The organism is uncultured Porticoccus sp. (assembly GCF_913061305.1).
Taxonomy (GTDB): Bacteria; Pseudomonadota; Gammaproteobacteria; order Pseudomonadales; family Porticoccaceae; genus Porticoccus.
This window is the reverse complement of record NZ_CAJXST010000009.1, coordinates 1-91,463: the sequence shown is the minus strand read 5'-3', so window position 1 is coordinate 91,463 and position 91,463 is coordinate 1. Positions and strand designations below refer to the sequence as shown.

Here is a 91,463-nt window from a genome sequence, read left to right as displayed (position 1 = left end):
CGTGGGCTCGGTGTTGCGGTAAGAGTATTGATGCCGGTGTTGTTTGTGCTGTTGCTGATCCTGTTGGTGTTCGGCATTCAGCGAGGGGATTTTGCCCAGGCTGTCGATTTTCTGTTCAGTTTTAACTATGAGGCGCTGACCTGGGCGGGGGTTCTGGAGGCCATGGGGCATGCGTTTTTTACCCTCAGTCTGGGGATGGGTGCCATTATGGCCTACGGTGCCTACATGCCTGAGCATGCCCGGATTGGTCGCACTGTGCTTGCCGTCGGCTTTCTGGATACGGTGGTGGCGCTGGTTGCCGGGCTGGCCATATTCCCCATTGTGTTTGCGAACCCGTCGATTGCACCCGGGGCGGGTCCGGGATTGCTGTTTGTCAGCTTGCCGATCGCATTTGGCAATATGACGGGAGGGTTATTATTTGGCAGCCTGTTCTTTGTGCTGGTGACGTTGGCCGCCTGGAGCTCGGCGATCTCGCTGATCGAACCCGCCGTTGCCTATCTCATCGAGTCGAAAAAATTTACCCGTATTACCGCGAACCTGCTGCTCGGTGGTATTGCCTGGGTTGTTGGGCTGGGGAGTGTTTTATCCTTTAATCTCTGGGCGGAAAAGCGGGTTGCCGGGTTTAATTTCTTCGAGTTTATGGATTTTCTGACCTCCAGTGTCATGCTGCCGCTCACCGGTCTATTTATCGCCCTGTTTGTGGGCTGGATGATGCGACCGGAAACCGTGCGGGGCGAGCTCGCCGATGAGTCGGGCCGGGTCTTTACGAGCTGGTACTGGGTATTGCGATATATTTCGCCAATAGCCGTGGGTATCATTTTTGTGATGGGCCTCTACAAGACATTTTCCTGATGCTGACAACCATAAAACGCAGTGCGCTGGTGATGTTCTCCGCTGAGCAAATGTATGATCTGGTCAACGACGTGAACAGTTATCCACGTTATATGGAAGGCTGTGTCGGAGCCGATATATTAGAGCAGTCAGAGGGTGGTATGGTGGCCAGGCTAGACTTGAAGAAAGGGGGCATCGGTTACAGTTTTACCACTCGAAATACCCTGAAAAAACCCGAGCAGATTACCATGAGCCTTGAGCAGGGGCCTTTTAAAAAGTTGTCCGGTGAGTGGCACTTCAAACCATTGACGGCAAATGCCTGCAAGGTGATGCTCGACCTGGAATTTGAATTTAACAGTCTGTCGGTAGGGCTTGCCTCCACCAGTTTGTTTACCTCTGTGGCGAACAATCTGGTGGATTCGCTGGCGAGGCGTGCCCAGGAGGTCTATGGCCCGTGAAAGATATTGAGTTGATTACCGTAGAGGTGGCCTATGCGTTGCCTCAGCGTCAGCAACTGCTGGCGCTCAAGGTTGCTCCCGGAACTACCGCGTATGAGGCGGTGCGACAGTCCGGAATTGTGCAGCAGTTCCCCGAGATTGATCTGGAAAATGTAAAAATGGGTATCTTCGGGCAGGCCCTGGGTACCAAGGGCCTCAACCCGCCAAAGACCTATGTGTTGGAAGCGGGTGATCGGGTGGAGATTTATCGACCCCTGACCGTGGACCCCAAAGAGATTCGCAAACGGCGTGCGGCGAAGGCCGGGCAGGGTAGTTGATTACTCGGTGGTTTCGATATTCACCGCAGTGGGAATAAAGTCACCTCTGAAACCTACCAGTTGGTCGTTTTCAAAGAAAATGGCCATCCGTTCCCTGACTTCGTCGCCGTTGCTGGGTGACAGACTGTAGTAATAGTCCCAGCGATCTTCATTGAAGGTATCCGAAATCAAGGGTGTCCCCATCACAAAGCGCACCTGGGACTTGGTCATGCCCGGACGAAGCTGGTCAATCATGTTCTGGGTGATGACATTGCCCTGCTGGATATCAAACTTATAGACATTGGGCAGTTTTGGCATACTGAAATCCGGCATCGAGACACCTGAGCACCCGCCGAGTAACGCGGTCATGGCCAGGCAGCAGGTAATTCTTGCAGTAAAATGCATTGGGGGTTCCAGAGTTTTCAGTGAACGGCGATAATACAGAATCAATTGAGTGTATTAAAGAGGCGGTAGCAGAATGAAGGATGAAAACCGGGACTTACGGAAGGCGGGGCTCAAGGTCACCGTACCCCGTTTGAAGATCCTGCAGATTCTAGAGGAAATCAACGAAAGTCACATGAGCGCCGAGGATGTGTACCGCAAATTACTCGAAGCCGGTGACGATGTCAGTATTGCCACGGTATATCGTGTGCTGACCCAGTTCGAGAGTGCCGGCCTGATTACCCGGCATAACTTTGACAGTGGGCCGGCAGTTTATGAAATTGATCGGGGCATTCATCACGATCATATGGTGAATGTGGATAGCGGCGATGTGATTGAATTTCAAAGCAGTGAAATTGAAGCGTTGCAGAAAGCGATTGCTACCAAGCATGGGTTCGATCTGGTGGGCCACAATCTGGTGCTTTACGTAAAGGCTAAAAAATAATTGCGGGTTGATTACGCAACTTTGGTCTGATTTCTGCCGGCTTCTTTGGCGCGATACATGGCGCTGTCGGCGGCTTTCATGACGCCATCAAAATGCAGGGCGTCCTGTGCATCGGCAACACCTATACTGACGGTCACCCGGATATTGCCACGACGTCGTGAAGCGCCACGTTTCTTTTCGCCGCTGGACTGATAGCGCGGTCGATTTTTGTTGTCGCGGGTGGCCATGTCGTAATTTGCAATATTCTTGCGCAGTTCTTCCAGGTGATCGACGACCTGCTCCCGTGTTTTGCCACGAAACAGCAGGCAAAACTCTTCTCCCCCAAAGCGGTAGGCCCGTCCGCCACCGCTGACCCGGCGCAGTTGCGCGGCAATGGCGCGAAGCACCTGGTCGCCCAGGTCGTGGCCATATTGATCGTTGATGGGCTTGAAATGGTCCACGTCTACCATCGCCAGCGCATAGTGATTGCCCATGGTTCGCACATCGCGGAGTAGCGCCCGCCGGTTGGGAATCTGGGTCAGTTCGTCCCGATACACCATGTTGAGCAGGGCCTGGGTCTGGTTGATAATCAACAGTAATCCGGCGGCAGAAAACATGATCGAGGAAATGTGTGATAACTGAAACCATCCCACGGTGATAAAACTGAAGAACACACAGCCCGGCAGGCTGCTGTCCAGATACTCCCTGCGAAGCAATGGCAGGATGATGCTGAAGGTATAGACCAGTAGAAACAGTAATCCCGCTGTGGCGGATATCTTCAGGCCAAAAAAAGTACTTTCGTTGATGCCGGGCAGGAGCTGGGAAAACCAGAGGGGTTGCCACTGAAAAAGGCTGATGATGATCAGTGCAAAGATTGAGATAAAGGCCGTCAATACCAGAAAAGCCGGGTGTCGCCAGCCGGTGTCGGGGAGAATAATGAACACACCCAGTATCAGTGGCAGGCACAGTGAGATAAGGCTGAAGATCTGGTTGGCCGGCTCGGCATTCAATGGTGCCTGCAGAAAATGCCGAATCAGCCAGTAGCTGATCAGCATTGTCATGGCCGTACCCAGATTTTTGGATTGGTTTGCCAGTAGGGCCATGAAAGCGGCGAGTCCGCAGACGATGAAAGGCAACTGCTCCAGCAGAGCCCGTTGATCGCCATTCAGCGCCGGATATTGCCAATAGGTGAAGGCTGCCAGCATCAGGCAGAACATCGGGGCGAGCAGGCGAATAATAATTTGTGACATAACTGGCGGGTTGCGTTCGCCTTCCCTGTTCAAAAGATAACCAGTCTAAAAGGTTACGGCGGTTGCGTAAATATCCGGGCGCGAGGGCTATCTGATCTTTTGTGAACCACACGCCTGTGTCTCAGGCCCTATAAAATCGGTGAGCCCATGTGGAAATGGCTGAGAATAACAACAGGGTATTTACTGCTCTTGTCCCCGGTCTCCGCAGTGGCAGACCGGTTTTGTTGGTTGCTGGCTGAAACCTATTACGAACAACTCTATTGTGAAGTGCAGGCTGCAGGTCAGGGGGCTGACTTGCCTTCATTGCTGGACTTTCGACGCAACAACGACACAGTTCAGGCTCTATTGCTGAGGCGACCTGCCGCGAGAGCCGGCATTGACGTTGCTGTGCCTGCCGATACCCGATTGCCCGTGCCGGAGGTCGTTGAGGCCGCAGAACTCCACAAGGTCGACAGCGGACTGGATGGCTGCCAGCTCGATCATCTGTGGTTGGCTTGCGAGGGTGCCCGCTATCTGCTGGTGAGCAACCAGGCCAATAGCAGGCTGGCGGACGGCGTGCTCAAAGCATCGAATAAAATGCATATACCGGTTTTTCGTGGCGCCATGGATGATCGGGCCGCCAGGGTTGATTACCTGACGGTGGCCTACCGACAATATTTGGAGAAAATGATGGAAATCGGCCTTGGCGGGTCGACGTTTTCCTATGCGAAATTTGTCTATCTGTTTGATGATGTAATAGCAAAGGGTGTGGCTTTTGCGCAGCGCTTTGAAACGATGTTTGGTTTTCTGAAGGAGGATAAGCAGCGTCTGGCTGTTAATGAGTCGCAGCCAGACTCACTGGCGCTGCAGCCAGGACAGTGTGATCGGTTTGGGCGTCAGCTGGTGGTGTGCAATAACGGCAGAAAGAACTATCTGTTTCGCCGACAGGATTAGTCGATCCGCTCCGCGCGTCCGTATTCGATCACCCGCGAAGGTTTGGCTGACAATACCCGGTATGCCTTGAGCATATTAAACATGGCGTGGCCGAGGTGCTGTTCTGCCATGGCCAGTTCGCGGGCAGTGATCATCTCGCGTTCGTGATTGCTCAGGTTGGCGGGGTCGCCGCCGAGTTCCGCGTCAATGCGTCGCATTAGCTGGTTGATAAACAGCTGGCTGTCCCCGCAGGACTGGTGTAAGCCGCCGGCATATTGCTTCACTGTTCCGGGGAGGTCGCGCATCGCCTGAAAAGAGGCTTTGGTATTTCGTATGGCCAGTCTGGCGGGCAACATACTCAGATTAAAACTCGCTGATAAAAACTGCTGGATCATAACAGGTTCCCTCCGGGTTTCTGTGCGGAAATGTCAGTATAGCAGAGGTCTGCAGTCGACAATCTACGGGTCTACCTGAAATGGAATTACACGTGATTTATTCAAGCGGCGATGAGTGGGGCAGCCGGGTTAGCCGATCATCGAGGCGGCGGCAATGAGCAATAGCATGACGCCAACGCCTATTAGCACCAATTTTCCGACTCTGGCCAGTGTTTCTGTATCTTCTTTCTGCACAGTAACGCCCTCTAATTATGGAGAAAGGGCCCAGCATAGCGGTTTGAATGGTTGAAATTGTTGATCTGTATCAAGCGGTTTGTTCGCCCAGTTGCAACATTTCCCTGGCGTGACTGAGGCTGGTGTCGGTCGTCCTGGCGCCTCCGAGCATGCGTGCGATTTCGTTGGTGCGGTCAGCACCTGAAAGCGACCGGATAGTACTGTTGGCGGAATGTTCGTGGGTGGTTTTGGTCACCAGCAGGTGGTGGTGAGCACAGGCTGCAACCTGTGGCAGATGCGTTACACAAATGACCTGTCCCTGCCCGCCGAGCTGACGCAGCAGTTTGCCGACCACATCTGCGGTGGCGCCACCAATGCCCACATCCACCTCGTCGAAAATCAGGGTGGGGACCGCCGAATGGTTTGCCGCGATAACCTGGATCGCCAAACTGATTCGTGAAAGTTCGCCACCGGAGGCGATTTTGGCGAGGGGTCTCGGCGGTTCCCCCGGATTGGTGGTGATCAGAAATTCGATGGTTTCCATGCCATTGGCTGTTAATTGCCCCGATTTGACCGGGGTTAGCTGAGGTATGAATCGTGTGCCATCCATCGAAAGTGCCGAAAACTGCTGTTCAACCAGCGCAGAAAATTCGGTTGCCGCAGTTGTTCGGCGGGCCGTGAGGTCTTCCGCCAGTGCGAGGTACTGCTCGGACAGGGCCGTCGCCTGTTGTCGAAGTTTTTCAATGCTGCCCTCGCCACCGGCGAGATTGTCCAGTTCTTCCTGTAGCGCCAGATGTTTGGCCGGTAACTCTGGCGGGTCGATGCGGTGTTTGCGCGCCAACTGGTAGATGGCGCTCAAGCGTGTTTCCAGTTGCAATAGCCGCTCCGGGTCCAGCTCGAATTTGTCCAGATGTTGCTGGATTCCACGGCCGGCTTCCGCCACTTCAATGGCCGCACTGTTGAGTAGCTTTTCTGCCTCGATCAGCTCGGCAGGCTTGCCGGGCATGTTGGCCAGCAACTGCAAGGCCTTGCCGAGGCTGTCTTGCAGGTTGACGTCTTCCGCCTCACAGCAGAGCTGTAACAGGGCCCCGCTGTCCCTGAGTATGGCCTCCGCATTTCCCAGTTGCTGTTGCTGTTGTTCCAGCTGCTCCAGCTCCCCTTCTGCCAGAGACAGTTCATCCAGCTCCGATAACTGAAATGTGAGCAGTTCCCGTCTGGCATTCAGTTCGTCCGAGGCGTTCTCCAGTTTGTCCAGCCGTTGTGTTGTGGTTGCCCATTGCTGGTAAGCCTGTCGCAACTCGCCAGCCAGCTCCGAACACCCGGCAAAGTTGTCCAGAATTTTGTGATGAGTCTCCTTGCGCAACAGCGACTGGTGTTCATGCTGGCTGTGAATATCGATCAGCATCTCGCCAAGCTCCCGCAATTGCTGCATGGTGGCGGCTTGACCATTGATGTAGCCCCGGGATCGACCCTCGCGGGTCAGCAGCCTCCGCAATAATACTTCGTCACCGTTTTCGGAAAAATCGTTGTCGATCAGCCACTGCCGGGCCGTTGCAATCTCTGCCAGATCAAATAATGCAGAGACCTCGGCACGCTCCTGGCCCTGGCGAATCCGATCCGTATCGGCGCGATCTCCCAGCGCCATTGCCAGGGCGTCGAGCACCAGGGACTTGCCTGCCCCTGTTTCGCCGGTCAGTGCCGTCATGCCGGCATCGAAATCCACTTCGAGGGACTCCACCAGCGTGAAATGTTTGACTGTCAGGGTAATAAGCACCAGTAATGCCTGTTTGTGTGAGGTGACGCCAGAAGACCAATGTTATACACAATTTTTCAGCGCGTCTGCCCTTGAAACAGCGGGCAATGGCCCAATATAGCGGGTTGAAGCAAAGTCCTGAAGCAGCGTATTCAACAGAAAGAAGGGAGATGTTGCGTGTCAACAGAACAGAATCATCAGGAACCGGATCCGCAGGATCCCGGTTCAGAAGACGCCGCTGAGCCGCGGCCTGAAACAGAGCAACCGGAGGCGCAGCCCGCAATCGGCGAGGTCGAACAGTTGACGGCTGATCTGGCCAACGCCAAGGATCAGGTGCTGAGAACCCACGCGGAAATGCAGAACCTGCGACGGCGTATGGAGCGCGATGTGGAAAACGCCCACAAGTATGCTCTCGAAAAATTTGTCGGCGAATTATTGCCGGTGGTCGATAACCTTGAACGCTCCATTCAGGCAATGACGGATGTCGGCGACGAGTTCAAGGCAGTCAGTGACGGCATTGAGCTCACCCTGAAAAGTTTTCAGGACGTACTGGCTCGCTTCAAGGTAGAGGCCGTCGATCCCAGCGGTGAGGCGTTTAATCCCGATCTTCATCAGGCGATGAGCATGCTTGAAGTGCCGGATGCAAAACCCAATACCGTGATTGATGTGTTCCAGAAGGGTTACACCCTCAATGGCCGGCTGATTCGCCCCGCCATGGTGGTGGTTGCCAAGTTGGCGGCGAATAACACCAGCGAGCCTTGAAATTCCGCAATGCGGGCCAATATACAGACACAGAAACCAATTTTTACCAGTTTAAGCAAACCCGGAGAAACAAATAATGGGCAAGATAATCGGAATTGACCTCGGCACCACCAACTCCTGCGTGGCTGTACTTGAGGGCGACAAGCCGAAAGTGATCGAAAATGCCGAGGGGACGCGTACCACGCCGTCCATCGTCGCATTTGCCGAAGACAATGAAATCCTGGTGGGCCAGTCAGCCAAACGCCAGGCCGTGACCAACCCCAGCAATACCCTGTTCGCCGTCAAGCGGCTTATTGGTCGTCGTTTTGATGATGATGTCGTGCAGAAAGACATCAAGATGGTGCCCTACAAAATCGTCAAAGCGGACAATGGTGATGCCTGGGTGGAAGTCAAAGGTGACAAAAAAGCGCCGCCGCAAATTTCAGCCGAAGTCCTGAAGAAAATGAAGAAGACAGCTGAAGATTATCTGGGCGAGAAAGTCACCGAAGCCGTCATCACCGTGCCGGCCTATTTTAATGACTCCCAGCGGCAGGCTACCAAGGATGCCGGTCGGATTGCCGGCCTTGAAGTCAAACGTATTATTAATGAGCCCACGGCCGCTGCGCTGGCCTATGGCATGGATCGCGATCCCGGTGACCGCGTTGTGGCTGTCTTCGACCTGGGTGGCGGCACCTTTGATATCTCGATTATTGAAATTGCCGATGTGGATGGTGAACACCAGTTTGAAGTGCTGTCCACGAATGGTGACACGTTCCTTGGGGGTGAAGATTTCGACCTGCGATTGATCGAGTACCTGGCCGCCGAGTTCAAGAAGGACAGCGGCATAGACCTGCACAGCGATCCGCTGGCGCTGCAACGCCTCAAAGAGGCTGCGGAAAAGGCCAAGATTGAACTGTCCTCCAGTCAGCAGACTGAAGTGAATTTGCCCTACATCACCGCCGATGCTACCGGTCCGAAACACCTGGTGGTCAAGCTGACTCGCTCCAAACTCGAGTCCCTGGTGGAAGAGCTGGTTGTCCGTTCCATGGAGCCGGTGAAAGTGGCACTGAAAGACGCCGGTAAATCCGCTTCAGAAATTGACGATGTCATTCTGGTGGGTGGTCAGACCCGGATGCCCATGGTGCAAAAATACGTTACTGAATTCTTCGGCAAAGAGCCGCGCAAGGATGTTAACCCCGATGAGGCTGTTGCCGTTGGTGCTGCGATTCAGGCAGCGGTAATGTCCGGTGAAGTAAAAGACGTGCTGCTGCTGGATGTGACACCCCTGACCCTGGGCATTGAAACCATGGGTGGTGTGGCGACACCTCTGATTGAGAAAAACACCACGATTCCGACGAAAAAATCGCAAATCTTCTCAACGGCAGATGATAACCAGCACGCGGTAACGGTTCACGTGGTTCAGGGTGAGCGCAAGCAGGCAGCCGGCAACAAGTCATTGGGTCGTTTTGATCTGGCTGACATTCCCCCGGCACCTCGCGGTATGCCGCAAATTGAGGTGACTTTTGACATCGATGCAAACGGCATTCTCAATGTCAGCGCCAAGGACAAGGCTACCGGCAAAGAGCAGTCCATTATCATCAAGGCTTGCTCTGGTCTCTCCGATGACGAGATCGACAAAATGGTCAAGGATGCCGAGGCAAATGCCGCCGAAGACAAGAGATTTGAAGAGCTGGTGAGCGCCCGCAACGCTGCGGATGGCTTGGCCCACGCCGCCAGGAAAACGCTGGAAGAAGCGGGTGACAAGGCCAGTGCCGAAGAGAAAGAGGCGATTGAGTCTGCCATCAAGGGCGTGGAAGACGCCGTCAAAAATGATGACAAGGAGGCGATTGATGCCGCCGCGAACACACTTTCCGAAGCCTCTGCTGCGCTGGCACAAAAGCTTTACGCCGAACAGGCTGAGACTCAACCCGAGGGCGCGGAATCGACCGAGGGCGGCACATCCGATGATGCCGTTGACGCTGAATTCGAAGAAGTGAAAGACGACAACAACAAGTAAGGCTTGTCTTATTTGGAGTGCCCGGCACGCAAGTGCCGGAAGCAGGCGCGGTTTCCAGTCCGCGCCTTGCCGTGTCTGGTGTGTTGCCAAGGCAGTGCACAGAACAACATGATGATTGCTGCCTCTGGCAGTGAACCCAACCAGAGAAGTTGAAACGCAATGGCCAAACGCGATTATTACGAAATTCTCGGTGTTGCCAAAAACGCCTCCGCTGACGAAGTTAAAAAAGCCTACCGTCGGATTGCGATGAAGAACCACCCGGATCGGAATCCGGACAACAAGGCCGCCGAAGATGTGTTCAAGGAAGCTACCGAGGCTTATGAGGTGCTTTCCGATAAAGAGAAGAAGGCGGCCTATGATCAGTACGGTCACGCCGGGGTGGATCCCAATGCCGGATTTGGTGGCGGTCAGGGTGGCCCCGGGTTCGGCGGTTTCAGCGATATTTTCGGAGATGTTTTTGGCGATATTTTCGGCGGTGGTGGCCGCGGTAGGGGCGGCCCTATGCGGGGTTCGGACCTGCGCTATGATATGCAGCTCGACCTTGAGGATGCGGTAAAAGGGAAGACGGTGCAGATCCGGGTGCCCACGCTGGTCAATTGTAAAATCTGTGACGGCTCCGGTGCCAAAAAAGGCAGCACGCCAACCACCTGTGGCACTTGTGGTGGTCATGGTCAGGTGCGCATGTCGCAGGGCTTCATTGCTGTTCAGCAGACCTGCCCGACCTGTCGTGGTCGCGGTCAGGTTATTTCTGATCCCTGTGGTGCCTGTCATGGTCAGGGCCGCGTCCAGGAAAGCAAGACGCTGTCTGTCAAGGTTCCCGCCGGCGTTGATACCGGTGACCGAATTCGCCTGGCGGGTGAAGGTGAGGCCGGGCCGGAGGGTGGCCCTCCGGGCGATCTTTACGTTCAGATCCATGTTCGCGAGCACTCGTTGTTCAAGCGCGAGGGCAGAAACCTGTACTGTGAAGTGCCGATCAGTATTGTGGATGCCATTCTGGGCGGAGAAATTGAGGTGCCGACGCTGGATGGTCGGGTGAAATTGAAGATTCCGCCCGAAACTCAGACTGATCGCGTCTTTCGCCTGCGGGGCAAGGGTGTCTCCAGCGTGCGCGGCGGTGGCCCCGGAGACCTCCTGTGCCGGGTTGTTCTTGAGACCCCGGTGAACCTGAATACCGAACAGAAAGAATTGTTACGTCAGCTTCAGGAAAGCCTCGAAAAAGGCAAGCACTCGCCCAAAAGAGCGTCCTGGTTTGAGGGTGTGAAAAAATTCTTTGATGGCTTTACGATATAGTGATTATCCGCACAGGTGACCCTCTTTGGTGCCCTGTGCCATCACCATGAGATATCTCAATGACGCGAATAGCAGTTACCGGTGCCGCCGGGCGTATGGGCAAGGCGCTGATTGAAGCGGTCACCCTGAATCCCTCCTTGCACCTCACGGTCGCCCTGGAGCGGCCTGGCAGTTCCCTGATAGGCGTTGATGCCGGTGAGCTGGCGGGTGTTGGCTCCAATGGTGTCAAGGTGCTCGGCGATATCCGCCAGGCACTGGAGCAATTTGATGTGCTCATCGATTTCACCGCCCCCGATGCCACCCTTGCCAATGCGGAGGCCTGTGCCGCCAGCGGTCGAAAAATGGTTATAGGTACCACCGGTTTTACCCCGGAGCAACGTGCTCAGCTGGTTTCTCTGGCGGACAGTACTGCCCTGTGTATGGCATCCAACTTCAGTACCGGGGTAAATTTGTGCTTCAAATTGCTGGATATGGCAGCCAGCGTGCTGGGTGATGAAGTCGATATTGAGATTTGCGAGGCCCATCACCGTCATAAGGTTGATGCCCCCTCAGGCACAGCACTGAGTATGGGTGAGGTGGTCGCCAGCGCGCTGGGTCGTGATCTGAGCGAAGTCGCTGTCTACGGTCGTGAGGGGCAGACGGGTGCACGTGATCGGCAAACCATCGGCTTTGCCACAGTCCGGGCCGGTGATATTGTCGGTGACCATACCGTGATATTTGCGGCTGAAGGGGAGCGGGTGGAAATCACGCACAAGGCATCGAGTCGTATGTCGTTTGCCCGCGGTGCAGTGCGTGCCGCTGGCTGGTTGCAGGAAAAACAGACCGGCCTGTTTGATATGCAGGATGTACTGGGGTTGAAGTAGGCGGTACGACAATCGCTTGAAGGATTTTCTCTCCAGTCAGCCTGTGCCCCCGTTTATCGGGAGTCTGTGCAGTTACATCGCCGGCCCCCCCCCTGCCGGGTAAATACTGCCCAAAACTGTCAGTTGTAGAGGTGCAGTTGTAGAGATACAGTCAGCGAGATTGAGCAGAGGGTGGTGACCATAATGCCGTTGTGGCAGTTTTGATGCGTCGGGCAACAGGAATCGCCGTTTTTTGCCGCTGACCACCAGCTTGGCAATGGATTAGCACTGGACATCGGCATGCCTCTTGCCTAGAATATCGGGCTAGTTTCTGTTGACGTGAAACGCCCTGCAAAGACACAGGTGAAAAGCGCGATTGAATGATTTGAAAGCGAGGTGAGACGTACGGTTTCATCTCGCTTTTTTGCAGCCTGATATCATGAAATCAATGAGTTAGTTTTTGGTACGGGCGATTCCTGCAGTTCTGGATTCCCGGTTATTTGAGGAGGTTGCTTTGAATACCGATAGCCATCGGTCCGCCATTCTTGCACTTGAAGATGGCACTGTTTTCGAAGGCATCGCCATTGGCGCGGAGGGTGTTTCCAGTGGTGAGGTGGTATTCAATACAGCATTGACGGGATACCAGGAAATTCTCACTGATCCCTCCTATGCCCGCCAGATCGTAACACTGACCTATCCACACATTGGCAATACCGGTGTCAATGATGAAGACAACGAGTCTGACCGGATCTGGGCTGCAGGTCTGGTGATCCGGGACTTGCCGTTGATGGCAAGCAATTTTCGGTCTCGCCAATCGCTCGATGCCTATCTGAAGGCAAATAACATTCTCGGTATTGCCAATATCGATACCCGCAAACTCACGCGTATTCTGCGGGAGAAGGGTGCCCAGAATGGCTGTCTGATGGCGGGTTCTGTCGATCGGGCAAAGGCCTTGTCCTCGGCAAGAGATTTTGCCGGTTTAAAGGGCATGGATCTGGCCCGGGAAGTGACGACCGCAAAATCCTACCCGTGGCGGGAGGGCACCTGGCGGCTGGGGCAGGGTTTCTCAGTTCCCGCTGAAGCCCCTTACAATGTTGTAGCCTACGATTTCGGTACAAAGCGCAATATTCTGCGTATGCTGGTGGATCGGGGAGCCAATTTGACGGTGGTCCCTGCAGAAACGCCCGCCGCCGAGGTGCTGGCCATGAACCCGGACGGCGTGTTCCTCTCGAACGGTCCCGGCGACCCGGAACCCTGCGATTACGCGATCAGGGCCATTCGCGACATTCTCGATCACGACATCCCGGTGTTTGGTATTTGCCTGGGCCATCAGTTGTTGGCTCTCGCCAGCGGTGCCAAAACAGAAAAAATGAAATTTGGGCACCACGGTGCCAATCATCCGGTGAGAAGTCTTGATGACGGGTTGGTATTGATCACCAGTCAGAACCACGGCTTCGCGGTGGATGAGCAGACATTACCCGACAATCTGCGCGCAACCCACCGATCATTGTTCGACGGATCATTGCAGGGCCTGCACCGCACTGACAGGCCGGCCTTCAGTTTTCAGGGACACCCGGAAGCCAGTCCCGGCCCCCACGATGCTGCGCCACTGTTCGACCATTTTTTTGAGCTGATTCGGGCCAGGCAGGCTAAGAGCTAGTATACGAATCGAGGTAAGCAGAGAGCGACGGTCGCTCCTGGTTACTGCTAAGTGGTTGTGACCTGTATTGCGTCCGCAGGTAGTCCAAGCTAACGACAATTGCCATACTGACGATAATTTATGCCAAAAAGAACCGATCTTAAAAGTATCCTGATCCTCGGCGCCGGCCCCATTGTTATCGGGCAGGCCTGCGAGTTTGATTACTCGGGTGCTCAGGCCTGTAAAGCCCTGCGGGAAGAGGGTTACCGGGTGATTCTGGTGAACTCGAATCCGGCCACGATCATGACGGATCCGTCCATGGCGGATGCGACCTATATCGAGCCTGTGGAATGGCGGACTGTGGCCAAAATTATTGAGCGGGAGCGTCCCGATGCTCTGCTGCCGACGATGGGCGGGCAGACGGCACTCAATTGTGCTCTGGATCTGGCTCGCGAAGGTGTGCTCGAGAAATTCGGTGTCGATATGATCGGGGCTGATCGGGATGCTATCGATAAAGCCGAGGACCGCAACCGTTTTGACAAAGCCATGAAGGCAATCGGACTGGAAACACCCAAGGCCGTTATCGTGCACAGCCTTGAGGAGGCATTGCAGGTGCCGGACCAGTTCGGTTATCCCTGTATTATTCGCCCGTCCTTCACCATGGGTGGTTCGGGTGGTGGTATTGCCTATAACCGCGAAGAATTTGAAGAGATCTGTCGCCGGGGGCTGGACCTCTCACCCACCAAAGAGCTCCTGATTGATGAGTCCCTGATTGGCTGGAAAGAATACGAAATGGAAGTGGTGCGGGACAGGAATGACAACTGCATTATCATCTGTTCCATCGAAAACCTGGACCCCATGGGTGTACATACCGGTGATTCGATTACCGTGGCCCCGGCCCAGACCCTTACCGACAAGGAATACCAGATCATGCGCAACGCCTCCATAGCGGTGTTGCGGGAAATTGGTGTGGAGACCGGTGGCTCCAACGTGCAGTTTGCCGTGAATCCGGTGGACGGTCGGTTGGTGGTGATTGAAATGAACCCAAGGGTGTCGCGTTCCTCTGCCCTGGCCTCCAAGGCGACGGGTTTCCCGATTGCCAAGGTGGCGGCGAAACTGGCCGTGGGATATACCCTGGATGAGCTGCAGAACGATATTACGGGGGGGGCTACCCCGGCTTCCTTTGAGCCCAGTATCGACTATGTGGTCACCAAGATTCCCCGTTTCGCCTTTGAGAAGTTCAGTGCCGCCAATGCCAAACTGACCACGCAGATGAAGTCGGTGGGCGAGGTCATGGCGATTGGTCGTACTTTTCAGGAATCCCTCCAAAAAGCACTCCGTGGCCTGGAGGTAGGGTCTGCCGGATTCGAACCCAAGGTGGATGTGAATACTGACGAGGGTCTGAATGAGTTGCGGGAGCAGCTCAGTGATCCGGGCGCAGAGCGCATCTGGTTTGTGGGCGACGCGTTTCGCGCCGGCATGTCCGTGGATGAGGTGTTTGATCTCTGCGCGATTGACCCCTGGTTTCTGGCGCAGATTGAAGATCTGATCCGGGAAGAGCAAAAGTTGCAGGGCCGGACACTGGAAAGCCTCGATGCCGGTCAGCTGTATGCTCTCAAACGCAAAGGGTTTTCCGATATTCGGTTGGCGAGCCTGCTCAACAGTTCTGAGACCGCCGTGCGCGAGTGTCGCAGGGCCCTGAACATCCACCCGGTTTATAAGCGGGTGGATACCTGTGCTGCAGAGTTCGCCACCGCTACGGCGTATATGTACTCCAGCTATGAAGAGGAGTGTGAGTCGCAGCCCTCGGATCGCAATAAAATTCTGGTTCTGGGCGGTGGTCCCAATCGCATCGGTCAAGGCATTGAATTTGATTACTGTTGTGTTCACGCGGCGCTGGCCATGCGTGAGGACGGCTACGAAACCATTATGGTCAACTGTAACCCCGAGACGGTATCAACGGATTACGATACCTCGGACCGTCTCTATTTCGAGCCGGTCACCCTCGAGGATGTGCTGGAAATAGTGCGGATTGAAAAGCCGGTCGGCGTGATCGTGCAGTTTGGGGGGCAGACGCCGCTGAAACTGGCACGCGCACTGGAGGCACAGGGTGTGCCCATTATCGGTACCACCCCCGATGCCATTGACCGGGCAGAAGATCGTGAGCGATTCCAGCAGATGATCCACAAGTTGGGATTGTTGCAGCCGGCCAACGCCATTGTCCGCTCTGCTGAGGAGGCGATTGCTGCAGCTGCCGGAATTGGTTACCCGCTGGTGGTCAGGCCGTCCTACGTGCTCGGCGGCCGCGCTATGGAAATTGTCTATCGGGAGGAAGAGCTGCAGCGCTATATGAGCCAGGCGGTGCGGGTCTCTGAAGACGCCCCGGTACTGCTCGATTACTTCCTCTCCTCGGCGGTAGAGGTGGACATCGATGCTGTCTCGGATGGTGAGCACGTGGTGATTGGTGCCATCATGCAGCATATCGAGCAGGCGGGTATTCACTCGGGTGACTCTGCCTGTGCGCTGCCGCCCTACAGTTTGCCAGAAAATGTGCAAAATGAAATGCGCGAAACGGTCAAGGCGATGGCCGTGGAGCTCAATGTCAAAGGGCTTATGAATGTCCAACTGGCGTGGCAGGATGGCAAGGTCTACGTGATTGAAGTCAATCCACGGGCCTCCCGCACCGTGCCGTTTGTCTCAAAATGTATTGGCACATCGCTGGCAAAAGTGGCAGCACGTTGTATGGTGGGTGTGTCGCTGGCGGAGCAAAATTTTACTACCGAGATTATTCCCGATTACTTCAGTGTCAAAGAGGCGGTATTACCGTTTAACAAATTTCCCGGCATCGATCCCATTCTTGGACCGGAGATGAAATCCACCGGGGAAGTGATGGGTGTAGGTGATACGTTTGCCGAGGCCTACGCCAAGGCGGAACTCGGTGCCAGCGACCCGATTCCCACTTCGGGAACTGCTTTTCTCAGCGTTCGGGAGCCCGACAAGGCCGGGATTGCCGCGGTGGCTCGCAGCCTCATCAATAGTGGTTTTAATCTGGTGGCCACCAGTGGTACCGCCCAGGTGATTGAAGATGCAGGGTTGCCGGTTGAACGGGTCAATAAAGTGAAACAGGGGCGTCCTCACATCGTGGATATGATCAAAAATGATCAAATCAGTCTGATCGTCAATACCACAGAGGGTCGCCAGGCGATTGCCGACTCCTCTACCATACGATCCAGTGCTGAACAGCGGGGGGTGTATTACACCACCACACTCGCTGGTGGTCAGGCGGTCTGTATGGCTCTGGAGCAGCGTGGAGAAACCAAAGTCCGTCGGTTGCAGGAATTGCACGAGAGGAATCAGTAATGCAAAAGGTACCTATGACAGTTGAAGGCGCGACAAAACTTCGCCAGGAACTGGATAATCTGAAAAAAGTAGAGCGTCCCCGGATTGTTGCGGCCATTGCCGAGGCCCGTGCACACGGTGATTTGAAGGAAAATGCAGAATATCACGCGGCTCGGGAGCAGCAGAGCTTCGCCGAAGGGCGTATACAGGAAATAGAGAGCAAGCTGAGCAACGCCCAGATTATTGATATCAAGAAGATTCCACAGGGCGATAAAGTGATTTTTGGCTGCACCGTGGATCTGATCAACCTGGATACCGAGGAGCGCGTGACCTACAAGATTGTTGGTGATGACGAATCGGACGTAAAACTGAACATGATCTCCTACCAGTCACCGATCGTTCGCGCCATGATAGGCAAGGAAGTTGGCGACATTGTGGTCGTTAAAACGCCGGCCGGTGATGTGGAATATGAGCTGGATGATGTTCGGCATACCTGATGCCGAACGCTGCTGTGTTCACTCCCGGGCCGAAGGCGACCGCAACAGATTGGATAAATGCCGATTGGGTTGTTCTGCTCTTCTCAGCAGGAGCACAATATGCCCGACGGTTTGAATCAGCTCTGCCCCCAGCGTATCCGTTAGGGTTTCAATGATCGTCTGCTTTACCTCGCGGTCGCCCACAGAAAGCTTCACTTTGATCAGCTCATGGTCATTGAGTGCGCGGTCAATTTCTGCGATCACTGACTCGGTGAGGCCTTTCGCGGCAACGGTGACCACCGGGTTGAGTTTGTGGCCCAGACGTCGCAGATGCTTTTTGTCATCATTAGAAATTGTCATAGAATGGTTGTCCTCTAAAACGGCGCGTATTCTAGCCGAACTGATAACAGGTTGATATGGGCCGGTCAAAAAGCAGCCAGCGCTGGTTGCAGGAACACAACAGCGATCACTATGTAAAACGTGCCCAGCAAGAGGGCTATCGTTCCCGTGCCAGCTATAAACTACTGGAGTTACACAAAAAAGATCGCCTGTTTAAACCCGGGATGACCGTGGTTGATCTGGGTGCCGCTCCCGGCGGTTGGTCTCAGGTGGCTGTGGCGCTGGTCGGCGACAAGGGTCGTGTTATTGCCTCCGATATCCTGCCTATGGATAGTATTGCCGGCGTCGATTTCGTCGAGGGAGATTTTACCGAAGAGGCCGTGCTCAGTGAAATTCTTGAATTGCTTGAGGGTCAGCAGGCCGACCTTGTAATTTCAGATATGGCCCCCAATATGAGTGGTATGAAGGCTGTTGATCAACCCAAGGCCATGTATCTGATAGAGTTGGCGCTTGAATTGGCCTGTCAAATATTGAAACCTGAAGGGGTTTTTGTTGCCAAAGTATTTCACGGCGAAGGTTTCGATGACTTTTTGCGCGATACAAAACGGCGTTTCCAGCAGGTTGTCACACGAAAACCCGATGCGTCCCGCTCCCGATCCCGTGAAGTTTATCTGGTTGCCCGGGGGCTTAAGGTCTCGGGCTAAACAGTATCAGCCGGTATGGGCTCCTCCCATCCGGTTACCACTGCGCTCAAATGGCCGGTAGAATAGAACCCGGTGGCGCTAAAATGAGGAAGTTCAGTTGAACGACATGGCAAAGAATCTTGTATTGTGGTTGATCATTGCGGCAGTGTTGTTGTCGGTGTTCCAGAATTTCAATCCGCCCGCTAAAGAAGACAGCATCAGCTACTCTGCGTTTATCGAAGAGGTGCAAACAGGTCGTGTCAGCAGTGTCGTCATTGAAGGTTTGACGGTCGAGGGCAAACGTGCTGATGGCAGTGCCTTCAAAACGATACGTCCGAATGTTCCCGACTCGGGTTTGATGAGCGACCTGCTCAATAACGATGTCAGTGTCGAAGGCCGCGAGCCCGAAAAACAGAGCCTCTGGGTACAGTTGCTGGTGGCGTCCTTTCCGATTCTTTTGATTCTCGCTATTTTCATGTTTTTCATGCGCCAGATGCAGGGCGGTGCTTCTGGTCGCGGCGGCCCGATGGCTTTTGGCAAGAGTAAGGCGCGTCTGCTGGGTGAGGATCAGATTAAAACCACATTTGCCGATGTGGCCGGTGTGGATGAGGCCAAAGAAGATGTGCACGAACTGGTAGACTTTCTCCGTGATCCGTCCCGCTTTCAGCGTCTTGGTGGCCGCATTCCCCAGGGCGTTTTGATGGTGGGCCCGCCGGGAACGGGTAAGACGCTGCTGGCCAAGGCGATTGCCGGTGAAGCCAAGGTTCCGTTCTTTTCCATCTCTGGTTCTGATTTTGTCGAAATGTTTGTCGGGGTGGGTGCTTCTCGTGTACGGGATATGTTCGAGCAGGCCAAGAAACAGTCGCCCTGTATTATTTTTATTGATGAGATTGATGCCGTTGGTCGTCACCGCGGTGGTGGTTATGGCGGTGGCAATGATGAGCGTGAACAGACTCTAAACCAATTGCTGGTTGAAATGGATGGCTTTGAGGGCAATGAAGGCGTCATCGTCATTGCCGCCACCAACCGGCCCGATGTGCTGGATAAGGCACTGTTGCGCCCCGGACGTTTTGACCGCCAAGTCTACGTAAGCCTGCCCGATATCCGTGGCCGCGAGCAGATCCTCAAAGTGCATGGCCGCAAAGTCCCCCTAGACGAGCGTGCTGACCTGGGCATTGTCGCCAGAGGCACTCCCGGTTTTTCCGGGGCCGACCTCGCCAATCTTGTGAACGAGGCATCGCTGTTTGCGGCGCGCGCCAACAAGCGCACAGTGACCATGGAAGAGTTCGAGAAAGCCCGTGACAAGATCATGATGGGTGCCGAACGGCGCTCCATGGTGATGTCTGAGAAAGAGAAAGAAAATACGGCCTATCATGAAGCGGGTCATGCCATTGTCGGGCGTATGATGCCCGAGCACGATCCGATTCATAAGGTCAGTATTATCCCCCGCGGTCGTGCACTCGGTGTCACCCAGTTCCTGCCGGAAGAAGACAAATACAGCATGAGTCGTCGTCAGTTGGAGAGCCAGCTTTGCAGTCTCTTCGGTGGCCGTATTGCTGAACAACTCATTCATGGGGCTGACGGTGTGACCACCGGGGCGTCAAACGACATCGAGCGGGCTACCCAGATGGCCCGCAATATGGTGGTGCGCTGGGGTTTGTCCGACAAGATGGGACCGGTTTTGTATGGCACGGAGGAGTCGCAGATTCCGGGTGCTGGCAATACCACCTACTCGGAAGAAACTGCCCGTGAGATTGATGTTGAGGTACGTCACGTACTCGATAATTGCTATGAGCGTGCGAAAAAAATCCTCGAGGACAATATTGATGTGCTGCATTCCATGAAAGATGCCTTGATGGAATATGAGACGATTGACGTGGAGCAGGTCGATGACCTCATGGCTCGCAAGCCGGTTCGTCCACCCCATGACTGGCGTGATGACGATTTTGGTGGCAGGCCTGCTCCCGGCGGACCGCCGGCGGATGATTCCGGTGAACCCGGGGTCGTCGGTGGTCCCGCCGAAGAACATTGATGATCGGACAGCCCCGTCCTTAATGGGTAAGGGGCTGTTCGACCAGATTTTCTTTTGAGTCGGTGGCAGCACATCCTGATTTTTTCTTTCCTCTGTTGATGAGTAAGGTTGAATGACAGATCTCACTCATTCATTCATGGATTTTTCTCTGCCGAAAATCATGGCGGTATTGAATGTCACACCGGATTCCTTTTCCGATGGCGGCACGTTTTACACTGGCAATCGCCAGCCCGATCTCTCCCGGGTCCTCAACCGTGTTGAAGCCATGCTTTCAGAAGGGGCTCACCTGATCGACGTAGGGGGGGAGTCCACTCGACCCGGTGCCGAGCCTGTTACATCTGAAGAAGAGTTGGCGCGCGTCCTGCCGGTGGTTGAAGCGATAGCCAGCCGGTTCGATGTGCCTGTTTCCGTCGATACCAGTACGCCCTCTGTCATTGGCGAGGTGGCTCGTGCCGGCGCCTCAATGATCAATGATGTGCGCGCACTTCGACGTCCCGGGGCGTTGGCTGCCGCTGCCGCCAGTGGTCTGCCGGTCTGTCTGATGCATATGTTGGGGGAGCCCCGACAGATGCAACTGAATCCCGGATATGTGGATATCACCGCCGACGTAAAGGCGTTTTTGCTGGAGAGGGTTGCCGCCTGTGAGGCGGTGGGTATTCCCCGAAGCCGGATAATTCTCGATCCGGGCTTTGGTTTCGGTAAAACCCTGCAGCACAATATGGTGCTGTTCAGGTCATTGCCGGAGCTGGTGGGCCTGGGGTTTCCGGTGCTCGCGGGGGTTTCCCGAAAATCGTTGGTGGGGGCTATTCTGGACAAGCCGGTAGAAGAGCGCATGGTGGGCAGTGTTGCGCTCGGTATGATGGCGGTCCAGCGAGGTGTAAAAATACTGCGGGTACATGATATATCCGCGACCGCCGACGCACTTAAAATATTGCAAGCTGTTGAGGGATAAAACATGGCAAGACTGTATTTTGGCACAGATGGTATTCGCGGCCGCGTCGGTGTGCATCCGATCACAGCAGATTTTGTGCTCAAACTGGGTTGGGCTGCAGGCAAAGTTTTCAGTTCACAGGCTGGTGGACGAAAGCTGATCGTTATGGGCAAGGACACCCGGGTGTCGGGTTATATGTTCGAATCTGCCCTGCAGGCCGGACTGATTGCGGCTGGCGTCGATGTGGCACTGTTGGGCCCGATGCCGACCCCCGCGATTGCCTATCTGACCCGGACTTTTCGAGCCCAGGCGGGGATTGTCATCAGTGCCTCCCACAACCCTTACTACGATAACGGAATAAAATTTTTTGGCGGTGATGGCTTCAAGTTACCCGACGAGGTGGAGCTGGCCATTGAAAACTATATGGACAAGCCGCTGGTGACCGAGGACTCCCTTAAATTAGGCAAGGCGCACCGGGTTCACGATGCGGTGGGCCGCTATATCGAGTTCTGCAAAGGCACCCTGCCATCGGGCAGTGACTTCCAAGGTTTGAAAATTGTTGTGGACTGCGCCAATGGCGCCACCTACCACACCGGACCCAGCGTGTTCAGGGAGCTGGGCGCGGAAGTCGTTGAAATGGCGGTGGATCCGGATGGTTTTAATATTAATGAAGACTGCGGTTCCACACGCCCTGCCTTGCTGCAGGATGCTGTCATCAGAGAGAAGGCCGATATGGGCATCGCGTTTGATGGTGATGGCGATCGGGTGATGTTCGTGGATCACAAGGGACATATGGTGGATGGCGATGAATTGCTTTTTGTGATTGCAAAACATCGTCACCAGCGCGGCGAATGCAGCGGCGTTGCCGGAACCTTGATGAGCAACCTGGGCATGGAGCTTTCGCTCAAGGAGCTGGGTATTCCGTTCTATCGCGCCAACGTGGGAGATCGCTACGTCATTGAGGCAATGCGTGAGCGCAAATGGCAGTTGGGGGGCGAGAGCTCGGGCCACATTATCTGCAGTGACCTCACCACTACCGGTGATGGGGTGGTGGCGGCACTGCAGGTATTGCATGCGATGCGCGATACAGATACGCCTCTGAATGTACTCAAAAAGGGCATGCAAAAATATCCCCAGAAAATGATTAATGTGCGAATCAAACAGAAATTTAATCTGGAGGATTTTCCCGCGATTCAGCAAGCCGTGGTGGCCGCGGAGTCGGAGTTGGCAGAGCGAGGTCGGGTATTGCTCCGGCCCTCGGGAACCGAGCCTCTGGTGAGAGTGATGGTCGAGGGAGAGGACGGCCAGCAGGTCGATACACTGGTAAAACAGATTGCCGCTGTGGTCGAAAAAGAGATTGGCTAGTTTGCTGCGCGAAAGAGTGATTGATACATCGCGATCCATGGTGAAATACCCGGCGCGGCCCCTCTGTATTCCGGGCCGGTATTTAGCCGTGCCGGCAGGTTGTATGTTTTCTGCAACTCCGCTAAGATTGCGCCCCTTTTCAGGGCCGGGAAAACCCTAACATGCGACGTCCACTGGTGGCAGGCAACTGGAAAATGAATGGCAGTCGTGAATCGATTGACCTTCTGTTGGCCGGGTTGTCGGGGATTAGCACAACAGCTGAAGTAGCCGTTTTCCCACCTTACGTTTATCTCCCGCAAGTGGTATCTACACTCTGTGGTTCCGGTATTGACGTGGGTGCCCAGAATGTTTCCGAGTATCAGGCTGGTGCCTATACCGGTGAAGTTGCAGCAGACATGTTGCAGGATATTGGATGTCGCTATGTGCTCGTGGGACATTCTGAACGTCGCAGCCTGTTTGGAGAGAATGACCGACAGATAGCGGAAAAGTTTGTTGCCAGCCAGCGCAGCGGCCTGATTCCGGTACTCTGTGTCGGAGAAACCCTCGAACAGAGGACGTCCGGAAAAACCCTGGCGGTGATTACGGCTCAATTAGACGCGGTGTTGGAGCGAGCGGGCCTGGAGTCGGTGTGCAATGGAGTGATAGCCTACGAGCCAGTCTGGGCGATAGGTACAGGCAAAACTGCCACCGCTGAACAGGCACAGGAAATACACCGGGAAATTCGTCAACAATTGGGCGAGCCCGGGATGAAAACAAGAATACTTTACGGTGGCAGTGTTAAAGCTGCCAATGCTGCAGAGCTGTTTTCACAGCAAGATGTTGATGGCGCTCTGGTCGGCGGGGCCTCTCTGGATTCAGGCGAATTCAGGGAGATTTGTAAAAAAGCATACGTTGCGAATTGACTGAATTGAGTAAATGGAAAAAATTATACTGATCGTTCATTTGTTAACGGCGCTTGCCATTATTGGCATGATTCTGCTGCAACAGGGAAAAGGCGCGGAGGCGGGTGCATCATTTGGCGCCGGTGCCTCGCAAACCATCCTGGGCAGTGCCGGTGGCTGGAATTTCTTCAGCAAAATAACCGCAATACTTGCAACCCTGTTTTTCGTCACCAGTGTCTCTCTGGCGGTGATTGCCAAAGATAAGGTGGCCGTGGACGACAAGATTCTGCCAGAGCTGGAAGCTATTCAGCAGATGATGGAGTCAGACGTTCCCAGTGTGGAAGATGGCGAGGACATTCCTGTTGCTCCGGGCGGTGATACCGGTTCCACATCGGATATCCCCGTGCCTGGCACTGCGCAGTAGGAAGCTGAAACAATGTTTTGCCCAAGTGGTGGAATTGGTAGACACGCTATCTTGAGGGGGTAGTGGCGAAAGCCGTGCCGGTTCAAGTCCGGCCTTGGGCACCATACTAACGTTCAGTAACATTCAGGAGCGTGCAAAAAACCCCGGTTTTCCGGGGTTTTTTGTGTCTGATGACAGGTGCCGCTCAGACAATGGTTTGTTATGACTTCAGGTTGCCATGGGGTCGCATCAATCCCGGTATAGCCTGGTCAGTTGGCCGTAGTGATCAATGCGGCGGTCCCTCAGGTAGGGCCATATCCTGCGTACAGTCTCACTGCGGCTCAGGTCGATCTGTGTCACAGAGAACGCTTCCCTGTCACTCTCTGCCTGCCAGATGATTTCTCCCTGTGGTCCGGCGACGAAGCTGGATCCCCAAAACAGTGCCCCTGGCCCGCCTTCCGGGTCAGCTTCATGACCAATCCGATTGACGCTAATCACTGGTAGACCATTGGCGACGGCGTGGGAGCGCTGAATGGTTATCCAGGCATCGCGCTGACGCTGCTGTTCTGCATGATCATCCTCCGGACTCCAGCCGATTGCCGTGGGGTAGATCAGCAGGTCTGCGCCAGCCATTGCCATCAGCCGGGCGGCCTCCGGGAACCATTGATCCCAGCAAACCAGCACGCCCAGTTTGCCCAGTGACGTCTGAATCGGGTTGAAACCCAGATCGCCGGGGGTGAAATAGAATTTTTCATAGTAACCGGGATCATCAGGGATGTGCATCTTGCGATAGATTCCGGCGATGCCACCGTCATTGTCCAGCACCACTGCTGTGTTGTGGTAGAGTCCCGGCGCGCGCCGCTCAAACAACGATGCGACAATGACAACGCCCAGCTCTCTGGCCAGCGCGCCCAGCCGGTCGGTAGTGGGGCCGGGGATGGTTTCCGCCAGATCGAACATGGCCGTATCTTCCTGCTGGCAGAAATACAGGCTGCGATGCAACTCCTGCAATACCACCAGTTGGGCCCCGTTGGCAGCTGTCTCGCGAATGCCGGTAATGGTTTTTTCCAGATTTTCGGCCACGTCTTTGCCGCAAGCGTGCTGGACAATGCCAATCGTTAATTCAGCCATGGAAGAGTTACCTCGAGTCATGGATTAATGAGCATTCAGTGTGCCCTTGGGCAATTGCATGGTAATACAGTGAAGGCTGCCATGCTGTTGGATAACCGGCAGGCAATCAAGCCCTTCGATCTGGTACCCCGGGAATGCCTTGGCCAGTTGTGCCAATGCCTCGCCGTCTTGCGTATCCCGGTAAGTGGGTACAATGACCAGGTGGTTGAAAACCAGAAAGTTGGCATAGGTGGCAGGTAGTCGCTGGCCCGTTTTATCGTATTTTGCTGAGGGCCAGGGCAGCGGAATCAGGTGGTAGCCGCTGCCGTCGGCACTGGTCATGTCCTGCAGTTCGCTCGCCATGAGCTGCAATTCCCGAAAATGGCTGTCGGTTTCATCATCGCAGGCCTGATAGGCGATCACGTTATTGGGGCAGAGTCTTGCCAGAGTGTCGATATGGCTGTCGGTGTCATCCCCCTGCAGTGCGCCGTGCTGCAGCCAGTTGATTTTTTTCACGCCCAGATCTTCGCAGAGCTGTTGTTCTATCTCAGTCCGGCCAAGTGACGGGTTGCGGTTTGGGTTCAGCAGACACTGGGCTGTTGTTAGCAGGGTGCCATTGCCATCGGTTTCAATTGATCCGCCTTCCAGGACCAGCGTGCGTTTCTCAATACTCGCTCCCGGATAGGCCCCCAGCTCGACAAGCGCTGAGGTGAAGGCGTTATCCAGCTGACAGGGGTGTTTGTTCCCCCAGGCATTGAACTGATAGTCCAGCAGGCAGAGTCCACGGCTCGTCTCGACCGTGACAGGACCATAGTCGCGCACCCAGGTGTCATTGGATTCAACCGGGAATATCTGCAGTGTCTCCTCGGTAGCACCGAGCTCAATCAGCCGTTGTGAAAGGACTTGAATGTTTTTGGGCGGGGCTGTGATCACTACCTTGCCAGCGCCAGTGAGCAGCGTTACCAGCGCTTCATACACCGGAATAATTTCGTTCAGGATGGGTTTCCAGTCTGTTCCGGCATGGGGCCAGGTTAGCTGAATGGCATCCTGCGGCTCCCATTCAGCGGGAAGACGCACTCGGTGGTTGGTCATTGTGGATTCTGTCCTGAGCTGTGCTTCATATTAGGGACTGTTCAACATCATTCCGGGTTTTTAAAAACCCGTCAAAGCTCAGGGGCAGCCATAGGCCATGTAGGTGCCTTTGCCATTAACAATTGATTGGCGAACAATGGTGTTGGCTCCCATTTGGTGGGCCTGCTGGCGGGCCAGGTTGTCCAGTTCGTCGCGCACCTTGGTGGCATTGCGGGCAATGGAGCCGATCAAATTGGCTCTCACGCTACTGTTGATCTGGCCAACACGGTTGCATTGGTTGACCCGGTCCGCTGGCAATAGCACTACCTGCTCTGCCTCAGGCGGTATTTTTACCCAGGTGCAGGCATTCGTTAATGTGAAGGAAGCCGTAATGAACAGGGTGATGGCCAGGGTTTTTGTGGCGGGGGTCAAGACGTTCTCCATCGGTGAGTAGGCTGGGGTATAAATATTAAGCCTTTCATCACTTTTTTGGCAGCGGTATGTTGATGCAAAAGTGAAAGGAAAAACGAATATTGTTCTGACCAGGTCAAACTTGGTGATCGGGGGGGCGATAAATAAACGGGACAGTCTGGCCCTCAACGCGGCTATAACGCTCTTTGGATATCTTTTGAAACCCGGTGTTCGACCGTTTGAGTGGGTGGTTTCTCATCCTGTATGACGTCGCTGTATCGCTTGAGCGACTGGGCATTGAGCGGGTCGCCGATCAAACGGGGGCGGGCCTGAAAATTTTTGGAAACCAGGCTTGCCCGCTCATCCATCCCGGCAAAATCCAGTCCGACCATATCGGCAAAAGTGTGAATAAAATGGGCGATGGAATAGGGCCGGTCTGCGGCGCTTCGCCAGTGGTCGATATCGCGGGTTTGTCTGAATGCCGGAGATGTCCAGACGATGAACGGGACGGTGTACATGGCCGAAGTGGGATCAGCTTCATTGCGTCCGGCAAACAGATTACCCGGGTAGTCATATACTTCCTCGCCGTGGTCGGCGAAATACACCAGCAGACTGTTATCGTGCTGATTTTGCACGGCCTGAATCAGGGAAGACACGACTTTATCGTTGTAGAGAATGGCGTTGTCGTAGTTGTTGTAGTCCTCTCGCAGGTCAGGTGTAACCCACTCCGGAACGCCGAGGGTGTCATTGAACTGGCGGTAGGTTTCAGGGAAACGGTGCTCATAGGCGCGGTGAGTGCCCAACAGGTGAACGATAATCAGCTTTTTGGCTGCGTCGGATTTCAGGGTTTCTGCAAAGGGGGGCAGTACGACTTCGTCGTATTGGTTGGCATTCTGTGCCCGATTGTTGTTCAGGTAAACCTGGTGATCCGCCAATTGGGAGAAGGTGGTCAGCATGGTGTTGCGGCGAGTCTGGGTTTGCTGGTTGGTGATCCAGGTAATTTCATAACCGGCCTGTTGCATCATGTTTAGCAGGTTTGGTTTGGTAAAAAACAGCTCCGGATTTTTAGGCTCGGCAAATGACAGAATCTGCTGAAGTGCTTCTATGGTATAGGGTCTGGGTGTGACCACATCCCTGAAAACCATGAGCTCATTGTTTGCCTGCATAGCGTCGAGATGGGGCGTTGTCGGCCTGTGATAACCGTATAAGCTCATGCGCTGGCGGTTGGTTGATTCGCCGAGCACGAGTACCACTGTGTCGGGCAGAGTGGCTACCTTCGCCTTGAGCTCTTGCAGGGGTTTGACCTGACGATTTTTTTCCAGCAGTGCTGTCATGCCTGCCATCTGCTGCCGATATTTTAGGTACCCGACCACCAGGTTCCAGGGGGCTGCGGGTTCCATTCGTTTCATCTGGTGGTAAACCGCATCGTTGAGAGTGGTGTCTTCCTTGATCAGCGCTGTGCTGATAAACGGAAAGAAGGCGATCAGTGCAAAAAGGGCGGCATAAGCCAAACGGTTGCGCTGACCGAAGGTTACGGGCCGAGCTTGCCGCCACATCCATATTGGCACTGCAGTGAATAGCAAAAGTACCGGTATAAACCACCATTGCCAGTAAGAGGAAACAAACTCGCTGCCCTCAACGACATTCGATTCAAAAACGATAAAAATAGTGCTCTGGGAAAATTCCTGCCCATAGATGATGAAATAGAACACCGAGATGACCGCCGCCGGCCACATGATCAAACCGCTCAGTGCCAAAAATTGCCGGGTATATCCGGGTAGCAAGAGTATCGGGATCAGCCACATCAGACTCATCAAAATGGTTTCGCGCAACCCTATTGAGCCAGACATGCCCGTTGCATAAATGGGAATGTGGTAACAGAGGGAAAAATACGCCGCAAAGAGGTAGGCCCAAAGAAGCGGATGTTTTTTCGGAAAGTCAGTCATGTGGCGGCAATTTTTTTGAATGTGGAAGTGTAACTGTACGACCCTAATATTAAGTGGGGCTTAACTGATACGGTCTGCTACAGAACCCCTCCAGCTGTTGAACGTTTTCTCCTGGGCAAGAGATTCTGTGGTTGCCGGCCGATGTCGCTGCCCGGGAATTCAGTCATACCTGGAGTGTATTGCTTTGATGTGAAAGCTCCTTGCGGGGGAATCAGTAGGGAGCACAACAAAGCCGTGTTTCCCTCTTGACCCTATGGTGTGTCACCCCTATAATCCACGGCCCTTGAAGCAGTCACTTGACAGCTTGGGGACTTGCCAGAGGTTATGAGCTGGCGAGGTGAAGGAGACATGCTCAGTCTCCTGGCCGTTAAGGTCAGCGTTTTTTGATGCGGGGTGGAGCAGCCTGGTAGCTCGTCGGGCTCATAACCCGAAGGTCGTAGGTTCAAATCCTGCCCCCGCTACCAAATTCTGGTATCGGTACTGCTGGTACCATGCGTCAGGACAAGGCGCAGCCGAAGGGCCCCTTTTTAGGGGCTTTTTGCTAAGTGGTTTTGATGAAGTGGGCTGTGTGCCCATTTTTTGATTGGGAAACCGAGAGATTACAGTGGCGACAAAAGAGGAGACCCTCCGCGCGATGATTGCACCCATAGTGGCTGCAATGGATTGTGAACTTTGGGGGTTGGAGTATTTGTCATCAGGTCGCAATGCGATGCTGCGTATTTACATCGAGCGTGAGAGTGGTGGTGTGACAGTGGAAGACTGTGAAAAAGTCAGCCGCCAGGTCAGCAGTCAGTTGGATGTCGAGGATCCGATTACCGGGGAGTACACTCTGGAGGTTTCCTCCCCGGGTATGGACCGGCCTTTATACACGCTGGATCAGTTTGAAAAGTATATTGGGGAAAATGTAGCCTTGCGGCTGAGGTTTCCCCATGAAGGCAGACGGAATTTCAAGGGCCGTCTGAATGGCGTGGAGGGCGAGGATGTTCTGTTGATTGTTGACGATCACGAGTATCTCTTCCCCCTGGATAGCATTGAAAAGGCGAATATCGTTCCCCGGTTCTGAGGGCGATTGCGAGGCTGAATGAATGAATAAAGAAATCTTGATGGTGGTGGAAGCCGTTTCTAATGAAAAGGGCGTGTCCAAAGAGGTTATTTTTGAGGCCATTGAGCAGGCCCTGGCCACGGCGACCAAGAAGCGCTATGACGAGGACTCCAACATCCGAGTAACCATTAATCGCGCCACTGGTGACTATGAAACGTTCCGCTGGTGGGAAGTGGTCGCCGATGATGTGCTGGCGGAACTCGGAACCCAGTTCACGCTGGAAGAAGCTCATGAGAAAGACGCGGCACTTAAAGATGGCGATACCTTTGAAGAGCAGGTGGAAAACATCGGTTTTGGTCGTATTGCTGCCCAAACGGCCAAGCAGGTCATTGTCCAGAAAGTGCGCGATGCAGAACGCGCACTGGTGGTGGAACAATACCGTGACCAGCTCGGCGAGCTGGTGAGTGGCAGCGTCAAAAAAGTGACTCGCGAAAGTATTATCGTTGACTTGGGTAACAATGCTGAAGCCGTCATGCCGAGAGAAGAGCTGGTGGGTCGGGAAGTTTTTCGAATCAATGACCGGGTGCGAGCCATCCTGCAGGAAATTAATTCTGAAAGCCGTGGTCCCCAGCTGTTTCTGAGCCGTAAATGCAACGAGATGCTGGTTGAGTTGTTCCGTATTGAAGTGCCGGAGATTGCCGAGGAAGTAATTGAAATTCGCGGCGCGGCGAGAGACCCCGGGTCGCGTGCGAAAATTGCCGTGAAGACCAATGATGGACGAATCGACCCGATCGGCGCCTGTGTCGGTATGCGTGGTGCACGTGTTCAGGCGGTCTCCAATGAGTTGGATGGCGAGCGTATCGACATTGTATTGTGGGATGACAATCCCGCCCAGCTGGCGATAAATGCCATGGCGCCTGCAGAAGTGGAGTCGATCATCGTCGATGAGGAGACGCACTCGATGGATGTGGCCGTGGCCGGAGAAACACTGGCGATGGCCATTGGTCGCAATGGGCAGAATGTCCGTCTTGCCTCTGAGCTCACTGGCTGGAAAATCAATGTAATGTCCGTTGAAGAGGCAGAGGTCAAGCAGCAGGCAGAGTCCAGCTCGCTGGTGGAAACCTTTATGAGCCGCCTGGACATTGATGAAGATGTCGCCATGGTGTTGGTTGATGAGGGCTTCACCTCTATCGAAGAAGTTGCCTATGTCCCCCTGGATGAGATGGCCGGCATCGATGGTTTTGATGAAGAGGTGGCCGAAGAATTGCGTGCCCGTGCCAAGGATGCATTGCTGACGATGGCGCTGGCCTCAGAGGAGGGTATGTCCGGTCCCGCAGCTGATTTGTTGGAAATGGAAGGTATGGACGACCAGTTGGCGCATACATTGGCCAAGCATGGCATTGCCAGCATGGAGGATCTCGCTGAGCAGGCCGTGGAAGACTTGCTGGATATTGAGAACATGGACGCAGAGCGGGCAGCCAAGCTGATTATGACTGCACGCGCCCCCTGGTTCGCCGATGAGAGCGACAGTTAAACGAACAGGCGATGAATTGAGGAATACTGATGGCTGAAGTCACTGTTAGCGAACTTGCCAAGGTTGTCGGAGCATCCGTCGACCGCCTGCTGAGTCAAATGCAGGAGGCCGGTTTGCCTCACAACTCTGCTGACGCAAGTGTCAGTGATGAGGAAAAGCAGACGCTGCTGGCCTATTTGAAAGGCTTGCACGGCGAGCAGTCCCGCGACCCCAAAAAGATCACATTGAAACGCAAGACGGTCAGCACACTCAAAACGGGTGCCGGCCGTAAAACAGTTAATGTGGAGGTTCGAAAAACCCGAACCTATGTCAAGCGGGCAAATGAAGAAGAGGCAGGGGCCCCATCTGAACCGGATGAGTCGATTGCGGCTGAATCCGTCGTTGAGCCGGTTGTACCGATTATTGATGATCCTGAAGTGAAGCGGCAGGCTGCCATTGAGACGCGCCGCAAAGCTGAAGAGGAAGCCCGGCTGGAGCAGGAAAATCAGCGCAAGGCCGAAGAAGAACGCAAGTCGACGCCTTCGGCAGTCGAGTCGTTGCCTCCTGAACTTGCCGATCAACCCGCCGACGCCCCAAAGCATGTGAAAAAACATGCCAGGGATGATGGCGAGGCCGATGATTCTGAAGAGGCACCGAAAAAAGCGAAAAAACGGGGTGCCATCAAGGATCCGAAGCGTAAAAAAGAAGATTTGCTGAAAGCTGTCGTTGAGGAAGTTGAGGAAGTTGCTGCGGAGAAAAAACCCCGGTTGCGTTCAGGTATCTCGGTTCCCATCAAGGTTGAGAACAAGCACAAATTCAAAAAACCCACCAATAAGATCATCCATGATGTGGAGATTCCCGAACAGATCACGGTCAGTGATCTGGCCCAGGCAATGTCAGTAAAAGCTGCAGTCGTGATCAAGGAGTTGATGAAAATGGGGACCATGGTCTCTATCAATCAACCAATTGATCAGGATACTGCCACATTGGTGGTGGAGGAGCTTGGACACAACCCGGTGCCTGTTTCAGACGATGAAATAGAACAAAAGTTGATCCAGGCGCTGCAGGCTGACGTGACGGAGCAACTGGAACCCCGTGCACCGGTTGTTACGGTGATGGGCCATGTTGACCACGGCAAAACTTCCCTGTTGGATCATATCCGAAAAACCCGTGTTGCCTCCGGTGAAGCCGGGGGCATTACCCAGCATATCGGCGCCTATCATGTCGATACGCCCAAGGGCATGATCACCTTCCTGGATACCCCTGGTCACGCAGCTTTCACGGCAATGCGCGCCCGTGGTGCACACAGTACTGATGTGGTGATTCTGGTGGTAGCTGCGGACGATGGTGTGATGCCGCAGACCGTGGAGGCCATTCAGCATGCCCGTGCTGCCGGCGTGCCCATCGTGGTTGCTATTAACAAGATGGACAAGGAGGGCGCGGATCCGGACAGGGTCACGAATGAATTGTCTGCCAAGGATGTCATTCCGGAAGAATGGGGTGGTGATACGCAGTTTGTGAAAGTCTCGGCCCACACTGGCGATGGCATCGATGATTTGCTGGACGCCGTGTTGCTGCAGGCCGAACTGTTGGAGCTGCAGGCATCCCGCAATGTTCCGGCCAAAGGTGTGATCGTTGAATCGCGACTGGAAAAAGGTCGAGGTGTGGTGGCGACGGCATTGGTGCAGTCGGGTACCTTGCGCAAGGGCGATTTGCTGCTGGCTGGTGAAAGTGTCGGCAAAATCCGTGCGATGGTCGATGAAGCCGGTAAGCCGATTGTCGAGGCGGGGCCGTCGATACCGGTAGAGATCCTCGGTCTTGATATGCCGCCAGCGGCCGGTGAAGAGTTTCTGGTGGTAGAGGATGAACGCAAGGCCCGTGAATTGGCGGAAATGCGTCAGGACAAAACCCGTCAGGATCGTGTGGACCGTCAGCAGGCCGCCAAGCTGGAAAACATGTTTGCCACCTTTGAATCGCAGGACAAAAAGGGTGTTCTCCCTGTGATGGTGAAGGCCGACGTGCGGGGTTCTCTGGAAGCAATTCTTTCTGCCATGGCGGATATTGGCACTGACGAGGTCGAAGTGAATGTCGTGGCCTCCGGTGTCGGTGGCATCAACGAGTCCGATATTAACCTGGCCATTACTACCGGTGCCGTGGTGTTTGGTTTTAACGTTCGTGCCGATACGGCTGCCCGACAGCTGGTGGAGCAGGAGCAGGTCGATCTGCGTTACTACAGCATCATTTACAACCTGTTGGATGATGTGAAACAGGCCTTGAGTGGTCTGCTGACACCGGAGCGCAGTGAAGTCATCACCGGTATCGCTGAAGTGCGCGATGTCTTCCGCTCTCCTAAATTTGGTGCGGTAGCGGGTTGTATGGTGATTGAAGGTACCGTTCATCGCAACAAGCGTATTCGGGTGTTGCGCGACAATATTGTGATTTACGAGGGTGAGCTGGAATCATTGCGACGTTTCAAGGATGACGTCAATGAAGTGCGCAACGGTGTTGAGTGTGGTATCGGGGTGAAAGACTATAACGATATCAAACCCGGCGATCAGATTGAGGTGTATGAGATCAGGGAAGTCGCGCGCCAGCTCTGATTGTGCTGACGCCAAACCGATATGCCTAGAGAATTTACCCGCAATGACCGAGTCGCAGATGCGTTGCAGCGCGAGCTGGCACAACTGATTCGCGACGAGGTCAGGGACCCGCGTTTGGGGCTGGTCAATATTACCGCGGTAGAGGTTTCCCGCGATCTCTCCAGTGCCAAGGTGTTCGTCAACCTGGTCGGGGCCGAGTCTGCTGATGAGAGCCGTGAAGCTGCCGAGGTTCTGAATGGCGCGGCCGGATTTTTGCGGACGTTGCTGGCCAAACGCATGTTGCTGCGGATTGTGCCAAAATTGCGTTTTATTTTTGATCTCACTGGCAGGCGCGCCCAGGAACTTTCTTCGCTCATCGATTTCGCGGTCAACCGGGACAAGGCGCGGCATACGGATACAGATTCCTCCGGGGAGGACTGAGCTTGGCGCGTCGTCGCAAGGGCCGGTCGGTCAACGGTATACTGCTGCTCGATAAACCGCTGGGGATCTCCTCAAACGGTGCTTTGCAGAAGGTGAAACACCTTTTTGAGGCCGCCAAGGCCGGGCACACTGGCAGTCTGGACCCTCTTGCGACGGGCGTCTTACCGGTATGTCTTGGTGAGGCAACCAAGTTTACCCAGTTTTTGCTGGATGCGGATAAATGCTACCGCGCGACTTTTCGCTTTGGTATGGCGACTGTCAGCGGTGATGCCGATGGAGAGGTCACCCGTGACAGCGGTGCCCCGGAGCTGACTGAAGCTCAGGTACAGGATGTTCTGGACGGCTTCAGGGGCGATATCGATCAGGTGCCACCGATGTTTTCGGCATTGAAGCACCAGGGTCAACCGCTCTACAAGCTGGCCCGTGAAGGGCAGGAAATTGAACGAAAGGCCCGGCCGGTCACAATTCGCTCGCTGACATTGATTGAGTTTCGCAGCGGTGAGTTCCCGGAGGCCGATCTGGTTGTCCACTGCAGCAAGGGAACCTACATTCGCACGCTGGCGGAAGACATTGGCCAGCGGCTTGGTTGTGGCGCTTATCTATCGGTTTTGCGGCGCACCGCCGCCGGGCCCTTTAAAGAAGATCAGTCGGTGACGTTGGGTGAATTGCAATCACTCAGGGAAGAAAGTGGTCTGGATCAGCTAGACCAACTTTTGTTGCCGATGGATGCCGGGATGACGCATCTGGCGGCACTGCAGTTAGAAGAAGATACGGCTTTCTATTTTTGCCGGGGACAGGCTGTGATGGTGCCGCAGGTCTATCGTCAGAGTGAAGAAGGCGATATAGTGCGTGTCTTTGAAATAAGCCAGGTCGAGCCGCAGTTGCTTGGTGTTGGCGAAGTCACAGAAGATGGACGGGTAGCCCCGAAACGTCTTGTTGTGAGATAGGGAGTCCTGTCCTGTGTGACAGAATCCCGGATTGGAGCCACCAGGTGGTGCCGGTCGAATTCACTGTTAGGGTTCCTGTAAATATGCGCGGGTGCCCCGAATCTAACTCGCATATTGGAGAAGTAATCATGTTAAATGTAACTGAAAAAGAAGCGATTGTTAAAGAGTACGCGCAGTCCGTGGGCGATACCGGTTCGCCGGAAGTGCAGGTAGCCCTGCTCACCGCCAACATCAACAAACTGCAGGGTCATTTCAGTGACCACAACAAGGATCACCATTCAAGACGTGGTTTGATCCGCATGGTAAACCAGCGACGCAAATTGCTGGACTACCTTAAAGCTAAAGACGCGAAGCGCTATATGACGCTGATTGGCCAGCTTGGCCTGCGTCGCTAATAGAATTGCTGACGGCTCCCCTGGGAGCCGTTCACGCTTATGGAGAGGTAATATAATTGTGAATCCTGTAATAAAATCATTTAAATATGGCAACCATACCGTCACGCTGGAGACTGGCCGCATTGCCCGTCAGGCTACCGGTGCCGTGATGTGTACCATGGATAAAACGGCAGTACTGTGTACGGTTGTCGCAGCAAAAAACGTAAAAGAAGGTATGGACTTTTTCCCCCTCGGTGTCCACTACCAGGAAAAGGCCTACGCCGCTGGCAAGATCCCCGGTGGATTTTTCAAGCGTGAAGGCCGTCCCAGCGAAAAAGAGACACTGACTTCCCGCCTGATTGACCGGCCTATTCGCCCCCTGTTTCCCAACGGCTTCAAAAATGAAGTGCAGGTGGTCTGTACGGTGATGTCCTCTGAGAAGAATGTGGATCCCGATATCGTTGCACTGATTGGTACTTCTGCGGCGCTGGCGATTTCCGGTGTCCCTTTTAATGGTCCAATTGGTGGCGCCCGTGTGGGTTATCATCGCGAAAAGGGCTACCTGCTAAATCCAACTTACTCGGAGCTGGCGGAGTCGGAACTGGATATGGTTGTCGCGGGCACACGTGATGCTGTCCTGATGGTTGAGTCAGAGGCGAAGGAATTGCCGGAAGATATCATGCTCGGTGCGGTACTGTTCGGCCACCAGGAAATGCAGGCGGCTATTCAGGTGATTGAGGAGCTGGCCAGGGAAACCGGTAAACCCCGCTGGGACTGGCAAGAGGCCCCTGTCAATGAAACCCTGACCGACAGCCTCAAGGCCATGGTCGGAGAGAGTCTGGATGCGGCCTACCGGATCACTGACAAGCAGCAGCGTGTTGTCGAAATTGACGGCCTGCGCAATCAGGCGGCTGCAGCGCTGTCGAATGCAGAGGCGGGCATTACAGAAGACGATATCCGCGATGCCTTTAAAAAGCTGGAGAAGAAAATTGTCCGTGGTCGCATCATTCGCGGTGAGCCCCGAATTGATGGTCGCGACAGCAAGACGGTCCGTGCCATTGATGTGGAAGTCGGCGTGCTGGCCAAAGCCCATGGCACGGCGCTGTTTACCCGTGGTGAAACTCAGGCATTGGTGGTAGCCACGCTGGGTTCCATGCGCGATGTTCAGTATATCGATGCGCTGGAAGGCCGCCGCGAAGATCCCTTCATGTTGCATTACAACTTTCCCCCTTATTCCGTGGGTGAGTGTGGTCGTATTGGTTTTACCGGTCGTCGTGAAATTGGTCATGGCCGGTTGGCTCGCCGCGGTATTGCTGCGGTATTGCCGTCGGCTGAAGAATTCCCTTACACCATGCGGATTGTCTCTGAAATCACGGAGTCCAATGGTTCAAGTTCCATGGCCTCGGTTTGTGGTTCAAGCCTCGCGTTAATGGATGCGGGTGTGCCGCTGAAAGCGCCTGTGGCCGGTATCGCGATGGGCCTTGTCAAAGAAGACGATGGTTTTGCGGTGCTGACCGATATTCTTGGCGATGAAGACCACCTGGGCGACATGGACTTTAAAGTGGCCGGTACGGCTCAGGGTGTTACTGCTCTGCAAATGGATATCAAGATCGAAGGGATCACTGAAGAGATTATGGATATCGCACTGGGTCAGGCGTTGCAGGCCAGACTCCACATTCTTGGTGAAATGAACAAGGTGATCGACAAGAGCCGCAGTGAAGTGGCTGAGTCAGCACCCCGTTACCATATCCTGAAAATCGATCCCGACAAGATTCGCGATGTGATCGGCAAGGGTGGTGCCACGATTCGTGCGCTGACGGAAGAGACCGGTGCCAGCATCGACATTGACGATAGCGGAACCATCAGAATCTACAGCGATGATGCGGATGGCCTGAAAAGTGCTATCTACCGCATCGAGGAAATCACCGCTGAGGCTGAGATAGGTCGTATCTATGAGGGCACAGTTGCCCGTATTGTTGACTTTGGTGCCTTCGTCACGATCATGCCGGGCACGGATGGTTTGCTACACATTTCACAAATTGCCAAGGAGCGCGTGGAAAAAGTGTCTGATTATCTCAAGGAAGGTCAGCAGGTGCGCGTCAAGGTGCTTGATGTGGACGCCCGCGGTCGAATCAAGTTGTCCATGAAAGAGACATCCGAGGACGAAGGTGAGACCGGTGAAACAGCCCCAGCGGAAGAAGCTCCGGTTGCTCAGGAATCTGCAGAGCAATAATACGCTGGCAGTCATTTCAGAGAAGCGGGGCTGAGACCCCGCTTTTTTTATGGCAGGTTTTCGGTCAGAGCCAATCTCTTGACCTATTCAGTAAACCCGGTGATCAGCTATCGACATGCAGTTACAATGACTCTCAATGAACCATGATGATCGCGCACTAAAAAACCCATTGATGGATTACCGGCTCTATGTCGGCCGTCTGCTCTTTGCCATGGTTGTGGTGCTATTGCTGTCGGGTGGGCTGTTCTGGCGCTATTACCATCTTCAGGTTGAGCGACATGATGCTTTTGTGACGCTCTCTGACCGCAACCGGGTATTGGTTGAGCCGGTGCCACCGCCCCGCGGGCTTATTTTTGACCGGAACGGGGTGTTGCTGGCGGATAACCGTCCCAGTTTTAATCTTTCCATTGTCGTAGAACGCGTCGAAAACCTCGCCGTATTGCTCGATGAGCTGGAAAAGCTGGTGGGGATTACCGGTGCCGACAGGGATCGCTTTCAGAAACTGCTTGAGCGTCGTCAGCGACCCTATGAGCCTGTCCCCCTGAGATTGAACCTGAGTGAACGGGAACAGGGTGTTCTCGCGGTCAATGAATACCGGCTGGAGGGCGTTGAAGTCACTGTCCAGCTGCTGCGTCATTATCCTCTTGGTGCCGAGCTTTCCCATGTGCTCGGCTATGTGGGGCGTATCAATGACCGCGAAATACAACAGCTCGACCCGGTTCGCTATAGCGGCACGCTGGTGGTGGGTAAAACCGGACTGGAAAATTTCTACGAGGATGAGTTACTTGGTGAGGTAGGGTACCAGACGGTTGAAACCAATGCCCGGGGACGGGTGATGCGCCAATTGGAGCGAGAAGAGCCCAAGCCGGGTAAGGATTTGTACCTGCATCTGGACAGTCGCTTGCAGCGGGTTGCTTACGAGAGCATGGGTGAACAAAGAGGTGCTGTGGTGGCTATTGATGTGGCCTCGGGAGGCGTGCTTGCCATGGCCAGTACCCCAGGGTTTGATCCCAATGAGTTTGTGACCGGGATCAGCTTTGAAAGTTACAATGCACTACTCAGTTCTATTGATCGGCCTTTGTTTGATCGGGTTCTTCAGGGCCAGTATCCCCCGGGATCCATTGTCAAGCCAATCTACGGTCTTGCGGCACTGGAAAGTGGCACAATTACCCCTGCCTATCGTATTTATGATCCGGGTTTCTACCAATTGAAAAATTATGAGCGGAAGTACCGGGACTGGAAGAAGGGGGGGCACGGTAGCAACATTTATTTGAGTGATGCCATCATTCAGTCCTGCGATACTTTTTTTTATGATGTCGGCGTCAAAATGACCATTGATGTGATGTCGCTCTACGGTACCCGGTTTGGTTTCGGCCATAAAACCGGACTGGATATGCCCTCGGAGCGGGCTGGCATTATGCCTTCACGGGCCTGGAAGCGGGAGGCAAAAGGGTTGGCATGGTATCCGGGAGATACGGTCAATACCTCCATCGGCCAGGGTTTTACGCTGGTGACGCCAATGCAGATGGCTGTGGCTGCCGCCAGATTGGCCAGCCGTGGTGAGATAAGACCACCGCAATTGGTACGCAAGAATGGGAGGAACCCACTGCCAGCCGGTATGATCAAAGCGTCAGACCGCAACTGGGATTATGTGCATGAGGCAATGCAGGAGGTTGTGCACGGTCAGCGTGGCACGGCCAAGGTGATTAATAAGGATCTCGATTATCACATTGCTGGAAAAACCGGTACTGCTCAGGTGGTCGGTATCAAACAGGACGAAGAGTATGATCGGGAACTGGTTGCCGAGCGGAATCGGGATCATGCCCTGTTCATCGCCTTTGCGCCTGTGGAACAACCGCAGATTGCCGTGTCGGTACTTGTCGAAAATGGTGAGCACGGCAGCTCCACGGCCGCACCGCTCGCGCGCCAGATAATCGACGCCTACATGGCACTGTACCCGCAAAGTCTGTCAGAGGAGTTCGATGAGCCAGAGTGATTTTGTTCGGCGGATGGGGTCTGGTGGATCGGCAATATATTGCGGCCCCAGTCAATGGCGGCGTCTCCATGTGGATATCCCGCTCCTGTCCCTGCTGTTGGTGCTGGCCACAGCTGGCCTGTTTGTTCTCTACAGTGCCAGCGGTCAGAACATTGCTTATGTACATCGCCAGTTGGTCCACTTTGGTGTCGGGTTGTTGGTGATGCTGATGGTGGCCCAGATTCCTCTTCGACTGCTCGATCGGTGGGCGATACTCCCTTATCTTTCGGGTGTTTTGTTGTTGATAGCTGTACTGTTCTTTGGCATTGGGGCGAAGGGTGCCCAGCGCTGGTTGGAAATTGGGGGGTTCCGTTTTCAGCCATCGGAAATTCTCAAAATTGCGGTTCCATTGATGCTGGCGAGCTATCTGGGCAAGCGTGCGGTGCCACCGCAATTCAAGCACGTGTTTTTCGCCCTGGTATTTATTCTGGTTCCGCTGGTGCTGGTCGGCATGCAGCCCGATCTTGGAACAGCCATTCTGATTGGTGCTGCCGGTTTTTTTGCGCTTTTTCTGGCGGGCCTGCCGAGGCGTTACCTGGTGTTGGCATTGTTACTGGCAGCATGCCTCTTACCGTTAATGTGGTTTTATCTTTTATACGATTATCAGCGGCAGCGCATCCTGACGCTGTTTAACCCTGAAGCGGATCGGCTCGGTGCAGGGTGGAATATCATCCAGTCCACAATTGCTATCGGCTCGGGTGGCGTTGAAGGCAAGGGCTGGACCCTGGGTACCCAGTCGCAGCTTGATTTTCTTCCGGAGGGCCACACCGACTTTATTATTGCGGTGTTGGCAGAAGAATTCGGACTGTTCGGCGTGATGTTGCTGATGGCGCTCTATCTGCTGATTATAAGCCGCTGTGTCTTTATCGGTCTGGGAGCGCAAAGTATGTTTGGCCGTCTGCTGGCCGGGAGTATTGCGTTAACTTTCTTTGTCTATATTTTTGTCAATATGGGTATGGTCTCAGGTATTCTTCCGGTGGTGGGCGTACCATTGCCATTGGTGAGTTACGGCGGCACGTCGATTGTGACCCTGATGCTGGGATTTGGTATGCTGATGGCCGTCAGTACGGAAAGAAAAAGGTCGGTCTAACAGGGTTTATGGGCAACTTGCCCGGAGTAAAAAAGTTATGAACATACTGTTCTCAGTTGCAGTAGGAATGCTGTTATCCCTATCGGCTCAGGCCAGCTATTTACAGTATCCGGACGCCAGGGCTTTCGCCGAGAGGATGGTGTCAGAGCACGGCTTTGAAAGAACGGTTGTGGACGCTTTGCTGGATGCGGCGGAAAAAAAGCAGACCATTATTGATGCCATGGAACGACCGGCTGAAAAAGTCAAACCCTGGAAAGATTATCGCAAAATTTTCATCACTGAAAAGCGCATCACTGAGGGTGTTGATTTCTGGAGAAAGAACAGGGCTGTTCTGAGCGAGGCATCAAGACAGTATCAGGTTGCACCGGAAGTGATTGTGGCCATTATCGGTGTGGAAACTTTCTATGGCCGGATCAAGGGAAGTTTCCGGGTCATTGATGCGCTGGCAACGCTGTCCTTTGACTATCCCCCCCGCAGTCCCTTCTTTACCAAACAGCTGGAGCAGTTTCTGTTGTTGGCGCGAGAGCAGGACCAGGATCCCCTGACGCTCATGGGCTCCTATGCTGGTGCCATGGGTTATGGCCAGTTTATCCCGAGCAGTTACCGCAGTTTTGCAGTGGATTTTGACGGTGATGGTTTTGCCGATATCTGGGAGAACAAAGCGGATGCCATCGGCAGTGTCGCTAATTACTTTGCTGAACACGGCTGGAAAATGGGTGAAACGGTGGTCGCCCCCGCCCGGATCAAGGAAAGTTTTGATGATGAGCTCCTCAACCAGGCCAGTCTCGACAAAACGGTCGATGAATTGGCCGAAATGGGTTTTTTCAGCGAGATGCCCCTGAACGGTTGTGCCAAGGCTATCCCGGTACGACTCGATGGTGACAAAGGTTTGGAGTACTGGCTCGGCCTGAATAATTTCTATGTGATTACCCGCTACAATCGCAGTCTCCTCTATGCCATGGCAGTGCACGAACTGAGCCAACAAATACTGGAGCGGGTCGGTGAAGACACACTTTAAGGGCCTCTTTTTTACAACGTTACTGAGCACTTTATTGTTGCTTCAGGGCTGCGGTGGCTCTGGGGGCACTGCCAGCTCCGGCGGCGGTTACGGCTATGGTGATGGACCGCCGCCAAGAGATATTGATGTCAGTGGCCTTCCGGATGCTGTGCCCAAGCATGAGCCGATCACTCTGGCCGGCAACAAAAGCCCGTACACCGTGCTGGGTAAAACCTACCAGGTGATGCCTTCCAGCAAGGGGTTTCGCCAGCGTGGTCTGGCCTCATGGTACGGCAACAAGTTTCATGGTCGCCATACATCGAATGGTGAGGTCTACAGCATGTATGAAATGACGGCAGCCCATAAAACCCTGCCGATTCCCTGCTATGTCAAGGTGACCAATCTGGAAAATGGGCGCAGTGTGATTGTACGGGTCAATGATCGGGGGCCTTTCCACGGGGATAGAATCATTGATTTATCCTATGCGGCGGCCAAAAAACTGGGTTATTCAGATAAGGGTACGGCTAAAGTGGAGGTCTCAGTGATTGATCCTGCGGACTATCAAAACAACACAGTTGCCTCTCCACAACTGGCACCCGATCCAGCCATGTTGCCGGTTGCCGGGGTTGAAACCGTTGGCCAGGACAGCAACGCCTATCTTCAGGTGGGGGCCTTCAATAACCAGCTTGCAGCCAGCCATTTGTCGCAGCGGTTAGCAGGTGTCACCGAGTATCCGGTAGTAGTGCGCCAGCAGTCATCACCACAACCTTTGTTTAAAGTGTTGGTGGGTCCGGTGACGGATCATCTGAAATTATTTGATCTGAAGACGGCACTGGGACAGATAGATAATATCCGCCCTTTTATTGTTTATGACTGATTCAGTCACAGCGGCATGAACAGGCACATGGTAGAATTTTGTGCTGTTTTTTGTTCAATCCACCCATCGAAAATGTTGAAAGCCGGTTCCATTATGCTGAAAAAAAGTTTTTTTGTCGGATTGTTGTTTCTTGTTATGGGCAGTGTTGCCCAGGCCAAAGTGCTGATTCCTGCTCCCCCCGATCTCGCGGCAACTGCCTGGATTTTGCTGGATGCCAACACCGGGAAGGTGCTTGTTGAACACAATGCCGATGAACAGGTGCCGCCAGCGAGCCTGACCAAGATGATGACCAGTTATATCGTCTCCGCCGATATTCACAACGGCAAGGTCAAGGAAACGGATATGGTGCCCATCAGCGTCGCCGCCTGGCAGATGGGCGGTTCGAAGATGTTTGTCAAGGAGGGCACTCAGGTGCCACTGATCGATTTGCTGCGGGGTGTCATTATTCAGTCAGGGAACGATGCCTCGGTGGCACTGGCAGAGCATCTGGCCGGCAGCGAGAGTGCTTTTGCTGATGTGATGAACCAGCAGGCAGAATTACTTCGCATGAAAAATTCCCATTTCCTCAATGCCACCGGTTGGCCCGCCGAGGGTCATCTCACCACCGCCCGGGATATGTCGCTGTTGGCGAGGGCGTTGATCAAGGATTATCCGGAACATTACAGTATCTACAGTGAAAAGTATTTTGAATACAACGGCATAAAGCAGCCCAATCGCAACCGGTTGCTCTGGCGTGATAAGACAGTAGACGGCCTGAAAACAGGCCATACTGAAGCGGCGGGTTACTGTCTGGTAGCTTCTGCTGTCCGCAACGGTATGCGGCTTGTCTCTGTGGTTATGGGCACCAGTAGCGAGGAAATCCGGGCCCGGGAATCACAAAAGCTGCTGGCTTACGGGTTCCGTTATTATGAAACAGGCCAGCTTTACTCCAGGGGCGATGTCATTCAGGAGAATGCACCTGTCTGGTACGGTGAAGAAAACCGCATCAACCTGGTGGTACCGGAAGATGTTTATCTGACGATTCCGCGGGGCTCCAGGGATGACCTCGAGGCCAAGATTCTTGTGGATCAAACCATCAAGGCCCCTTTCAGTGAGACCCAGGAACTGGGACGACTGAGCGTTAGTTATGAAGGTGAGACGTTGCTGGATATGCCTGTTGTGGCTGAACACCCTGTTGCCGAGGCGGGTCTCTTTTCGCGGCTATGGGATGCCATTACGCTGTTTTTTGTGGGGCTGTTCTCCTGATGCCCGAGCAGTCAGCCCCAAAAATTGAATTTCCCTGTGATTACCCGATAAAGGTCATGGGACGGGCTGCCCCCGGCTTGCATAGCCTTATCATGGAAGTGATGACGCGCCACGCCCCGGGCTTTGATGAAGCGGCTGTTTCCATTCGCGACAGCCGCCATGGCAACTTTCAGGCGATCACTGTCGTCATCACCGCAACCGGAGAAGCGCAATTGTCGGCCATTTTTGAGGACCTCAAGCACAACCCTCTGGTGCAAATGGTGCTGTGAATCCGGATCTGCCCGAAGTGATGGTTGCACCAACGAGTACGTCGCCAGCCCTGCCGCTTATCGTCCGCTATCTCGGGCGGCGTGATTATGCCCAGACATTTGATGCCATGAAGCGAATCACTGCGGAGCGCGATGATCAGACCCCCGATGAAATCTGGCTGCTGGAACACGAACCGGTATTCACCCAGGGGCAGGCGGGTAATCAGGAATATATCCTGATGCCCGGGGATATTCCGGTTGTGCAGAGTGACCGTGGGGGACATGTGACCTACCACGGCCCGGGCCAGATCACCGGTTATTTGCTGATAGACCTGCGTCGGCTCGGTATCGGGGTTCGCGATCTGGTTACACTGATTGAGGTGGCCCTGGTGGAAACCCTTGCCCACTGGGGAATTGCCGCTGCGCCCCGGCCGGACGCGCCGGGTGTTTATCTGGCTGACGGGGCTAAAATCGGCTCCCTGGGTTTGCGGGTGCGCCGCGGTTGCAGTTACCACGGTCTCAATTTTAATGTGGATATGGATCTGGCGCCCTGGGCGCGCATTAATCCCTGCGGGCTCGGTGTTGTTATGACCCAGATGAATGATCTGTTGGCAGAGCCCGTCACCGTTCAGGAAGTGGCTGAGCGCCTGGCAGATATTTTGACGGTCAAGCTGGGTTACAATGGTCACCTTGTAGAAGGGCAGCACCCGTTATTGATTGGTCGTTAATTGTTTTCCGGTACTGCCCGTCTGGTACATCAAATGTTTGTGAGTAATTCCATATGACTGACGTCAAGGTGATTCCGCCACAGCGCACCCGCCGTATTGCCCAGGGGGAAAAACTGCGCAGCGCCGATAAGGTGGAGCGGATACCCGTAAAGGTAATCCCGACAGAAACCTACCAGCGCAAACCGGACTGGATGCGAATCAGGGTGTCATCATCGCCTCGTGTCCAGGAAATCAAGGATATTCTGCGCAAGCACACACTGGCGACGGTCTGTGAAGAGGCCGCCTGTCCGAATCTCAGTGAGTGCTTCAGCCACGGCACGGCCACCTTTATGATCATGGGTGAAATCTGTACCCGTCGCTGTCCGTTCTGTGATGTCGGCCACGGCAAGCCCAACCCCCTGGATGCCGCCGAGCCGGTTAATCTGGCCCGCGCCATTCAGGAAATGCAGTTGCGCTATGTGGTGATTACATCGGTGGATCGGGACGATCTCCGCGATGGCGGTGCACAACATTTTGCGGATTGTATCCGTGAATCCCGGTTGCTCAGCCCCGATCTCAAAGTGGAAGTGCTGGTGCCGGATTTTCGCGGTCGTATGGAGCCGGCCCTGACGATTCTCTCCGATACGCCCCCCGATGTATTCAATCACAACATGGAAACCATCCCCAGGCTCTATCGTGAAGCGAGGCCCGGTGCCAATTACCAGTGGTCGCTCAAACTGCTTCAGGAATACAAACGGCTCAACCCCAGTGTTCCCACCAAATCCGGTCTGATGGTGGGGCTCGGAGAAACACGTGAGGAACTGCTGAGCACCTTGGAGGATCTCCGTGCCCATGATGTGGATATGCTGACGGTGGGACAGTACTTGCAGCCCTCCAAAAACCATCTGCCGGTAGACCGTTTTGTGCACCCGGATGAGTTTGCCGAGTATGCCGAGTACGCTCGCCGGATTGGTTTCAGCCAGGTAGCCTCCGGCCCGTTGGTGCGCTCTTCCTATCATGCGGATAAACAGGCCAGAGGCGAGGCCGTCCAATAACCTCCGGTTTTAAAAATGGATATAACCCATGCAACACCCCCGGCTGCTCGATATCCGCAATGCCACGGTATTTCGGGATAATAAAAAAGTTTTCGATCGTTTTTCACTGGCGGTTGAGCAGGGCCAGAGTACGGCGATTATCGGCCCCAACGGTGCCGGCAAAAGTACGCTGTTAAAGCTGCTGACTCGGGAACTCTACCCGGTAGTGAAAGAGGATTCCTGGGTCCGGATACTCGGTCAGGATCGGCCGGTGCTCTGGGAATTGAGGGAAAAAATCGGCCTTGTTTCTGCTGATCTGCAACAGGGATTTGTCCCTGAAGTCAGTGGTCTGGGCGTTGTGGTATCCGGACTGCACAACTCCATTGGTCTATTCCACTATCAGCAAGTCACGGAGGCGCAACTGGAACAGGGCCGGACTGTGCTACAGGAGCTGGGGGTGGCTGAACTGGCCAATCGTCCCTACCGTCAGATGTCGACCGGGCAGCAACGTCGTTGCCTGTTGGGTCGGGCGCTGATTCATCGTCCGGATCATCTGATTCTCGACGAGCCCACCAGCGGCCTCGACCTGAATGCAACCTACCATTATCTGGACGCCATCCGACAGTTGGCCCAGCAGGGTAAAACCATTCTGTTGGCCACCCACCACATCCATGAGATTCCCCCGGAAATCCAGCGGGTAGTATTCATGGCCAATGGCAGGGTTGTAGCAGATGATGCCAAGGAAGAGCTGCTGACTGATGCGCGTCTCTCTGAATTATTTGCCATGCCTCTAAAGGTGAGTTTTTCCCAGGGGTTTTATCAGGTCTTGCCAGCCCGGGCATAGCCCACCATAATTCCGCCTTTTCGAAAATCAGGGGTAATCCAACCATGAAAATAAATGATAATTGCGTGGTGACGTTCCACTATTCCATGACCGATGAAGCCGGCGATTTAGTAGAGACGTCGAGAGAGGGTGAGCCGACCGCTTACCTGCACGGCCATCGCAACATGATCGAGACCCTTGAGGCTGCGATGCTCGGCAAAGAGGCCGGTGAAACGTTCACTGTGACGCTACCTCCGGAACTGGCTTATGGCCGGCAGCGGTCTCAGAGCGTCATGCGGGTTTCCGCCAAGAATCTGAAGTTTGAGGGAAAGCTTGAACCCGGTATGACCGTGCCGTTGATGACCAATGAGGGGTTGCGTCCGGTTACCGTGGTTAAAGTCGGCAAATTCAACGTGGACATTGACACCAACCATCCGCTGGCGGGCAAAACCCTGACCTTTGATGTTGAGGTTGTTGAGGTACGCGAAGCAACCCAGGATGAACTTGGTCACGGACACGCCCACGGTGCCGGTGGTCACCATCACTGAGCAGGCATCCCCGGGCATCGGATAAAATAGTGCCCCGACGGTCCGGGGCACTACCTCCAGTAATGCCCGGTTTCTTCGGCCTGCAAGTCGCTTCGAGCGACAACAGCTTGTGGCAGATATTTTTTAATTATCCGTGCTGTTATCAAGTCCTGCTATCAGTAGTACTGCAAGATCAGTCCCAGTGAAACAATGTCGGTGTCCATGCCGGCGTAACCGCTGGCATTGGCATCACCCGTAACATAGTGCAGGTTGACGGTTGCCTTGTAGCCGTTGATGACGTAATTCAGGCCCCATTCGGTGGTATCGCTGGTGTCGGCATCGTCCGGGTCATTTTTCATGTAGCGAACATAGGGCTGAAACTGCCCAAAGCCAATTTTTTGCGGGAATAAATAACCTGTTGTGGCAAAGTAGGAGTCGCCTTTGAAAAGGCAGAAACATTCATCCAGTCCATCAATGGGTGGTGATGCGAGTGTGAAATCCCCGTCCATATTCTTGTAGCCTGCCTCAAAGGTCACTACCCCCCGGTTGTCCAGCACGGTTTCAGAGAAGATATCAAAGGCAAAGCCTGTAAAGTCGCCGGGATCCTGTCTGCTGCCCGTGCTGTCTTTCTGGCTTTGAAAAGTCAGCGCTGCCGTCAGTAGGTCGCCAGCCTTGCCATAGTGTGTGGCCGCCGTGTAATAGCCCACCAATGGCTCTACATTGAGAAAATTATAGGCAATACGGCCTGCATACAGCAGATGATCGTCGGTATTACCGTGGTCGTCGGTGCCCTCAAAAATACCCGCCAAGTACTGTACTTTGTCAATGGCACCAAAGACGACGGCACCCTCGCTGCGGCCGAGCCGTCCGGCCGGACCATCGTAATCTGACGGGAACAGGGGTTGACGATACTGGTTCCAGCTCATGCCGGTGTAGGGACCGTTCAGCCCTGGCCGGTCGGTGGGAACCAGTGTGCGGCCAACCCAGAGGTTAAACTTCGGATCGAGATCAAACTGCAGGATCGCATCAATGATCATGACGGAGTCGCCTTCATACTTCTCGGTGTTGATGCTGAATTTCAAGTGTTCACTGAGCTGTCCGGCGATGTACAGCCGCATACTGTCCATCGTGAACTCATTGCTGCCGTCAGTGGCACTGTTTCTGGTGGTGTGTTGCATGCGTATACCACCACCGAGACTCACCCAGAGCGTATCACTGTGCGCCGCTTTTAGCCCGGCATAGGCGGGCAGCGTGGTAAAGCTGGCCAGCAGAGCCAGCAGAGAGAGTACTACAAAGGATGTGTAACTTTTGTGGCGTACATGATTTTGGCGTGCGCGGTGCCACCAGGCAGTTTTGGTTGCCATGCTTTCTCCCCATTTTTTATCGCTGTTATTCTGGTCTTGGGATTATATAGGCTGGATTGCAGCAAAGACTAATTTACGCCCCAGGGATTTTTTGATTTGCCGACTGAGCGGTAACTTTGTCGCCGGCACCATGAAGCCGCGCTCTCAACTGACAATGTTTATACGGTTATTCGAGGAACACCCTGTCATCACCCAGAAATTCTGGTGCCTGCACCGAAAGTGCCTTGAGCGGCACTGATGACGTGGTCTTTACCCCGTGGGCTGTCCCTTCCGGTACCTTGATAAAATCCCCGGGCCCCACTGCAAATTCCTCTTCACCCAGTCGCATCAAGCCGGTTCCCTCAAGAATATAAATCGTTTCTGTGTGGGTGAGGTGTTTGTGCAAAGGTACAAATTGTTTCACAAACACGATGAAATCCGAGGCATGTCGGTCACTGCTCAGTTTTTCCACGTGGATATTGACCAGGTTTTCTGGCGGCTGGATATCGGCAATAGACAGCTTGCCAGCGTTTGCCTGAATGAAACCCAGCAGTGTCAGTGTCAGTACAAAAGGAAATTTCATGATGAATACCCTGTTTCAAATGGGCCATTTTTCTGTGGTGGCTGAATCCGAACAGGTCGCTGACTGTCAGGGTTGCCCCTGTGATTTGGCCAGCCCAGCCCGTGTTTGTTACTTGTCCTGCCAAATCCGCCTGATGGGTTCACCGAAGTCATCATAAATAATGGTTTCTTTTGGTCGGACTCTGGTGGTCCTGTGAGGTGACGGTTTTTTTGGACGCCGGGAGTCCAGCGCGGCCAGCACTTCAGGTACGGGTGTGCGTTCAGCCTTTGGCTGATTAAAAAAGACGGTCGGTAAGCTCTGGCAGGCATTCTCCCGACCGCTGATACCGCGGGGAATCTGTTGTATTTCACCACCCTGTTTGAGGTAGTTGTCTACCTGTTGCTGCAGCTGGCGACGAAGTTGCGATTTGGTGGGTAATTTATTCACGGAACTCGCTTTGTTACAAATAGATGTGCCCATGTTACCAGTGTTGCCAAACCGGTTGACACTGTTCGGGCAGGGGCGGAAAGCGACCCAGCTCGGCCCAGGGTTGTCCCGGTTGATGAAAGTCCGAACCACAGGACGCGAGAAGTTGTTTTTGCTGGCAGATAAGGGCCAAATCTCTGGTGGTGTTGGGCATCTGTTTGCCGGATACCACTTCCATACCCTGGCCGCCGATAGCGATAAAATCGTCCACCAATGCGACCAGCTTGGTGCGGGTAAGGTCATACTTAATCGGGTGTGCCAGCACTGCCGTCCCGCCCGCATCCCGGATCCATGCCACTATTTGCGCTATATCGGCCCAGCACTGCTTTATATCGCCCGGCTTGCCGGCTCCGAGGTATTTTTTGAAGGCTTGCTTGAAGTTGTTAACCGCACCGATATTCACCAGGTGCTGGGCAAAATGGGGGCGGCCCAGGTTGTCGTTGCCGGCGACGGCCGTGGCTCCCGCCAATGCATCCTGAAATCCAGCCTGTTGCAGTTTCTCGGCAATACGTTCGGCCCTGAGTCGGCGGGCATGTTGCTGAAACCGGACACCGGCTTGCAGGGCTTCACTATGGATGTCGACATTGAGGCCCAGAATATGTACACCGATCTTGCGCCACTGGCTGGAAAATTCCACGGCTGGAATTACCTGGAGGGGTTGAGCTGTGCGAAGCTCAAGCTGTTGCCAGGCGGCGATGCTGTCGTGGTCGGTGATCGCCAGCACACCGACGCCCGCCTCAGCAGCCAGGTTCACCAGTTCGGTGGGTGAGAGGGAGCCGTCGGAGCAGTTGGTGTGGCTGTGCAGGTCAAAAATCATTGTGCGATTATAGCCCGAGACGGTTTGCGGCTATACTGTGCGGATGAAATATATTACCCCGATCAGTGAGCGACAGCGTCTTCAGGTTGTGGCGAGGACGGCTGGTTTCATCCAGCACGGCAGCAAACTGTTTGGCCGGAAATTTGCTGATATACCGGTAGTTTTCGATCTGAGTGGCGGTACGGCGGGGATGTATCGGGTCAGAGATACCCAGCGGGTTATTCGCTATAACCCGTGGATTTTTGCCAAATATTTTGATGACAGTATGGCGGTGACTGTGCCCCATGAGGTGGCTCACTACCTGGTGGACTGCCTGCACGGTCTCGGCAAGGTGCGGCCCCATGGCGTTCAGTGGCGCGGGATCATGAACGCGTTCGGCGTCGAACCCCGTGCCACCGGGAGCTTTGATCTGGCCGGTATTCCGATGCGCCGCCAGCGGCGTTTTACCTATCGCTGTGAGTGTTCCACCCACCAACTGGCCACCCGTCGCCACAATAGCGTCCAGCGGGGCGAAGCGCGCTATCGCTGCCGTGACTGCGGTGAGACACTGACAGCTGCTTCATGACGCAAGACTGGATTGTCTACATGATTGAAGCCAGTGATGGCTCGCTCTATACCGGTATTACCACCGACATCACCCGACGTTTTCGTGCGCACCTGGCGGGCAAGGGCGGTGCCCGTTATTTTCATCGGGGGCGGCAACCGGTCAGGGTGGTCTATATGGAGGGAGCAGGTGATCGCAGTGCTGCATCGAAGCGGGAGGCGGCCATCAAAAAGCTGCGTCGTTCACAGAAACTACTGCTGATCGCTGATGTGTAGTTGAATCCGCGCTTAGATCGATCTCCTCTGCTGCCCGGTCGTCTTACTCGTAGGTGCACAGGTAGGCAGTGTCCACGGCTACCTGCAATTGGAAAGCCCTGTTTGGTGATACTTCGAAGCTCTCTCCAGGTTTAAAGGTCTGCCAGTCATCCTGATCCGGCAGTTTTACTGTCAGTGCACCGCTGACTACCGTCAGGGTTTCCTTTTTATTGGGACAGAATTCGTGTTCACCGGGGGCCATGACACCCACCGTGGCAGGCAGGGTTTCGGTCTGGAAGCCGATGGAGACTACCTTGCCACCAAAATATTCATTCACTTTAAACATGGACATGCACTCAATAGATTGGCTGGATAACAGCGTTGTTCACAATGGACAGCGTTACTGGCCGCTATAGTACCTGCAGTCGGCGACCGATAGAATGCGTGCTTTGTGGATTTTTACAGGCGTAACTTTGAACCAGTGGGATGTGATTGTTATCGGTGCCGGTGCCGCGGGGTTGATGTCCGCTATGGTTGCAGGTCAGCGTGGGCGCAGGGTTCTGTTGCTGGAGCGGGCCAACAGGGCGGGCAAGAAAATCCTGATGTCTGGCGGCGGCCGCTGTAATTTCACAAACCTGTATGTAGAGCCGGAGCACTTTCTCTCTGCCAACCCACATTTCTGCAAATCGGCGTTGAGTTGTTATACCCAGTGGGATTTTATCGAGCTGGTGAACAGGCACGGTATTCCCTACCACGAGAAAACCCTCGGCCAGTTGTTTTGTGATAACAGCTCCCGGGATATTCTCGACATGTTGCTGGCGGAAGCCGAGCAGGTCGGGGTGGTGTTGAAAACCGGCATTGATATCCGTGAGGTGAAGTCTGACGACAGGTTTCAGGTTGTAACAACCCAGGGGGAGTTGCGGGCTGACTCACTGGTGGTGGCCTGTGGTGGCCTGTCGGTGCCCACCCTGGGCGGTTCCGACTTCGGTTATCGGCTGGCGAGGCAGTTCGGCCATAGTCTGGTCCCATTGAGGCCAGCACTGGTGCCCTTTACCTTTACCGACGGATTTAAACTGCTGTCGGAGAAACTCTCTGGTTTGTCAGTGCCCGTCCGTGTGTCGGCGGGTGGACAGTCGTTTCTGGAAAATATGCTCTTTACCCACCGGGGACTGAGCGGTCCGGCGGTGCTGCAGATATCCAGTTACTGGCGCGAAGAGCAAACGATACAGGTCGACCTGTTGCCACATATCGACGCCCGGCAGTGGTTGCTCGAATTGAAAACAGAACAGCCGAAGGCGCTGTTGCGCACGCTGTTGTCCCAATCGTTGCCCCGCAAACTGGTGCGGGAGCTGGAGGGGCTTTGGTGGCCGGAACATGCCGGCAAGCCGTTGGCAGAGTGGCCAGATCACTTGTTGGCATCGGTTGCAGGCAACCTGCAGGGTTGGTCGTTGAAACCTGCGGGTACCGAGGGCTACCGAACTGCGGAAGTGACCCTGGGGGGAGTGGATACGCGCGAGATTTCTTCTAAAACCATGGAGAGTCAACGTCAGTCGGGTCTGTTTTTTGTGGGAGAGGTGCTTGATGTGACCGGTCATTTGGGCGGCTTCAATTTCCAGTGGGCCTGGGCATCGGGTGCCGCTGCCGGTCGAGTTGTTTAATGTGAATTAAAGGTGTTTGATTGATGATAGAGCGCGAAGAGCTGATGCAGGAGACGGCAAAAATTCCCTGGCAGGAATTGCAGCGTTTTTTTGCCAATGGCTCCACCATTTATGTGTCGCCGGAGCTGGACCTGATCGAGGTTGCCTGGGCAATTTGCCAGGATAATAAAACCTGTGTTCAAGATTGGTTGGCGATCGGTCAGGTGGGACAGGTGACCGATCAACAGGCGATGAAGTGGCTGGAAGGCGATGCCCGGGTCTGGTCGGTGGTGGTAAAACCCTGGGTGCTGGTGCAGCCGATTTCGGACTGACCTGTCTGGTTAGTCGCTCAGTCGGGCGCGTTGCCAGTACTCCGGGGTGATAGTCAGGGTCTGTTCGCTGTTGCCGATCCAGATGAGCCCATCCTGGAGGGTTGCCTGGAGGGTCATGTTGCGGTTCGCCAGCCCGGCCAATGCCGCAGTATTCTCCGGTGAGAGGTAACCGATCGTCAGGTTGTCAAAGCGCGCCAGATCATCCTGGATACTTTGCCACCACACGGGAGCTGTCCTGGCACCATAGGCATAAATGATGACTTGTTCGGCCCGGTTTGAACCTTTGCGAATTCGCTTTGCGTCGGGAACCCCGACTTCGATCCACAGACCGATTTCACCATGCAGATTTTTCTGCCAGAGATCGGGTTCCGCCTCTGTGGACAACCCTTTGGTGAACTGTAGGTGCTCGCTGGCATTCAGTGCAAATGCCAGCAGCCGAATCATCATTCGTTCGTCCGTTTCTGACGGGTGTCTGGCGAGGGTGAGTGAGTGGGTTTGATAATAGTTTCGGTCCAGATCCGAAACCTGCAACTCAACTTTGAAAACGGTTGCTTTCAGTGCCATTGGGCGGTGCCTAATAAGAGGTCAGACGGTGGGCTGTAGCTCAGGGCACCCGTCAGTCCGGCACTCTTTAGTCCAGTAACGAGTGGGCTCAAATAATAATACCTGAATTGCCCATACCTCCACCTCCACCAAGGTTGCCGGTGGGCCCGCCACCACCCTGACCCGGCACAACAATTTTGGAGGCCTGGTCGCGACGCATTTCCTCGAGCTCGCGAGCAGTGCGCTCAACGGCTACCTCGGCTTCCTCACCGAATTTTTCGGCAGCTTCACCGATACTGTTGGCGTGCAACTCAAAATTGATTGGCAGGGCACCCATGGGTGTCATTACCTGGGTAGAACCCATATAGAGTACTTCGCGGCTGGCATCGGCATCACCGTTGCGGGTGACCGGGCTCAGCCGACGTATACTGCCTATTTTCTGGTCAGTGAAAATTTCTTCAAGGTAGAGTTCATCGGGGTTCATCGCTGCGTCGAATTGTTTTTGTTTGCTCATAATGATTAATTTGGGTAGTGAAAAGAAGGTAAACACCCTAACAGATTTTGTCCGGAACGTCAGGTGACAGGCCGCTGTATGGGGTGTTTCAGGGTGCCGTAATTTGTGATTTCAGGGTCTCCACCAGAGCCATGGCGGCAGAGGACAAGGGGTAGCGACGCCTTGTCAGAATACCGATTTGGCGGGTGACGACGGGGCTGGTGAGTGGGCGACACTCTGCGCCGAGCGCCCGCATCTGCTGTATGGCCAGTGATGGCACGACGCTGATACCCAGTTTGTTGGCGACCATGGAGCCAATGGAGGCGAGCTGGTGTGCTTCAAATTCCACCGTCAGGGTTATACCGCAGCTGGCGGTAATCTCGTCAATCATCTGACGCATGGCCGAGGGGCGCTGCAGTGCCACAAAGGGAAATTTCTGGAGGTGTGTCCAGGTGATTTCGTCTTCCGCCAGCAGGGCATGCTGTTCCGGCGTCACCACGTAAAAACTGTCTTCAAAGAGCGGCTCAAAGTGGAGGTCCTCGGACTCTTCCATGTCGAAAGTAACACCGACTTCCACGCGGCCTGTGCGCACCATATCCACCACCTCTTCTGCCACCACATCCTGTACCGTGATATTGATATCCGGGAACTTGCTGCGGTAGTAGTGAAGCGCTTTTGGCAGCTTGCTGATCGAGAAAGAGGCCATACTGGCGATGCTCAGTTTGCCCCGCCGCATGGCGAACAGGTTGTGCAGGTCGGTCAGCGCATTGTCCCAGTCGGCCAGCAGTCGCTGCGCCACCGGTAGAAAGGCTTCGCCCTCCGGGGTCAGCGAAAGGGTGCGGGTGGTGCGAGCCAGCAGTTTTCCACCCACCACTTCTTCCAGATTTTTCAGGGAAATACTGAGTGCAGGCTGGGAGAGATGCAATCGTTCGCCGGCCTCAGCGAAGTTGCGGGTCTGGGCAACGGTGACAAACGCCTTGAGCTGTTTTATGGTGATATCCATGGCACTCTTATATAAATTCCTTTAATCAGTTGATTAAAATTTTACGCTTGATAAATATATTTCGCTATAGGATGCTGTGAGCCGTTTTGCGCACCTCAAATTGAGGTGCGCCACGGTAAATAATAATCATTGAGGAGTTTTGTTCATGGCGGGTTTCGATAAGGTGGTTAACACCTACGAAGAAGCGATGGCGGGTCTGGAAGATGGCATGACCGTGATTGCAGGCGGTTTTGGCATTTGTGGTATCCCCGAAAACCTGATCAATCAAATCAAGAAGATGGGTACCAAAGAGCTCACCATTATTTCCAATAACTGTGGTATCGACGGTTTTGGTCTGGGTGTTCTGCTGGAAGATCGTCAGATCAAGAAAATGGTGTCTTCCTACGTGGGGGAAAACAAGCTGTTCGAAGAGCAGTTGCTCTCCGGCCAGCTGGAAGTGGAACTGACCCCCCAGGGAACGCTGGCGGAAAAAATGCGCGCTGCCGGTGCGGGTATTCCGGCTTTCTATACTGCCACCGGTTACGGTACGGATATCGGTGAAGGTAAGGATGTGCGCGAGTTCAACGGTCGCAAGTATATTCTTGAAGAGTCCATCCAGGGCGACTTCTCAATCGTGAAAGCGTGGAAAGCGGACCGTTATGGCAATGCGATCTATCGCAACACCGCCATGAACTTCAATCCGATGGCAGCCACCGCCGGCAAGATTTGCGTGATGGAAGTGGAAGAGATTGTCGAACCGGGCGAACTGGACCCGATGTACGTTCATACCCCGGGTATTTACGTGGATCGTCTGATTCAGGGCACGTTCGAGAAACGTATCGAAAAGCGCACTGTTCGCGAAGGCTAAAAAGGAGAGACAATCATGGCACTTTCTCGTGATCAAATGGCTATCCGTGTTGCCCGCGAGCTGCAGGACGGGTACTACGTAAACCTCGGCATAGGTATTCCCACCCTAGTGGCCAACCATGTGCCGGAAGGTATGGAAGTGATGTTGCAGTCTGAAAATGGACTGTTGGGTATGGGGCCGTTTCCCACCGAGGACCAGATCGACCCCGATCTGATCAACGCGGGTAAACAACTGGTGACCACGGCCAAGGGCGCCTCTATTTTCTCATCGGCGGAGTCCTTTGCCATGATTCGTGGCGGTCATGTGGATCTGACCGTGCTGGGTGCCTTTGAGGTGGATGTCAATGGCAGTATTGCCTCCTGGATGATCCCCGGCAAACTGATCAAGGGCATGGGCGGCGCAATGGACCTGGTGGCCGGTGCCGATAACATCATCGTGTTGATGACCCACGCCGACAAATACGGTAACTCCAAGCTGCTGCCCCAGTGCAATCTGCCGCTGACCGGTGCCGGTTGTATCACCCAGGTACTGACTGATCTGGCCTACGTGGAAATTCGCGACGGCAAGTTCCATCTGGTGGAGCGTGCCCCGGGGGTTTCTGTAGAGGAAATTGTGGAGAAGACCGCCGGCGAAATGGTGGTTCCCGACCACGTGCCGGAAATACAGTTCTGATTGTTCCGGTATGATCGAAAAAGGCTCCCGCTTGGGAGCCTTTTTTATGCCCGGATACCTGTCAGGTCTGTCATTTCCTTTTAAGGCCAGGGGCAATTCTTCAGGAGTATACTGTCTATAAATCGAGTAGATAAATAAGGAGTGCAAGGTAATGAAAAACCTCTTGTGTACAACGGTACTGATACTGGTTACCAGTGGCCTCAATGCGCTGGAAATGGATAGCAGTCGTTCGATACTGAATATCACCAGCGTAAAAAATGACCGTCTTGCTGAGTTGTTTGCGTTTGAAAAGCTGAGTGGAACTATCGATGATGTCAGTGGAAAGGCGAGTATTGAGATTGCATTGGATAGTATTGACAGCGGCATCGAGGTTCGCGATGAGCGCATGCGCAACTATCTGTTCAATACGGAAGCGTTCAAAACGGCCAGTTTTATAGCAGATGTCGATCTCAAGGCGTTGAACTCCCTGAAACCTGGTGAGCAGCGTGAGGTTGAACTGAAGGGCGAGCTGGCGCTGAATGGACACACGGTGCCCATGAGTTTCCAGACACAGGTGACGCGACTGAATAGCGGAGCGCTGAGTGTCGCCACGGTGGCGCCGGGATTTATTGATGTGACTCGCCACAAAATGGCGCCGGGGATTGAAAAGCTACGTAGTCTGGCGGGTCTGGATAATATCTCTCTGGCCGTACCGGTGACTTTTTCAGTGGTGTTTAAATAGTAGCTGAATAGTCAGGCAATAAAAAAGCCCGCAACTGCGGGTTTTTTTATGTGCGCGATCTCCCGGCGACATTTTTGTATTGGTCGGGAATAACTTAGACTCCGTGTTCCCATAGTTGGCAGAAATGCTCAATTCCGTTGCCAGTCCGCTTTCTACCCCATCGGGCTGGCATCCATCCATCGTTTGCGAGGTGACTGTATGTTGAAAGGAAAAACCGCGCTGGTGACCGGCTCCACCAGCGGTATCGGCTACGCCATGGCCGATCGACTGGCCAATGCTGGCGCCAATATCGTGCTGCATGGCCTGATGGATCCCGTCCATGGCCAATCTCTGGCAGAAGAGTTCGAATCACGCTACGGCATTCAGTGCCTGTTCAGTGATGCGGATATCTCCTCGGCCGAGGGCAACGAGGCACTGGTGGCGGCCACCCTGGAGAAGTTCGGCCAGGTGGATATTCTTGTCAACAACGCCGGTATCCAGCACACCGCCTCGGTGGAGGATTTCCCGGTGGCGAAGTGGGATGCGATTATCGCCATTAATCTCAGCTCCGCGTTCCATACCACCCGCCTGCTGCTGCCCAGTATGCAGCAGCGCGGCTGGGGACGCATCATCAATATCGCCTCGGTGCACGGCCTGGTGGCTTCGCTGCAAAAAGCGGCCTATGTGGCCGCCAAGCACGGTATTGTCGGTCTCACAAAAGTGGTGGCGCTGGAGAACGCCGACAAGGGTGTCACGGCAAATGCCATTTGCCCGGGTTGGGTGGATACCGAACTGGTGGCGGCGCAGTTCCAGGCCACGGCAGATCGCGACGGCGTGAGCTTTGAGGAGGGCAAGCGCCGCACCATTGTCGCCAAGCAACCGGTGCCCAAGGCGACTCAGCCTTCAGCCTTGGGGGACCTGGCGGTTTTCCTTTGCTCAGATGCCGCGGCCACCATTACCGGTGCCAGCCTGCCGGTGGACGGGGGCTGGACTGCTCAATAAGGGGCGGTTGCTGTTTTCGGCGGCGGGTTGTTTGTTGGGCAGCGGCCCCGGATATGCTGTAAAATCCGCGCCTTTCTTCTGCACGGCCATCTCTTCTTGAGCTGGTTGGGCCAATCAGCGGGTCAGGTGTTGTGTCAGGCAAAGTTGGATTTATTTCGTTAGGTTGTCCTAAGGCGCTGGTGGATTCCGAGCGTATCCTCACCCAGCTGCGACTGGAGGGCTACCAGGTCTCTGCCAGTTACCAGAATGCCGATGTGGTGGTAGTCAATACCTGTGGGTTTCTCGATAGCGCCAAGCAGGAGTCGCTGGATGCTATCGGCGAGGCCATGGCGGAAAATGGCAGGGTTATCGTCACCGGTTGCATGGGCGGCGACGAGCAGGCCATCCGCAAAGTGCATCCGGACGTGCTGGCCGTATCGGGTCCCCATCAATACGAAGCGGTGGTGGGGGCTGTCCACCAGCATGTGCCACCCCCTGCGGATCACAATCCCTATGTAGATCTGGTGCCGAGGCAGGGTATTAAACTGACGCCGCGCCACTATTCCTACCTGAAAATCTCCGAAGGCTGTAATCATCGTTGCAGTTTCTGCATTATCCCCTCGCTGCGGGGGGACCTGGTGAGCCGTCCGATTGGCGAGGTGATGGATGAAGCAGAGCGGTTGGTGAATGCCGGCACCAAAGAGTTACTGGTGATTTCGCAGGATACTAGTGCCTACGGGGTGGACATGAAATTTCGCACCGGGTTCTGGCAGGGCAAGCCGATCAAAACCCATATGCAACAGCTCTGTGAGGCATTGGGTGAACTGGGCGTCTGGGTTCGTCTGCATTATGTGTACCCCTACCCCCATGTGGATAACCTGATTCCGCTGATGTCCGAGGGACGGATTCTGCCCTATCTGGACATTCCTTTTCAGCACGCCCACCCCGATGTACTGAAGGCGATGAAGCGGCCGGCCAACGAGGAGAAGGTGCTGGAGCGTATCCACCGCTGGCGGGATCAGTGTCCGGATCTGTCCCTGCGAAGTACCTTTATCGTGGGTTTTCCCGGTGAAACCGAGCAGCAGTTTGCCTACCTGCTGGATTGGTTGAAAGAAGCCCAACTGGATCGGGTCGGCTGCTTCAAATACGAAGCGGTGGACGGGGCGCCCGCCAATGCCTTGCCCGGTGCTGTACCGGAAGCGATCAAACAGCAGCGCTGGGAGCGTTTTATGGAGGCGCAGCAGGCAATCAGTACGGCGCGGCTGCAGAACAAGGTTGGCAGGACGCTGCCCGTTTTGATTGATGAGGTCGATGAGGAAGGTGCTATTGGCCGCTCCACCGCGGATGCTCCGGAAATTGACGGCAACGTGTTTCTCAATGGCGAGCAGACCTTGCAGCCCGGCGATCTGGTCAATGTCACCATTGAACAGTCGGATGAGTACGATCTCTGGGGTGAACTGGCCGATTGAGCGGTCCGGCCGCCGTCAGGCTCGATCAGGAGAATGGTAGTAAAAGAATAAAAAAGGCCAGCCTGTTCCGGCTGGCCTTTTTTGATGTAACACGTGGCTAGTGCACGACGGTCATACTCAGTGTTGGTGGCCCTCCGGCCCATGCACATGGCCGTGGGCCAGTTCTTCTTCGGTGGCTTCCCGGACGGTCTGGATATTCACATCAAAGGTCAGATCCTTGCCGGCCAGCGGGTGGTTGCCGTCAACCGTCACGGTTTCTTCGCTGAAATCCCTGACCACGACCGAGACCGGGCCCGATGGGGTTTGTGCCTCGAAACGCATTCCGGTCTGCATATCTTCCACACCCTGGAATGCTTTGCGGGGAACCTCCTGTACCAGGTGATCCTGGTACTCGCCATAGGCGTCGGCGGCGGGAACGGTGACTTTCATGGTATCGCCTTCGGTTTTGCCTTCCATCGCCTTCTCGAGACCGGGAATGATATTTTTGTGGCCGTGTACGTAGGCCAGGGGTGCTGCATCGGTGGACGAATCAAGCTGAACGCCGTTCTCGTCAGTGAGGATATAGTGAAAAAGCACGACGGCGTTCTCGGAAATATTCATGAGGATTCCTTTTGATGGGAATGAGTTTTTGGATGAGGGACACATTATGGGTGAACAGGTTTGCTTTGCCAAGAAACGGCATTGTGATGACAGTTTCCACTTTTTTCGACCGGATGACAGGTATCTGGTCATGGGATTTGCTGCCGGCCTGTCTGGCAGCCCTGTTTTTTGATGAGAGCCGTTATTCGGCAGCCTTTGCCTGTCGGGGCGCAGGGGGGAAGTGACCGCTTTCAGAGCGGGTTCGTTGAGTCGGTTTTCATGATCAAATACTATCTGTAGTGTTGGATCTGGAAACAGCCACTAGATATTGTATACTCACCGGCAGACAAGAATTATTGCTGATCGTCCGGATGGTATGTCTCCACTGCCATCTTTCCAGCAAAATCAGGGGAGTTTCTTCGCAGTGCCCCCGCACGAAAAGACGGTTAAAAGCCGCTCACAGCCACATTTGTAACAAGGAAACAGCATTCTCATGTCAATAGAAGCGCTTAAAACTGCAGATGAGCCCCATGCCATCGAAATCAGACTTCAGACTGCCTCCCAGGATATCTGGGACAAGAAATATCGTCTCAAGGATAAAAGCGGTAATCCGGTAGATGAGACGATTGATGCCACCTACAGCCGAGTCGCCAGGGCGCTGTCCGAGGTGGAGGAGCCGGGTAAACAGGAGCACTGGTACGAACGCTTTCTGTGGGCATTGCGCAATGGTGCGATACCCGCTGGCCGGATTATTTCCAATGCGGGCGCATTGGCGCATAAACCGGCAACTTCCACAATTAACTGTACAGTCTCCGGTACCGTGCAGGATTCCATGCAGGGCATTCTGGAGAAAAATCTGGAGGCGGGTCTGACACTGAAAGCCGGTTGCGGTATCGGTTATGAGTTTTCGACCTTGCGTCCCAGGGGGGCTTATGTGTCAGGTGCGGGTGCCTACACCTCCGGGCCACTGTCCTTTATGGATATCTTTGACAAGATGTGTTTCACCGTGTCCTCTGCCGGTGGCCGACGTGGTGCACAAATGGCCACCTTCGATGTGAGCCACCCGGACGTGGTGGATTTCATTCGTGCCAAGCGGGAGGATGGCCGTTTGCGACAGTTCAATCTGTCATTGCTGGTCACCGAAGAATTTATGGAGGCGGTCAAAAGTGATGGCGACTGGTCCCTGAGCTTCCCGGTGTCCCATAAAGAGGTTGAGCAGGGCACAGTTGATCTCGCCGACGATACCCTGTTGTGGAAAGAGTTTCCCACCACGGAAGGTTATGTCGTCAATGAAGAAGGTTTGGTGGCCTGTCGCATTTATCGCACAGTCAAGGCCCGGCATATGTGGAACGTGATTATGAGTTCCACTTACGATTATGCGGAGCCCGGCTTTATCCTTATCGACAAGGTGAATCGACAGAACAATAACTGGTACTGTGAAAATATCCGGGCGACCAATCCCTGTGGTGAGCAGCCTCTGCCGCCCTATGGCAGCTGTCTGCTGGGGTCGATCAACCTGACCCGGTTTGTCCTGGACCCGTTCACAGAAAAAGCCCGTTTCGACTGGGAGAATTACCGTGAAGTGGTCTCCGTCTTTACCCGGATGCTCGATAATGTGGTGGAAATCAATGGGCTGCCATTGGAAGGGCAGCGCAATGAAATTGTTAGAAAGCGTCGCCACGGCATGGGCTTCCTCGGTCTCGGCTCCACCATGACCATGCTGCGGGTGCCCTATGGCAGTGAGGCGTCTCTGGCGCTGACTGAGGAGGTCTCCCGCGAGATGGCAATGGCGGGCTGGCGTACCGGTCTCGAGCTGGCCAAGGAAAAAGGCCCGGCTCCGATTATGGATGAAGAGTTTGAGGTGACCGCTGAGATGCTACGCCTGCGCCCCGACATGGTGCAGGATGGCATTGTCATCGGCGACAAGCTCAAGGGTAAGGTATTGCAGGCCCGTTACAGTCGCTATATGCAGAAAGTGGCGGAGGTTGATCCCGGCCTGGTGGAAGAAATTGCCACAGTCGGTTGCCGTTTTACTCACCACTCATCCATTGCGCCCACCGGGACTATTTCACTGTCATTGGCCAATAATGCCAGCAATGGTATCGAGCCCAGCTTTGCCCACCACTACTCACGCAATGTGATTCGCGAGGGTAAAAAATCCAAGGAAAAAGTGGATGTCTTTTCCTACGAGTTACTGGCCTACCGGGAATTGATCAACGCCAACGCCCTGCCTTTCAGTGACAAGGAGGGAGAGAAACTGCCCGATTATTTTATCTCCAGCGAAGATGTCAAACCCCGCCAGCATGTGGATGTGCAGGCGGCCGCCCAGAAGTGGGTGGACTCCTCCATTTCCAAAACCATCAACGTGCCCACGGATTGTGACTTCGAGGATTTCAAGGATATCTATCTGTACGCCTACGAAAATGGCCTCAAAGGCTGTACCACGTTCCGTTTTAATCCCGAAGCTTTCCAGGGCGTGCTGGTAAAAGAGAAAGACCTGGAAAACACCACCTACCGCTTCACGCTGGAGGATGGTTCCACGGTGGAGCTGAAGGGCAATGAGGAAGTGGAGTATGACGGTGAAACCCACAGTGCCGCCAACCTCTTCGATGCCTTGAAAGAAGGCTACTACGGCAAATTCTGATCGGAAGCATAGACATGAGTGTAAAAATTGATAAAAAAATCGTTGACTACAAGGTGGTGACACCTTCCAACGATGAAGTCATTCCCGAAGCAAAGACTGCAGCTGCAGAACTGGAGCGGGCTATTGTGCAGATGCACGAAAACCTCAGTCGGCCCGAAGAGCTGCACGGTAGTACCTACAAGGTAAAGACACCGCTGTCTGATCATGCGCTCTATATCACCATCAATGACATCATATTGAATCAGGGTACCGATCATGAGCAGCGCCGTCCCTTCGAGATTTTCATCAACTCGAAGAACATGGATCAGTTCCAGTGGGTGGTGGCACTGACCCGGGTAATTTCTGCAGTATTTCGCAAGGGAGGTGACTGCACTTTCCTGGCCGAGGAGTTGAAAGCGGTATTTGATCCGCAGGGCGGCTACTTCAAGCGCGGTGGAAAATTCATGCCATCACTGGTGGCCGAGATTGGCGAAGCGATTGAGTCCCATCTGACCAAAATCGGCATGATGCAGGCGCCCAATCTGGGGGAGCATCAGATGGCGATTCTGGCGGAAAAGCGTGCCGAGTACGACGCGGCCAGTAGTTATACTGCCCCCGAAGGGAAGCAGAGCAATCCCTTTCCCGAAAGTGCCCAGCTCTGTCATAAGTGTATGACCAAAGCGGTCATCCTGATGGACGGTTGTATGACCTGTCTGAACTGCGGTGATTCAAAATGTGGTTAGTCACCATGGTTGATGGTGGAAAGGGTTGATGATTGAAAGTGCCGAAACGGGAACGGCCATTGCCGGGGTTATCCCCGGCTTTTTTTGCTCAGCGCTTTATCGGGGGGTTCTGGTCAGGCCGGTGGCAGCCGAACAGATCATGCTGACGACCTGCTCAACACTCGCATCCGCACAGTGAATGGTGGCATCTGCGTATTCGCGATAGAGCGTGTCCCGCTCCGTGTAAAGTGCAGCAAAGCTCTGCTCCGGGCGGCGTGCAATGCCCCGGGTTTCATAATCGTGGATGCGCTGGCGCAGCGTATTCAGGGGTGTTTCAAGATAGACAATGATGCCGTTTTGTTGCAGGTGTGACATGCCTGCCTTGCTATAGACGGCGCTGCCCCCGGTGGCGACTACCAGGTTGTGCCCATCAATTGCCTGTAACGCCGAGGCCTCGCATTCCCTCAGATACAGATAGCCTTTCTCGTCCATCAGTTGTTGCAGTGTTTTGCCCTCGCGAATCTGCAGTAAAATATCGGTATCGACGAAATTTTTGCCCAGTTTCTTGGCCAGAAGCAGACCGACCGTGCTCTTTCCGGCCCCGGGCATTCCGATCAAAACGATATTGTTTTTCATGGTGGTATTCCTTGTTTAGGCAGCTTGGTGCAGCCTGGTTTAAAGTGAGGCCTTGACGAAATCCATCAGCCGGGTGATCGCCTCACCGGATTCGCTGCTCTGTTCAATCAGGCTGATGCCCACTTTGCCCAGTCTGGGCAGTTTTTCTGTGGGCTTCAGAACCCGGAGGTTCTCCGGCACTGTGCTTCTCGCCAATACCGTAACCCCCAGCCCCTCGTTGATAGCAGACTGGATGCCGGTTAAATCGGGAATTGTGTAAACCACCCGCCAGTCGCGATGATTGTCCCGAAGCCGCTCAATGCCACGTTTGCGGTAAATACAGCCTTCCGGCGCCACAATTAACGGCAGTGGTATCTGTAGATGGGCGTCGTGGTCGGCGCCGGTTACCCAGACCAGCTCGTCCTTCTTGACCAGATTATGGCCTGCCATCACCGGGTCGTCGTGCAGGGCCAGAATCAGGTCATAGCGGCGACGCTCCGGTTCGGCGAGCAACTGCTTGCTGAGTGCGCAGGTGACTTCCAGGGTGACATTCGGGTAGGCCTGGGTAAAGCGTCCGACAATTTTTGGCAACAGTGTGGTGGCGAACTCACTGGGGATGCCGAAGTGAATCTTGCCGCTCACAGAATGCTTGGTGAACTGGGCGACCGCCTCGTCATTCAGTGTCAGGATCTGTCGCGCGTAGCGAAACATCAGCTGGCCGGCCCGGCTTAATTCCAGCTGGTGTCCGCTGCGGACCAGCAAGGTCTGCCCCAGCAATTGCTCCAGCCGCTTAATCTGCAGGCTGACAGCGGGCTGGGAGCGCCCGAGCCAGTCTGCCGCAGCGGTAAAGCCGCCCAGTTCTGTAACGGTGACAAAGGTGCGGAGCAGGTCTGTTGGCAGGTTTTTCATCGCGCCCACATTAACAAATGAAATGGAATGATTTTAACTATTAATTTTACCAATTTTTTGCAGGCAGATAACATGGCCTGCTTAACAGGCCCCATTATTTGGCGGAATCTATGACGACTGAACAAAGCCAAGACTTGAAGACGACTCCTCTTAACACTCTCCACCTGGAACTGGGTGCGCGGATGGTACCCTTTGCCGGTTATGACATGCCGGTTCAGTACCCGGCGGGTATTATGGCTGAACATCTCCATACCCGCGCCCAGGCCGGCCTTTTTGATGTCTCCCATATGGGGCAGGTGGTGATCAGCGGCGCCGGCGTGGCCGCTGCACTGGAAAAGCTGGTGCCTGTAGACCTGGAGCAACTGGCTATCAACCGGCAAACCTATGCGCTATTTACCAATGCGCAGGGCGGTATCCTGGATGATTTGATGATCGCCCGCTGGGCGGAGGACCGCTTCTTTTTGGTGGTGAATGCCGCCTGTAAGGAACAGGATCTCGACTATCTGGAAGGTGCCCTGTCCGGTTTTGAGATTGAATATCTGGAAGACCGTGCGCTATTGGCCCTGCAGGGACCGGCTGCCGTCGATGTGATGGCAAAGCTGGCTCCGGAAGTGTGTGGCCTGGTGTTTATGAGTGGTTGCCGGGCCACCCTCGCCGGGGCCGATTGCTTTGTTACCCGTTCCGGTTATACCGGAGAGGACGGTTTTGAAATTTCTGTCCCCGCGGACGCTGCGGACGCACTGGCCAGAATGCTGCTGTCGTTTGATCAGGTCCAGCCAGTCGGACTGGGTGCTCGCGACTCGCTGCGGCTGGAGGCCGGACTGTGCCTCTACGGTCACGATCTGGACACCACTACCACGCCGGTCCAAGCAGGACTGCTGTGGAGTATCAGCAAGTCCCGTCGCCCGGACGGTCAAAAGGCGGGCGGTTTCCCCGGCGCCGAGGTGATTTTTAACGAAATGCAGCAGGGTGCGGCCCGTCGCCGGGTTGGCCTGCAGATTGAGGGCCGTGCGCCGGTGAGGGAAGGGGCTGTGCTGATTGATGAAGCGGGTCAGCAGGTCGGGGTGGTCACCAGCGGTGGCTTTGGGCCGACCCTGGAAGCGCCGCTGGCGATGGCGTATGTCTCGTCGGCTTTTGCGGCGGCAGGTACCCCGTTGCGCGCACTGGTGCGCGATAAACCCCGCCCGGTCAGCGTGACAAAAATGCCGTTTGTTCCCCAGCGGTACTATCGTGGCCAGTAAGCGTGGCCAGTAAGCGTGGCCAGTAAGCGTGGCCAGTAAGCGTGGCCAGTAGCGCAGTCAGTCACGTGGAACGAGCCGCAGGCTGGCGGCGCAAGCAGTAGCACCGAATATCGGGATGCTCGTCAATACGCTGAAGACATCCCATTCAACTTGCCTATCAACGTCCGAACAGAGAAAGAATCCCATGAAGTCATTGGCAGAGCTTGCTAGCAATAATGAATTTATCCGTCGACACATTGGCCCTTCCGGCGAAGATCAGCAGGCCATGCTGAAAGCCCTCGGTTATACCGATATGGCCTCCTTCATCGCGGCGGTGATACCGGAAAAAATTCGCTCTACAGAGTCGCTGGCACTCGCTGACGCCTGCACGGAACAACAGGCCCTGACTGAGCTGCGCGCCATTGCTGACGAAAACCGGGTTTTCCGGTCATTTATTGGCCAGGGTTACTACGGTTGTCTCACCCCCAATGTGATTTTGCGCAATGTGCTGGAAAATCCCGCCTGGTATACCGCCTATACCCCCTACCAGCCGGAAATTTCCCAGGGACGTCTGGAAGCCATGCTGAACTTCCAGACGCTGATTACGGATCTGACGGGTATGGATCTGGCGAGTGCTTCGCTGCTGGACGAAGGAACGGCCGCCGCCGAGGCGATGACCCTGTGTCAGCGCATGGCCAAATCGAAAAGTCGGGTGTTTTTCGTGGATCGCCAGTGTCTGCCGCAGACGATTGAAGTGGTGCGCACGCGCGCTGAACCCCTGGATATCGATGTGGTGATTGGCAATCCTCAGGAGATTGCCAACCAGGAATGTTTTGGTGTGCTACTGCAATATCCCGGTGCTGATGGCAGTGTTGAGGATTTTTCCGGTGTGATTGAAACCGCTCACCAAAACAGGGCGCTGGTGGTGATGGCGGCAGATATCCTCAGCTTGATGCTGTTGCAAAGCCCGGCCCAGTTGGGTGCTGATGTGGCGATTGGTTCCACCCAGCGTTTCGGTGTGCCGCTCGGCTTTGGTGGTCCCCATGCCGCGTACATGGCCACCCGTGACACCTTCAAACGCTCTCTGCCGGGCCGTTTGGTTGGTGTGTCAGTGGACAGTCGCGGTAAGCCCGCTTTCCGGCTGGCACTGCAAACCCGCGAGCAGCATATTCGACGCGAGAAAGCCACCAGCAACATTTGTACGGCCCAGGTACTGTTGGCCGTGATGGCCAGTATGTATGCGGTTTACCATGGTCCGGAGGGGTTGCGGCGCATCGCGGAACGGGTTCATTGCCTGACATCGATTCTGGCAGCCGGCCTGACTCGATTGAATTTCACCATCACTAATCACAGCTTTTTCGACACGCTCACGATTGCCAGTGGGTCACAGACCGCCGATATTCATCGCAAAGCGCTGGCGCAGGGAATCAACCTGCGGGTGATCGATCAGCAACAGCTGGGTATCTCCCTGGATGAGACCACCACGGCGACCGACGTGGAGACCCTCTGGCAGTTGTTTGATGCCCACAGTGAGCTCACAGTGGCTGAGCTGGAAGCTACCGCAGACAGCGGCTTGCCGCAGGGGTTGCTGCGAACGGAGCCGGTTCTCACCCAGCCGGTTTTCAACCGCTACCACTCGGAAACGGAAATGCTCCGTTATCTACGCAAGCTGGCCGACAAGGATATTGCGCTCGACCGGGCGATGATTCCATTGGGCTCCTGTACCATGAAATTGAATGCCACCGCCGAGATGATTCCGGTCAGCTGGCCGGAATTTGCCGGCATCCACCCCTTCGCGCCGGCAGATCAGACCGTCGGCTACCGTAAAATGATTGGCGAAGTGGAGGCTATGCTCTGTGCCGCCACCGGCTATGACGCCGTGTCACTTCAGCCCAATGCCGGTTCACAGGGCGAGTACGCCGGGCTGTTGGCGATTCGTGCCTACCACCAGAGCCGGGGCGACAGCCATCGCAATATCTGTCTGATTCCCAGCTCTGCCCACGGCACCAATCCGGCCTCTGCCCAGATGTGTGGCATGCGCGTGGTGGTGGTGGGTTGTGACGAGCGGGGCAATGTGGATCTTGGCGAATTGCGGGATAAAGCCGCCCAATACAGCGATCAGCTGGCGGCCATTATGGTGACGTACCCCTCGACCCACGGGGTGTTCGAGGAGGGCATCACCGACATCTGCGGGATTGTGCATGAGCATGGCGGACAGGTTTATATTGATGGTGCCAATCTCAACGCCATGGTCGGGCTGTGCCAGCCCGGCCAGTTCGGGGGGGATGTGTCACACCTGAATCTGCATAAAACCTTCTGCATTCCCCACGGCGGTGGTGGCCCCGGCGTGGGTCCGGTGGCGGTCAAGCAACATCTAGCGGCATTTCTGCCGGGCCATGATGTGTTTGAACAGTGTCCAGCAGTGGGTGCTGTGTCCTCTGCGCCCTGGGGGAGTGCCAGTATCCTGCCGATTACCTGGATGTATATCAAAATGATGGGGGCCGCGGGTTTGAAACAGGCCACGGAGGTGGCGATTCTCAATGCCAACTATGTGGCCGGACGCCTGCAGGACGGTTACCCGATCCTCTATACCGGCAGCAATGATCGGGTAGCGCACGAATGTATCATTGATTTAAGGGGCATCAAGGAGACTTCCGGAATTACGGTTGATGATGTCGCCAAACGGTTGATCGACTATGGCTTTCATGCGCCGACCATGTCTTTCCCGGTGCCGGGCACCCTGATGATTGAGCCAACGGAGAGTGAATCCAGGGAAGAGCTGGATCGTCTCTGTGATGCCCTGTTGCAGATTCGTGAGGAGATTGCCGCAGTGGAACGCGGCGAATACCCGGTAGATGACAACCCGCTGTGTGGTGCGCCTCATACGGCGGATGAACTGGTTGCCGACCAGTGGGACAAAAGTTACTCCCGTGAACAGGCGGCTTATCCGCTGGCCGCCCTCCGGGAAAGTAAATACTGGTCGCCGGTTGGTAGAGTTGATAATGTCTACGGGGATCGTAATCTGGTTTGTGCCTGTCTGCCCGTATCGGAGTACATTTAGTAGTTGCAAATAGTTGCGAAAAACCAGATCACAGAAAAGGCGATGCCAAAGAGCGCCGGGTGGGTACTGTTCACTCTGGCAATGATTTGCTCAAGCGGTTGGCGCCGATGTACGGCGATGTGGTTTACCAGTGACGCCTAAAATCCCGGATTATCCCCGGGGGGTTTGACCTCTACCGTATTTTTCGGGCATCAAAAGGAGGTTGCTCTCGCCAATCAGATGGCACATGCTGTGAGAAGAGTCCTAGGCGGGGTCTAGAGCCGTACTCCAGGCTTTGTTGGATAGATTGCGCAGGAGGGGAGGATGGACCCAAATTAAACAAAACAGGTTGCCCGGGAGGACAGCTGTCTATGCAAAAGGTTTACCCCAGGAAATAACGACCCATGCGTCGATTCAGAATTACCCACAACACCTACTATAACTTTTCCGGATCGGTGATCCTTGGTACACACTACTTGCGATTGCGGCCCAGAGAAGGGCACACACTGCATATCGAATCCTCCACGCTGACGATTACCCCTCAGCCCACCCTGCGCTGGCGACACGATGTCGAGGGAAATTCGGTGGCGATAGCCAGTTTCAGCTACCCGACCAGTCAACTGTCAATTCTCAGTGACGTCATTATTCAACAATACAATGAGGATCCGCTGGATTTTGTGGTGGAGCAACAGGCGGTGGATTACCCGTTTTTGTACGAAGAGGATGACCGGGTATTATTGCAGCCGTATATGGCTGACCCGCCCATCGAGTCGGACAAGTGGCTGACTGACTGGATTGGTGCTATCTGGCAACCGGGAGAAGCCGTTCAGACCTATACCCTGATGCAGCGAATTTGCTCTCATATTTATCAGACCTTCGCATACCGGATACGGGAAGAGCCGGGGGTGCAATCCGCCGAGCAAACCATCGCCCTTAAAGCCGGTTCCTGCCGTGATTTTGCGCAATTGTTCATGTCAGCGGCCCGTCATCTTGGGCTCGCAGCACGTTTTGTCAGTGGTTACCTGCATGCCCCGCCGACCATCGATAATTTCGGTGCCACTCACGCCTGGGCGGAAATCTACGTACCGGGTGCTGGCTGGGTAGGGTTTGATCCGACCATTGGTCAACTGGTCGGCGCCGACCACATCGCAGTTGCTGTGGCCCGGCTGCCAGAATCTGTACCACCTGTTTCCGGAACATTCTCCGGGGCGGCGTCTTCAGTGCTGGACGTGGGTGTCTGGATCAACGAGTGCCATGACTGAGTCGGTGGCTATATACCAGGTGGTTGAGACGTGATGAAAATACGCCGCAGATTCACTTGTTTTCTGTTTCTTCCCTTTATGCTGGCGGGGTGTCTCGGCACGCCTGATGGCGTGGAACCGGTCAGCGATTTTGACGCCGATGCGTATCTCGGTACCTGGTATGAAATTGCACGGTTGGATCACTCGTTTGAGCGCGGTTTAAGCCGGGTGACCGCAGAATACAGCCGGCGTGAGGATGGTGGTATACGGGTCATCAACCAGGGTTTTTCCGAGCAGAAGGCGGAGTGGAAATCTGCCGAAGGGCGTGCCTATTTTGTTGGGGATGACCATACCGGTCACCTGAAAGTCTCCTTTTTTGGCCCATTTTTCAGCACCTACGCAGTGTTTGGTCTCGATCACGAACAGTATCAGTACGCTTTTGTGTCGGGTTTCAACCATTCCTATTTATGGTTGCTGGCCCGCACGCCTACGGTGGATGAGAAGCTGATTCAGCGGTTTGAAAAACGAGCTGGAGAACTGGGTTTTGATACTGGCCAGTTGATTTATGTGTCCCAGCAGCCTATGCCGGCATCGCGGTGAACTCGCCGTTGATGGTGGAAGGCAGATTTTCTGCTGGGGCCGACCAAAAGCGACACAATTTCCAAATTTTCAGAGACGGTTATTTTCTATACCGATTAATGGGCATTACCGGCTATAAAAAGCAGCATAAAGAGCAGGCCATAAAAAGCAGGTCAAAAAGACTGTTATGAAGAAACGATCTGAATCGTATATCAGCCGATTTTTCAGGCTCGAGGCGGCGGGTGGCATCGTGATGATGCTGGCTGCCATCGCTGCGCTGATCTGTGCCAACTCGCCAGTGCGAGCTTACTATGGACTGCTGCTGGATACCCCGGTAGCGGTGATGATCGGTGAATTCGTGGTGGCCAAGCCACTGCTGATGTGGATCAACGACGGATTAATGGCGGTTTTCTTTTTCCTTGTAGGGCTCGAACTAAAGCGCGAGTTGATTGAGGGGGAGCTGTCCGATAAGCGAAAAATCATCTTGCCTGGGGTGGGGGCTCTGGGCGGTATGCTGGTACCGGCAATGATCTATCTGAGCTTCAATAGTGGTGATGGTCTTGCCAGTCAGGGGTGGGCCATTCCGGCCGCTACCGATATTGCCTTTGCACTGGGAGTCCTGTCGTTGTTGGGTTCCAGGGTGCCGGTCTCCCTGAAGGTTTTCCTTACTTCTCTGGCAGTTTTTGATGATATCGGCGCGATTATCATTATCGCCATCTTTTACACATCGAGTATTTCCCCTGCGGCTTTGCTGTTGGTCTGCAGTTGTTTGCCGGTACTGGCGCTCTTGAATCGTTACAACGTCGAATCCAAAAGCCTCTATATCGCAGTGGGTACGATTATGTGGCTTGCCATGCTGAAGTCCGGTGTCCACGCGACCCTGGCGGGGGTGATCATGGCCATGTTCATTCCTCTCCACACCGATAACCCAGGCGTCTCTCCCCTTAAAATCATGGAGCGTGACCTGCAGGCGCTGGTCACTTTTTTTGTCTTGCCGGTATTTGCGTTTGCCAACGCCGGTATCAGTTTTTCCGGTCTCAGTGTGGCGCAGGTTTTCCATCCGGTGCCGACGGGTATTGCGCTGGGGCTGTTCGTCGGCAAACAGGTCGGCGTGTTCGGTAGTTGCTGGCTTGCCGTCAAGCTGGGTGTGGCAGCGCGGCCAAAGGATATGACCTGGGGTGGACTTTACGGCGTGGCCGCACTCTGTGGCATTGGTTTTACCATGAGTCTGTTTATCAGTTCCCTGGCTTTCGAAGGCACCGACATCAAACTGATTTTTGACGAGCGCCTGGGCATCCTTGCCGGTTCGATCATGTCAGGTGTGGTCGGCTACCTGGTGTTGCGACGCTGTCTCGGGAGAGGTGGTACAGCGTCCTCTCCAGCCAATACTTCAAGTCGATAAACGCCGGTTTGTGGCGCCAGCTTCCCCGCCAGCTTTGGCAGCAACGGTTGCATCCTGTCGAACAGCGTCCAGGGGGGGTTGATAACGATCATGCCCGCTGATGTCATGCCCCGCTCTGTGGTATCGGGTTGCAGGCCCAGCTCAAAAAGCTGTATCCGCTTGATTCCGGCGCCGATCAGTTGGCGCTCCAGGCGGTTGATGCGCTCCCGGTCTACCACCGGGTACCAGAGCGCATAAATGCCAGTGGCGAATTTATGGTAGGCCTTGATCAGCTGTTCCGTAACCCGTTGATAATCCGATTTGATTTCGTAGGAGGGGTCAATCAGCACCAGTCCCCGTTTCGAGGCGGGCGGTAGCAGGCCCATTATTCCCTGCAGACCATCTTCCCCGAAGACCCGAATTCGGGAGTCCCCGGCCATCAGTTTGTGCAGTGCCGCATAATCTGTCGGATGAATTTCGAATAACCAGCCCCGATCCCGGTGGCGCAGATAATGTTTTGCAATGGCGGGTGACCCGGGGTAGCGCGACAGCTTCTGTCCCTGGCCGGTAGTCTTTCTGTCGGGGTAGAGCAGAGAGAAATATTGCGCTAGCTCAGGAAAATCATTTGCGTCCAGGCGGCCTATGCCAGCGGCATATTCCGATGTTTTGTTGGCCTGTTCGGAGTTGAGTCTATACCAGCCTGCTCCGGCATGGCTGTCAATGTAGTCGAAGGGTTTGTCTTTAAGAGTCAGATAGTCGAGCAGTTCAACCAGAATGATGTGTTTCAGCACATCGGCAAAATTGCCGGCATGATAGCCGTGTCGGTAGCTCAACATGGTTTTTCCGGGAGTGAGTCACAAGTGTTGGTCGGCCAATATGCCGCTGGTTGGCAGTCCAGCTGGCCTGTTGGGTCAGTTCCCGGTTTCTTCAGCCAGAAAGTCCATCACGATTTTGTTAAAGGTGGCGGGTTTCTCGGCGTGCAACCAGTGGCCGGTATTATCCACCACCTTGAGCTGGGCGTGGGGAAATAATCGCAGTATCTCAGTCCGGTGTTTTTCCTGAATGTACGCGGAATCGGCTCCCTTGATGAACAGTGCCGGTCCTGCGAAGGGTGTTCCGGTGGGTGCCAGGGTCAGGGTTTCATGATAGTTGGCGAGAATGCCATCCAGATACAGCAGCAGATCAAAACGTCCATCGTCAGCCCGACGCAGATTTTTTAGCAGAAAAGCGCGAACTCCCGGTTCACTGACGTGCTGGGCCAATAGTTGATCGGCCTGCTGGCGGCTGCTGGGCCTGGCTTCGGCCAGCGCACTGAGCCCGGCCAGCACCCCGCCGTGGCGGTCGGGTTGGTAGGTTACCGGCGCGATGTCTGCGGCCATCAGGCTGGCAACGCGGTCCGGCTGGTTCAGGGCCACCTGCATGGCCACTTTGCCACCCATTGAGTGCCCCAGCAGGTGCGCTTTGGGGAGCGCCAGATCATCCAGCAGTTCCACAATATCCACTGCCATGGCAGGATAATCCATGGTCATGCTGTGGGGTGACTCGCCGTGGTTGCGCATATCGACGGCGATTACCTGATACTGATCCGCCAGAGCCCGACCGACCACTCCGAGGTTGCTCAGTGAACCAAACATCCCGTGCATCAGTACTACCGGTTGCCCGCTGCCTTGACTGACATAGTTCAGTTTCATGATCCGGGACTCCCTGTCATGGGCACCGGTCTGCAGGTGGCTGCTGACCCATATGGCGAGCCCGCATTAAGCATTGATGCCACCCAGACAGAGGTACTTCAATTCAAGGTAATCATCGAGGCCGTAGCGGGACCCCTCCCGTCCCTGACCGGAGTATTTGATGCCGCCAAAAGGCGCCATTTCGTTTGAGACAAGACCTTCATTAACCCCCACAATGCCGTATTCCAGCTGTTCTGCCACTCGCCAGATACGGCTAAGGTCCCGGGAGTAGAAATAGGCAGCAAGACCAAATTCTGTATCATTGGCCAGCTGAATCGCCTCGGCTTCGGTCTCGAACCTGAACAGTGGTGCCACCGGTCCGAAAATTTCTTCCGCGAACAATCGCATATCAGTCGTGGCATTGCTCAATACCGTGGGTTGAATGAAGCTGCCAGTTCCCCGGCCACCGCCGGTCAGAACGGTGGCGCCTCTCCGGGTGGCATCCTCAATCAGGTCATATACGTCGTCAGCGGCCTGCCTGCTGATCAGCGGACCGATATCGACGCCGTCTGCCGTGCCGCAGCCCACGTTCAGCTCAGTCACTGCACGGGTAAATTTTTCTGCAAAACGATCGTAAACGCCCGCCTGAACCAGCAACCGGTTGGCACAGATACAGGTTTGTCCGGCATTGCGATACTTGGCGGCCAGGGCACCAGCCACGGCTGCATCCAGATCGGCATCGTCAAACACAATGAACGGGGCGTTGCCGCCCAGTTCCATGGAGGTGCGTTTAACGGTATCGGCGCAGGCAGCCATCAGTTGTTTGCCCACCGCCGTAGACCCGGTGAAGGTGAGTTTTCGTACCAGTGGATTGCGGGTGAGTTCTGCGCCGATGGTTTTGCTATCGCCTGCAGCGATATTGATCAATCCTGCCGGAGCCCCGGCCCGTTCGGCCAGTGCCACCAGTGCCAGTGCCGACAGCGGGGTGGCACTGGCGGGTTTGCATACCACGGCGCAGCCAGCCGCTATGGCCGGCGCAATTTTGCGGGCCAGCATGGCACAGGGGAAGTTCCACGGGGTAATACAGGCCACCACGCCGACAGGCTGCTTTAATACCATCAGCCGCTTGTCGCTGGCAGGTGCCGGAATCAGATCGCCGTAGAGGCGTTTCGCCTCTTCAGCAAACCACTCGAGGTAGCTGGCGCCATAGCGGATTTCGCCGCGGGCCTCAGCCAGGGGTTTGCCCTGCTCGGCGGTGAGAATTCTGGCCAGATCCTCCTGGTGCTCAATGATCAGGTTGTACCAGTCGCGCAACAGGGTCGCACGCTGTTTGGCTGTTGCCGCCGCCCAGCCTGGCTGGGCGCGGTTGGCGGCCTCAATCATCCGGCGGGTTTCCTCGGTGCCGCAGCTGGCCACTTCCGCCAGCGGGGAATCGTCGACGGGATTGGTTACCGTCAGGGTCTTGCCGTTGTCGGCGGACACCCAGTGCCCGTCGATATAGGCCTGGTATTTCAGCAGAGAAGCATCATTGAGTTGTAGTGTCATAGACGAAACCTGGTTGGATCAGCGGTGCCGGTGCGGTCTGAGTTGTAGTGCGCAGGGTGAATCGCTATGCTTTTTCCGGCAAATCATTGGACAGTGTAGACGTCTGTTCAGAGTACTGTGTAACGCCAGTGCTCGTAAAGAGAGAGAGGGCGGTACACTGTCACGGGTCAGCTGGTTTATTTGATCAGCGTTGAAGTGGAAGTACGGCGATGAAAAAGTTGGCAGGAAAAGTGGCGCTGGTGACCGGTGCCGCTCGCGGCATAGGTCGTGAAATAGCATTGAAGCTGGCCAGTGAAGGTGCCCGACTGGTGATCAATGATCTGGATGCCGAGCCGCTTGAAAAGTTGGTCAGTGACATTCAGGGGTTGGGCTCCGAAGCGGTGGTCTGTTCCGGCAGTGTCACTGCCGAAGATTTTGGTGTGCGGTTTGTGAAAACAGCGGTGGATGCGTTTGATGGCCTGGACATCATCATCAACAACGCCGGGTACACTTGGGATAATGTGATTCAGAAAATTGACGACGAGCAGTGGTATGCCATGCTGGATGTGCATATGACGGCCCCCTACCGTATCCTCAAGGCAGCCCAGCCCTTCATCAAAGCCTACCATACGCTGGAGGTGGAGGGGGGCGATCAGGTTCATCGCAAGATCGTTAATGTGTCTTCGATCTCAGGGCTGGGCGGCAATGCCGGGCAGCTGGCCTACTCGGCGGCCAAAGCGGGCGTGGTCGGTATGACCAAAACCCTGTGCAAGGAGTGGGGGCGCTACAACGTGAACGTCAATGCGGTGGCCTTCGGGTTTATCGAGACCCGGCTTACCAGCCTGGCCAGCGAGAACCCGACCATTAACATAGCGGGTAAAGACATTCGGGTCGGTGTCAGTGAGCAGATGACATCGCTGCTCAAGACCCTGGTTCCATTGGGTCGCACCGGTACTGCAAAAGAGGCCGCCGATGCGGTATACCTGCTCTGCATACCCGAATCCAATTACATCAGCGGTCAAACACTGGTAGTGGGTGGCGGGCTGGAAATCTAATCCGGTGGATTGCCCCGGTGGTATTTGCAGTAATTTCTCGGGCTCAGGCCGGTCCACTGCTTGAAGGCGCGCGTGAAAGAGCGCGGCTCTTCAAAACCGACCAGCTCCGACACCTCGTCCACAGACAACCTCTTGTTCACCAGCTTGTCGATCGCCATTTCACGGCGAATATTGTCCTTGATTTTCTGGTAACTGGTGCCTTCCTGCAGCAGCCTTCGGTAGAGGGTGAGCGGACTTATACGCAGCTGTTCGGCCAGATTTTCCGCTTTCGGAAAAGTGGGATGTCCATGACTGTTTTTCAGGAAAATCCGTTCGATCTGGGCCTCGAGGCTGTTGTCCTCGCCCGGGATCGTCATGATGTCGGCGGGGTGAACGGCGAGAAACGCATCCAGTTCGCGACTGGTTCGAACCAGGGGTTTGTCCAGATACTGCGCGTCAAAATAAAGACTGTTGCTGGACTGTTCAAACAACAGCTGGCCCGGAAACATCACGCGCAGCTCGTTTTTGTGATCGGGTGCGGGGTGGACAAAATGCGTTGCCCTGAGGCGGATGGCCTCGCCGATATACCAGCTCGGAAAGCGGTGCCAGATCACCATCTGGAACTCGGTGATAAAATGCCCGACATCCAGTTCGGGCTGTTGCAGAGCGACACTGAAACGCGCCGAGCTGTCCTGAATGTCCAGTGTCATGACCATTGCGTCGGTGACCAGATTATAGAATGCGACCACTTTTTCCAGCAGTTCCCCCAGGGTGCGGCAGTGCCTGACCAGATCGCAGGCGGTGGCAAAGATGCCGTATTTGCAGGCCTGTGAGGTGAAACCCATGAACTCGTCGTCAAGTGCCTGCTGCACCAGTCGAAACAGGCGGGCCACCTGGTCGGTGTGTACCCGATCTCGTGAGTTTTGCACACTGGCAGGGTTAATCCCGGCCCTTGCCAGCAATACCTGCTCATTTTGCTGGCGTTCAAGAATGCCGTGCAGGCAGGTCACAACATGGTGGTGCGAGATAGTGGCGATAGAGGTGGCCTGCTATGAAATGTGAGTTTATGCGCTATTGTAGCTATGAAATGGTTTCAAAGCACAATTATCTGAAATAATCAGTGAGTTTTGGCGAATAAATTTGTCCTTGTTTCGACCGGGTTGCTCCGCCATAGTGCGCTCACATTGGAAATCCCGTTATTGCCTGCAGCTGATGGTGACCTCAAGGGTAACGCCAACGCTATATACCCGCTATATTGAATGAACAGATAACAGCAGAGCGCAATTTGCGCGGGATTGAGTTGATTAGAGGTAGTGTTCGATGACCGATAGCGCCAAACCTTCATACCGTGAATGGGCTGCCCTTGCGGCCAAGGAGACCAAGGGTAAAACGCCCGAAGATCTTGTCTGGAATACCCCGGAAGGTATCGCGGTCAAACCGCTCTATACCGCAGAGGACCTGGTCGGCCTGGAGCATCTGGACAATCTGCCCGGTTTCTCACCGTTCAAACGGGGCCCCAAGGCGACCATGTATGCCGGGCGCCCATGGACCGTCCGGCAGTACGCCGGGTTCTCCACCGCCGAGGCCTCCAATGCCTTTTATCGTCGAAATCTGGCGGCCGGACAACAGGGCCTGTCAGTGGCGTTTGATCTGCCCACTCACCGCGGTTACGACTCGGATCATGAACGGGTCGTGGGGGATGTGGGCAAGGCCGGAGTCGCCATCGATTCGGTTGAGGATATGAAGGTGCTGTTTGACAGCATTCCGCTCGATCAGGTTTCGGTATCCATGACCATGAATGGTGCCGTACTGCCGGTTATGGCCAATTACATTGTCGCAGCCGAAGAGCAGGGTGTGACCCCGGACAAGCTGGCGGGAACCCTGCAGAATGACATTCTCAAGGAATTCATGGTGCGCAATACCTATATCTATCCACCGGCGCCCTCGATGCGGATTGTCTCCGATATTATTGGCTATACCGCCCAGCACATGCCCAGATTCAACTCCATTTCCATTTCCGGTTATCACATGCAGGAAGCCGGAGCCACCAATGTGCAGGAGCTGGCCTATACCATCGCCGATGGTATCGAGTACGTGCGCACTGCAATTGCCAGCGGTCTGGACGTTGATAAATTTGCACCACGCCTGTCGTTCTTCTTTGCCATCGGTATGAATTTCTTTATGGAAATTGCCAAGCTGCGGGCTGCGCGGATTCTCTGGGCCACCCTGATGAAGGAGAAGTTTGACCCCCGGGACAACAAATCGCTGATGCTGCGCACCCACTGCCAGACATCCGGTGTCAGCCTGACCAGCAAGGACCCTTATAACAATGTTATGCGGACCACGATCGAAGCCATGTCCGCCGTACTGGGCGGCACCCAATCCCTGCACACCAACGCTCTGGATGAAGCATTGGCCTTGCCAACCGAGTTCTCAGCTCGAATTGCCCGCAATACGCAATTGGTGATTCAGGAGGAAACCGGCATCACTAACGTGGTGGACCCGCTGGCCGGTTCCTACTATGTGGAAAGTCTCACTGACCAGCTGGTCAAGGAAGCCCGTATCCTGATTGAAGAAGTCGAGGAAATGGGCGGTATGACCAAGGCTGTGGAATCCGGCATGCCGAAACTCCGCATTGAGCAGGCGGCGGCAGAGCGGCAGGCCAGAATTGACCGCGGGAAAGAGGTCATTGTCGGTGTCAATAAGTACCAGCAGGCCGAGGAATCTCCGGTGGATATCCTCAATATTGATAACAGTGCCGTACGCGAATCACAGGTAGAGAGATTGCAGGCTCTGCGCGACAACCGCGACAACAATGCCTGCCAGCAGGCGCTGGATGCACTCACCGCAGCGGCGGAATCAGGGGAGGGCAACCTGCTGGAGCTGGCAGTAGAGGCTGCCCGGGCCCGCGCCACGGTTGGAGAAATCTCATTCGCGCTGGAAAAAATCTGGGGTCGTCACAAGGCGGTAACCCGTACCATCAGTGGTGTTTATGGTTCAGCCTATGAAGGTGATGAGGCCTTTGCCGCCATTCAGGCGAGCGTCTCGGCCTTTGCCGAACGGGCCGGTCGCCGCCCCAGGATGCTGGTGGCAAAAATGGGGCAGGATGGTCACGATCGGGGTGCCAAGGTCATTGCCACGGCTTTTGCAGACATCGGTTTTGATGTGGATATCAGTCCAATGTTTCAAACCCCGGAAGAGGCGGCCCGCATGGCGATTGAAAATGATGTTCATGTGGTGGGCGTGTCTTCCCAGGCCGCTGGTCATAAAACCCTGGTGCCCCAGTTGATTGCCGCACTGCGTGCCGAGGGTGGCAGCGATATCAAAGTGGTTTGTGGCGGTGTTATTCCGCCTCAGGATTATCAGGAGCTCTTTGATGCGGGAGTGGCCGCTATCTACGGGCCGGGTACCAATATTCCCCAAGCGGCTGCCGAAGTGATTGCGCTGCTGAGTGAACAATAAGCTCCGCTTTTTGAAAGGAGCACCGGCAGGCCAGTCATCTGGCAGGCGTGTGTACATTATTAGAACAATAGAATGACGTGTTGCCGGCTTGTGATTCGGTAGCCAGGATTGGGAGAACCCTATGTACGAAATTATGGAACAGTTGGAAGCCATGCGTGAAAAAGCCCGCATGGGTGGTGGGCAGAAGCGTATTGATGCCCAGCACAGCAAAGGCAAACTGACCGCTCGTGAGCGTATTGACTTGCTGTTGGATCCTGGCTCTTTTGAGGAGTGGGACACGTTTGTCGAGCACCGCTGTACCGATTTTGGCATGGAGCAGGAGCATATTCCCGGCGACGGTGTGGTCATTGGCTACGGTACCGTCAATGGTCGGCTGGTGTTTGTGTTTAGCCAGGACTTCACGGTTTTTGGTGGTTCTCTGTCGGAAACCCATGCGGAGAAAATCTGCAAGCTGATGGACCACGCCATGAAAGTGGGCGCGCCGGTTATCGGGCTGAATGATTCCGGTGGTGCGCGTATTCAGGAGGGTGTGGCCTCCCTGGGCGGCTATGCCGACGTGTTTCAACGCAATGTCATGGCGTCCGGTGTCATTCCGCAAATTTCCATGATCATGGGCCCCTGTGCGGGTGGGGCGGTGTATTCCCCCGCCATCACAGACTTTATTTTCATGGTCAAAGATAGCTCCTATATGTTTGTGACCGGTCCCGAGGTGGTGAAAACCGTGACCCATGAGACGGTCACCGCGGAGCAGCTCGGAGGGGCAGTCACCCATTCGTCCAAATCCGGCGTGGCGGATCTGGCGTTTGAAAATGATGTGGAGGCCCTGGTCAAGCTGCGCCGTTTTATCACATTCCTGCCGGCCAACAATCAGGAGAAACCACCGGTCTGGCCAACGGAAGACCCGGCAGATCGAGCCGAAGCATCACTGGATACCCTGATTCCCGATGACCCGAATCAGCCCTACGACATGAAAGAGCTGATTGTAAAAGTGGCGGACGAGGGCGACTTTTTTGAATTGCAGCCCGACTACGCAGCCAACCTGGTGATTGGTTTTATTCGCATCGAAGGGTCTACCGTGGGTGTGGTCGCCAACCAGCCGATGGTGCTGGCCGGTTGTCTGGATATCGATGCATCCAAAAAAGGTGCCCGCTTTATCCGCTTCTGTGACGCCTTCAATATCCCGGTGCTGACGTTTGTCGATGTGCCCGGCTTCATGCCCGGCACGACACAGGAGTATGGCGGCATCATCAAGCACGGTGCCAAGTTGTTGTACGCCTATGCGGAATGTACCGTCCCCAAAGTGACCGTGATCACTCGCAAAGCCTACGGTGGTGCCTACGATGTGATGTCGTCGAAACACCTGCGCGGTGATGTCAATCTCGCCTGGCCAACGGCGGAAATCGCAGTGATGGGGCCGAAAGGCGCCGTGGAGATTATTTTCCGCAAGGATATCGGCAATCAGGAAAAAATTGCTGCCCGAGAGCAGGAATACCGGGAGAAATTTGCCAACCCCTTTATTGCCGGTAAACGCGGGTTTATCGATGATGTGATCTTGCCCAGCCTGACCCGCAAGCGGGTGGCGAGATCGCTTTCCATGTTGCGCGACAAGCAACTGGAGAATCCCTGGCGGAAGCACGGCAATATTCCGTTGTAAGTGGGGATTGCGTCAGGGCCTGTATTTACAAAATCAGGAAAACGCCTGCAACCTGTAGGCAGACAATAAAGAAGAGACAGTAATGTTTAAAAAAATTCTTGTTGCTAATAGAGGTGAAATCGCCTGTCGAGTGTTCCGCACGGCCAAGGCAATGGGCATCGGAACGGTTGCAGTCTACTCCGATGCGGACCGCGATGCCCTGCATGTGGCTCTGGCGGATGAAGCCGTTCACATCGGTCCCTCAGCCTCCGCTGAAAGTTATCTGGTGATCGACAAAATTATTGCCGCCTGTCAGCAGACCGGTGCTGATGCGGTGCACCCCGGTTACGGTTTTCTCTCGGAAAACAAACTGTTTTGTCAGGCGCTGGATGCCGCAGGCATTGCCTTTATCGGACCCGGGGTCAGGGCGATTGAGTCCATGGGAGACAAGATCACTTCCAAGCGGATTGCCGCCGAAGCGGGTGTCAGCACGATTCCCGGTTATACCGATGTGGTGAAGGATGCCGAGCAGGCTGTGGAGATTTCCAATGACATCGGATATCCGGTGATGCTCAAGGCCTCCGCCGGTGGTGGTGGCAAAGGCATGCGCGTGGCCTGGAACGATGAAGAGTGCCGCGACGGTTTTGAGCGCGCCACCAATGAAGCCCGCTCCAGCTTTGGCGACGACCGGGTCTTTATCGAGAAATTTATTCAGGAGCCACGGCACATCGAAATCCAGGTGATGGCCGACAGCCACGGCAATACCATCTACCTGGGCGAGCGCGAATGCTCCATCCAGCGCCGCCACCAGAAAGTAATTGAAGAGGCCCCATCGCCCTTCCTGACCCCGGAAGTGCGCCGCAAAATGGGTGAACAGGCCGTAGCGCTGGCCAAAGCGGTGGATTACAAGTCGGCCGGTACAGTGGAGTTTATCGCCGATGCCGAGATGAATTTTTACTTCCTCGAAATGAATACCCGCCTGCAGGTGGAACACCCGGTGACAGAGCTGGTCACCGGTCAGGATCTGGTGGAGCTGATGATTCGCGTCGCCGCCGGTGAAAAACTGCCGCTGGCTCAGGAGGATGTAACACTGACCGGTTGGGCGATTGAAACCCGTGTGTATGCCGAGGACCCATTCCGCAATTTTATGCCCTCTGTGGGTAGGCTGGTTCGCTACCGCCCGCCAACGGGAGAGGGCGTCCGGGTGGATACCGGTGTTTTCGAGGGTGGCGAAGTCTCGATGTTTTATGATCCGATGATCGCCAAACTGATTACTTACGGTAAAGACCGCAAGGAGGCCACTCAGCGGATGGTGGAAGCGCTGGACGCCTATTATATCCGGGGCGTCAATCACAATATCAGTTTCCTCAATGCGCTGATGGTTCACCCGCGCTTTGTGGCCGGTAAGTTGACCACCAATTTTATTGCTGAGGAATATCCCGACGGCTTCAGCCCCGATCTGGTACCCCAGGAGGATCCCGCGCTCTGCGTGGTGGCCGCCGCCCTGATCAACAAGAAATTCCGCGATCGCGGCGCCTTGATTACCGGCCAGCTGCCCAGCCTGGAATATCGTCCCTCCAACGATTGGGTGGTGATGATGGAGGGCGATGACGCCCGCTATCCGATTTCGGTCGATACGTCTGTGGAGCCGGTGGTGGCGACCATGGATGGTGATGAATATCTGGTGGAGACGGACTGGAAGCTCGGTGAGCCGCTGTTCAAGGCGGTTATCAACGGAAGGACCGTTTGCATACAGGTGGATCGCGATGGTTGGCTGTTCAGAATGTTTCATCGCGGTGCAGAAAAACACGCCTATGTGGTGACTCCGCGCACTGCCGAGTTGAGTCGGCATATGCTGGTCAAGGAACCCGCTGACCTGTCCAAATTCCTGTTGTCCCCCATGCCCGGTTTGCTGGTGAAACTGAATGTGAAGGAAGGTGATCAGGTGAAGGCCGGTGAGGAAGTGGCTGTTGTTGAGGCCATGAAAATGGAAAACAGCCTGAGAGCGATATCCGACGGGGTGGTGAAAACTGTTTCTGCAGCGGCCGGTGACAGCCTCAAGGTAGACCAGCCGATCATTGAATTTGAGTAATCGCCGGTCTCTGCCCGCAATCGGGTTGGCAGCCTGCATTGGCCGGGTAAAATGGGCGTTGGTCTGACGAGCTTGGAGATGGTCATTGCAGATTAATCCGCAGGAGCTTGCCGAGGGTATTCGCAGCGGCGATCGCCGTGCCCTTGCCAAGGGAATCACACTGGTCGAATCGACCCGTGCCGATCACCGGGAGGCGGCTGCCCGTTTGCTCGAACTGATTATGCCCTATACGGGCAACTCGATTCGGCTTGGTATTTCCGGTGTGCCCGGCGTGGGCAAATCGACGTTTATCGAGTCCTTTGGCAACCACGTGATCAGCCAGGGGCACCGGCTGGCCGTGCTGGCGGTAGATCCCACCTCGGCACTCAGTGGTGGCTCGATTCTGGGCGACAAAACCCGTATGGAAACCCTCGCCCGCCACCCCGATGCCTATATACGACCCTCCCCGGCCGGACAAACTCTGGGCGGAGTAACCCGCCGCACCCGTGAAACCCTGCTGCTCTGTGAAGCGGCGGGATTTGATGTGATCATCGTGGAAACCGTGGGGGTCGGTCAGTCGGAAACCGCCGTAGCGCAGATGACCGATATGTTTTTGCTGTTGCTGTTGCCCGGCGGCGGTGACGAATTGCAGGGCATCAAGCGCGGCATTATGGAACTGGCGGATTTGATTCTGGTGAACAAGGCGGATGGTGACCAGCAGGCCGCCGCCAACCGGACTGTGGCGGATTATCGCATGGCGGTTCACTTCCTGCACCCTCGCAGTCGACATTGGCAGGTTCAGGTTGAACCGCTTTCGGCGCTGCAGGGAGAAGGTGTGCAGAAAATATGGCAGACCGTTGAAGAATATCGGCAGGCGCTGGGCGATGCGGGCGAAATCGAGTCCCGCCGCGCTGCCCAGGCGCGGGCCTGGATGTGGAGCGAAACAGCCGACAGTCTGCTCGGCGAACTGAAAGAAAATGAGGCGGTAAAAGCCCTGGTGGATCAGCTGGAAGCCGATGTGACAGCCGGCCGAATCCCGGCTACCGTGGCGGCAAAACAGCTGGTGGAGGCCTTTCTTGGCTAGCTTTTTGGGTGTCGCTCATGTGCCATCGGCTGTGTTGAATTTAACCGGATGTCAAAAGGTAACCCTATGATAGGCAAACTGAATCATGTCGCTATTGTGGTCCCTGATCTCGACAGGGCAATGACCACCTATCGGGATGCGCTGGGCGCAACCGTCTCCGAACCCCTCGATCTGCCCGAACACGGTGTCCGGGTCGCCTTTGTGGAATTGCCGAATACCAAGATCGAATTATTGTTACCCCTCGGGGAAAATTCGCCCGTGGCGAAATTCCTTGAGCGCAATGTGGATGGTGGTATGCACCACCTGTGTTACGAGGTGGATGATATTATTACTGCCCGCGACCAGCTGGTCGCGGCGGGTGCCCGGGTGCTCGGCAACGGTGAGCCGAAAATCGGTGCCCATGGCAAGCCGGTACTGTTTCTCCATCCCAAGGATTTCTGCGGTACGCTGGTGGAAATTGAGCAGGTCTAGTGTGCCGGTCAAAAAATCGTTATCGCCGCCGGCCATTTCACACCCATGACAGTGATAGTCTGGATAGCTAGGACGGTAACTTCATACCAACTACCGTGATCTCGCGATTATCGAGTTGTCGCACCACAAAGATAGCCGTGCCAATGGTCACCTTGTCGCCGATAATGGGTGGTCGGCGCAATTGTCCGGCAATCCAGCTGCCCAGATTCTGGTTGGCATCCGGGGGTGTGGGCAGGTCATAGAACTGGCAGATCTCCTCCAGGGGGATCCTGCCATCCAGCACAAAATCCCCGAACACCCTACGGAAGTTTTTCCTGTCATCCTTTTCCGGCAATACCAGTCCCAGTCTTCGTGCCACCCAGGCGAGGCTGCCACCCTGCAATAGCAGGGAGGTCACCACGACCACAAAAGCCACATTGAAAAGGGTTTTTGCCCCTTCCAGATCCACCATCATGGGGAAAATGGCCAACACGACCGGCACTGCACCGCGCAGGCCCACCCAGGCGATAAAAAATGTTTCCCGGCGTGTGAAGTGAAATGGCAGCAGGCACAGCGACACGGCCAGCGGACGCGCAACCAGGATCAGTAACAGCGCAATAGCCAGTGCCGGAAGCAGCTCGTCCGCCACCTCGCTGGGGGTGACCAGCAAGCCCAGCAACAGGAACATCAGGGCCTGGGACAGCCAGGCAAAACCATCCATTGCTGACAAAGCCTGGCGAACGCTCCGGCGAGCCCGGTTGCCCACCATCAGGCCGAACAGGTAGATCGCGAGAAATCCCGAACCGCCCACCCAGGTGGCAAAGGCAAATACGCCGATACCGGCTGACATCAACAGCAGGGCGAGTATTCCGGCACCGCTGTCCAGCATACCCCGAATACGGTTGACGGCGCTGGCCATGGCGATGCCGGCCAGGTAGCCGATCAGTCCGCCTATACCAAACTGCGTGGTCAGGCTGAGCAGGGTGGTCCAGCCATTGAAAGCCAGCGTCTCGCCGGCGTTATAAATCAGGGCGATACTGATAAACGTCAGGGTGAGGTAGACCGCCATTGGATCGTTCATGCCGGACTCGATTTCCAGCGTGGCGGCAACCCGCTCGTTGAGCCGCACGCCGCAGGATTTGAGCAGGGAAAACACGGCGGCGGCATCGGTGGAGCCGACAATCGCGCCCAGCAACAGGGCCATAGGCCAGCTGAGTCCCAGCAGCCACATGGCGGCGAGGCCCGTGAGGCCCGCGGACAGTAATACACCGAGTGTCGCCAGTATCAGGGACGGTTTGAGTCCGGTGCGAAAAGTGGCAAAGTCGGTGCGCAGTCCACCATCCACCAGAATGACAGCAAGGGCGATGTTGCCCACCCAGAAACTCAGTGAAAAATTGTCAAAACTGATGCCACCGATGCCGTCCTCGCCACTGAGCATGCCGACGATGAGAAAAACCAGCAGAAAAGGAAAACCCACCCGCGACGAGATAATACCGGCAAACACTGCCACAAAAATCAGTGCTGCTGCGGCCATTAAGGGTAGGGCAAGGAAGTCGAGTGATAGCATGTTCTTCCTCGGGGGTTAATCGGTATTCGCAGGGTCGCTGCGTGACAACCAATAACAGTTTAATCGGTGAGGACAATTGGATGCTAGCGGGACAGCGCGCAGCTCCAAACGAATAGGGGTGGGGTCAGGTATAACTGGCTTCGAACGCATCGATAAAGTCAGCCAGCATCCCGGCGGGCAGGTTGTTAATACCTGCCGCCGCCGCACGGCCGCCGCCGGTGGGGAAGCGGCGGCATAAATCCGCGGCACCCTGGCGGTTGTTCAGTGGCGCTCGCACGCTCACCAGATACTCGCCCTGCGCTGTTTCCGTGAGAACGGCATGGGCCCGGTCGGGATGATCATTGGTCAGCTGATTGCTGAAGACACCGCTGACCCGTCTGGCCCAGGCCTCGTTCGGCAGAATAAATACCGCTGTGGTGTCCGACATTTTCTCGGCTGCAATGTCTGCGGCCGCCGCCATATCGCTGTGGTAGCCATTTTCCAGTTTATCAAAGTGTTCACTGTCGTGGCGGACGAAATCGAGTGGATACTTATAACTGCTGACGCGCCGAAAGAGCTCGTCGGGGGGAATGTGTAAATCCTCCAACGCTGCACCATAACCGTTATAGTTGATATAAATGCCAAGCTTTTGCAGTTGCCTGAGGTCGGTATCGCTGCACTGTAATACCTCATTGGCCAGCGCCTGTGCCTGTTGATTGAGGTTGTCGCCAAATGCACCGACCACCGCCCAGGCGGCGAAAGCGTTTTCCAGATACTGGTTAACCAGCAAGCTGGTACAGGTATTCGCCGCCTCGTTGATCAGGGCGGTGAGCTTTTCTGTTTCCGGAATAGCGCCGGAAAAGTGGTGATCTACGTAAAATATCCTTGCACCGACCGCCAGTAACCGCTCCAGATCGGAACGGTTCTTATCCATCGAGATATCCAGTACGGTGATCCTGTCATCGGGGCGGGCCGCGACAGTTTTCAGGAGACTGATATTGCGTTTTACCCCGGTGATCAGGCTGCTCTGACGGGGTTCTGCCAGCCGCAGTTGCGTCAGCGCACAGATCCCATCGGCATCACCATTGAACACATCAAAATCGGCCATGAAAAGTCCTTGTCTGGAGGATGGCGGACAGCGGGGTAGACAGGCCCCGCTATCCACTAACAGGTATTATTTATTGGTGTTCGGACTGGTAGTAATCCATCAGTATTTTGGCGACTTCAGGGCGGGAAAACTCGGGTGGCGGCGCGATGCCGTCTCCCAGCATTTGCCGTACTTTGGTGCCGGACAGCAGGATAAAGTCCTCTTTCTGGTGGTCTTCCGCCTCATTCATCATCACCACCCGGCCCAGCTTGGTGGAGAAGGCAGTGTGATCGGCCCGGAATATCTCAATGTCGAGCGCATCGTCCGGTACTTTTTCATCGAAGATGGTTTGTGCATCGAAAGCCCCGTAGTAATCACCGACGCCCGCGTGGTCGCGCCCCACAATCAGGTGAGTGGCCCCCATGTTCTGGCGGAACAGGGCATGCAGTACGGCCTCGCGCGGCCCGGCATAGAGCATGTCGAAGCCATAGCCGGTGACCATGACGGTATTTTTCGGGAAATAGTGCTCTACCATGGTACGGATGCAGGCGTCGCGAACCGGCGCCGGGATATCCCCTTTTTTCAGTCGTCCCAATAGCATATGAATGACCACGCCGTCGGCATCGAGGCGTTCCATCGCCATGCGGCAGAGTTCCTCGTGGGCGCGGTGCATCGGGTTGCGGGTCTGGAAGGCAATCACTTTTTCCCAGCCGCGCTCGGTAATTTCGTTGCGTATTTCCACGGCGGTGCGGAAGGTGTCGGGAAAATCACTCTGAAAGTAACTGAAGCTCAATACCTGCAGCTTTCCCGAGATCAAATAGTTGCCTAGATGGGTGAAGGTGGCTACGCCGGGGTGCTCTGGATCCAGATTGCCAAAAATCTGTTCGGCCATGGTTTCAATATCGTCGTCCGAGACGGTTTCTATATGCTCGACCTCCATAACCGCCATCACCGGATTGCCCTCGGTGTTCGGATCCCGCAGGGCGATGCGTTTGGCGCCTCTGATCGCGCTGACATCTTTTGCCAGATTGATGACCGGTACCGGCCAGAACAACCCGTCAGTGGTGTGCATTTTTTCCGCCACACTCATGGCATCAGCCAGGCCCATGTAACCCTCCAACGGATTGAAATATCCCGCCCCGAGCATGACGGCGTTGGCCGCAGCAGCCGAGTTCAACAGCAGCGAAGGCAGTTCTTCAGCTTCTTTAAGCAGTTGATGGTGTTGCTCTGTGTCGTAAACAAAGAGGGGGTTCAATGTGTCTGAGCCGTGGGGCCTGATCAAGATACTATCTCCTGTTGTCGTGTGGGTGAGCTAATGGGCAAGTGGTTTGCTTTGGGTCTTGCCGGGGACTATATGCCTGCAAGGAACTGGTGTGATTTCAGGTAGTTGATGATCGTATCAACTTCCTCTTCCAGAGTCGTCTGGTCGGTCTGCAAATGGATTTCGGGATTTTCCGGGGCTTCATAGGGGTCGTCAATACCTGTGAAGTTTTTAATCTCACCGGCGCGAGCCTTTTTGTAGAGACCTTTGGGGTCGCGTTTTTCCGCTTCCTGCAGCGGGCAATCGACAAAAACCTCGATAAAGTCCAACCCGGCTGCTTTGTGTAGCTGCCGCACAGCATCCCGATCGGCCCGGTAGGGACTGATAAAACTGGATAGGGAGATAATGCCGGCATCGGCAAACAGTTTGGCAATTTCACCAATGCGGCGAATATTTTCGGTGCGGTCTGCCGCACTGAAGCCGAGATTCTTATTGATGCCCAGTCGGACATTGTCGCCATCCAGCCGGTAGGCCAGTTTGCCGAACTCGTAGAGTCGGCTCTCGAGGGCGACGGCCACGGTGCTTTTGCCACTGCCGGACAACCCGGTAAACCAGAGTGTGGTGCCGCGCTGTCCCATCAGTTGAAAACGATCATCGCGGGTTACTTCGCCATGGTGCCATTGCACATTGGTTGCTTTTTGCTGAGTCATGGTGGGTGTCCTAATTGACCTGGGTATCAGTTTGCGTATCAGTGTCAGGCATTCCGGTGTGTCTGGCGAGGCAACCGTGCAGCAGAATGTCGACGCAATTCTCTGTCACGTCCTCAGTCTTTAGCGGGGCGTTCCTCAGTAATTGTATGCCCCAATAATTGCAAAGGCCGATCAGTGAAAGCGCTGTGAAATGGCAGTCGAGATCTTTGCGCAACTGGCCAGTTGAGACCCCTTCGCAGAAAATTCCCTCGAGTTGCTGGCGGTAGCGTGAACCCAGCGCATTCAGGTGTTTTCGCCGATCCTTGGGCAGATACAGACGCTGTTCGTTGTGTACTTTCATGGCTTCATTGTTGTGTTCGTAGGTCGCCAGGTGAGCGGCGATGGCGGCTTGCAGTTTGACCTCGAGCTTACCGGGTTGACTGGCAATCGATTCGATATGTGAAACGTAGTCCCTCAGGGCGGTGAGGCAGACTTCTTCCAGCGCCGCTTCCTTAGATTTGAAATAGTAGTAGAGGCTGCCCTGCTGAATGCCGAGTTTTTCGGCGATATCCCGGGTGCTGGCGCCGTGAAAACCCTTGTCGGCAAATACCGCTGCGGCCGCGGCCACTGCGCGCTGATGCCGGTGAGCATAGCGGGTTGTATTTCTGTCCGGTGCTGGCATTGGGAGCCTGAAAGTATTTCTATAACGCTATAGAATCTATAGGTTTATAGAAAAAAGCAAGTGGAGTTGTGTTTTTTGGTGTATGGAAAGGAGGGCGTTGATGAGAGCAAGGGTAAACGGTTGTCACTCCGATAGGCGACACAGACAGTGCCGGGGTGGGGGCGCTGATCTTGCGGGGCCGTGGCCACCTTGAATCCGGATAAGTGTAGGGTTTGGGAAGATGGCGCACCCGAGAGGATTGACCCAAAACGGCTGGTGGCCGTTTTGCTCCCTGCGGGACTGCGCCGCACGGTGGTTTGGTCCAACTTCCTGACGGAAGTTGTCGAACCTCTTATCGGTTCGAACACTTTCCGGCGTGCCAAATAAATATCCCGACACAGGGCCGGGATATTCGTATGGATGGCGCACCCGAGAGGATTCGAACCTCTGACCTCTGCCTCCGGAGGGCAGCGCTCTATCCAGCTGAGCTACGGGTGC

Annotated in this window: 87 protein-coding genes and 3 tRNA genes; 60 read left to right on the top strand and 30 right to left on the bottom strand. The window is 54.9% G+C overall.

Features of this window, described 5'->3' with window-relative positions; translation table 11 throughout:
- The 3 genes from QZ516_RS11690 to QZ516_RS11680 all read left to right on the top strand — a co-directional run.
- The coding region (locus QZ516_RS11690; RefSeq protein WP_297189986.1) for a sodium-dependent transporter at positions 1 to 852 on the top strand (852 nt) is incomplete at its 5' end.
- On the top strand, positions 852 to 1,289 hold the full coding sequence (locus QZ516_RS11685; protein ID WP_297189983.1) for a type II toxin-antitoxin system RatA family toxin: 438 nt from the start codon (positions 852 to 854) through the stop codon (positions 1,287 to 1,289). The genes QZ516_RS11690 and QZ516_RS11685, both read left to right, overlap by 1 nt.
- Complete coding sequence (locus QZ516_RS11680) at positions 1,286 to 1,606, top strand: RnfH family protein (protein ID WP_297189980.1); 321 nt, start codon at positions 1,286 to 1,288, stop codon at positions 1,604 to 1,606. Before QZ516_RS11685 ends, QZ516_RS11680 begins: the two co-directional genes overlap by 4 nt.
- Here QZ516_RS11680 and QZ516_RS11675 read toward each other — a convergent pair whose 3' ends face one another.
- On the bottom strand, positions 1,607 to 1,990 hold the full coding sequence (locus tag QZ516_RS11675) for an outer membrane protein assembly factor BamE (protein ID WP_297189978.1): 384 nt from the start codon (positions 1,988 to 1,990) through the stop codon (positions 1,607 to 1,609). It abuts the gene before it with no gap.
- 73 nt (positions 1,991 to 2,063) lie between these two features.
- Between QZ516_RS11675 and fur the strand changes: the two genes are divergently transcribed.
- Positions 2,064 to 2,471, top strand: a complete 408-nt coding sequence (gene fur, locus QZ516_RS11670; RefSeq protein WP_297189975.1) for a ferric iron uptake transcriptional regulator — start codon at positions 2,064 to 2,066, stop codon at positions 2,469 to 2,471.
- Between the two features lie 11 nt (positions 2,472 to 2,482).
- Here the strand turns inward: fur and QZ516_RS11665 are convergent, their stop codons facing one another.
- Positions 2,483 to 3,700 (bottom strand): GGDEF domain-containing protein, encoded by a 1,218-nt coding sequence (locus tag QZ516_RS11665; RefSeq protein WP_297189972.1) that lies wholly within the window; start codon positions 3,698 to 3,700, stop codon positions 2,483 to 2,485.
- A gap of 207 nt (positions 3,701 to 3,907) precedes the next feature.
- On the opposite strand from QZ516_RS11665, the gene QZ516_RS11660 reads away from it, so the two are divergent.
- Positions 3,908 to 4,633, top strand: a complete 726-nt coding sequence (locus tag QZ516_RS11660) for a hypothetical protein (RefSeq protein WP_297189970.1) — start codon at positions 3,908 to 3,910, stop codon at positions 4,631 to 4,633.
- Here QZ516_RS11660 and QZ516_RS11655 read toward each other — a convergent pair.
- Both QZ516_RS11655 and recN read right to left on the bottom strand, forming a co-directional pair.
- Positions 4,630 to 5,007, bottom strand: a complete 378-nt coding sequence (locus QZ516_RS11655; protein WP_297189968.1) for a hypothetical protein — start codon at positions 5,005 to 5,007, stop codon at positions 4,630 to 4,632. The two genes, QZ516_RS11660 and QZ516_RS11655, sit on opposite strands and share 4 nt — an antisense overlap.
- Before the next feature lie 304 nt (positions 5,008 to 5,311).
- Entirely contained in the window at positions 5,312 to 6,994 is a 1,683-nt protein-coding gene (gene recN, locus QZ516_RS11650) for a DNA repair protein RecN (protein WP_297189965.1), read from the bottom strand.
- Positions 6,995 to 7,150: 156 nt separating this feature from the next.
- On the opposite strand from recN, the gene grpE reads away from it, so the two are divergent.
- From grpE to greA, 7 genes are all read left to right on the top strand, one after another.
- Positions 7,151 to 7,735 (top strand): nucleotide exchange factor GrpE, encoded by a 585-nt coding sequence (gene grpE / locus QZ516_RS11645; RefSeq protein ID WP_297189962.1) that lies wholly within the window; start codon positions 7,151 to 7,153, stop codon positions 7,733 to 7,735.
- Positions 7,736 to 7,811: 76 nt separating this feature from the next.
- On the top strand, positions 7,812 to 9,731 hold the full coding sequence (dnaK, locus tag QZ516_RS11640) for a molecular chaperone DnaK (RefSeq protein ID WP_297189959.1): 1,920 nt from the start codon (positions 7,812 to 7,814) through the stop codon (positions 9,729 to 9,731).
- Between the two features lie 159 nt (positions 9,732 to 9,890).
- On the top strand, positions 9,891 to 11,021 hold the full coding sequence (dnaJ, locus tag QZ516_RS11635) for a molecular chaperone DnaJ (RefSeq protein ID WP_297189956.1): 1,131 nt from the start codon (positions 9,891 to 9,893) through the stop codon (positions 11,019 to 11,021).
- A 59-nt stretch (positions 11,022 to 11,080) separates the two neighbouring features.
- Positions 11,081 to 11,884, top strand: a complete 804-nt coding sequence (gene dapB, locus QZ516_RS11630; RefSeq protein ID WP_297189953.1) for a 4-hydroxy-tetrahydrodipicolinate reductase — start codon at positions 11,081 to 11,083, stop codon at positions 11,882 to 11,884.
- A gap of 493 nt (positions 11,885 to 12,377) precedes the next feature.
- Entirely contained in the window at positions 12,378 to 13,523 is a 1,146-nt protein-coding gene (carA, locus tag QZ516_RS11625) for a glutamine-hydrolyzing carbamoyl-phosphate synthase small subunit (protein ID WP_297189950.1), read from the top strand.
- Between the two features lie 120 nt (positions 13,524 to 13,643).
- Positions 13,644 to 16,862 carry a carbamoyl-phosphate synthase large subunit gene (carB, locus tag QZ516_RS11620; protein WP_297189947.1) on the top strand — a complete coding sequence of 1,073 codons (3,219 nt, stop codon included), beginning with the start codon at positions 13,644 to 13,646 and terminating at the stop codon, positions 16,860 to 16,862.
- Positions 16,862 to 17,338 (top strand): transcription elongation factor GreA, encoded by a 477-nt coding sequence (greA, locus tag QZ516_RS11615; protein ID WP_297189944.1) that lies wholly within the window; start codon positions 16,862 to 16,864, stop codon positions 17,336 to 17,338. The genes carB and greA overlap by 1 nt, the downstream gene beginning before the upstream one ends.
- A gap of 18 nt (positions 17,339 to 17,356) precedes the next feature.
- On the opposite strand, the gene yhbY is transcribed toward greA, so the two are convergent.
- Positions 17,357 to 17,677, bottom strand: a complete 321-nt coding sequence (gene yhbY / locus QZ516_RS11610; protein WP_297189941.1) for a ribosome assembly RNA-binding protein YhbY — start codon at positions 17,675 to 17,677, stop codon at positions 17,357 to 17,359.
- A 56-nt stretch (positions 17,678 to 17,733) separates the two neighbouring features.
- On the opposite strand from yhbY, the gene rlmE reads away from it, so the two are divergent.
- From rlmE to QZ516_RS11575, 7 genes are all read left to right on the top strand, one after another.
- A complete protein-coding gene (gene rlmE, locus QZ516_RS11605; RefSeq protein ID WP_297189938.1) occupies positions 17,734 to 18,360 on the top strand; it encodes a 23S rRNA (uridine(2552)-2'-O)-methyltransferase RlmE in 627 nt (208 codons plus the stop codon).
- Positions 18,361 to 18,466: 106 nt separating this feature from the next.
- A complete protein-coding gene (gene ftsH, locus QZ516_RS11600; RefSeq protein WP_297189936.1) occupies positions 18,467 to 20,371 on the top strand; it encodes an ATP-dependent zinc metalloprotease FtsH in 1,905 nt (634 codons plus the stop codon).
- Between the two features lie 112 nt (positions 20,372 to 20,483).
- Positions 20,484 to 21,323, top strand: coding sequence for a dihydropteroate synthase (gene folP / locus QZ516_RS11595; RefSeq protein WP_297189933.1), 840 nt, complete (start codon positions 20,484 to 20,486; stop codon positions 21,321 to 21,323).
- A gap of 3 nt (positions 21,324 to 21,326) precedes the next feature.
- Positions 21,327 to 22,667: a phosphoglucosamine mutase gene (glmM, locus tag QZ516_RS11590; protein ID WP_297189930.1), complete on the top strand. Its 1,341-nt coding sequence runs from the start codon at positions 21,327 to 21,329 to the stop codon at positions 22,665 to 22,667.
- Positions 22,668 to 22,828: 161 nt separating this feature from the next.
- Entirely contained in the window at positions 22,829 to 23,569 is a 741-nt protein-coding gene (tpiA, locus tag QZ516_RS11585; protein WP_297189927.1) for a triose-phosphate isomerase, read from the top strand.
- A gap of 13 nt (positions 23,570 to 23,582) precedes the next feature.
- Entirely contained in the window at positions 23,583 to 23,972 is a 390-nt protein-coding gene (gene secG / locus QZ516_RS11580) for a preprotein translocase subunit SecG (RefSeq protein ID WP_297189924.1), read from the top strand.
- 19 nt (positions 23,973 to 23,991) lie between these two features.
- A tRNA-Leu gene (locus QZ516_RS11575) sits at positions 23,992 to 24,076 on the top strand.
- 124 nt (positions 24,077 to 24,200) lie between these two features.
- On the opposite strand, the gene QZ516_RS11570 is transcribed toward QZ516_RS11575, so the two are convergent.
- From QZ516_RS11570 to cptA, 4 genes are all read right to left on the bottom strand, one after another.
- Complete coding sequence (locus QZ516_RS11570; protein ID WP_297189921.1) at positions 24,201 to 25,082, bottom strand: carbon-nitrogen hydrolase; 882 nt, start codon at positions 25,080 to 25,082, stop codon at positions 24,201 to 24,203.
- A gap of 24 nt (positions 25,083 to 25,106) precedes the next feature.
- Complete coding sequence (locus QZ516_RS11565; protein WP_297189918.1) at positions 25,107 to 26,153, bottom strand: agmatine deiminase family protein; 1,047 nt, start codon at positions 26,151 to 26,153, stop codon at positions 25,107 to 25,109.
- A gap of 78 nt (positions 26,154 to 26,231) precedes the next feature.
- Positions 26,232 to 26,564, bottom strand: a complete 333-nt coding sequence (locus tag QZ516_RS11560) for a DUF4156 domain-containing protein (protein WP_297189915.1) — start codon at positions 26,562 to 26,564, stop codon at positions 26,232 to 26,234.
- Positions 26,565 to 26,737: 173 nt separating this feature from the next.
- Positions 26,738 to 28,489 (bottom strand): phosphoethanolamine transferase CptA, encoded by a 1,752-nt coding sequence (gene cptA / locus QZ516_RS11555; protein ID WP_297189912.1) that lies wholly within the window; start codon positions 28,487 to 28,489, stop codon positions 26,738 to 26,740.
- Between the two features lie 387 nt (positions 28,490 to 28,876).
- Between cptA and QZ516_RS11550 the strand changes: the two genes are divergently transcribed.
- From QZ516_RS11550 to QZ516_RS11465, 18 genes are all read left to right on the top strand, one after another.
- Positions 28,877 to 28,953, top strand: a tRNA-Met gene (locus QZ516_RS11550).
- A 140-nt stretch (positions 28,954 to 29,093) separates the two neighbouring features.
- On the top strand, positions 29,094 to 29,552 hold the full coding sequence (gene rimP, locus QZ516_RS11545; protein ID WP_297189909.1) for a ribosome maturation factor RimP: 459 nt from the start codon (positions 29,094 to 29,096) through the stop codon (positions 29,550 to 29,552).
- Between the two features lie 22 nt (positions 29,553 to 29,574).
- The gene (gene nusA / locus QZ516_RS11540) at positions 29,575 to 31,065 is read left to right on the top strand and encodes a transcription termination factor NusA (RefSeq protein WP_297189906.1); all 1,491 of its coding nucleotides are present in this window, start codon (positions 29,575 to 29,577) and stop codon (positions 31,063 to 31,065) included.
- A 29-nt stretch (positions 31,066 to 31,094) separates the two neighbouring features.
- Positions 31,095 to 33,644 (top strand): translation initiation factor IF-2, encoded by a 2,550-nt coding sequence (gene infB, locus QZ516_RS11535; protein ID WP_297189903.1) that lies wholly within the window; start codon positions 31,095 to 31,097, stop codon positions 33,642 to 33,644.
- Between the two features lie 21 nt (positions 33,645 to 33,665).
- Positions 33,666 to 34,064 (top strand): 30S ribosome-binding factor RbfA, encoded by a 399-nt coding sequence (gene rbfA / locus QZ516_RS11530; protein ID WP_297189900.1) that lies wholly within the window; start codon positions 33,666 to 33,668, stop codon positions 34,062 to 34,064.
- 2 nt (positions 34,065 to 34,066) lie between these two features.
- The gene (gene truB, locus QZ516_RS11525; protein ID WP_297189898.1) at positions 34,067 to 35,011 is read left to right on the top strand and encodes a tRNA pseudouridine(55) synthase TruB; all 945 of its coding nucleotides are present in this window, start codon (positions 34,067 to 34,069) and stop codon (positions 35,009 to 35,011) included.
- Between the two features lie 125 nt (positions 35,012 to 35,136).
- Positions 35,137 to 35,406 carry a 30S ribosomal protein S15 gene (rpsO, locus tag QZ516_RS11520; protein WP_297189996.1) on the top strand — a complete coding sequence of 90 codons (270 nt, stop codon included), beginning with the start codon at positions 35,137 to 35,139 and terminating at the stop codon, positions 35,404 to 35,406.
- A 58-nt stretch (positions 35,407 to 35,464) separates the two neighbouring features.
- Positions 35,465 to 37,618 carry a polyribonucleotide nucleotidyltransferase gene (gene pnp, locus QZ516_RS11515; RefSeq protein WP_297189895.1) on the top strand — a complete coding sequence of 718 codons (2,154 nt, stop codon included), beginning with the start codon at positions 35,465 to 35,467 and terminating at the stop codon, positions 37,616 to 37,618.
- Positions 37,619 to 37,754: 136 nt separating this feature from the next.
- Positions 37,755 to 39,614: a penicillin-binding protein 2 gene (gene mrdA, locus QZ516_RS11510; protein WP_297189892.1), complete on the top strand. Its 1,860-nt coding sequence runs from the start codon at positions 37,755 to 37,757 to the stop codon at positions 39,612 to 39,614.
- A 70-nt stretch (positions 39,615 to 39,684) separates the two neighbouring features.
- Complete coding sequence (rodA, locus tag QZ516_RS11505) at positions 39,685 to 40,743, top strand: rod shape-determining protein RodA (RefSeq protein ID WP_365333684.1); 1,059 nt, start codon at positions 39,685 to 39,687, stop codon at positions 40,741 to 40,743.
- A gap of 37 nt (positions 40,744 to 40,780) precedes the next feature.
- Entirely contained in the window at positions 40,781 to 41,761 is a 981-nt protein-coding gene (mltB, locus tag QZ516_RS11500; protein ID WP_297189889.1) for a lytic murein transglycosylase B, read from the top strand.
- The gene (locus QZ516_RS11495) at positions 41,745 to 42,617 is read left to right on the top strand and encodes a septal ring lytic transglycosylase RlpA family protein (RefSeq protein WP_297189886.1); all 873 of its coding nucleotides are present in this window, start codon (positions 41,745 to 41,747) and stop codon (positions 42,615 to 42,617) included. Before mltB ends, QZ516_RS11495 begins: the two co-directional genes overlap by 17 nt.
- Positions 42,618 to 42,752: 135 nt before the next feature.
- Positions 42,753 to 43,862, top strand: a complete 1,110-nt coding sequence (locus QZ516_RS11490; protein WP_297189991.1) for a D-alanyl-D-alanine carboxypeptidase family protein — start codon at positions 42,753 to 42,755, stop codon at positions 43,860 to 43,862.
- Complete coding sequence (locus QZ516_RS11485; protein WP_297189883.1) at positions 43,862 to 44,131, top strand: DUF493 domain-containing protein; 270 nt, start codon at positions 43,862 to 43,864, stop codon at positions 44,129 to 44,131. Before QZ516_RS11490 ends, QZ516_RS11485 begins: the two co-directional genes overlap by 1 nt.
- A 20-nt stretch (positions 44,132 to 44,151) precedes the next feature.
- Positions 44,152 to 44,838 carry a lipoyl(octanoyl) transferase LipB gene (gene lipB / locus QZ516_RS11480; RefSeq protein ID WP_297189989.1) on the top strand — a complete coding sequence of 229 codons (687 nt, stop codon included), beginning with the start codon at positions 44,152 to 44,154 and terminating at the stop codon, positions 44,836 to 44,838.
- Between the two features lie 53 nt (positions 44,839 to 44,891).
- A complete protein-coding gene (lipA, locus tag QZ516_RS11475) occupies positions 44,892 to 45,872 on the top strand; it encodes a lipoyl synthase (RefSeq protein ID WP_297189880.1) in 981 nt (326 codons plus the stop codon).
- Positions 45,873 to 45,900: 28 nt separating this feature from the next.
- On the top strand, positions 45,901 to 46,695 hold the full coding sequence (locus tag QZ516_RS11470; RefSeq protein WP_297189877.1) for an ATP-binding cassette domain-containing protein: 795 nt from the start codon (positions 45,901 to 45,903) through the stop codon (positions 46,693 to 46,695).
- 44 nt (positions 46,696 to 46,739) lie between these two features.
- Positions 46,740 to 47,222 (top strand): peptidylprolyl isomerase, encoded by a 483-nt coding sequence (locus tag QZ516_RS11465; protein ID WP_297189874.1) that lies wholly within the window; start codon positions 46,740 to 46,742, stop codon positions 47,220 to 47,222.
- 155 nt (positions 47,223 to 47,377) lie between these two features.
- On the opposite strand, the gene QZ516_RS11460 is transcribed toward QZ516_RS11465, so the two are convergent.
- The 4 genes from QZ516_RS11460 to QZ516_RS11445 form a co-directional block, all read right to left on the bottom strand.
- Positions 47,378 to 48,565, bottom strand: coding sequence for a hypothetical protein (locus QZ516_RS11460; RefSeq protein WP_297189871.1), 1,188 nt, complete (start codon positions 48,563 to 48,565; stop codon positions 47,378 to 47,380).
- Positions 48,566 to 48,731: 166 nt separating this feature from the next.
- Positions 48,732 to 49,127, bottom strand: a complete 396-nt coding sequence (locus QZ516_RS11455) for a cupin domain-containing protein (RefSeq protein WP_297189869.1) — start codon at positions 49,125 to 49,127, stop codon at positions 48,732 to 48,734.
- 108 nt (positions 49,128 to 49,235) lie between these two features.
- Positions 49,236 to 49,553, bottom strand: a complete 318-nt coding sequence (locus QZ516_RS11450; protein WP_297189866.1) for a hypothetical protein — start codon at positions 49,551 to 49,553, stop codon at positions 49,236 to 49,238.
- 34 nt (positions 49,554 to 49,587) lie between these two features.
- A complete protein-coding gene (locus QZ516_RS11445) occupies positions 49,588 to 50,409 on the bottom strand; it encodes a PHP domain-containing protein (protein WP_297189863.1) in 822 nt (273 codons plus the stop codon).
- A gap of 43 nt (positions 50,410 to 50,452) precedes the next feature.
- On the opposite strand from QZ516_RS11445, the gene QZ516_RS11440 reads away from it, so the two are divergent.
- Positions 50,453 to 50,974 carry a SprT-like domain-containing protein gene (locus tag QZ516_RS11440; protein ID WP_297189861.1) on the top strand — a complete coding sequence of 174 codons (522 nt, stop codon included), beginning with the start codon at positions 50,453 to 50,455 and terminating at the stop codon, positions 50,972 to 50,974.
- The gene (locus QZ516_RS11435) at positions 50,971 to 51,228 is read left to right on the top strand and encodes a GIY-YIG nuclease family protein (protein WP_297189858.1); all 258 of its coding nucleotides are present in this window, start codon (positions 50,971 to 50,973) and stop codon (positions 51,226 to 51,228) included. Before QZ516_RS11440 ends, QZ516_RS11435 begins: the two co-directional genes overlap by 4 nt.
- Positions 51,229 to 51,271: 43 nt before the next feature.
- Here QZ516_RS11435 and QZ516_RS11430 read toward each other — a convergent pair whose 3' ends face one another.
- Positions 51,272 to 51,553 (bottom strand): pyrimidine/purine nucleoside phosphorylase, encoded by a 282-nt coding sequence (locus QZ516_RS11430; protein WP_297189855.1) that lies wholly within the window; start codon positions 51,551 to 51,553, stop codon positions 51,272 to 51,274.
- A 127-nt stretch (positions 51,554 to 51,680) separates the two neighbouring features.
- Between QZ516_RS11430 and QZ516_RS11425 the strand changes: the two genes are divergently transcribed.
- Both QZ516_RS11425 and QZ516_RS11420 read left to right on the top strand, forming a co-directional pair.
- A complete protein-coding gene (locus QZ516_RS11425) occupies positions 51,681 to 52,865 on the top strand; it encodes an NAD(P)/FAD-dependent oxidoreductase (RefSeq protein WP_297189852.1) in 1,185 nt (394 codons plus the stop codon).
- 23 nt (positions 52,866 to 52,888) lie between these two features.
- A complete protein-coding gene (locus QZ516_RS11420; protein WP_297189850.1) occupies positions 52,889 to 53,176 on the top strand; it encodes a DUF2288 domain-containing protein in 288 nt (95 codons plus the stop codon).
- Positions 53,177 to 53,185: 9 nt separating this feature from the next.
- On the opposite strand, the gene QZ516_RS11415 is transcribed toward QZ516_RS11420, so the two are convergent.
- From QZ516_RS11415 to QZ516_RS11405, 3 genes are all read right to left on the bottom strand, one after another.
- Complete coding sequence (locus QZ516_RS11415; protein WP_297189848.1) at positions 53,186 to 53,740, bottom strand: YaeQ family protein; 555 nt, start codon at positions 53,738 to 53,740, stop codon at positions 53,186 to 53,188.
- 88 nt (positions 53,741 to 53,828) lie between these two features.
- Positions 53,829 to 54,233, bottom strand: coding sequence for a hypothetical protein (locus tag QZ516_RS11410; RefSeq protein ID WP_297189845.1), 405 nt, complete (start codon positions 54,231 to 54,233; stop codon positions 53,829 to 53,831).
- 88 nt (positions 54,234 to 54,321) lie between these two features.
- Entirely contained in the window at positions 54,322 to 55,215 is an 894-nt protein-coding gene (locus QZ516_RS11405) for a LysR family transcriptional regulator (RefSeq protein WP_297189843.1), read from the bottom strand.
- A gap of 145 nt (positions 55,216 to 55,360) precedes the next feature.
- On the opposite strand from QZ516_RS11405, the gene QZ516_RS11400 reads away from it, so the two are divergent.
- From QZ516_RS11400 to rimO, 5 genes are all read left to right on the top strand, one after another.
- Positions 55,361 to 56,062 (top strand): CoA transferase subunit A, encoded by a 702-nt coding sequence (locus QZ516_RS11400; protein WP_297189840.1) that lies wholly within the window; start codon positions 55,361 to 55,363, stop codon positions 56,060 to 56,062.
- A 15-nt stretch (positions 56,063 to 56,077) separates the two neighbouring features.
- On the top strand, positions 56,078 to 56,734 hold the full coding sequence (locus QZ516_RS11395; RefSeq protein ID WP_297189837.1) for a CoA transferase subunit B: 657 nt from the start codon (positions 56,078 to 56,080) through the stop codon (positions 56,732 to 56,734).
- Between the two features lie 151 nt (positions 56,735 to 56,885).
- A complete protein-coding gene (locus tag QZ516_RS11390; RefSeq protein WP_297189834.1) occupies positions 56,886 to 57,455 on the top strand; it encodes a YceI family protein in 570 nt (189 codons plus the stop codon).
- A 198-nt stretch (positions 57,456 to 57,653) separates the two neighbouring features.
- On the top strand, positions 57,654 to 58,436 hold the full coding sequence (locus QZ516_RS11385) for a 3-hydroxybutyrate dehydrogenase (protein WP_297189831.1): 783 nt from the start codon (positions 57,654 to 57,656) through the stop codon (positions 58,434 to 58,436).
- A gap of 131 nt (positions 58,437 to 58,567) precedes the next feature.
- Positions 58,568 to 59,884, top strand: coding sequence for a 30S ribosomal protein S12 methylthiotransferase RimO (gene rimO, locus QZ516_RS11380; protein ID WP_297189828.1), 1,317 nt, complete (start codon positions 58,568 to 58,570; stop codon positions 59,882 to 59,884).
- A 117-nt stretch (positions 59,885 to 60,001) separates the two neighbouring features.
- On the opposite strand, the gene slyD is transcribed toward rimO, so the two are convergent.
- On the bottom strand, positions 60,002 to 60,484 hold the full coding sequence (slyD, locus tag QZ516_RS11375) for a peptidylprolyl isomerase (protein ID WP_297189825.1): 483 nt from the start codon (positions 60,482 to 60,484) through the stop codon (positions 60,002 to 60,004).
- A gap of 86 nt (positions 60,485 to 60,570) precedes the next feature.
- Here slyD and QZ516_RS11370 point away from each other — a divergent pair, with 86 nt between their 5' ends.
- The 3 genes from QZ516_RS11370 to QZ516_RS11360 all read left to right on the top strand — a co-directional run bounded on the left by QZ516_RS11370 (position 60,571) and on the right by QZ516_RS11360 (position 63,829).
- Positions 60,571 to 60,708 (top strand): hypothetical protein, encoded by a 138-nt coding sequence (locus QZ516_RS11370; protein ID WP_297189822.1) that lies wholly within the window; start codon positions 60,571 to 60,573, stop codon positions 60,706 to 60,708.
- A gap of 248 nt (positions 60,709 to 60,956) precedes the next feature.
- Entirely contained in the window at positions 60,957 to 63,107 is a 2,151-nt protein-coding gene (locus tag QZ516_RS11365; RefSeq protein WP_297189820.1) for an adenosylcobalamin-dependent ribonucleoside-diphosphate reductase, read from the top strand.
- Between the two features lie 14 nt (positions 63,108 to 63,121).
- Positions 63,122 to 63,829: an NrdJb gene (locus QZ516_RS11360; protein ID WP_036859582.1), complete on the top strand. Its 708-nt coding sequence runs from the start codon at positions 63,122 to 63,124 to the stop codon at positions 63,827 to 63,829.
- Positions 63,830 to 63,925: 96 nt separating this feature from the next.
- Here the strand turns inward: QZ516_RS11360 and QZ516_RS11355 are convergent, their stop codons facing one another.
- Positions 63,926 to 64,444 (bottom strand): shikimate kinase, encoded by a 519-nt coding sequence (locus tag QZ516_RS11355; protein WP_297189817.1) that lies wholly within the window; start codon positions 64,442 to 64,444, stop codon positions 63,926 to 63,928.
- A gap of 39 nt (positions 64,445 to 64,483) precedes the next feature.
- Positions 64,484 to 65,332: a LysR substrate-binding domain-containing protein gene (locus QZ516_RS11350; protein WP_297189815.1), complete on the bottom strand. Its 849-nt coding sequence runs from the start codon at positions 65,330 to 65,332 to the stop codon at positions 64,484 to 64,486.
- Between the two features lie 110 nt (positions 65,333 to 65,442).
- Here QZ516_RS11350 and gcvT point away from each other — a divergent pair, with 110 nt between their 5' ends.
- From gcvT to nhaA, 5 genes are all read left to right on the top strand, one after another.
- Entirely contained in the window at positions 65,443 to 66,573 is a 1,131-nt protein-coding gene (gene gcvT / locus QZ516_RS11345) for a glycine cleavage system aminomethyltransferase GcvT (RefSeq protein WP_297189812.1), read from the top strand.
- 184 nt (positions 66,574 to 66,757) lie between these two features.
- Positions 66,758 to 69,613 (top strand): aminomethyl-transferring glycine dehydrogenase, encoded by a 2,856-nt coding sequence (gene gcvP / locus QZ516_RS11340; protein WP_297189810.1) that lies wholly within the window; start codon positions 66,758 to 66,760, stop codon positions 69,611 to 69,613.
- A gap of 383 nt (positions 69,614 to 69,996) precedes the next feature.
- Positions 69,997 to 70,854, top strand: a complete 858-nt coding sequence (locus QZ516_RS11335) for a transglutaminase family protein (protein ID WP_297189807.1) — start codon at positions 69,997 to 69,999, stop codon at positions 70,852 to 70,854.
- A 33-nt stretch (positions 70,855 to 70,887) separates the two neighbouring features.
- Positions 70,888 to 71,433 carry a lipocalin family protein gene (locus QZ516_RS11330; protein ID WP_297189804.1) on the top strand — a complete coding sequence of 182 codons (546 nt, stop codon included), beginning with the start codon at positions 70,888 to 70,890 and terminating at the stop codon, positions 71,431 to 71,433.
- 166 nt (positions 71,434 to 71,599) lie between these two features.
- Positions 71,600 to 72,814, top strand: a complete 1,215-nt coding sequence (nhaA, locus tag QZ516_RS11325) for a Na+/H+ antiporter NhaA (RefSeq protein WP_297189801.1) — start codon at positions 71,600 to 71,602, stop codon at positions 72,812 to 72,814.
- Here the strand turns inward: nhaA and rlmJ are convergent.
- The 3 genes from rlmJ to QZ516_RS11310 form a co-directional block, all read right to left on the bottom strand.
- Positions 72,742 to 73,629, bottom strand: a complete 888-nt coding sequence (gene rlmJ, locus QZ516_RS11320; protein ID WP_297189798.1) for a 23S rRNA (adenine(2030)-N(6))-methyltransferase RlmJ — start codon at positions 73,627 to 73,629, stop codon at positions 72,742 to 72,744. The genes nhaA and rlmJ overlap by 73 nt on opposite strands.
- A gap of 75 nt (positions 73,630 to 73,704) precedes the next feature.
- On the bottom strand, positions 73,705 to 74,484 hold the full coding sequence (locus QZ516_RS11315) for an alpha/beta fold hydrolase (protein ID WP_297189796.1): 780 nt from the start codon (positions 74,482 to 74,484) through the stop codon (positions 73,705 to 73,707).
- Positions 74,485 to 74,550: 66 nt separating this feature from the next.
- On the bottom strand, positions 74,551 to 76,008 hold the full coding sequence (locus QZ516_RS11310; protein ID WP_297189793.1) for an NAD-dependent succinate-semialdehyde dehydrogenase: 1,458 nt from the start codon (positions 76,006 to 76,008) through the stop codon (positions 74,551 to 74,553).
- A 209-nt stretch (positions 76,009 to 76,217) separates the two neighbouring features.
- On the opposite strand from QZ516_RS11310, the gene QZ516_RS11305 reads away from it, so the two are divergent.
- Positions 76,218 to 77,042: an SDR family NAD(P)-dependent oxidoreductase gene (locus QZ516_RS11305; protein ID WP_297189790.1), complete on the top strand. Its 825-nt coding sequence runs from the start codon at positions 76,218 to 76,220 to the stop codon at positions 77,040 to 77,042.
- Here the strand turns inward: QZ516_RS11305 and QZ516_RS11300 are convergent.
- The gene (locus QZ516_RS11300) at positions 77,039 to 78,031 is read right to left on the bottom strand and encodes an AraC family transcriptional regulator (protein ID WP_297189788.1); all 993 of its coding nucleotides are present in this window, start codon (positions 78,029 to 78,031) and stop codon (positions 77,039 to 77,041) included. The two genes, QZ516_RS11305 and QZ516_RS11300, sit on opposite strands and share 4 nt — an antisense overlap.
- A gap of 310 nt (positions 78,032 to 78,341) precedes the next feature.
- On the opposite strand from QZ516_RS11300, the gene scpA reads away from it, so the two are divergent.
- The 5 genes from scpA to mce all read left to right on the top strand — a co-directional run bounded on the left by scpA (position 78,342) and on the right by mce (position 85,742).
- Positions 78,342 to 80,483 carry a methylmalonyl-CoA mutase gene (gene scpA / locus QZ516_RS11295; protein ID WP_297189785.1) on the top strand — a complete coding sequence of 714 codons (2,142 nt, stop codon included), beginning with the start codon at positions 78,342 to 78,344 and terminating at the stop codon, positions 80,481 to 80,483.
- A 133-nt stretch (positions 80,484 to 80,616) separates the two neighbouring features.
- The gene (locus QZ516_RS11290; protein ID WP_365333709.1) at positions 80,617 to 82,137 is read left to right on the top strand and encodes an acyl-CoA carboxylase subunit beta; all 1,521 of its coding nucleotides are present in this window, start codon (positions 80,617 to 80,619) and stop codon (positions 82,135 to 82,137) included.
- Between the two features lie 82 nt (positions 82,138 to 82,219).
- Entirely contained in the window at positions 82,220 to 84,208 is a 1,989-nt protein-coding gene (locus tag QZ516_RS11285) for an acetyl/propionyl/methylcrotonyl-CoA carboxylase subunit alpha (protein WP_297189780.1), read from the top strand.
- An 85-nt stretch (positions 84,209 to 84,293) separates the two neighbouring features.
- Positions 84,294 to 85,271: a methylmalonyl Co-A mutase-associated GTPase MeaB gene (gene meaB, locus QZ516_RS11280; protein WP_297189777.1), complete on the top strand. Its 978-nt coding sequence runs from the start codon at positions 84,294 to 84,296 to the stop codon at positions 85,269 to 85,271.
- A 66-nt stretch (positions 85,272 to 85,337) separates the two neighbouring features.
- Complete coding sequence (mce, locus tag QZ516_RS11275; RefSeq protein ID WP_297189774.1) at positions 85,338 to 85,742, top strand: methylmalonyl-CoA epimerase; 405 nt, start codon at positions 85,338 to 85,340, stop codon at positions 85,740 to 85,742.
- A 67-nt stretch (positions 85,743 to 85,809) separates the two neighbouring features.
- On the opposite strand, the gene QZ516_RS11270 is transcribed toward mce, so the two are convergent.
- The 6 genes from QZ516_RS11270 to QZ516_RS11245 all read right to left on the bottom strand — a co-directional run bounded on the left by QZ516_RS11270 (position 85,810) and on the right by QZ516_RS11245 (position 91,463).
- Positions 85,810 to 87,288, bottom strand: coding sequence for a potassium/proton antiporter (locus QZ516_RS11270; RefSeq protein ID WP_297189771.1), 1,479 nt, complete (start codon positions 87,286 to 87,288; stop codon positions 85,810 to 85,812).
- Between the two features lie 124 nt (positions 87,289 to 87,412).
- Positions 87,413 to 88,375, bottom strand: a complete 963-nt coding sequence (locus tag QZ516_RS11265; RefSeq protein ID WP_297189768.1) for a DHH family phosphoesterase — start codon at positions 88,373 to 88,375, stop codon at positions 87,413 to 87,415.
- Between the two features lie 70 nt (positions 88,376 to 88,445).
- Positions 88,446 to 89,636, bottom strand: coding sequence for a sulfate adenylyltransferase (gene sat, locus QZ516_RS11260; protein ID WP_297189765.1), 1,191 nt, complete (start codon positions 89,634 to 89,636; stop codon positions 88,446 to 88,448).
- Between the two features lie 68 nt (positions 89,637 to 89,704).
- Positions 89,705 to 90,325: an adenylyl-sulfate kinase gene (gene cysC, locus QZ516_RS11255; RefSeq protein ID WP_293615429.1), complete on the bottom strand. Its 621-nt coding sequence runs from the start codon at positions 90,323 to 90,325 to the stop codon at positions 89,705 to 89,707.
- Positions 90,326 to 90,335: 10 nt separating this feature from the next.
- Positions 90,336 to 90,986, bottom strand: coding sequence for a TetR/AcrR family transcriptional regulator (locus QZ516_RS11250; protein ID WP_297189761.1), 651 nt, complete (start codon positions 90,984 to 90,986; stop codon positions 90,336 to 90,338).
- Between the two features lie 400 nt (positions 90,987 to 91,386).
- Positions 91,387 to 91,463: transfer RNA gene (locus QZ516_RS11245), tRNA-Arg, on the bottom strand.

Excerpts from the sequence above, each read along its gene's own strand:
- QZ516_RS11270 (WP_297189771.1), bottom strand. The coding sequence starts at position 87,288 with ATGCTATCACTCGACTTCCTTGCCCTACCCTTAATGGCCGCAGCAGCA.
- QZ516_RS11455 (WP_297189869.1), bottom strand. The coding sequence starts at position 49,127 with ATGAAATTTCCTTTTGTACTGACACTGACACTGCTGGGTTTCATTCAG.
- slyD (WP_297189825.1), bottom strand. The coding sequence starts at position 60,484 with ATGAATATTTCCGAGAACGCCGTCGTGCTTTTTCACTATATCCTCACT.
- QZ516_RS11390 (WP_297189834.1), top strand. The coding sequence starts at position 56,886 with ATGAAAAACCTCTTGTGTACAACGGTACTGATACTGGTTACCAGTGGC.
- dnaJ (WP_297189956.1), top strand. The coding sequence starts at position 9,891 with ATGGCCAAACGCGATTATTACGAAATTCTCGGTGTTGCCAAAAACGCC.
- QZ516_RS11285 (WP_297189780.1), top strand. The coding sequence starts at position 82,220 with ATGTTTAAAAAAATTCTTGTTGCTAATAGAGGTGAAATCGCCTGTCGA.
- QZ516_RS11565 (WP_297189918.1), bottom strand. The coding sequence starts at position 26,153 with ATGACCAACCACCGAGTGCGTCTTCCCGCTGAATGGGAGCCGCAGGAT.
- QZ516_RS11250 (WP_297189761.1), bottom strand. The coding sequence starts at position 90,986 with ATGCCAGCACCGGACAGAAATACAACCCGCTATGCTCACCGGCATCAG.
- mce (WP_297189774.1), top strand. The coding sequence starts at position 85,338 with ATGATAGGCAAACTGAATCATGTCGCTATTGTGGTCCCTGATCTCGAC.
- QZ516_RS11395 (WP_297189837.1), top strand. The coding sequence starts at position 56,078 with ATGGCACTTTCTCGTGATCAAATGGCTATCCGTGTTGCCCGCGAGCTG.
- secG (WP_297189924.1), top strand. The coding sequence starts at position 23,583 with ATGGAAAAAATTATACTGATCGTTCATTTGTTAACGGCGCTTGCCATT.
- QZ516_RS11665 (WP_297189972.1), bottom strand. The coding sequence starts at position 3,700 with ATGTCACAAATTATTATTCGCCTGCTCGCCCCGATGTTCTGCCTGATG.
- QZ516_RS11365 (WP_297189820.1), top strand. The coding sequence starts at position 60,957 with ATGTCAATAGAAGCGCTTAAAACTGCAGATGAGCCCCATGCCATCGAA.
- QZ516_RS11305 (WP_297189790.1), top strand. The coding sequence starts at position 76,218 with ATGAAAAAGTTGGCAGGAAAAGTGGCGCTGGTGACCGGTGCCGCTCGC.
- QZ516_RS11370 (WP_297189822.1), top strand. The coding sequence starts at position 60,571 with ATGACAGTTTCCACTTTTTTCGACCGGATGACAGGTATCTGGTCATGG.
- carB (WP_297189947.1), top strand. The coding sequence starts at position 13,644 with ATGCCAAAAAGAACCGATCTTAAAAGTATCCTGATCCTCGGCGCCGGC.
- QZ516_RS11470 (WP_297189877.1), top strand. The coding sequence starts at position 45,901 with ATGCAACACCCCCGGCTGCTCGATATCCGCAATGCCACGGTATTTCGG.
- QZ516_RS11400 (WP_297189840.1), top strand. The coding sequence starts at position 55,361 with ATGGCGGGTTTCGATAAGGTGGTTAACACCTACGAAGAAGCGATGGCG.
- QZ516_RS11655 (WP_297189968.1), bottom strand. The coding sequence starts at position 5,007 with ATGATCCAGCAGTTTTTATCAGCGAGTTTTAATCTGAGTATGTTGCCC.
- QZ516_RS11440 (WP_297189861.1), top strand. The coding sequence starts at position 50,453 with ATGAAATATATTACCCCGATCAGTGAGCGACAGCGTCTTCAGGTTGTG.
- QZ516_RS11460 (WP_297189871.1), bottom strand. The coding sequence starts at position 48,565 with ATGGCAACCAAAACTGCCTGGTGGCACCGCGCACGCCAAAATCATGTA.
- folP (WP_297189933.1), top strand. The coding sequence starts at position 20,484 with ATGACAGATCTCACTCATTCATTCATGGATTTTTCTCTGCCGAAAATC.
- QZ516_RS11410 (WP_297189845.1), bottom strand. The coding sequence starts at position 54,233 with ATGAGCAAACAAAAACAATTCGACGCAGCGATGAACCCCGATGAACTC.
- tpiA (WP_297189927.1), top strand. The coding sequence starts at position 22,829 with ATGCGACGTCCACTGGTGGCAGGCAACTGGAAAATGAATGGCAGTCGT.
- cptA (WP_297189912.1), bottom strand. The coding sequence starts at position 28,489 with ATGACTGACTTTCCGAAAAAACATCCGCTTCTTTGGGCCTACCTCTTT.
- QZ516_RS11360 (WP_036859582.1), top strand. The coding sequence starts at position 63,122 with ATGAGTGTAAAAATTGATAAAAAAATCGTTGACTACAAGGTGGTGACA.
- dapB (WP_297189953.1), top strand. The coding sequence starts at position 11,081 with ATGACGCGAATAGCAGTTACCGGTGCCGCCGGGCGTATGGGCAAGGCG.
- rlmJ (WP_297189798.1), bottom strand. The coding sequence starts at position 73,629 with ATGTTGAGCTACCGACACGGCTATCATGCCGGCAATTTTGCCGATGTG.
- QZ516_RS11430 (WP_297189855.1), bottom strand. The coding sequence starts at position 51,553 with ATGTTTAAAGTGAATGAATATTTTGGTGGCAAGGTAGTCTCCATCGGC.
- QZ516_RS11485 (WP_297189883.1), top strand. The coding sequence starts at position 43,862 with ATGCCCGAGCAGTCAGCCCCAAAAATTGAATTTCCCTGTGATTACCCG.
- QZ516_RS11465 (WP_297189874.1), top strand. The coding sequence starts at position 46,740 with ATGAAAATAAATGATAATTGCGTGGTGACGTTCCACTATTCCATGACC.
- ftsH (WP_297189936.1), top strand. The coding sequence starts at position 18,467 with ATGGCAAAGAATCTTGTATTGTGGTTGATCATTGCGGCAGTGTTGTTG.
- QZ516_RS11675 (WP_297189978.1), bottom strand. The coding sequence starts at position 1,990 with ATGCATTTTACTGCAAGAATTACCTGCTGCCTGGCCATGACCGCGTTA.
- rlmE (WP_297189938.1), top strand. The coding sequence starts at position 17,734 with ATGGGCCGGTCAAAAAGCAGCCAGCGCTGGTTGCAGGAACACAACAGC.
- cysC (WP_293615429.1), bottom strand. The coding sequence starts at position 90,325 with ATGACTCAGCAAAAAGCAACCAATGTGCAATGGCACCATGGCGAAGTA.
- QZ516_RS11315 (WP_297189796.1), bottom strand. The coding sequence starts at position 74,484 with ATGAAACTGAACTATGTCAGTCAAGGCAGCGGGCAACCGGTAGTACTG.
- dnaK (WP_297189959.1), top strand. The coding sequence starts at position 7,812 with ATGGGCAAGATAATCGGAATTGACCTCGGCACCACCAACTCCTGCGTG.
- gcvP (WP_297189810.1), top strand. The coding sequence starts at position 66,758 with ATGAAGTCATTGGCAGAGCTTGCTAGCAATAATGAATTTATCCGTCGA.
- gcvT (WP_297189812.1), top strand. The coding sequence starts at position 65,443 with ATGACGACTGAACAAAGCCAAGACTTGAAGACGACTCCTCTTAACACT.
- nusA (WP_297189906.1), top strand. The coding sequence starts at position 29,575 with ATGAATAAAGAAATCTTGATGGTGGTGGAAGCCGTTTCTAATGAAAAG.
- QZ516_RS11405 (WP_297189843.1), bottom strand. The coding sequence starts at position 55,215 with ATGGATATCACCATAAAACAGCTCAAGGCGTTTGTCACCGTTGCCCAG.
- mltB (WP_297189889.1), top strand. The coding sequence starts at position 40,781 with ATGAACATACTGTTCTCAGTTGCAGTAGGAATGCTGTTATCCCTATCG.
- rbfA (WP_297189900.1), top strand. The coding sequence starts at position 33,666 with ATGCCTAGAGAATTTACCCGCAATGACCGAGTCGCAGATGCGTTGCAG.
- QZ516_RS11355 (WP_297189817.1), bottom strand. The coding sequence starts at position 64,444 with ATGAAAAACAATATCGTTTTGATCGGAATGCCCGGGGCCGGAAAGAGC.
- infB (WP_297189903.1), top strand. The coding sequence starts at position 31,095 with ATGGCTGAAGTCACTGTTAGCGAACTTGCCAAGGTTGTCGGAGCATCC.
- QZ516_RS11385 (WP_297189831.1), top strand. The coding sequence starts at position 57,654 with ATGTTGAAAGGAAAAACCGCGCTGGTGACCGGCTCCACCAGCGGTATC.
- QZ516_RS11685 (WP_297189983.1), top strand. The coding sequence starts at position 852 with ATGCTGACAACCATAAAACGCAGTGCGCTGGTGATGTTCTCCGCTGAG.
- QZ516_RS11490 (WP_297189991.1), top strand. The coding sequence starts at position 42,753 with ATGGGCAGTGTTGCCCAGGCCAAAGTGCTGATTCCTGCTCCCCCCGAT.
- glmM (WP_297189930.1), top strand. The coding sequence starts at position 21,327 with ATGGCAAGACTGTATTTTGGCACAGATGGTATTCGCGGCCGCGTCGGT.
- yhbY (WP_297189941.1), bottom strand. The coding sequence starts at position 17,677 with ATGACAATTTCTAATGATGACAAAAAGCATCTGCGACGTCTGGGCCAC.
- mrdA (WP_297189892.1), top strand. The coding sequence starts at position 37,755 with ATGAACCATGATGATCGCGCACTAAAAAACCCATTGATGGATTACCGG.
- greA (WP_297189944.1), top strand. The coding sequence starts at position 16,862 with ATGCAAAAGGTACCTATGACAGTTGAAGGCGCGACAAAACTTCGCCAG.
- lipA (WP_297189880.1), top strand. The coding sequence starts at position 44,892 with ATGACTGACGTCAAGGTGATTCCGCCACAGCGCACCCGCCGTATTGCC.
- fur (WP_297189975.1), top strand. The coding sequence starts at position 2,064 with ATGAAGGATGAAAACCGGGACTTACGGAAGGCGGGGCTCAAGGTCACC.
- QZ516_RS11445 (WP_297189863.1), bottom strand. The coding sequence starts at position 50,409 with ATGATTTTTGACCTGCACAGCCACACCAACTGCTCCGACGGCTCCCTC.
- nhaA (WP_297189801.1), top strand. The coding sequence starts at position 71,600 with ATGAAGAAACGATCTGAATCGTATATCAGCCGATTTTTCAGGCTCGAG.
- QZ516_RS11350 (WP_297189815.1), bottom strand. The coding sequence starts at position 65,332 with ATGAAAAACCTGCCAACAGACCTGCTCCGCACCTTTGTCACCGTTACA.
- lipB (WP_297189989.1), top strand. The coding sequence starts at position 44,152 with ATGGTTGCACCAACGAGTACGTCGCCAGCCCTGCCGCTTATCGTCCGC.
- scpA (WP_297189785.1), top strand. The coding sequence starts at position 78,342 with ATGACCGATAGCGCCAAACCTTCATACCGTGAATGGGCTGCCCTTGCG.
- QZ516_RS11265 (WP_297189768.1), bottom strand. The coding sequence starts at position 88,375 with ATGGCCGATTTTGATGTGTTCAATGGTGATGCCGATGGGATCTGTGCG.
- QZ516_RS11310 (WP_297189793.1), bottom strand. The coding sequence starts at position 76,008 with ATGACACTACAACTCAATGATGCTTCTCTGCTGAAATACCAGGCCTAT.
- QZ516_RS11435 (WP_297189858.1), top strand. The coding sequence starts at position 50,971 with ATGACGCAAGACTGGATTGTCTACATGATTGAAGCCAGTGATGGCTCG.
- QZ516_RS11330 (WP_297189804.1), top strand. The coding sequence starts at position 70,888 with ATGAAAATACGCCGCAGATTCACTTGTTTTCTGTTTCTTCCCTTTATG.
- QZ516_RS11290 (WP_365333709.1), top strand. The coding sequence starts at position 80,617 with ATGGAACAGTTGGAAGCCATGCGTGAAAAAGCCCGCATGGGTGGTGGG.
- QZ516_RS11570 (WP_297189921.1), bottom strand. The coding sequence starts at position 25,082 with ATGGCTGAATTAACGATTGGCATTGTCCAGCACGCTTGCGGCAAAGAC.
- QZ516_RS11335 (WP_297189807.1), top strand. The coding sequence starts at position 69,997 with ATGCGTCGATTCAGAATTACCCACAACACCTACTATAACTTTTCCGGA.
- QZ516_RS11415 (WP_297189848.1), bottom strand. The coding sequence starts at position 53,740 with ATGGCACTGAAAGCAACCGTTTTCAAAGTTGAGTTGCAGGTTTCGGAT.
- QZ516_RS11420 (WP_297189850.1), top strand. The coding sequence starts at position 52,889 with ATGATAGAGCGCGAAGAGCTGATGCAGGAGACGGCAAAAATTCCCTGG.